At 65.2% G+C, this 112,024-nt stretch carries 106 protein-coding genes, 1 other RNA gene, 1 pseudogene and 1 riboswitch (2 of these 109 only partly in view); of the genes and pseudogenes, 56 read left to right on the forward strand and 52 right to left on the reverse strand.

From position 1 onward, the window contains the following. From murC to rsmH, 11 genes are all read right to left on the reverse strand, one after another. Window positions 1–1,282, reverse strand: partial view of a UDP-N-acetylmuramate--L-alanine ligase gene (gene murC, locus K359_RS0108160; RefSeq protein WP_029078904.1) — the 5' portion only. 122 nt of this gene lie to the left of the window's left edge; the window shows 1,282 of its 1,404 coding nt (coding positions 1–1,282); the start codon lies at window positions 1,280–1,282; its stop codon lies off the left edge, out of view. Window positions 1,283–1,510: 228 nt separating this feature from the next. Next, window positions 1,511–2,350 (reverse strand): class I SAM-dependent methyltransferase, encoded by an 840-nt coding sequence (locus tag K359_RS0108165; RefSeq protein WP_029078905.1) that lies wholly within the window; start codon window positions 2,348–2,350, stop codon window positions 1,511–1,513. 37 nt (window positions 2,351–2,387) lie between these two features. Beyond that, the gene (gene murG, locus K359_RS0108170) at window positions 2,388–3,488 is read right to left on the reverse strand and encodes an undecaprenyldiphospho-muramoylpentapeptide beta-N-acetylglucosaminyltransferase (RefSeq protein ID WP_029078906.1); all 1,101 of its coding nucleotides are present in this window, start codon (window positions 3,486–3,488) and stop codon (window positions 2,388–2,390) included. 35 nt (window positions 3,489–3,523) lie between these two features. Further along, complete coding sequence (gene ftsW, locus K359_RS0108175; RefSeq protein ID WP_029078907.1) at window positions 3,524–4,675, reverse strand: putative lipid II flippase FtsW; 1,152 nt, start codon at window positions 4,673–4,675, stop codon at window positions 3,524–3,526. 1,068 nt (window positions 4,676–5,743) lie between these two features. Continuing rightward, window positions 5,744–7,144, reverse strand: coding sequence for a UDP-N-acetylmuramoyl-L-alanine--D-glutamate ligase (murD, locus tag K359_RS0108180; RefSeq protein ID WP_029078908.1), 1,401 nt, complete (start codon window positions 7,142–7,144; stop codon window positions 5,744–5,746). Window positions 7,145–7,152: 8 nt separating this feature from the next. After that, window positions 7,153–8,259 (reverse strand): phospho-N-acetylmuramoyl-pentapeptide-transferase, encoded by a 1,107-nt coding sequence (gene mraY / locus K359_RS0108185; RefSeq protein ID WP_029078909.1) that lies wholly within the window; start codon window positions 8,257–8,259, stop codon window positions 7,153–7,155. Window positions 8,260–8,269: 10 nt separating this feature from the next. Continuing rightward, window positions 8,270–9,703 carry a UDP-N-acetylmuramoylalanyl-D-glutamyl-2,6-diaminopimelate--D-alanyl-D-alanine ligase gene (locus K359_RS0108190; RefSeq protein ID WP_029078910.1) on the reverse strand — a complete coding sequence of 478 codons (1,434 nt, stop codon included), beginning with the start codon at window positions 9,701–9,703 and terminating at the stop codon, window positions 8,270–8,272. After that, on the reverse strand, window positions 9,700–11,178 hold the full coding sequence (locus K359_RS0108195) for a UDP-N-acetylmuramoyl-L-alanyl-D-glutamate--2,6-diaminopimelate ligase (RefSeq protein ID WP_029078911.1): 1,479 nt from the start codon (window positions 11,176–11,178) through the stop codon (window positions 9,700–9,702). The genes K359_RS0108190 and K359_RS0108195 overlap by 4 nt, the downstream gene beginning before the upstream one ends. A gap of 49 nt (window positions 11,179–11,227) precedes the next feature. Continuing rightward, a complete protein-coding gene (locus tag K359_RS0108200; RefSeq protein ID WP_029078912.1) occupies window positions 11,228–12,994 on the reverse strand; it encodes a penicillin-binding protein 2 in 1,767 nt (588 codons plus the stop codon). A gap of 11 nt (window positions 12,995–13,005) precedes the next feature. After that, on the reverse strand, window positions 13,006–13,458 hold the full coding sequence (locus K359_RS51445; protein WP_035976317.1) for a hypothetical protein: 453 nt from the start codon (window positions 13,456–13,458) through the stop codon (window positions 13,006–13,008). A 2-nt stretch (window positions 13,459–13,460) separates the two neighbouring features. After that, window positions 13,461–14,456, reverse strand: a complete 996-nt coding sequence (rsmH, locus tag K359_RS0108210) for a 16S rRNA (cytosine(1402)-N(4))-methyltransferase RsmH (protein ID WP_029078913.1) — start codon at window positions 14,454–14,456, stop codon at window positions 13,461–13,463. Window positions 14,457–14,926: 470 nt separating this feature from the next. On the opposite strand from rsmH, the gene K359_RS0108215 reads away from it, so the two are divergent. Then, window positions 14,927–15,802, forward strand: a complete 876-nt coding sequence (locus tag K359_RS0108215) for an N-acetylmuramoyl-L-alanine amidase (protein ID WP_029078914.1) — start codon at window positions 14,927–14,929, stop codon at window positions 15,800–15,802. A gap of 122 nt (window positions 15,803–15,924) precedes the next feature. On the opposite strand, the gene K359_RS0108220 is transcribed toward K359_RS0108215, so the two are convergent. Both K359_RS0108220 and K359_RS0108225 read right to left on the reverse strand, forming a co-directional pair. Then, on the reverse strand, window positions 15,925–17,160 hold the full coding sequence (locus K359_RS0108220; protein WP_029078915.1) for an RNA polymerase sigma factor: 1,236 nt from the start codon (window positions 17,158–17,160) through the stop codon (window positions 15,925–15,927). Between the two features lie 69 nt (window positions 17,161–17,229). Next, entirely contained in the window at window positions 17,230–17,589 is a 360-nt protein-coding gene (locus K359_RS0108225) for a YciI family protein (protein ID WP_029078916.1), read from the reverse strand. 236 nt (window positions 17,590–17,825) lie between these two features. On the opposite strand from K359_RS0108225, the gene K359_RS63205 reads away from it, so the two are divergent. Further along, window positions 17,826–17,981 carry a hypothetical protein gene (locus K359_RS63205; RefSeq protein WP_165125203.1) on the forward strand — a complete coding sequence of 52 codons (156 nt, stop codon included), beginning with the start codon at window positions 17,826–17,828 and terminating at the stop codon, window positions 17,979–17,981. Window positions 17,982–17,989: 8 nt separating this feature from the next. Then, on the forward strand, window positions 17,990–18,190 hold the full coding sequence (locus K359_RS0108235; protein WP_029078917.1) for a hypothetical protein: 201 nt from the start codon (window positions 17,990–17,992) through the stop codon (window positions 18,188–18,190). Between the two features lie 21 nt (window positions 18,191–18,211). On the opposite strand, the gene K359_RS0108240 is transcribed toward K359_RS0108235, so the two are convergent. After that, window positions 18,212–18,643, reverse strand: coding sequence for a PAS domain S-box protein (locus K359_RS0108240; protein ID WP_029078918.1), 432 nt, complete (start codon window positions 18,641–18,643; stop codon window positions 18,212–18,214). Window positions 18,644–18,738: 95 nt separating this feature from the next. Next, complete coding sequence (locus K359_RS0108245) at window positions 18,739–19,641, reverse strand: LysR family transcriptional regulator (RefSeq protein ID WP_029078919.1); 903 nt, start codon at window positions 19,639–19,641, stop codon at window positions 18,739–18,741. Window positions 19,642–19,790: 149 nt separating this feature from the next. Between K359_RS0108245 and rnpB the strand changes: the two genes are divergently transcribed. Beyond that, window positions 19,791–20,205, forward strand: an RNA gene (gene rnpB / locus K359_RS57170) — RNase P RNA component class A. 254 nt (window positions 20,206–20,459) lie between these two features. Beyond that, a complete protein-coding gene (locus tag K359_RS0108250) occupies window positions 20,460–22,115 on the forward strand; it encodes a hypothetical protein (protein ID WP_029078920.1) in 1,656 nt (551 codons plus the stop codon). A 308-nt stretch (window positions 22,116–22,423) separates the two neighbouring features. Here K359_RS0108250 and K359_RS0108255 read toward each other — a convergent pair whose 3' ends face one another. Both K359_RS0108255 and K359_RS0108260 read right to left on the reverse strand, forming a co-directional pair. Then, window positions 22,424–23,875 (reverse strand): GntP family permease, encoded by a 1,452-nt coding sequence (locus tag K359_RS0108255; RefSeq protein WP_029078921.1) that lies wholly within the window; start codon window positions 23,873–23,875, stop codon window positions 22,424–22,426. Window positions 23,876–23,879: 4 nt separating this feature from the next. Next, on the reverse strand, window positions 23,880–24,899 hold the full coding sequence (locus tag K359_RS0108260) for a patatin-like phospholipase family protein (protein WP_029078922.1): 1,020 nt from the start codon (window positions 24,897–24,899) through the stop codon (window positions 23,880–23,882). Window positions 24,900–25,128: 229 nt separating this feature from the next. Here K359_RS0108260 and K359_RS63210 point away from each other — a divergent pair, with 229 nt between their 5' ends. Next, window positions 25,129–25,491, forward strand: a complete 363-nt coding sequence (locus K359_RS63210) for a ClpX C4-type zinc finger protein (RefSeq protein ID WP_029078923.1) — start codon at window positions 25,129–25,131, stop codon at window positions 25,489–25,491. Window positions 25,492–25,759: 268 nt separating this feature from the next. Then, window positions 25,760–26,287, forward strand: a complete 528-nt coding sequence (locus K359_RS0108270) for a hypothetical protein (RefSeq protein ID WP_029078924.1) — start codon at window positions 25,760–25,762, stop codon at window positions 26,285–26,287. Between the two features lie 69 nt (window positions 26,288–26,356). On the opposite strand, the gene K359_RS0108275 is transcribed toward K359_RS0108270, so the two are convergent. Then, on the reverse strand, window positions 26,357–27,073 hold the full coding sequence (locus tag K359_RS0108275; protein ID WP_035976321.1) for an alpha/beta fold hydrolase: 717 nt from the start codon (window positions 27,071–27,073) through the stop codon (window positions 26,357–26,359). Window positions 27,074–27,180: 107 nt separating this feature from the next. Here K359_RS0108275 and K359_RS0108280 point away from each other — a divergent pair, with 107 nt between their 5' ends. After that, window positions 27,181–27,924 (forward strand): sulfite exporter TauE/SafE family protein, encoded by a 744-nt coding sequence (locus tag K359_RS0108280; RefSeq protein ID WP_029078926.1) that lies wholly within the window; start codon window positions 27,181–27,183, stop codon window positions 27,922–27,924. A gap of 30 nt (window positions 27,925–27,954) precedes the next feature. Here the strand turns inward: K359_RS0108280 and K359_RS0108285 are convergent, their stop codons facing one another. From K359_RS0108285 to K359_RS0108300, 4 genes are all read right to left on the reverse strand, one after another. Continuing rightward, the gene (locus tag K359_RS0108285; RefSeq protein WP_029078927.1) at window positions 27,955–29,340 is read right to left on the reverse strand and encodes an MATE family efflux transporter; all 1,386 of its coding nucleotides are present in this window, start codon (window positions 29,338–29,340) and stop codon (window positions 27,955–27,957) included. Between the two features lie 84 nt (window positions 29,341–29,424). Beyond that, complete coding sequence (locus K359_RS0108290; protein WP_029078928.1) at window positions 29,425–31,227, reverse strand: ABC transporter ATP-binding protein; 1,803 nt, start codon at window positions 31,225–31,227, stop codon at window positions 29,425–29,427. 365 nt (window positions 31,228–31,592) lie between these two features. Next, on the reverse strand, window positions 31,593–33,182 hold the full coding sequence (locus K359_RS0108295) for a DHA2 family efflux MFS transporter permease subunit (protein ID WP_029078929.1): 1,590 nt from the start codon (window positions 33,180–33,182) through the stop codon (window positions 31,593–31,595). 51 nt (window positions 33,183–33,233) lie between these two features. Then, a complete protein-coding gene (locus K359_RS0108300) occupies window positions 33,234–34,553 on the reverse strand; it encodes an HlyD family secretion protein (RefSeq protein WP_029078930.1) in 1,320 nt (439 codons plus the stop codon). A 190-nt stretch (window positions 34,554–34,743) separates the two neighbouring features. Between K359_RS0108300 and K359_RS0108305 the strand changes: the two genes are divergently transcribed. Together K359_RS0108305 and K359_RS0108310 are read left to right on the forward strand one after the other, a co-directional pair. Continuing rightward, window positions 34,744–35,388 (forward strand): TetR/AcrR family transcriptional regulator, encoded by a 645-nt coding sequence (locus K359_RS0108305; protein ID WP_029078931.1) that lies wholly within the window; start codon window positions 34,744–34,746, stop codon window positions 35,386–35,388. A 151-nt stretch (window positions 35,389–35,539) separates the two neighbouring features. Beyond that, on the forward strand, window positions 35,540–36,382 hold the full coding sequence (locus K359_RS0108310) for a GNAT family N-acetyltransferase (protein ID WP_029078932.1): 843 nt from the start codon (window positions 35,540–35,542) through the stop codon (window positions 36,380–36,382). 45 nt (window positions 36,383–36,427) lie between these two features. Here K359_RS0108310 and K359_RS0108315 read toward each other — a convergent pair whose 3' ends face one another. Continuing rightward, window positions 36,428–39,097, reverse strand: a complete 2,670-nt coding sequence (locus K359_RS0108315; RefSeq protein WP_029078933.1) for an alpha/beta hydrolase fold domain-containing protein — start codon at window positions 39,095–39,097, stop codon at window positions 36,428–36,430. 403 nt (window positions 39,098–39,500) lie between these two features. On the opposite strand from K359_RS0108315, the gene K359_RS0108320 reads away from it, so the two are divergent. Both K359_RS0108320 and K359_RS0108325 read left to right on the forward strand, forming a co-directional pair. Then, window positions 39,501–39,989, forward strand: a complete 489-nt coding sequence (locus K359_RS0108320; protein ID WP_029078934.1) for a twin-arginine translocation pathway signal — start codon at window positions 39,501–39,503, stop codon at window positions 39,987–39,989. A 20-nt stretch (window positions 39,990–40,009) separates the two neighbouring features. Then, complete coding sequence (locus tag K359_RS0108325; protein ID WP_029078935.1) at window positions 40,010–40,639, forward strand: ferric reductase-like transmembrane domain-containing protein; 630 nt, start codon at window positions 40,010–40,012, stop codon at window positions 40,637–40,639. A 63-nt stretch (window positions 40,640–40,702) separates the two neighbouring features. On the opposite strand, the gene K359_RS0108330 is transcribed toward K359_RS0108325, so the two are convergent. Both K359_RS0108330 and K359_RS0108335 read right to left on the reverse strand, forming a co-directional pair. After that, window positions 40,703–41,407, reverse strand: a complete 705-nt coding sequence (locus tag K359_RS0108330; protein ID WP_029078936.1) for an SDR family oxidoreductase — start codon at window positions 41,405–41,407, stop codon at window positions 40,703–40,705. 90 nt (window positions 41,408–41,497) lie between these two features. Continuing rightward, window positions 41,498–41,692, reverse strand: coding sequence for a hypothetical protein (locus K359_RS0108335; protein ID WP_029078937.1), 195 nt, complete (start codon window positions 41,690–41,692; stop codon window positions 41,498–41,500). A gap of 213 nt (window positions 41,693–41,905) precedes the next feature. On the opposite strand from K359_RS0108335, the gene K359_RS0108340 reads away from it, so the two are divergent. Next, window positions 41,906–42,724: an extracellular solute-binding protein gene (locus K359_RS0108340; protein ID WP_029078938.1), complete on the forward strand. Its 819-nt coding sequence runs from the start codon at window positions 41,906–41,908 to the stop codon at window positions 42,722–42,724. On the opposite strand, the gene K359_RS0108345 is transcribed toward K359_RS0108340, so the two are convergent. From K359_RS0108345 to K359_RS0108365, 4 genes are all read right to left on the reverse strand, one after another. Next, window positions 42,698–43,396 (reverse strand): ABC transporter permease, encoded by a 699-nt coding sequence (locus K359_RS0108345; RefSeq protein ID WP_029078939.1) that lies wholly within the window; start codon window positions 43,394–43,396, stop codon window positions 42,698–42,700. The genes K359_RS0108340 and K359_RS0108345 overlap by 27 nt on opposite strands. Window positions 43,397–43,567: 171 nt before the next feature. After that, a complete protein-coding gene (locus K359_RS0108350) occupies window positions 43,568–43,951 on the reverse strand; it encodes a response regulator (protein WP_029078940.1) in 384 nt (127 codons plus the stop codon). A gap of 112 nt (window positions 43,952–44,063) precedes the next feature. Further along, the gene (locus K359_RS0108355; RefSeq protein ID WP_029078941.1) at window positions 44,064–45,275 is read right to left on the reverse strand and encodes an extensin family protein; all 1,212 of its coding nucleotides are present in this window, start codon (window positions 45,273–45,275) and stop codon (window positions 44,064–44,066) included. A 758-nt stretch (window positions 45,276–46,033) separates the two neighbouring features. Further along, the gene (locus K359_RS0108365) at window positions 46,034–46,378 is read right to left on the reverse strand and encodes a hypothetical protein (RefSeq protein WP_156928412.1); all 345 of its coding nucleotides are present in this window, start codon (window positions 46,376–46,378) and stop codon (window positions 46,034–46,036) included. Window positions 46,379–46,588: 210 nt separating this feature from the next. Here K359_RS0108365 and K359_RS0108370 point away from each other — a divergent pair, with 210 nt between their 5' ends. The 5 genes from K359_RS0108370 (at window position 46,589) to K359_RS0108390 (ending at window position 51,484) form a co-directional block, all read left to right on the forward strand. Continuing rightward, the gene (locus tag K359_RS0108370) at window positions 46,589–47,293 is read left to right on the forward strand and encodes a DUF2147 domain-containing protein (RefSeq protein WP_029078943.1); all 705 of its coding nucleotides are present in this window, start codon (window positions 46,589–46,591) and stop codon (window positions 47,291–47,293) included. Window positions 47,294–47,474: 181 nt separating this feature from the next. Further along, window positions 47,475–48,575 carry a helix-turn-helix domain-containing protein gene (locus tag K359_RS0108375; RefSeq protein WP_029078944.1) on the forward strand — a complete coding sequence of 367 codons (1,101 nt, stop codon included), beginning with the start codon at window positions 47,475–47,477 and terminating at the stop codon, window positions 48,573–48,575. A gap of 120 nt (window positions 48,576–48,695) precedes the next feature. After that, window positions 48,696–49,310, forward strand: a complete 615-nt coding sequence (locus K359_RS0108380; protein ID WP_029078945.1) for an inner membrane-spanning protein YciB — start codon at window positions 48,696–48,698, stop codon at window positions 49,308–49,310. Window positions 49,311–49,466: 156 nt separating this feature from the next. Beyond that, window positions 49,467–49,793, forward strand: coding sequence for a hypothetical protein (locus K359_RS57165; protein ID WP_245284544.1), 327 nt, complete (start codon window positions 49,467–49,469; stop codon window positions 49,791–49,793). A gap of 158 nt (window positions 49,794–49,951) precedes the next feature. Continuing rightward, entirely contained in the window at window positions 49,952–51,484 is a 1,533-nt protein-coding gene (locus tag K359_RS0108390) for a FecR domain-containing protein (RefSeq protein ID WP_371261139.1), read from the forward strand. 69 nt (window positions 51,485–51,553) lie between these two features. Here K359_RS0108390 and K359_RS0108395 read toward each other — a convergent pair whose 3' ends face one another. The 4 genes from K359_RS0108395 to K359_RS64295 all read right to left on the reverse strand — a co-directional run bounded on the left by K359_RS0108395 (window position 51,554) and on the right by K359_RS64295 (window position 53,587). Beyond that, the gene (locus tag K359_RS0108395) at window positions 51,554–52,381 is read right to left on the reverse strand and encodes a class I SAM-dependent methyltransferase (RefSeq protein ID WP_029078948.1); all 828 of its coding nucleotides are present in this window, start codon (window positions 52,379–52,381) and stop codon (window positions 51,554–51,556) included. Between the two features lie 115 nt (window positions 52,382–52,496). Beyond that, window positions 52,497–52,910: a hypothetical protein gene (locus K359_RS0108400; RefSeq protein ID WP_156928413.1), complete on the reverse strand. Its 414-nt coding sequence runs from the start codon at window positions 52,908–52,910 to the stop codon at window positions 52,497–52,499. A 79-nt stretch (window positions 52,911–52,989) separates the two neighbouring features. Next, the gene (locus K359_RS0108405; RefSeq protein WP_029078950.1) at window positions 52,990–53,295 is read right to left on the reverse strand and encodes a nickel-binding protein; all 306 of its coding nucleotides are present in this window, start codon (window positions 53,293–53,295) and stop codon (window positions 52,990–52,992) included. A gap of 109 nt (window positions 53,296–53,404) precedes the next feature. Beyond that, on the reverse strand, window positions 53,405–53,587 hold the full coding sequence (locus tag K359_RS64295; RefSeq protein ID WP_245284556.1) for a hypothetical protein: 183 nt from the start codon (window positions 53,585–53,587) through the stop codon (window positions 53,405–53,407). Between K359_RS64295 and K359_RS0108410 the strand changes: the two genes are divergently transcribed. Beyond that, window positions 53,519–55,294 carry a winged helix-turn-helix domain-containing protein gene (locus tag K359_RS0108410; RefSeq protein ID WP_245284555.1) on the forward strand — a complete coding sequence of 592 codons (1,776 nt, stop codon included), beginning with the start codon at window positions 53,519–53,521 and terminating at the stop codon, window positions 55,292–55,294. The two genes, K359_RS64295 and K359_RS0108410, sit on opposite strands and share 69 nt — an antisense overlap. Here K359_RS0108410 and K359_RS58670 read toward each other — a convergent pair whose 3' ends face one another. Further along, on the reverse strand, window positions 55,295–56,092 hold the full coding sequence (locus tag K359_RS58670; RefSeq protein ID WP_084518323.1) for an NUDIX hydrolase: 798 nt from the start codon (window positions 56,090–56,092) through the stop codon (window positions 55,295–55,297). Between the two features lie 124 nt (window positions 56,093–56,216). Next, entirely contained in the window at window positions 56,217–57,086 is an 870-nt protein-coding gene (gene asd / locus K359_RS0108420) for an archaetidylserine decarboxylase (RefSeq protein ID WP_029078952.1), read from the reverse strand. A 34-nt stretch (window positions 57,087–57,120) separates the two neighbouring features. Here asd and K359_RS0108425 point away from each other — a divergent pair, with 34 nt between their 5' ends. Further along, window positions 57,121–58,785: an aminotransferase class III-fold pyridoxal phosphate-dependent enzyme gene (locus K359_RS0108425; protein WP_029078953.1), complete on the forward strand. Its 1,665-nt coding sequence runs from the start codon at window positions 57,121–57,123 to the stop codon at window positions 58,783–58,785. Between the two features lie 282 nt (window positions 58,786–59,067). Here the strand turns inward: K359_RS0108425 and K359_RS0108430 are convergent, their stop codons facing one another. The 3 genes from K359_RS0108430 to K359_RS0108440 all read right to left on the reverse strand — a co-directional run bounded on the left by K359_RS0108430 (window position 59,068) and on the right by K359_RS0108440 (window position 61,711). Next, a complete protein-coding gene (locus tag K359_RS0108430; RefSeq protein WP_029078954.1) occupies window positions 59,068–59,685 on the reverse strand; it encodes a hypothetical protein in 618 nt (205 codons plus the stop codon). Between the two features lie 247 nt (window positions 59,686–59,932). Next, the gene (locus K359_RS0108435) at window positions 59,933–60,622 is read right to left on the reverse strand and encodes a methyltransferase domain-containing protein (RefSeq protein WP_029078955.1); all 690 of its coding nucleotides are present in this window, start codon (window positions 60,620–60,622) and stop codon (window positions 59,933–59,935) included. Window positions 60,623–60,655: 33 nt separating this feature from the next. Then, window positions 60,656–61,711, reverse strand: a complete 1,056-nt coding sequence (locus K359_RS0108440; protein WP_029078956.1) for a glycosyltransferase family 1 protein — start codon at window positions 61,709–61,711, stop codon at window positions 60,656–60,658. A 138-nt stretch (window positions 61,712–61,849) separates the two neighbouring features. Between K359_RS0108440 and K359_RS0108445 the strand changes: the two genes are divergently transcribed. The 5 genes from K359_RS0108445 (at window position 61,850) to K359_RS0108465 (ending at window position 68,132) form a co-directional block, all read left to right on the forward strand. Then, window positions 61,850–63,232, forward strand: coding sequence for a TAXI family TRAP transporter solute-binding subunit (locus K359_RS0108445; protein ID WP_029078957.1), 1,383 nt, complete (start codon window positions 61,850–61,852; stop codon window positions 63,230–63,232). Window positions 63,233–63,348: 116 nt separating this feature from the next. Then, window positions 63,349–64,131, forward strand: a complete 783-nt coding sequence (locus K359_RS0108450) for a sulfite exporter TauE/SafE family protein (RefSeq protein ID WP_035976367.1) — start codon at window positions 63,349–63,351, stop codon at window positions 64,129–64,131. Between the two features lie 186 nt (window positions 64,132–64,317). Continuing rightward, the gene (locus K359_RS0108455; RefSeq protein WP_051346056.1) at window positions 64,318–65,007 is read left to right on the forward strand and encodes a L,D-transpeptidase; all 690 of its coding nucleotides are present in this window, start codon (window positions 64,318–64,320) and stop codon (window positions 65,005–65,007) included. A 206-nt stretch (window positions 65,008–65,213) separates the two neighbouring features. Then, window positions 65,214–66,782 carry a DUF4403 family protein gene (locus K359_RS0108460; protein WP_029078960.1) on the forward strand — a complete coding sequence of 523 codons (1,569 nt, stop codon included), beginning with the start codon at window positions 65,214–65,216 and terminating at the stop codon, window positions 66,780–66,782. Between the two features lie 135 nt (window positions 66,783–66,917). Next, entirely contained in the window at window positions 66,918–68,132 is a 1,215-nt protein-coding gene (locus K359_RS0108465; protein WP_029078961.1) for an ABC transporter substrate-binding protein, read from the forward strand. Between the two features lie 140 nt (window positions 68,133–68,272). Here the strand turns inward: K359_RS0108465 and K359_RS0108470 are convergent, their stop codons facing one another. The 5 genes from K359_RS0108470 to K359_RS0108490 all read right to left on the reverse strand — a co-directional run bounded on the left by K359_RS0108470 (window position 68,273) and on the right by K359_RS0108490 (window position 72,604). Continuing rightward, entirely contained in the window at window positions 68,273–68,488 is a 216-nt protein-coding gene (locus tag K359_RS0108470; protein WP_029078962.1) for a dodecin family protein, read from the reverse strand. A 186-nt stretch (window positions 68,489–68,674) separates the two neighbouring features. Continuing rightward, window positions 68,675–68,974 (reverse strand): hypothetical protein, encoded by a 300-nt coding sequence (locus K359_RS0108475; RefSeq protein ID WP_051346057.1) that lies wholly within the window; start codon window positions 68,972–68,974, stop codon window positions 68,675–68,677. Between the two features lie 282 nt (window positions 68,975–69,256). Next, window positions 69,257–69,949: a TetR/AcrR family transcriptional regulator gene (locus K359_RS0108480; RefSeq protein WP_029078964.1), complete on the reverse strand. Its 693-nt coding sequence runs from the start codon at window positions 69,947–69,949 to the stop codon at window positions 69,257–69,259. A gap of 88 nt (window positions 69,950–70,037) precedes the next feature. After that, complete coding sequence (locus tag K359_RS0108485) at window positions 70,038–70,826, reverse strand: enoyl-CoA hydratase/isomerase family protein (RefSeq protein WP_029078965.1); 789 nt, start codon at window positions 70,824–70,826, stop codon at window positions 70,038–70,040. A gap of 32 nt (window positions 70,827–70,858) precedes the next feature. Further along, window positions 70,859–72,604, reverse strand: a complete 1,746-nt coding sequence (locus K359_RS0108490; RefSeq protein WP_029078966.1) for a CocE/NonD family hydrolase — start codon at window positions 72,602–72,604, stop codon at window positions 70,859–70,861. A gap of 406 nt (window positions 72,605–73,010) precedes the next feature. Here K359_RS0108490 and K359_RS0108495 point away from each other — a divergent pair, with 406 nt between their 5' ends. The 6 genes from K359_RS0108495 (at window position 73,011) to K359_RS0108520 (ending at window position 81,715) form a co-directional block, all read left to right on the forward strand. Next, the gene (locus K359_RS0108495; RefSeq protein ID WP_029078967.1) at window positions 73,011–74,315 is read left to right on the forward strand and encodes an MFS transporter; all 1,305 of its coding nucleotides are present in this window, start codon (window positions 73,011–73,013) and stop codon (window positions 74,313–74,315) included. 72 nt (window positions 74,316–74,387) lie between these two features. Then, window positions 74,388–75,542 carry a mandelate racemase/muconate lactonizing enzyme family protein gene (locus K359_RS51460; protein ID WP_035976324.1) on the forward strand — a complete coding sequence of 385 codons (1,155 nt, stop codon included), beginning with the start codon at window positions 74,388–74,390 and terminating at the stop codon, window positions 75,540–75,542. A gap of 226 nt (window positions 75,543–75,768) precedes the next feature. Then, a complete protein-coding gene (locus K359_RS0108505) occupies window positions 75,769–76,842 on the forward strand; it encodes an HlyD family secretion protein (protein ID WP_029078968.1) in 1,074 nt (357 codons plus the stop codon). Beyond that, a complete protein-coding gene (locus tag K359_RS0108510; protein WP_035976325.1) occupies window positions 76,839–79,169 on the forward strand; it encodes an ABC transporter permease in 2,331 nt (776 codons plus the stop codon). Before K359_RS0108505 ends, K359_RS0108510 begins: the two co-directional genes overlap by 4 nt. Further along, a complete protein-coding gene (locus K359_RS0108515) occupies window positions 79,156–80,127 on the forward strand; it encodes an HlyD family secretion protein (RefSeq protein WP_029078970.1) in 972 nt (323 codons plus the stop codon). Before K359_RS0108510 ends, K359_RS0108515 begins: the two co-directional genes overlap by 14 nt. A 190-nt stretch (window positions 80,128–80,317) precedes the next feature. Next, window positions 80,318–81,715, forward strand: a complete 1,398-nt coding sequence (locus K359_RS0108520; protein ID WP_245284545.1) for a glycerophosphodiester phosphodiesterase family protein — start codon at window positions 80,318–80,320, stop codon at window positions 81,713–81,715. Window positions 81,716–81,875: 160 nt separating this feature from the next. Here K359_RS0108520 and K359_RS51465 read toward each other — a convergent pair whose 3' ends face one another. Further along, window positions 81,876–83,441 (reverse strand): acid phosphatase, encoded by a 1,566-nt coding sequence (locus K359_RS51465; RefSeq protein WP_035976326.1) that lies wholly within the window; start codon window positions 83,439–83,441, stop codon window positions 81,876–81,878. Window positions 83,442–83,566: 125 nt separating this feature from the next. Between K359_RS51465 and K359_RS51470 the strand changes: the two genes are divergently transcribed. Then, window positions 83,567–84,793, forward strand: a complete 1,227-nt coding sequence (locus K359_RS51470; RefSeq protein ID WP_084518326.1) for a cytochrome-c peroxidase — start codon at window positions 83,567–83,569, stop codon at window positions 84,791–84,793. 40 nt (window positions 84,794–84,833) lie between these two features. On the opposite strand, the gene K359_RS0108535 is transcribed toward K359_RS51470, so the two are convergent. From K359_RS0108535 to K359_RS0108545, 3 genes are all read right to left on the reverse strand, one after another. Then, window positions 84,834–85,040, reverse strand: a complete 207-nt coding sequence (locus K359_RS0108535; RefSeq protein ID WP_029078972.1) for a hypothetical protein — start codon at window positions 85,038–85,040, stop codon at window positions 84,834–84,836. Between the two features lie 336 nt (window positions 85,041–85,376). Next, complete coding sequence (locus K359_RS0108540; protein ID WP_029078973.1) at window positions 85,377–85,895, reverse strand: PRC-barrel domain-containing protein; 519 nt, start codon at window positions 85,893–85,895, stop codon at window positions 85,377–85,379. 356 nt (window positions 85,896–86,251) lie between these two features. Further along, a complete protein-coding gene (locus tag K359_RS0108545; protein WP_029078974.1) occupies window positions 86,252–86,653 on the reverse strand; it encodes a PRC-barrel domain-containing protein in 402 nt (133 codons plus the stop codon). A 284-nt stretch (window positions 86,654–86,937) separates the two neighbouring features. On the opposite strand from K359_RS0108545, the gene K359_RS0108550 reads away from it, so the two are divergent. Together K359_RS0108550 and K359_RS0108555 are read left to right on the forward strand one after the other, a co-directional pair. Next, window positions 86,938–87,675 (forward strand): response regulator, encoded by a 738-nt coding sequence (locus K359_RS0108550; protein WP_029078975.1) that lies wholly within the window; start codon window positions 86,938–86,940, stop codon window positions 87,673–87,675. A gap of 2 nt (window positions 87,676–87,677) precedes the next feature. Further along, the gene (locus tag K359_RS0108555; RefSeq protein ID WP_029078976.1) at window positions 87,678–89,036 is read left to right on the forward strand and encodes an ATP-binding protein; all 1,359 of its coding nucleotides are present in this window, start codon (window positions 87,678–87,680) and stop codon (window positions 89,034–89,036) included. A 28-nt stretch (window positions 89,037–89,064) separates the two neighbouring features. Here K359_RS0108555 and K359_RS0108560 read toward each other — a convergent pair whose 3' ends face one another. After that, window positions 89,065–89,259, reverse strand: a complete 195-nt coding sequence (locus K359_RS0108560) for a hypothetical protein (RefSeq protein ID WP_029078977.1) — start codon at window positions 89,257–89,259, stop codon at window positions 89,065–89,067. Window positions 89,260–89,634: 375 nt separating this feature from the next. Between K359_RS0108560 and K359_RS0108565 the strand changes: the two genes are divergently transcribed. From K359_RS0108565 to K359_RS0108595, 7 genes are all read left to right on the forward strand, one after another. Continuing rightward, a complete protein-coding gene (locus K359_RS0108565) occupies window positions 89,635–90,171 on the forward strand; it encodes a lytic transglycosylase domain-containing protein (protein ID WP_029078978.1) in 537 nt (178 codons plus the stop codon). Window positions 90,172–90,371: 200 nt separating this feature from the next. Continuing rightward, a riboswitch (TPP riboswitch) is annotated at window positions 90,372–90,515 on the forward strand. Further along, window positions 90,503–91,528: an FAD-dependent oxidoreductase gene (locus K359_RS0108570; protein WP_029078979.1), complete on the forward strand. Its 1,026-nt coding sequence runs from the start codon at window positions 90,503–90,505 to the stop codon at window positions 91,526–91,528. Its footprint overlaps the riboswitch before it by 13 nt. A 7-nt stretch (window positions 91,529–91,535) precedes the next feature. Next, the gene (thiS, locus tag K359_RS0108575) at window positions 91,536–91,733 is read left to right on the forward strand and encodes a sulfur carrier protein ThiS (RefSeq protein ID WP_029078980.1); all 198 of its coding nucleotides are present in this window, start codon (window positions 91,536–91,538) and stop codon (window positions 91,731–91,733) included. Between the two features lie 183 nt (window positions 91,734–91,916). Next, window positions 91,917–92,699: a thiazole synthase gene (locus K359_RS0108580; RefSeq protein WP_029078981.1), complete on the forward strand. Its 783-nt coding sequence runs from the start codon at window positions 91,917–91,919 to the stop codon at window positions 92,697–92,699. Further along, window positions 92,686–93,294, forward strand: a complete 609-nt coding sequence (locus tag K359_RS0108585) for a thiamine phosphate synthase (protein WP_029078982.1) — start codon at window positions 92,686–92,688, stop codon at window positions 93,292–93,294. The genes K359_RS0108580 and K359_RS0108585 overlap by 14 nt, the downstream gene beginning before the upstream one ends. A 181-nt stretch (window positions 93,295–93,475) precedes the next feature. Further along, window positions 93,476–95,374 carry a phosphomethylpyrimidine synthase ThiC gene (thiC, locus tag K359_RS0108590; protein ID WP_029078983.1) on the forward strand — a complete coding sequence of 633 codons (1,899 nt, stop codon included), beginning with the start codon at window positions 93,476–93,478 and terminating at the stop codon, window positions 95,372–95,374. A gap of 393 nt (window positions 95,375–95,767) precedes the next feature. After that, window positions 95,768–96,163, forward strand: a complete 396-nt coding sequence (locus tag K359_RS0108595; RefSeq protein ID WP_029078984.1) for a hypothetical protein — start codon at window positions 95,768–95,770, stop codon at window positions 96,161–96,163. Between the two features lie 267 nt (window positions 96,164–96,430). Here the strand turns inward: K359_RS0108595 and K359_RS0108600 are convergent, their stop codons facing one another. Further along, window positions 96,431–98,104 carry an NAD(P)/FAD-dependent oxidoreductase gene (locus K359_RS0108600; protein ID WP_029078985.1) on the reverse strand — a complete coding sequence of 558 codons (1,674 nt, stop codon included), beginning with the start codon at window positions 98,102–98,104 and terminating at the stop codon, window positions 96,431–96,433. Window positions 98,105–98,259: 155 nt separating this feature from the next. Here K359_RS0108600 and K359_RS0108605 point away from each other — a divergent pair, with 155 nt between their 5' ends. Further along, window positions 98,260–98,658, forward strand: coding sequence for a hypothetical protein (locus K359_RS0108605; RefSeq protein WP_029078986.1), 399 nt, complete (start codon window positions 98,260–98,262; stop codon window positions 98,656–98,658). Between the two features lie 243 nt (window positions 98,659–98,901). Continuing rightward, a complete protein-coding gene (locus tag K359_RS0108610) occupies window positions 98,902–99,417 on the forward strand; it encodes a mismatch-specific DNA-glycosylase (RefSeq protein ID WP_029078987.1) in 516 nt (171 codons plus the stop codon). 129 nt (window positions 99,418–99,546) lie between these two features. On the opposite strand, the gene K359_RS0108615 is transcribed toward K359_RS0108610, so the two are convergent. After that, on the reverse strand, window positions 99,547–99,981 hold the full coding sequence (locus K359_RS0108615) for a hypothetical protein (RefSeq protein WP_029078988.1): 435 nt from the start codon (window positions 99,979–99,981) through the stop codon (window positions 99,547–99,549). A gap of 281 nt (window positions 99,982–100,262) precedes the next feature. Here K359_RS0108615 and K359_RS66150 point away from each other — a divergent pair. The 3 genes and pseudogenes from K359_RS66150 to K359_RS0108630 all read left to right on the forward strand — a co-directional run. Beyond that, a pseudogene (locus K359_RS66150) lies at window positions 100,263–100,472 on the forward strand (YeeE/YedE family protein); the annotation flags it as partial. Between the two features lie 150 nt (window positions 100,473–100,622). Continuing rightward, entirely contained in the window at window positions 100,623–101,102 is a 480-nt protein-coding gene (locus K359_RS0108625; protein WP_029078989.1) for a DUF6691 family protein, read from the forward strand. 5 nt (window positions 101,103–101,107) lie between these two features. Continuing rightward, window positions 101,108–101,503 carry a RidA family protein gene (locus K359_RS0108630; RefSeq protein ID WP_029078990.1) on the forward strand — a complete coding sequence of 132 codons (396 nt, stop codon included), beginning with the start codon at window positions 101,108–101,110 and terminating at the stop codon, window positions 101,501–101,503. A 360-nt stretch (window positions 101,504–101,863) separates the two neighbouring features. Here the strand turns inward: K359_RS0108630 and K359_RS0108635 are convergent, their stop codons facing one another. Then, window positions 101,864–102,625, reverse strand: a complete 762-nt coding sequence (locus K359_RS0108635) for an SOS response-associated peptidase (protein ID WP_029078991.1) — start codon at window positions 102,623–102,625, stop codon at window positions 101,864–101,866. A gap of 63 nt (window positions 102,626–102,688) precedes the next feature. On the opposite strand from K359_RS0108635, the gene K359_RS0108640 reads away from it, so the two are divergent. The 5 genes from K359_RS0108640 to K359_RS0108660 all read left to right on the forward strand — a co-directional run bounded on the left by K359_RS0108640 (window position 102,689) and on the right by K359_RS0108660 (window position 105,194). Continuing rightward, entirely contained in the window at window positions 102,689–103,189 is a 501-nt protein-coding gene (locus tag K359_RS0108640; protein ID WP_029078992.1) for a hypothetical protein, read from the forward strand. A 41-nt stretch (window positions 103,190–103,230) separates the two neighbouring features. Beyond that, window positions 103,231–103,650 carry an NUDIX hydrolase gene (locus K359_RS0108645; RefSeq protein ID WP_029078993.1) on the forward strand — a complete coding sequence of 140 codons (420 nt, stop codon included), beginning with the start codon at window positions 103,231–103,233 and terminating at the stop codon, window positions 103,648–103,650. Between the two features lie 99 nt (window positions 103,651–103,749). Next, entirely contained in the window at window positions 103,750–104,127 is a 378-nt protein-coding gene (locus tag K359_RS0108650; protein ID WP_029078994.1) for a TIGR02301 family protein, read from the forward strand. Beyond that, window positions 104,117–104,773, forward strand: coding sequence for an HAD family hydrolase (locus tag K359_RS0108655; protein ID WP_029078995.1), 657 nt, complete (start codon window positions 104,117–104,119; stop codon window positions 104,771–104,773). The genes K359_RS0108650 and K359_RS0108655 overlap by 11 nt, the downstream gene beginning before the upstream one ends. Before the next feature lie 154 nt (window positions 104,774–104,927). Continuing rightward, window positions 104,928–105,194, forward strand: coding sequence for a hypothetical protein (locus tag K359_RS0108660; RefSeq protein WP_028332620.1), 267 nt, complete (start codon window positions 104,928–104,930; stop codon window positions 105,192–105,194). A 12-nt stretch (window positions 105,195–105,206) separates the two neighbouring features. Here the strand turns inward: K359_RS0108660 and K359_RS0108665 are convergent, their stop codons facing one another. After that, on the reverse strand, window positions 105,207–106,541 hold the full coding sequence (locus tag K359_RS0108665) for a dihydroorotase (RefSeq protein ID WP_029078996.1): 1,335 nt from the start codon (window positions 106,539–106,541) through the stop codon (window positions 105,207–105,209). A 128-nt stretch (window positions 106,542–106,669) separates the two neighbouring features. On the opposite strand from K359_RS0108665, the gene K359_RS0108670 reads away from it, so the two are divergent. The 5 genes from K359_RS0108670 to K359_RS0108690 all read left to right on the forward strand — a co-directional run. Next, window positions 106,670–107,551, forward strand: coding sequence for a folate-binding protein YgfZ (locus tag K359_RS0108670; protein WP_029078997.1), 882 nt, complete (start codon window positions 106,670–106,672; stop codon window positions 107,549–107,551). Beyond that, window positions 107,548–108,174: a DNA-3-methyladenine glycosylase I gene (locus K359_RS0108675; RefSeq protein ID WP_029078998.1), complete on the forward strand. Its 627-nt coding sequence runs from the start codon at window positions 107,548–107,550 to the stop codon at window positions 108,172–108,174. The genes K359_RS0108670 and K359_RS0108675 overlap by 4 nt, the downstream gene beginning before the upstream one ends. Continuing rightward, entirely contained in the window at window positions 108,171–108,782 is a 612-nt protein-coding gene (locus tag K359_RS0108680) for a YfbR-like 5'-deoxynucleotidase (protein WP_029078999.1), read from the forward strand. Before K359_RS0108675 ends, K359_RS0108680 begins: the two co-directional genes overlap by 4 nt. Window positions 108,783–108,908: 126 nt before the next feature. Further along, window positions 108,909–109,415 carry a tyrosine phosphatase family protein gene (locus K359_RS0108685; protein ID WP_029079000.1) on the forward strand — a complete coding sequence of 169 codons (507 nt, stop codon included), beginning with the start codon at window positions 108,909–108,911 and terminating at the stop codon, window positions 109,413–109,415. A gap of 109 nt (window positions 109,416–109,524) precedes the next feature. Then, on the forward strand, window positions 109,525–112,024 hold the 5' portion of the coding sequence (locus tag K359_RS0108690; protein WP_029079001.1) for a DUF2339 domain-containing protein. It continues 221 nt past the right edge of the window; 2,500 of the gene's 2,721 nt are visible here — the first part of the coding sequence; the start codon lies at window positions 109,525–109,527; the stop codon falls past the right edge of the window.

A 112,024-nucleotide genomic window follows, 5' to 3' on the forward strand; every position in this document is an offset into this window, starting at 1 on the left:
CTGCGTCCGGCAGCGGCACCACGTTGCGATGGCCGTGGGCGCGCAGGCCGGCGGCGAAATGATCGCGGTCGATGCCGGCGATCGGCGTCTCGCCGGCCGGATAGACCTCCGCGACGACGACCGCATCGGCGTCGTTGAAGCAGGTGCAGAACTCCTCGAACAGCGACTGCAGGCGGGTGTAGCGATGCGGCTGCACCACGGCGACGATCTTGCCGTTGGTGGATTCCCGCGCCGCCTTCAGCACCGCGGCGATCTCGACCGGATGATGACCGTAATCGTCGATCACCGTGACGCCGTTCGACTCGCCGGTCTTGGTGAAGCGCCGCTTGACGCCGCCGAAACCGGCCATGGCCTGGCGGATCACGTCGTCGGACACGCCAAGTTGGTGCGCGACCGCGATCGCCGCCGTCGCGTTCGATGCATTGTGGCGTCCCGGCATCGGCAGCATGATATCCGCGATCTCGTGCGTCGCGCCGGTCTTGCGATCGCGGATCGCGACCGTGAACTTGGAGCCGCCTCCCATCGGCGTCAGATCCATCAGCTGCGCATCGGCCTGCGGATTTTGTCCGTAGGTGATGATGCGGCGGTCCTCGATCTTGCCGACCAGGTTTTGCACCACGGGGTGATCGGTGCACATCACGGCAAAGCCGTAGAACGGAACGTTCTCGACGAAATTGCGGAACGCGTCCTGGATCGCCTCGAAGGTCTTGAAGTGATCGAGATGCTCGGGATCGATATTGGTGACGATGACAACATCCGACGGCAGCTTCAGAAAGGTGCCGTCGCTCTCGTCGGCCTCGACCACCATCCAGTCGCCGGCGCCAAGACGCGCGTTGGAGCCGTAGGCATTGATGATGCCGCCATTGATCACGGTCGGATCGAGGCCGCCAGCATCGAGCAAGGTCGCCACCATCGTGGTCGTGGTGGTCTTGCCATGGGTGCCGGCGATCGCGACGCAGCTCTTCAGCCGCATCAACTCCGCCAGCATCTCGGCGCGCCGCACCACGGGAATGCGCTGCGCGCGCGCCGCCATCAGCTCGGGATTGTCGCGCTTGATCGCGGTCGAGACCACGACGACATCGGCACCGTCGACATTCTCGGCGGTGTGGCCAACCGAGACTTTTGCGCCCTTCTTGCGCAGCCGGTCGAGATTGTAATTGTCCGACGCGTCCGAGCCCTGCACGGTGTAGCCGAGATTGATCAGCACCTCGGCGATGCCGCTCATACCGATGCCGCCGATCCCGACGAAGTGAATGGGTCCGATCTCGCGCGGCAGTCTCATGATCCGGTTCCTGACATCATCATCCGCCCAATGCGGGCACCGCTGCGGAGCGGACGATTGAGCTTCTCTGTGCGCCTCGCATCGGCGGCGCTGACCACTGGATGCCCCGCTTTTCCCATGCGTGACAAGGGCTTTTTGCGGCCTCCGGCCGCGGAAATGTCGCGATCGCCGACTACCGGCCAGTGGTTGCGATGAGGGATCACGGACATCTCCATCCCCGCCCGGCGGCTACGCCGCTCCCAATCGCACGGCACGCGCCGCCAGTTCATCCTGCATCTCGATGACGCGAAGATAGTTGCGTAGCCGGTTGGTCTCGAGCGCACGCAGCAGCTTGTTCTGGTGATAGGGCAGCACGAGTTCGGCCAACGATGCGCTCCAGGCCGCATTCATGTCGAACAGCACGCCGAGGCCGAACACGGCGGGGATCTCGGCGAAGCCGAACTCCTTGCCCTGCGCCAGCTCCTCCGCCAGGAAATCATCGATCGCGGTCATCACGCCGTTGCGCGCGCCGCCGGCGACGTTTGCGAATGCAGCGAGGCCCGCGCCGCGAGAGCCACGCCCCTCGACCAGCACCGGGCGATCCAGCGTGGCGCCCGCGTCGTAACTGTGCGGATGGCGATACGCCGCGGGAATTTGCTCGGGTGCGTAATACATGTCGCGCCGCCCGCAGGGCCAGCCGACATCGTGCAGGAAGACCAGAACAGGCTTGCCGGCGCGGCGGCTGATCACCTCGATCTGCCGGAGCTCGTGATAGACCGTGTACCAATTGTGGTCGCCATCGACGATCCAGGCGTCGGCGGCATCGAGTTCCGCGAAGGCATCGAGGCTGGTCTTCGCAACGTGATGCACATCCGGATTGGCGTTCACCCAATCGAGGAATTCGGGCTTCGGCGCCGGATCGACGCTGGTGAGCTGACCGCCGCGCGCCCGGCAGTGCTCGGCGAGCAGCGCCGACATGCCGCCATACTCCGCGCCGATCTCGACGATGTTTTGCGCGTCCGCCAGACGCAGCGCCTCAAGGATCAGATCCGAGAATTCCGAGACGGAGTGAATCAACAGGCCCGTCATATTCAAGTCTCCCCCGGCGTCCTGCCGGATTGGCGCATCAAATCCCGGCCACCTTGGCAACCAGGTCCGCCAGCCGCTCGGCGGCATCGAGCCGGCCGACGCCGCGCGCAGCTTCCGCCATCGCGGTCAGCCTCGAGGGCTCCGCAGCGAAGGCCGTGATCTCGGCGGCGAGTCTTTCGGGCGTGAAGTCGCTCTGCGCGATGCGCAGCGCGCCGTTCGCTTGCGAGAGCACGCCGGCATTGGCGAACTGGTCCTGATCGATCGCGCCCGGCAGCGGCACCAGGATCGAGGGCCGGCCGATCGCGGCGAGCTCGGCCACCGTGCCGGCGCCCGAGCGCGAAATGACGAGCTGGCTCGAGGCCAGCCGCGCCGGCAGGTCGGCGAAGAACGGCGCGAGCTCGGCGTCGATCCTGAGCCGGTCGTAAACCGCGCGCACCCTGGTCATGTCCTCTTCGCGCACCTGCTGGGTGACGATCAGGCGGCTCCACAGCGCGGGCGCGAGCTGCTCGATCGCCGGCGGCACGATGTCGCTCATCACCCGCGCGCCCTGGCTGCCGCCGACGACCAGCAGGCGCAGCGGCCCGTCCACCTCGGGCGGCGTGTATTTCACTGCGGCGGCCGCCAGGATCGCCGGCCGCATCGGTGTGCCGACGGTGGTGGCCTTGCCGGCCAGCGCGGGATCGCGATCGAGCACGCCGGGCAGCGAGGTCGCGATCGCGTTGACGCGGCCGGAGAGGAAACGGTTGGCGCGGCCGAGCACCGCATTGGCGTCGTGGATGATGCCGGGGACGCCGAGCATCCGCGCGGCGATCAGCGGCGGCAAGGTCGGATAGCCGCCGAAGCCGACGACGGCCGACGGCTTCAGCCGGCGCACCAGATTGGCGGCAACCAGCGTGCCGTAGCCGAGCATCAGCACGGTCTGCGCCAGCGAGAGCGGGTTGCGGCTGCGCACGGTCGCGCTCGGCACCAGGTCGATGCTCTCCCGGCCGAACAGGCCGGAATAGCGCAGCGCGCGGCCGTCGGTGGCGAGCCGGACCCGCAGGCCACGTCTGATCAATTCCACGGCGAGCGCTTCGGCCGGGAACAAATGGCCGCCGGTGCCGCCGGCCGCCAGCAGAATCAGGGGCGCGTTGTCCATGGCCTTCAGATAACCGACGCCGCAGTCACAGTCACCTACGCGTAGGCGCGCCGAGCGCTGGCGCCTTCCATCGATTCGATCTCGGTGCGCGGCCGCTGCCGCGTCAGCGCCAGCATCATGCCGACGCCATAGGCGAGCGAGACGAACGAGGAGCCGCCATAGGAGATGAACGGCAGCGTCATGCCCTTGGCCGGGATCAATTGCAGATTGACCGCCATGTTGATCGTCGCCTGCACGCCGAACAGGATCGCAAGTCCCGACGCCGCGAAGCGCGAGAACATGTCCTCGGTGGCATAGGCGCGGGTCAGCGTGCGGATCACGATGAAGCCGAACAGCGCGACCAGCATCAGGCAGAGAATGATGCCGAACTCTTCGGCCGCGACCGCGAACACGAAGTCGGTGTGGCTGTCGGGCAGGCTGCGCTTGGCGATGCCCTCGCCCGGCCCGAGCCCGAACCAGCCGCCGTTCCAGAACGCCTCCATCGCGGTGTCGACCTGGAAGGTGTCGCCGGAGGCGGGATTCATGAAGCGCTTGATGCGGCCGGCGACGTGCGGCACCAGCAGGTAGGCGCCGAACAGGCCGGCACCGGCGGCGCCGGCGAGCCCGAACACCCAGATCATCCGCATGCCCGCGATGAAGAACAGCGCGCCCCACACGGTGAGGATCAGCATGGTCTGGCCGAAGTCGGGCTCCATCACCAGCAGCGTGACCAGCGTCATCAGCAGCACCAGCGCCATCGAAGTCGCCGGCATCTCCGGCCGTTTGGTCGATTCCGCAAACAGCCAGGCGGCGACGATCACGAAAGAAGGCTTGGCGGCTTCGGAGGCCTGGATGTTGACGCCGAGCAGCGTGATCCAGCGCCGCGAACCCTTGACCTCGGGCCCGATCAGCAGCGTTAGCACGATCAGCGCGATCGAGACCGCGAACACGATCAGCGCGGTGCGCCGGATCTGCCGCGGCGTCATGAACGACACCCCGATCAGCACGATCAGCGACGGCGCCAGGAACATGACGTGGCGGTTGAAGAAGTGGAACGGATCGAGCCCGATCCGGGTCGCGACCGGCGGGCTTGCCGCCAGCGACAGGATGACGCCGGCCAACATCAACGCGGCGATCGCCACAAGCAGCAACTTGTCGACGGTCCACCACCAGTCCGAGAACGGGGTGCGTTGGTCACGGGCGAGCATGGGCGTCCCCAGATGGCAGAGATAACGTCCATTCGTGGCGCAGGATGGTTTCCAAGGGGTTAACGGGTTGGGTAACTTTTGAGGGAGGCGGATTGGGGCTCCGTTCACTGCTGCGGACCCCACGCACAGCTGTCGTTCCGGCGAAGGCCGGGACCCATACGCCGCGGCCGGTGTTGTGGATGGAACTCGTCGTTCCAGCGACGCTCGACAATATCCTTTTGTGGTTATGGGTCCCGGCCTTCGCCGGGACGACGGTGAATATGTGGCGCGGTCTGCAGGTCACACGTCCGCATTCTCGCGACATGATGCGCCCGAGCTTTGCTCTTCGTTCCGCCCTCTCCTCACGCAGAGGGCGCAGGGAAAGCCGGGTGCCGATCGCACCCATGGGCCCCGAGCAAAAGGTAGAAAGCTCGGGGGTAGGACCACAGGTGTAACCGGAAACACTCCGGCTTTCCCTGCGCGATGGGTTACGGCTTATTTCGTGCTCTCCCCGGCGAGACTGGGCTTGTTTGTCACCGCCTTCGTAAAAACGCTTGCGCGTTCTGCGAGAGGACACCGGCCGCTAGGGCGTCAGGACCACACGACTTCGCCGTCCGCTTCGCGCGCTCTCGTCAGTCACACGCTCGGCGTCCACCGCATCCCACACCGCGTTCGTGACGACCGCGAAGCGCCCCTCGATCGGGTGAGACGGGCGAACCATACACCGAGTTGGGTGTTCTGATAAATAGAAATGTTTTTGTTGCGGGGGCTTGCGCCGTCGGGCAACTCAGTGATTGGCGCGTAAGGGAGGCACCGGCGGAAGGGTTCCCTCCCCCTTGCGGGGGAGGGTTAGGGAGAGGGGTGCCACACGACGTACTCTCTCCGCATTTGTCGCCGAGGCAAGCGAACAAGTTGCAAGAGCGATGCGTTCAACAATCAGCTCAGCCCGCGGCCACCCCTCTCCCCACCCTCTCCCGCAAGGGGGGAGGGAGCCTGAGAGACGTGCTCACCTCGCATACGATGAAGAAAAACCAATTCCCATCGATACTGTCCGGCCAGCGCTCTACCCATCCTCCGACGTCGGAAACGTCACACCATCGGCTTGACGCCGGGCAGTGCCTGGACGATGTCGCGGAAGGCGGCGCCGCGGATTTCGAAATTGCGGTACTGGTCGAACGAGGCGCAGGCCGGCGACAGCAGCACGACGGCCTCGGAGAGCCCCGACACCTCGGCATCGCGCGCGGCGCTGGCGATCGCGGCGTCGAGCGTGCCGGACATTTCGTGCGGCACGCGCTCGCCGAGCGTGCCGGAAAACTCGGCTGCCGCCTCGCCGATCAGATAGGCCTTGCGGATGCGCGGGAAATAGCCGGTGAGACCCGTGATGCCACCGGCCTTCGGCTTGCCGCCAGCGATCCAGAAGATGTCGGCGAAGGACGACAGCGCATGCGCGGCCGCATCCGCATTAGTGCCTTTGGAGTCGTTGACGAACAAGACGTTGCCGCGGCGGCCGACCTGCTCCATGCGATGCGCGAGACCCGGAAAACTGCGCAGGCCGTTCTGCAGCACGTCGGTCGTAATCCCCATCGCGAGCGAACAGGCCGAGGCGCAGGCCGCGTTCTGCGCATTGTGCAGGCCGCGCAGCGAACCGATGCCGCCGAGGCGCGCGATCTCGCTGCGCGCTGCGCCCGATGCACGCACGATGGTCTCGTGCTCGACATAGAGGCCGTCGGGCAGCGGGTTCTTGACGGAGATGCGCACCACGCGCTTGCCGGCGCGATCGAGCCTATCGGCGATATCGCGGCACCAGCCGTCATCGACGCCGACGATCGCGGTGCCGCCCTGCTGCACGCCCGCGACCAGCCGCTCCTTCACCGCGGCGTAATGCGCCAGCGTGCCGTGGCGATCGATGTGGTCCTCGCTGATATTGATCAGGATGCCGACCGAGGGATCGAGCGACGGCGCGAGGTCGATCTGGTAGGACGACATCTCGATGACATGGACGCGGCCCATCCGCGGCGGCTCCAGCGACAGGATCGCGGTGCCGATATTGCCGCCCATCTGGGTGTCGTAGCCGGCGACCTTCATCAGATGCGCGATCAGCGCCGTGGTGGTCGACTTGCCGTTGGTGCCGGTGATGGCGACGAACGGCGCGTTCGGCGCGTGACGGCGCCGCTCGCGGCAGAACAATTCGACGTCGCCGATCACCTCGACGCCGGCATCGCGCGCCTTCAGCACGCTCCAGTGCGGCGCCGGATGGGTCAGCGGCGCGCCGGGCGTCAGGATCAGCGCGGCGAAATTCGCCCACGAAAGGTTACGCAGATCCGCGGTGGTGAAGCCGGCCTGCGCGGCCTTGGCGACGTTGTCGGCACTGTCGTCAGCCGCGATCACTTCCGCACCACCGGCCTTCAGCGCATGGCAGCTCGCAAGCCCGGAGCCGCCGAGCCCGAACACTGCGACCGTCTTGCCGGAGAAGGAGGTGACCGGGATCATGGCGGCGCTCAGCGCAGCTTGAGGGTGGACAGGCCGGCGAGCGCCAGCATTACCGAGATGATCCAGAACCGGATCACGATCTGCGGCTCGGTCCAGCCCTTCTGCTCGAAATGATGGTGCAGCGGCGCCATCCGGAACACGCGTTTTCCGGTGAGCTTGAACGAGGTGACCTGCACGATGACCGAGACCGCCTCCAGCACGAACAGGCCACCGATCACGGCGAGCACGATCTCGTGCTTCACCGCAACCGCGGTGGCCCCGAGCATGCCGCCGAGCGCCAGCGAGCCGGTGTCGCCCATGAAGATCGAGGCCGGAGGCGCGTTGAACCAGAGGAAGCCGAGGCCCGCGCCAAGCACCGCGCCGCACAGCACCGCGAGTTCACCGGTGCCGGCGACGTAATTGATCTGCAGATAGTCGGAGAACACCGCGTTGCCGGTCAGATACGAGATCATGCCGAAGCTTGCGGCCGCGATCATCACGGGCACGATGGCAAGACCGTCGAGGCCGTCGGTGAGGTTCACGGCATTGCCGGCGCCGACCATCACGAAGGCGCCGAAGATCACGAAGAACCAGCCGAAATTGATCACCATGTCCTTGAAGAACGGGATCGCCAGCGAGGTCGAGGACACGTCGCGGCCGAGCCGGACCAGCGCGTAGCAGGCGGCAATCCCGATCACCGCCTCGATCAGCAGCCTGAGCTTGCCGGCGAAGCCAGAGTGTGACTGCTTTGTGACCTTCAGATAATCGTCATAGAAGCCGACGAAGCCGAAGCCGAGCGTCACCGCCAGCACGATCCAGACATAGGGATTGAGCGGATTGGCCCAAAGCAGCGTCGACACCACGAGCCCGGACAGGATCATCAGCCCGCCCATGGTGGGCGTGCCCTTCTTGGAGATCAGATGCGACTGCGGACCATCGGTGCGGATCGGCTGGCCCTTGCCCTGCCGCAGCCGCAAATGATCGATGATCCAGGGCCCGAACAGGAACACGAACAGCGCGCCGGTCACCATCGCACCGCCGGTGCGGAAGGTGATGTAGCGGAACACGTTCAGGCCGCTGCGGAATGCCCCAAACCCCGGAACGGTGTTGGACAGCTCGATCAACCAGTAGAACATTCAAAAGGTCCTATACCGCTTCTTCGTGCGCGGCCTTGCCGGGGAAGCGTTTTTCCAGCGCGCTGACAATGAGCTTCATCTTCGATCCCAGCGAGCCCTTCACCATGATCACGTCACCGGCACGGACCGCGGCGACCGCCTGCGCTTCGAGCGTCGCCGAGCTCTCGGCATAGCCTCCCCGCTTGCCGGTGGAAAGGGCATCCCACAAATTCCGCATCAACGGACCACAACAATATACGAGGTCGATGCGGTTGGCGGTCACGGCTTCGTTGAGGCCGCGGTGCAAATCCGGCCCGGTCGGCCCGAGCTCGAGCATGTCCCCGAGCACCGCGATGCGGCGGCCATGCGGCCCGGTTTTGGCCTGGCCGAGCACGTTGAGGGCTGCGCCCATCGAGGCCGGATTGGCGTTGTAGCTTTCGTCGATCAGCGTCGCCTCGCCATGGCCGACCTCGAGCGTGCGGCGGAGGCCACGCCCGGTCGGCGCCTCGAGCTGCGACAGCGACAGCGCCGCGCGCGCGATATCGGCGCCGAGCAGCGAGGCGCCCGCGAGCACCGCGAGCGAGTTCATCGCCATGTGGCGGCCGGGCATGCCGATCTTGTAGGTGATGTCATGGTCCAAGATATCCGCATGCACGGCCGAACAGGTCGCGTGCAGCGAGAGGTCGATCAGCCGCGCCTCGGCGCGCTTGTCGGTGCCGAACGACACGATGCGCGAGATGCCGGCCTGCTTGGCCTGCTTCTGCAGCCGCGCGAATTGCCCATTGTCGCGGTTGAGCACCACCGCGCCGCCGGGCTCGACGCCGGAGAAGATCTCCGCCTTGGCGTCGGCGATCGCCTCGATGCCGGAGAAGAACTCCAGATGCACCGGCTCGATCGTGGTGATGATGGCGACATGCGGCCGCACCAGCTTCACCAGCGGCGTGATCTCGCCGGCATGGTTCATGCCGATCTCGAACACCGCAAAGCGCGTGCTCGCAGGGCAGCGCGCCAGCGACAGCGGCACGCCCCAATGATTGTTGAACGACGCCACCGAGGCATGGGTCTCGCCCTGCGCCGACAGCACGCGGCGCAGCGCCTCTTTTGTCGAGGTCTTGCCGACCGAGCCTGTCACCGCGATGATCTTTGCGTTGAGCCGCGCACGCGAGGCGTGGGCGAGCTCGACGAGACCGGCGAGCACGTCGTCGACCACCAGCAGCGGCGCGTCGGCGGGAAATTTTGCTCGTTGCGCGGTCTCGACCACGGCAAGCCCGGCGCCGGCCTTCAGTGCCGCCTCGACGAAGGCGTGGCCGTCATGGACGTCGCCCTTGATCGCGAAATAGGCTTCGCCCTTTGCAATGCTGCGGCTGTCGATCGAGAGCCCGGTGACGCCCTCCGGCAGCGTGCCTTGGGTGGCGGCGTGCATCGCTTTCGCCATCGCATCCGAGGTCCACAACATCGTGCTCATGCGCCGCCCTCCGCAGCCAATGCATTGGCAACCGCTTCATGATCGCTGAACGGCAAGGTCGTGTTGCCGACGATCTGCCCGACCTCGTGGCCCTTGCCGGCGACGACCAGCGCATCGCCCGGTTCGAGGCCGGCGATCCCGGCGCGGATCGCCGCGGCGCGGTCGCCGATCTCGCGCGCGCCCTTCGCCGTCGCCATGATCGCGGCGCGGATCGCCTCCGGCTTCTCGCTGCGCGGATTGTCGTCGGTGACGATGACGTGATCGGCATTCTCGGCCGCGATCGCGCCCATGATCGGACGCTTGCCGGCGTCGCGGTCGCCGCCGGCACCGAAGATCACGACGAGCTTGCGCTTCGCATAGGGCCGCAGCGCCTGCAGCGCCTTGGCGAGCGCATCGGGCTTGTGCGCGTAGTCGACGAAGATCGGCGCACCATTGTGCTCGCCGACGAATTCCAGCCGGCCTTTGGCGCCTTCGAGATGCTCAAGAGTGCCGAACACGTCATCCGCGGCGCTCCCGGTGCCGATCGCAAGGCCCGCCGCGACCAGCGCATTCTCGATCTGGAATTCGCCGACCAGCGGCAGCCGGATCGCGTGCCGGCGCCCGCGGTGCTCGATCGCGAGCTTCTGGGCAAAGCCCTCGATGGCGGCATCGACCAGCTTGATGCCCTCGCCCGCATCGGCGTTGCGGCCGACCGTGATGATGCGCAGGCCGCGCGCCCGCGCCGCATCGATCACTTCGCCCGAGCAATCATGATCGGCCGAGATCACGGCAGCGCCGCCATCCGCGACGAGATCGCGGAACAGCCGGAGCTTTGCATTCAGGTAATGCGCGACGTCGGGATGATAGTCCATGTGGTCGCGCGACAGATTGGTGAAGCCGCCGGCTTCGATGCGCACGCCGTCGAGACGATACTGGTCGAGGCCGTGCGAGGAGGCCTCAAACGCCAGATGGGTGACGCCGTCGCCTGAGATCTCCTCGAGCTGGCGATGCAGCGCAATCGGATCGGGCGTGGTCAGCGAGCCGTAGACGGTGCGCTTGTCCGACACGAGGCCAATGGTGCCGATGCTCGCGGAGGAGTGACCGAGCCGCTGCCAGATCTGGCGCGTGAAGGCGGCGACCGAGGTCTTGCCGCTGGTGCCGGTCACCGCCGCGATCGTCTTGGGCTGGCGCGGATAGAATTTCGCCGCGGCAAGCGCCAGCGCGCGGCGCGGATTGGGCGTGATCACGAACGGCGCGCGGGCGTGACCCTGGCCTTTGCCTTGACCTTGCGGCAGATGGTCGCTGGCGACTGCGACCGCGCCTGCGGCAATCGCCGCATCGACGAAACGCGCGCCGTCGGTCCGGCTGCCTGATAGCGCGAAGAACAGGTCGCCCGGCTTCACCGCACGGCTATCGACCGCAAGCCCTCCGACCGTGACAGAGGAGGCACTCGGATCGATCGTGGCGTCATCGCTGAAGAGGTCGCGAAGTCTCATGATCTTCCAGTCTGGCCGGCGCTGTTCTGGCGCCGCGTTCATGTACGCCTTACTGGGTTGTTCTGGATGCCGCAAGAATAAGGCGGTCGGACGGCGGCAGGTCGAACCGAGGTTCGACGCCCAAAAGCGGCGCAATTCGGGCGATCACATTGCCGCCGGTCGGCACCGCATTCCAGCCCGAAGTGATGAAACCATAGGTCTCCTTCAGGGGCTGCGGTTCGTCGAGCATAATCAGCAGCTGGTATTTCGGATTGTCGGCGGGCAGGATCGCGGTGAACGCGTTCAGCACCTTCTTCTTCGCGTAGCGGCCGTTGATCACCTTCTCCGCTGTGCCGGTCTTGCCGCCGATATAATAGCCCTTGACGTCGGCCTTCTTGGCGGTGCCGATCTCGGCGTTAAGCCGCATCAGATAACGCATCTTGTCCGAGGTCTCGGGCTTGATGACGCGTTTGGCGAGCGCCATCGCTTCCCGCTCGGTGCGCTTGAGGAAGGTCGGCGGGATCAGATAGCCGCCATTGACCAGCGCATCGATGCCCATCACCGCCTGCAGCGGCGCCACCGCGACGCCGTGACCGAACGAGATGGTGACGGTGTTCAGTTCGCCCCACTTCTTCGGCACGATCGGCGAGGCGCTCTCCGGCAGTTCGGTGCGCAGCCGCTCGAGCTGTCCCATCTTGCGCAGGAAGGCCTTGTGCGCGTCGACGCCCATCGCCAGCGCAATGCGCCCGGCGCCGATGTTGGAGGAATAGTAGAACACCTCCTTCATGTTGATCATGCGGCCCATGTTGTGATCGTCATGGATCGCGAACTTGCCGTAATGCAGCGGGCCGCGCGCATCCCACATCGAGTTGAGGTCGAACCGGCCGCTATCCAGCGCCATCGCCAGCGTGAACGCCTTGAAGGTCGAGCCCATCTCGTACACGCCGGTGGTCAGGCGGTTGATGCGATCGGGATCGTGCGCCTCCTTCGGATTGTTCGGATCGAAATCGGGCAGCGACACCATCGCCACGATCTCGCCGGTGCGCACGTTGGAGACGAGGCCCGAGGCGGCCTTGGCCTTGAACTTCTCCTTGGCCTTGATCAATTCGTCGCGCAGCGCGTGCTCGACGCGCAGGTCGACCGACAATTCAACCGGCTTCTGCAGCCGGTCGGTGGCAAAGCCCGCGCGATGCAGATCGGCCAGACCATTGCTGTCCAGCCACTTCTCCATGCCGGCGATGCCCTGATTGTCGATATTGACGAGGCCAATCAAATGGGCGACCTCGTTGCCGGTCGGATAGACGCGCTTGTTCTCGCGCAGGAAGCCGACGCCGGGAAGGCCGAGGCGGTGGATGTCGGACTGCTGCTTCGGCGTGATCTCGCGCTTCAGCCAGACGAAACCCTTGCGCGACGACAGGCGGTCGCGGACCTCGCCGGTGTCGAGATCGGGCAAGGTCGCGGTCAGAAGCTCGATCGCCTCGTCCTTGTCGATGAGGCGGCGCGGCTCGGCGAACAGGCTCGGCGCCTTGACGTCGGTGGCGAGGATTTCGCCGTTGCGGTCGGTGATGTCGGGCCGGGCGGTTGCGATCGCATCCTGCGAGGCGGCGCGCCGCGCGCTGTGGCTATCGGCGCCGACCGCGAACAGCACCAGCCGTCCGGCCAGCACGCAATAGACCACGGCAAAGGCGACAATGGCCAAGCCGACGCGCGCGCGCGCCTTCGCGGCACGATCGACATTGCTGCCGTACAGCAGCGTGCGGATCAGCCGCTGGCTCCAGGGTTCGGGCTTGGGCTCGGGCTTGCCGGCCGGTTTGTTGGCGGGTGCCGGATCGGTCATGGCTGGTCCCGTCATTGCTGATCTCCCCCGCCCTGATCGGTGTCCGCGGTGGGCGCAGGCTGGTCGGCGGTCGGCTGGTCTGACGCCGGCTTCGCAATCGACCCGGTGGTGCTGTCGGGCGCCGCGGCGGCCTCGATGGTGTCGATCATCGCGCCGATCGGATCGCGCGAACCGGGCCGCGTGAAGTTCGGCGGCCGCTCCGGCAGGTTCTTCAGGGAATCATACTGGTTGGCGTTGACCGGCTTCAACGGCAGATGACGCTCGGCAAGCCCCTGCAGCCTGAGCGGCGCGTCGAGCTTGGCCCATTCGGCGCGCAAGGTGGCGATCGCGTTGCGCTGCTCGCGAATTTCCGCGTTGAGCTGCAACACGCGTTCGACGCGGGCGGTCGATTCCATCTTGATGCGGTAGACGTAGGATGCCGCGAAGATCAGCATGCCGATGACGAGGAGATGGAGAAGGCGCATCGTCACCCTCCCCGCTTCAGGTCTGATAGCCGCGGCCACGACGGCAGGTCGTCGTCGACATGCACTGGCGCTGTGGTGCGTTCGGCCGCACGCAGTTTTGCGGAACGCGCGCGCGGATTGGCGGCGAGTTCGGCTTCGCCCGGCGTCACCGGACGCTTGGTGAGGATCTGAAAGCTCGGCGCTGCCTGCGCGAGCTCGGGCAGATGCCGCGAGCCGCCGGCGACCTTGCCGCGTTCAGTGAGGAAATTCTTGACGATGCGGTCTTCCAGCGAGTGGAACGAGACCACGACGAGCCGTCCGCCCGGCTTCAGCACACGCTCGGCCGCGGCGAGCGCGCGATGCAGCTCGTCGAGCTCTTCATTGACGAAGATGCGCAGCGCCTGGAAGGTGCGCGTCGCCGGATGGATCTCGTTCGGCTTAGCGCGCACGACCTTGGCGACGATGTCGGCCAGCGCCTGCGTCGTCGTGATCGGCGCGTCCTTGCGCGCGGCGACGATGGCGCGGGCAACGCCGCGCGAATGACGCTCCTCGCCGAAGATATAGATGATGTCGGCGAGCTCTTTCTCCGAAGCGGTCGCCACTACATCGGCCGCGGTCGGGCCGCTCTGTCCCATCCGCATGTCGAGCGGACCGCCGAGGCGGAACGAGAAGCCGCGCTCGGCCTGGTCGAGCTGCATCGAGGACACCCCGACGTCCATCACGACACCGTCGACCGCATCACACCCCTGCCCGGCGCAGACCTCGGCAAGATCCGAGAAGCGGTCCTCGACCAGCGTCAGCCGGCCGCCGGCGCCGTCGACCAGATCAAAGCCGCCTGCTATCGCGGTGCGGTCGCGGTCGATGCCGATCACGCGCGTGTCGGCGACATCGAGGATCGCACGGCTGTAGCCGCCGGCGCCGAAGGTCGCGTCGACATAAATGCCACCGGCGCGCGGATCGAGATACGCGACCGCCTCGCGGCCCAGCACTGAAATGTGACGGGGCGCACGCTCGCTCATGCGCCGCCCCTGGGCAGGGCCGCGTAACTGGCATGCAAGCTGGCTGCGCGCCGACTCATTGCGCCTCGAATCCTCGCGCTTTACCTGACCGTTCCTGCGAAAAAGCCGCTGTGTGATACCAGCGCCAACTCCCGTCCTCGGCCGCAAATCCTGATATCCGACCGGAATTGGGAGGGTTTCCATGGGATTTCGCGCAAAAGCGGACCTTGGCCGTCCCCCAAAAACGGTTCGGCACTTCAGCTCTCAGTAACGGCACTTAACGTTAAGAAAACGTTGATGATCGGTTAGCGGAATCGCGCGCCTTTGATCCACTTTCGAGTGATACCCTTGGCCGCTACTCCGGGCACAATTGTGCGCTCTGGAACCGGCGGGCCGATTGCGCGGCCCTGCACGGTAAAGGAATAGTAAACGCCTATTTGTTTATCCATATGTCAAAATGCTTTCTCCTGGTTCGGGTTTGAGTGATTCGTATGGCTTCAGGTTCGTCTTCGTCCGGCAACGCTGATCAGAAGCGTCAGCGCGCCCTCCCTGTTCCGAAGGGAGTGGCCGACGCGAAGACGTTCACGCCGGATTCCTCGATCGCCTCCGACGTGATCCCGTCGGTCAATTTCGGCGATCGCGCCAATGACCGGCAGCCCGACATGATCCTGCTGCACTACACCGGGATGCCCGACGTCGAGGGCGCGATCACGCAGCTCTGCACCGCCGGCACCGAGGTCTCGGCGCATTACATCGTGCTCGAGGACGGACGGATCGTGCAGTGCGTGCCGGAGAGTAAGCGCGCCTGGCACGCCGGCGTGGCGGCGTGGGCCGGCGAGGACGACATCAATTCCTGCTCGATCGGCGTCGAGATCGTCAATCGCGGTCACGATTGGGGTTATCCCGATTTTCCGCTGCGCCAGATCGCCGCTGTCATCGCGTTGTGCCGCGGCATCATGCTTCGCCGCAAGGTGGTCTCGCATCGGGTGCTCGGCCATTCCGACGTGGCGCCGGCGCGCAAGAAGGATCCCGGCGAGAAATTCCCGTGGCACTCGCTGGCCAATTCCGGCGTCGGACACTGGGTGCAGCCGGCGCCGATCGTGCGCGGCGACGCGCTGCAACTCGGCGCGATCTCGGACAACGTCTCCAACATGCAGGCCGCGTTCCGCCGTTACGGCTACAACATCCCGACCAACGGCAAGTTCGACGGCGCGACCATGGAGGTCGTCACCGCTTTCCAGCGTCACTTCCGTCCCGAGCGGATCGACGGCATCGCCGACCGCTCCACCATGGCGACGCTGCACGCGCTGCTCGAAAGCCTGCCGCCGGATGCGGCGGCGCCAACGGTGGTGGCGAAGGCGAAGTAGGGTTTGGCTATAGCCTCTCCGCCGTCATTGCGAGGAGCGAAGCGACGAAGCAATCCATCTCACCGCTTGCGGCCCTATGGATTGCTTCGCTTCGCTCGCAATGACGCGGAGACTTTTGTGGTTCACCCCAGCTCCGCGATCCGCCGCGCATAGAGCCGCCGCAGCGGTTCGAGCTGTGTCGCGGCGGTGGCTGTGAGATACGCCGCGCGCGCTTCGTCCTTGCGGCCGAGGCGGCGCAGCAAATCGGCCCGCACCGCGGGAAGCTGGTCGTATCCCTTCAGGCTGCCGCGGGCGTCCAGCGCATCGATCAGGTCGAGCGCCCGTGCCGGGCCGTCGACCATCGACACCGCGGCAGCGTGGTTGAGCTCGATCACCGGCGACGGGCTGATGCGCAGCAGCACCTCGTAGAGACCGGCGATCTGCGCCCAGTCGGTATCCTCATAGCTCGGCGCACGCGCATGCAGCGCGGCGATCGCGGCCTGCACCGCATAGGATTGCGGCCGGCCCGGCATCCGCAGCGCCGCCTCGACCAGCTCGAGGCCTTCGGCGATCTGCTTATTATCCCACAGAGAACGGTCCTGCTCCTCGAGCAGCACGATGTCGCCGCCGGCGGTCTGGCGGCCGGCACGGCGCGCATCGTGCAGCAGCATCAGCGCCAACAGGCCCTTGATCTCGCCGCGCGCCGGAATCAGCGCATCGAGCAGCCGCGCCAGGCGGATCGCCTCGCGCGCAAGATCGGGCCGCATCAGATCCTCGCCGGAGGTCGCGGCATAGCCTTCGGTGAACACGAGGTAGATCACCGCGAGCACGCCCGCAAGGCGCGGCTCCAGCGCCTCGCGCTCCGGCACCTCATAGGGAATGCCCGCGAGCTTGATCTTCTGCTTGGCGCGCACGAGGCGCTGCGCCATCGCGTCCTCGCTGACCAGGAACGCGCGCGCGACCTGCGCCGTGGTCAGCCCGCATACCGTACGCAAGGTCAGCGCGACCTGTACCTCGGCAGCAAAGGACGGATGGCAGCAGGTGAAGATCAGCCTGAGCATGTCGTCGTCGAGCGATGCATCGGCCGGCTCGGGCGGCGCCTTCGCATCCAGCAACAATTGATGCGTCAGCTCCTGCTGCTTGCCGCGAAAGCTGACGGCGCGGCGGACGCGGTCGATCGCCTTGTTGCGGCCGACGTTGACCAGCCAGGCGCGCGGATTGGCGGGGAATTCGTCGATCGGCCAGCGCTGCAGCGCGACCGCGAAGGCGTCCTGCAGGGAATCCTCCGCCAAATCGAAATCGCCGACGAGACGGATCAGCGTCGCGAGCGCCCGGCCCGCCTCGTCGCGGAAGATTTTCTCGATCTGGCTCGGAGTCATGTCCATCCATCGTTACTCAGCGGCCGCGCCAGGCGACGCGGCCGCTGCATTCATGATGCGACAATGGCGTCATCGCGGGTTGTCGTAGATCATCACCGGCCTGACTTCGATCGATCCGTCCCTGGCGCCGGGGATCCGCGCCGCAAGGCCAAGCGCAGTGTCGAGATCCTTGGCCTCGACCAGATAATAGCCGCCGAGCTGTTCGCGGGTTTCCGCAAACGGACCATCCGTCGTCAGCGTCTTGCCGTCACGGACCCGCACCGTGGTTGCCGTCGACACCGGCTGCAGCCCGTCGCCCGCCTTGAAGTGGCCGCTCTGGATGATGGACTGGGTGTAGACTCCGTACTCCGCCGACAGGGCCTTGCGGTCGTCAGGGGTCATGTGCGCGTATTGCGCGTCGCTCCGGTAGATCAGCAGCAAATATTGCATCTCATCTCTCCTCTTGATCGGCTGGATCGCCGACACCCAGTCGAACGGGCGACACGAAAGACGACATCGTCAGGATAAATTATTTGGCCGCCCGGCGTGAATGCATCTCCCGCCTGGCGATGGTCGGACCAGGCCAATGCTTATATCGGATAATTCGATAGTAACAGCCAATATTGTTCGTTTGTCTAACTCATCGCGGCGCGTAGCCTTGAGGCCGGATGCTCGGAGGACTCGCCATGAGATCACTGCAGCAAACAGCAACGCACCTTTCGCGGCTCCTGCTGCGGACGCTGTACCGAATCCTGCGCAGCCGGATCGTGACAAGACCGGGCCACCGCGCCAGCCAGATCGCGTCCGCCATCGCCGCGAGCGGCAATCCCCTAGGCGTGTGAGGCCGGCAATGCAACGGGTAACCGCGCGTTTGAAGGCGATGCGTCAGCTGATCGCCGACGAAGGGCTGACCATCGCGATCCTGGCGGCGGTTGCGTCCGTCACGGTGATCGCGTTTGGCTTCCGTGCGGAAGCCGACATCGTGGTCTCGATGCTGATCATCGGCCTCGTCACGGCGCTGGCCGAAACTCGTCTGCGATCGGGAAAATAGCTGGCGTTCGCACGGCCGGCTTCATGATGACGATCCGGCTTGCTGCGCCGCGCGGCGACGCAATTCCTTGAGTTCCTCGAAACGCTTGGTCACGTCGCGCATCACGGCCACGGTGCCGGCGACGTGTCCCGCGTCGTGCAGCATCACGATGGTGAATTCGACGGAGATGCGTGCGCCGTGCTTCGTCAACGCAGGCACCGACAACAGATCGCCCTGACCGTAACGGCTCGCCCCGGACGCCATCGCGTGCCGGTAGCCGGCCCAGTGACGCGCACGCAAGACTTCCGGAATGATCAGGTCGAGCGATTGCCCTATCGCTTCGTCGGCTGTGAAGTCGAACATCCTGACCGCACCGGGATTCCACAAGGTGATGCGGCCTCTCGCATCGGTCGCAACGATCGCGTCGGACGCGCCATTGAGCAACGCGTCTCCCACCGCTGCCGCAATATCCATCGCTTGACCTCCAGCTGATCCCGATCCCGTTCTGAACTCGGACGTTCGCGCTGACAAGCGAAGAATCGCGATGCAATCGATCGGCAATACCGATATCAATCGCGCCGCCTGCGCACGCCCGGCTTCGCCCGTGCGACGTCCGCGCCGGAGCGGGCCTGGGATGCCGCGAGGCGGTGCATGATCTCGACCGCGCGCGCCAGATGGTCGTCCTGGCTATCAGCCGGATAGGCGACATAGGCCGGCATCGCAAAGCTGGGCGCGCCGGCGACGGCGTGGAGCCGCCGCGCCTTCAGGAGCGGCTCGACGATGCGGCGCGCGAAGAAGCCGGAGCCGCCATTCTCCAGAAGGTGCTGCAATCCAAGCCAGCCGATATTCACCGTCAGCGCGGGGCCGGCGAAGTTCGGAAACAGCGTAGAGTGACGCGCGTACAATTCAGCGCCCCAATCGACATAGACATAGCCCTGCCCCGGCTCCGGTGCGCTCTTGGGATCGGTCGAGACCAGGATGAGCTGCTCCTCGAACAACTGTTCGACCTTGAGGCCGGGGCGGCTCTGCGGCGTGTACATCACGCCGATATCGATGCGGCCCTCGACCAGCCCCTGCATCAATTCGGGCTCGAGCGCGCTCTCGGCGCGGATCGAGACGTCGGGATGTGCCTGCGTCATCAGCGGCAGCCAGCGCAGCAAATACTCTTCCCAAAGTCCGATGCGCCCGCCGACCACCAGCGTCGCGGAAAACCCCTTGGGGATTCCGACATCCTGGCGCGCCTGCTCGACGGTACGAACCAGCACCGAGGCGTGCCGCTGAAACTGCCGGCCCGCCGGCGTCAGCGTGGTGCCTGCCTTGTTGCGCACGAACAGCACGCAGCCGAGCTGCTGCTCCAGCGTGTGAATGCGGGTGCTGACCGTCGACTGGCTGACGTGCAGGCGTTCCGCCGCGGCGATGAAGTTGCCGGCGCTCACCACCGTCAGGAACGTTCGGGCCAGTTCGGTGTCCATTGCGAGAAACCCTTTGGCGCGAAACCCTTGGATCGATGAATTCGATATCAAAGGGTTATCCTTCGCGAATGTCAAAACCGGGCAAATCGGCCCGAGTTAGCCATCGCAATCGCTTGACGCGGACCTCCAAAGCCCGCATGCGTAGCCCGTCAGTCGGCCGGACGGCCGCTCCCGCTGGTGCCAAAAGGCCGCGGGGGAGGAAAGTCCGGGCTCCATCGACATACGGTGCCGGATAACGTCCGGCGGGGGCGACCCCAGGGAAAGTGCCACAGAGAACGAACCGCTCCCTCCTCGGAGGAAGTAAGGGTGAAAAGGTGCGGTAAGAGCGCACCGCGTTTCCGGCAACGGAAACGGCATGGCAAACCACACCGGGAGCAAAACCGAATAGGGACGGCAACGCGGTTAGTTCGCGCATGCGCGATAACACCGCAGGGCGATGTCAGGCCCGCTGTCCGGGTAGGTTGCTCGAGGCAAGGTGCAAACCTTGTCCCAGAGGAATGGCCGTCACGTACCATTCGCAAGAATGGTGCCCTACAGAACCCGGCTTACAGGCCGGCTGATATCCTAAAGCGTTTTCGAGCGAAGTGGAGTTCCGGTTCGCGTGAAGAAAACGTGTCTTGCTAAGGTGGTCCATGAGGGGCTCGGCGCAACACGCCGGGCCCCTCGCCATTTCCGATGTGCCACCTGTGCGCGCTGTGATGTTGATCGCCTCTTTGCTAAACTGCGGGCACGGCACTGCACCTTCGAGGGCATCAAACCACGCTGCTGATTTCGCCAGGACAATCCGCAACGCAGGGCACACGCAGGAGGCAAAAGGCATGACCTATTTTGATCTCGGGCCGTACAGCCGCAAAGTCACCACATCCTCGCCGGACGCCCAGCTCTGGTTCGACCGCGGGCTCAACTGGCTGTTCGGGTTCAACCACGGCGAAGCGATCAAGTGCTTCCGCAAGGCTCTCGATTACGACGCCGAATGCGCGATGGCGCATTGGGGCATCAGCTACGCCGCGGGGCCGAACTACAATCTGCCCTGGGTTCGCTATGACGCACAGGGACGCCAGATGGCGCTCCAGGCCTCCTACGACGCGATGCACGACGCGCTCGCCCACGCAGGAAAGGCAAGCGCGGTGGAGCGGGCGATGATCGAGGCGCTGCCCGCACGCTATCCGCAGCGCGAGGCGATCGAGGACATGGCGCCATGGGACAAGGCCTACACCAGGGAGATGCGCAAGGTGTTCGCGGCCTTTCCTGACGATCTCGAGGTCCGCGCGGTGCTCGCCGAATCGATCATGAACGAGACCCCATGGCAGATGTGGGACCTGCCCTCCGGCAAGCCGGCCGAGGCTGCCGGCACCGAAGAATGCAAATCGATCCTCGAACAGGCATTCGACAAAATTCCGGCGGCGTGGGATCACCCGGGCCTGCTGCACCTCTACGTCCACCTGATGGAGATGTCGCCGTTCCCGCAGCTCGCGCTGCGGGCCGGCGACCGGCTGCGCGAGATCGTGCCCGACAGCGGTCACCTGATTCACATGCCGACGCATCTCGATGTGCTGTGCGGGCATTACAACGACGTGCTGCGCCACAATCAGAAGGCACTGGCGACCGACCGCACTTTCCTTCGCTATTCGGACGATCCCGGCGTCTACCTCGTCTACGTCATCCATAACTTCCACTTCGCGATCTACGGCGCGATGTTCCTCGGCCAGTACGCGCCCGCGATCGCTGCTGCCGAGGAGTTGATCGCCACCGTGCCGGAGCCGGTGCTGCGCATTCCGTCGCCTCCGATGGCGGATTTCCTCGAAGGCTATCTGACGATGAAGCAGCACGTGCTCGTTCGCTTCGGAAAGTGGCGCGAGATCATCGAGCAGAAATTGCCCGACGATCGCGACCTCTACTGCTCGGTAACGGCGATGATCCACTACGCCAAGGCGCTCGCGCATTCGGCGCTCGACAATGTCGCGGAGGCCGAGGCCGAGAAGGCATCGTTCGTGGCGGCGAAGGCCCGGGTGCCGGAGAGCCGCCTCGTGCATAACAACAAGATGGTGAACCTGCTCAACGTCGCCGAAGCGATGCTGAACGGCGAGCTGGAGTACCGCAAGGGCAACTATGACGTCGCATTCGGGGAGCTGCGCAAATCGGTCGATCTCTCCGACGCGCTGCCCTATGACGAGCCCTGGGGATGGATGCAGCCACCCCGTCACGCGCTCGGCGCGCTGCTGCTCGAGCAGGGACATATCGCGGAAGCCGAGGCGGTCTACCGTTCCGATCTCGGTCTCGACGGCAAGCTCAGCCGGGCCTGCCAGCATCCCGACAATCTGTGGTCGCTCCATGGCCTGCACGAATGCCTGCTTCGCCGCGGCGAGAAGGCGGAGAGCGCGCTGATCAAGCAGCGGCTCGATCTCGCGCAGGCGCGGGCGGAGATCCCGATCAAAGCATCCTGCTTCTGCCGACGGACGGCGATGGCCGCGTAGGCGGCCGCTGCCAACCCAGGGCGGCGATCGCGATGCGGACCGCGCCATTGCTGGCGTTGTGGCGGCCGCATCCCCATTTAGCGGGAGCCCGTTCGAGCGGCATGGCAAACCACAACGGGAGCAAAACCGAATGGGGACGGCAACGCGGTTTTCGAGCGAAGTGGAGTTCCGGTTCGCGTCAAGAAAACGCGTTTTGCCAAGGTGGTCCATGAGGGGCTCGCCGCAACACGCCGGGCCCCTCGCCATTTACAGTGACCGTCATTCCAGGGCGCGCCTTGCAGCCAGCAGTGCCGACCCGTCGCCTCGCGTCAGAACGACCCGAATGCGGTGCCGATCGCAATCACCGTTGCGAGAGCGATAATGGAACTCGCAATGCCGACCATGACAATGTCGAGATAGCTATCGCGATGCTTGAGCCCACAGATCGCAAGCAGGCTAACGACCGCGCCGTTGTGAGGCAGAATGTCCAGTGTTCCCGAGCCGATCACGGCGACGCGATGCAAAAGGCCGGGGTCAATACCCGCCTCCGCGGCAAGATCCATATAGGTCCGGCCCAGCGCATCGAGCGCAATCGTCAAGCCGCCGGAAGCCGACCCCGTCAGCGCGGCAAGGATGTTCGTCGCGACTGCGAGCGACACCAGTGGGCCGCCCTCAATTCGCAACACCCAGTCCCGCACCACGCCGAAAGCGGGAAGCGAGGCGATAACGGCGCCGAATCCGACAAGGCTTGCGACGCTCAGCGCCGGCAGGACCGACGCGTTGGCACCGGCATCCATGGTTCGTCGTAGTTCAGGCAGTCGCGTCCAGTTGCAGAGGATGACTGTCACGATCGCTCCCGCCAACGCCACGACAACCGACCAAACACCGGCCACGGCAGCCAGTGATGTATTTCCCCACCGCTGTTCGGCCAGGAATGAGAAATCAAGCCGGGGCAGGACAACGAGCGACGTCACCAGATTGACGGCGACGACCACGATCAGGGGAAGGATGGCGTTGAAAATCGGGACAGCGGCGTTGCTGTGATATCCATGACGGATCTCCGCCGGATCGAATTCTCGCGCCGTCGTGGCCCGCTCGCGCAACAGCTCATCGTCGGCTGCATCCGCCGAAACCGGCGGCTCGTCGCCATAGCCCTCATTTGCGCGGCGCGCTGCTTTCTCTGCGCGAAGCAGCCACCATAGCCCGACGCCCAGCATGATGATCGATGCGACAACGCCGAGGCCCGGTGCGGCAAAGGGGGGCGTGCCGAAGAAAGGCATCGGTATCGCATTCTGTATCGACGGCGTGCCCGGCAGCGCCGACATGGTAAAGGTCGAAGTCCCGAGAATCACCGCCGCCGGGACCAGACGACGCGGAATCCCCGCCGTGCGAAACAGCGACTGCGCCATCGGAACGATGACAAAGAACGCGACGAAGAGGCTGACGCCGCCGTAGGTGACCAGTGCACCTGCGAGCACGACCGCGAGGATGACCCGACGTTCGCCCAGACATCGGGAGATGAAGCCCGCGACCGCAGTGACCGCGCCGCTGTCATCCATGAGCTTCCCGAACACGGCGCCAAGCAGAAAAATAGGAAAGAACTGCGCGAGAAACTCCGACGCACTGCCCATGAAGGTCTGCGTCCAGTTGGCAAGCAACGGCTCGCCACCGAAAGCTGCGGCCACCAGCGCACAGAGCGGCGCGAGCAGCAGGACGCTCCAACCGCGGAAAGCAAGACAGACCAATAGTCCAAGCCCGACGAGAATGCCGAGAAGGCCCATCGCCTCAGCACTCCGTCAGCAGAATATCGAGATCGGCGGTCGAACGCTCACCGAGATCGGCGCCATGCGCGTCGAGGAATTCGCCGGCGGCTCGCCGCCCTTCCTCGTGCAGCTTGGCCACGAAAGCCCATTCGGCATTAAGCTTGGATGACGAACCGAACGTCGCAAGCATGTCGCTCTTGATCCGGTGCGTCTTCATCTGCGCCCAACGGGCACCTTCTCCGGTGCCAGGGGCGGCAACTTGACGAAGCAACGCGATCATCCGCAGCTCCTTTGCCAGCGGCGAATTGAACGAGATCTCGTTGAGTCGGTTGAGAATGTCCGCGGCCGTGCGCGGCTGCTCCAGTCGCTCGGTCGGGTTGATCTGGACGAGGACGGTGTCGCGCGCGTCGGTCTCGCGAACGAGCGGCGTAATCGTGGGGTTGCCCGCATAGCCGCCGTCCCAATAGGGCTCGCCATCGATCTCGATCGCAGGAAACATCGTTGGCAGGCAGGCCGACGCGAGCAGGACATCCGCGGTAATCTCCGCGTTGCGAAAAATCCGTCCGCGCCCCGTGCGCACGCGTGTGGCGGTTATGAAGAGCTTGATCGGCGCGCGTGCAAGACGCTCGAAATCGATGCTGTCGTTCAATATGTCGCGCAGCGGATTGAAGCCCAGCGGATTGAGGTCGTAGGGTGAAAGCATCCGCGACATCAAATCGGTGAAGAGATAGGCCGGAGAGCTGTCGAGCGACCAGCGTCCCATCAGGCGGTCGAGCGGCGACCGTTGCAACGGACTGAATGCGGCAGCGCGCGAGACGCTTCGCCAATATTTTTCAAGTGCTTCGCGTGCGCCCGCAGCGCCGCCCGCGGTCCACCCGTCCGCCAGCACGGCGGCGTTCATCGCTCCGGCCGATGTCCCGGATATGCCCGCAATCTGAAACCATGGCTCTTCGAGAAGCCGATCCAGGACGCCCCATGTGAACGCACCATGCGATCCGCCACCCTGGAGCGCCAAGTCTACGAGCACGGGGCTACGGTTCATGAGACCACGTTCACCAGCACGCGAGACGCTCATTATGTCGCGGTTTGGCCAAACATGCGAGCCAAAGTTGCGGTCACCGCCTGGTTCCGATGGCGAACTTCGAACGAAATTGTCTCATCCCGCAGCGAAGCGAGCCAATCGCTGCAGTGTCGTCATAGACCCACGTTTCTTAAAAGGCGACATACATAGGGCGGCCGGCGTAGAGTGCGCCCTTCGCGGAGGATCGCAGATGGACCTTCAGACGATCATTCAGGCGGCACGCAGGATCAGTGGCCGCTCGGGCTTCATCACTTTTGATCAACTGAATGAATTGTGCCCGAAAGGGCTTAGCGCCGACGACGTCGAAGCGCTCCTCGGCGCGCTCAAGAGTGAAGGAATCCGCCTCGCGGACCATGAGGAGGAGGCATCGACGGGGCCATCATGCTCGTTCTGCGGAAAGGCCGCGCCGCAGGTCCTGCAACTGGTGGCAGGACCCAAGGCATTCATCTGCAACGAATGCGTCCAATTGTGCGTGCAGGTCTTTGCCGCCGACCATCCGGAGTGGCTGGCGGAGCATCGAAAGTTTGTCGAGGGGTTGCCGAGCAAGCCCTGATCGGGTCCGAATCTCACGTAAACAATCTCCTGCGGACTCTGAACGCCGAGTTGCAGGCCCGAGCGCGATCGCATGCGCTGCTCGTGAAGCTCGGAAACAACGCCATCAGCCAGTTAGGACGATAGCGGCAGCGTCAACAAAATGCCCGGCAAATAGAGCTTCGAATGCGGTGGCAAATTAGCCATCCAGCGGCGTTAGAGTTATGATCAGCTGGAGCTGGACGTCTCCCTCTGCCCGGGATTCAGAAAAATCAAACGGAGGAATGGTAATGTCGGTCGCCTGCAAGTTCGAGCGCAGCATTCTCAGCCACGAAGAATATGAGGCAATCCGCCTGACGCATCATCCCGCCATCTACAACGTCGAGGTGGCTGAGCTTGAGGCTATGCGACCCCGCTTGCGCAAGATGCGCGACAAGGAGCGAACGGTCAGCCGACAAAAGCAGCGAGAGAGCCGCGGAAAAGCCGAGGCTCGCGGGACAAGCTTTCCAGGAACCGACAAGCATGCTTCAGAACGAAAGCAAGTCTTCGCGGCGGCGGTGAAGCGGGTGAACACGGAGCTCAGGCGTCTGCATAACCTCGCAGCTCGGACCGCGCATGTCGAAGCAGCTCGAAAGGCCCTCGCACTGCACCGAGCCGCGAACTTCATGACTCGTCCCTCGGCCGGCGCTACCGCGGGCGACGGCATGGTGCCGAAGCCAAGCGAACGCCGAAGAAAGATCATTGCAGGCGCGAAAATCGGACGAGTATCGCAGGCCACGAAAGTCGCTCAGGCCGTGCGCGACGCGCGTGGTGCATGACCCTGGCCAAACAAACGCACCTGATCGATTCCGGCGCGAAGCTTCGCATCGCCCCGGAACGACGGCTCGTCAGGAAACGATCTCCTGCAACAGCGCCATCAGCGCCTCCGGCGCGGTGACGTTCGGCGAGTGGCTGGCGTCGATCTCGAAATAGCGCCAGCCGGCTTCGTTCCTGGTGCGCCTGGCGAACTGGCCGAACGTGTCGGCCTGGGTGGTGCGGGTGGCGTAGATGTAGCTGCGCGGCAGGGTCGTCTCGCCGTGCTGCAGCTTCAATTTCTGCTCGAAGCATTTGATCGGCATGTCGACCCGGCGCGCGGTCAGCCATGCGACGTCTGCTGGAGATGTGTCCGGCGGCGTCGGCATCGGCGGGATACGCCAGCCGTCGGCATCGTGCGCGAGCTCACGCATGGTCTCGATGACCGGCTCGTTGAGGTCGAACAGCGACTGGCCGTCGCGCGGCACGAAGGCATCGAGATAGATCAGCTGCGCGATGCGCTCGCGTACCCGGTCGGCGATGCCGGTCGCGACCATGCCGCCATAGGAATGGCCGATCAGCACGACGTCACGCAGGTCTTCGTATGAGATGACGTTGAGCATGTCGCGGATATGCGCTTCCAGATCGAGCCCCCGATGGGCGAGGTGCGCGCGCTCGCCGAGCCCGGTGTAGGTCGGCGTGATCAGCCGGTGCCCGGCAGCCTGCATCAACGGATGCATCTTCTTCCAGACCCATCCTGCCGACCAGGCGCCGTGACAGACCAGAAAGGTTTTCGACGAACTCGAAGTCATTGGGATGCTTCCATTCCGATTATGGTTGATGAGCCGCGATTTTGAAGTGTACCCGCCACGCGCGTCGTGTAAACGTCGCTGCAAATGATCAGAAGAACGAGACGAGGATGACCCCGGCTGGTTACGCGATCCTGTTCTTCGGCGCGCTGGCCGGCGGTTTCGTCTCCGGCCTTGCCGGCTTCGGCACCGCGCTGATGGCGCTCGGCATCTGGCTCTATGTGCTGCCGCCGACACTTGCGGTGCCGCTGGTGCTGGTCTGCTCTGTGATCGCGCAGGTTTCGACGCTGCCGTCGATCTGGAAGAGCATCGATTTCCGCCTGGTCTGGCCGTTCGTCATTTGCGGCCTCGCCGGCGTGCCGATCGGCATTCTGCTGATCGCGCGGGCCGATCCCGGCGTGTTCAAGCTGACGATCGGCATCTTCCTGTTGGCGTTCCCGACCCTGCTGTTCCTGCAGCGCAAGCCGATGTCGATCTCGTTCGGCGGCAAATGGGCCGATGGCGCCATCGGATTTGCCGGCGGCATCCTCGGCGGCCTCGCCGGACTGTCCGGCCCGCTGCCGATCCTGTGGGCGAGCGTGCGCGGCTGGGGCAAGCAGCAGCGGCGCGGCGTGTTCCAGATCTTCAACTTCACGATTTTGGCGGCTGCGCTTCTCATCCAGCTCGCCAGCGGCCTGGTGAAACCGGAGTTGATCTGGCTGGTGGCCTGCGCGTTTCCCGGAACGCTGCTCGGCGCCTGGCTCGGCGCGCGGCTCTATCACGCGCTCAGCGACCGCAATTTCTCCGACGTGGTGCTGGTGCTGCTGTTCCTGTCCGGTGTGGCGCTGGTCTGGAACGGGCTGGCGCCGCGATGATCAACCGCCATCGCAAATTGGCGCAGCCGGTCATCCCACCGGCTCGAGACCAACACGTTCCGGAGCAACGTCGCGCGGCGGTGGCACGAGACGTTTGCTGAATTCGCGACGGAGCAACCACAAGCTCAGACCGGCCTGCAGCGTCGTCGTCACGATCGACAGGTACCACACATGCTCGATCCGGAAGCCGGGCCGCGTCGAGAGCCAGATCACCGGCACCGCATAGGTGACGAGGCGCACGACCGAACTCAGCAACACCGGCCTGGTGTTGCCGAGACCCTGGAACACGCTGTTGCAGGTAAAGATCAGTCCCTGCGCGACGAGATTCATGGAGACGAAGTGCAGAAACTGGGCGGCGACCGCCATGGTCTCCCGATCGTTCGAGAAGCCGTCGAGCAGCAGCCCCGGCTTCCACTGTGCGAGAACCGTGAAGACGATCATCACGACCGTGCCGATCAGCACCGCCTTGACGAAGGTATCCTGCACACGCTTGCCATTGCCGGCGCCGAAATTCTGTCCGGCGATCGGGCCGGCGGCAAGCGCCACCGCCAATGCCGGCATCTGGATCAGGCCGAGCACGCGCGTCCCGATGCCGAACCCGGCCTGGGCCGCCGGGCCGAAATCGCGCAGCACATAATAGATCACGCCCATCCAGGCGAAGATGAGCGCGAACTCGCCGCCGGCAGGCAGCCCGACATTGAGGATCCGCTTCCACTGCCGGAGTTGTGGACGCCATTGCGCGGGATCGAATCCGACATAGCGTTCCAGCTTGCGGAAATACGCAAACAGCATCAGCACGCCGATGAGCACGGCGATCGAACTTGCCAGACCTGCCCCGGCAACGCCGAACGCGTGACCGGTGCCCCAGCCCGCGATCAGGACCGGCGCCAGCGCGATGTTGATGATGACTGCAACCGCCTGCACCAGCATGCTGGGCCGCACGATGCCGGTGGCACGCAGCGCCGAGGCCATCACCTGGGTGATGAATTGCAGCGCCAATGCCGGCATGAACCACAGGAGATAGGTAGTGCCGGCTTCGATGGTGGCCTGGTCGGCCGCGACCGAGCGCATATAGAGGCGCGACAGCAATGCCCCCGCGCACAACGTCAACAGCCCAGATAGCACCGACAACACGATCGACTGATTGAACACGAGGTTGGCATCGCTGCGATCCTTGCGTCCCACTGCATGCGCGATCAGCGAGACGGTGCCAACGCCGAGCACCTGCATCAGCGCGTTGACGAGGAAACCGGCATTGCCGGCTGCAGATACGCCCGCGACGGCAGCCTCGCCGAGACCGGCGACAAAATACAAATCGACCAATTGGCAGATCATGATCGTGATCATGCCGACCACGATCGGGGGAGCCATGACCAAGATGTGGCTCACGATGGAGCCGCGCGTAAGGTCTTTCATTTCAATTCCATTCTCAAAATCGATTCTCATATCGATCCGGGCGCGTGGCTGTCGGAGATCAATCCGTCAGCCACGCGCCGTCGCTTACTCCGCCGCCGCAGCCTGACCGAACTCGGTCGCCTGGCGCTCGAACAGGCCGCGGTAGATGCCGCCGGGACGTGCGGCGAGCGCCTCATGCGTGCCCTGCTCGACGATCTCGCCGCGATCGAACACCAGGATGCGATCCATGCTGCGCACCGTTGACAACCGGTGCGCAATCACGATCGAGGTGCGGCCCTTCATCAGCCGCTCCATCGCCTGCTGGATCAGCGCCTCGGACTCTGAGTCGAGGCTCGAGGTCGCCTCGTCCAGGATCAGGACCGGCGCATCCGCCAGGAAGGCGCGCGCCAGCGCGACGCGCTGCCGCTCGCCGCCCGACAGATTGACGCCGCGCTCGCCCACCAGCGTGCCGTAGCCCTTCGGCAGCCGCATGATGAAGTCGTGCGCATTGGCAAGCCGCGCCGCCTGCTCGATCGCCTCCATGCCGGCGCCCGGCCGGCCATAGGCGATGTTCTCCGCCAGCGTGCGGTGGAACAGGATCGGCTCCTGCTGCACGATCGCGATCTGGCTGCGCAGCGATTGCTGCGTCGCCTTGGCGATATCCTGACCGTCGATCAGGATTTTGCCACTGGTGACGTCGTAGAGCCGCTGCACCAGCTTGACGAAGGTCGTCTTGCCGGAGCCGGAGCGCCCGACCAGACCAACGCGCTCACCCGCATCGATGTCGACCGACAGCCCGTCATAGAGCGGCCGGCGATGGCCGCCATAGTGGAACGTGACGTCGTCGAACACGATGCGGCCGCCCTGAATGTCGATCGTTGCAGCGTCGGCCGCGTCGACAATGCCGAGCGGCTCGCCATGGATCTGCACCAGCTCCTCCATGTCGTTCACCGAACGCTGCAGGTTGTTGATGTGCATGCCGACATCGCGCAGATAGGCGTGGATGATGTAGTAGCTGGTCAGGACATAGGTGACGTCGCCCGGCGTGGCGCGGCCGGCCGCCCACAGCAGGATCGCACCGCCGATCACCGAGGCGCGGAAGCACAGCAGCACCAGGAGCTGCGCGGTCGAGGTGTGGTTGTAGCGGAGCCAGGTCCGCCGCACCCGGCGCCGCCAGCGGCTGATGACGCCGTCGAGCCTGATGTCCTCGCGTGTTTCGGCGCCGAACGACTTCACCACCGCGTTGCAGGTCAAGGCATCGGCCAGCGTGCCGCCGACCTTGGTGTCCCATACATTGGAGACGCGCGCGGCCGGCGCGACGTAGCGCACCTGGAACGCCATGGTCATCGCGACATAGATCACCGAGCCTATGGCGATCACCGCGCCGAGCTGCGGCCAGTGCAGCCCGAGCAGGATCATCGAGCCGAGCAGCACCACGAGCGACGGCAGCAGCGCCATCAGGATGGTGTCGTTCAACAGGTCGAGCGCCCACATGCCGCGCGTGACCTTGCGCACGGTGGAGCCGGCGAACGAATTGGCGTGCCAGTCGGTCGAGAAGCGTTGCACCCGCATGAAGGCCTGCTGCCCGACATCGGACATCGTCTTCAGCGTGAACGGCACGATGGTCGTAATGCCGACCAGCCGCAGCATCAGCGACAGTGCACCGAGGCCTACGATGGCGCCGAATGCCAGCATCGCAGCATGGCGTGCGGCGGCGTCCGTCGAACCCGCGGTCAACGCATCGACCAAATGGCCGGAGAATATCGGCATGAACAGGTCGGCGGCGGTCGCACCGAGGAAACCCGCGGTCACGGCCGAGGCGCGGAGCGGCTGTTCCAGCCAATGGCGGAACACGAATGGCAAGACGATCCGGATCGCGGCCGGTCGCTTGGATGTCAGAGAGGTCATGGCACATTCCGGCCACGCCTATGCAGCGCAAGCCGGCTCCACTTAAGGCGACTGGCGGACGGAATCCGGCCGCAGGAGTCGCTGAAAACAATCGGTAATTTGTTGGGAAGCTTTGATGATCGGGGATCAGGCCCGATCAGCGCCAGGAGCTAACGCGTAAGCGCGTCCAGCACCATCGAACGCGGGCGCACGATCTGCGAAACAAACGACTTCATGCGCATCTCCCGGGTTCGAGTAAGGAATGCGCTGCTTATAAATGCATCAGGCGCGATTGGCAAGATGACAAGCGCGTGAGTGCGGCACTGTGTCGGCGATGCAACGCTCTGCACGCCAACGGGTGCACACGACGCGCGATACCGATGCTCTCAATGCGCGTCGCCGCCTACGTCGGTCATCGGCGGCGGCTTGTTGACGAACAGCACCAGCAGGCTGAGGCCGACGTAGAACAGCGACAGCATGAAGAAGGCGTCGCCGTAGCTCATCACCTGGGCCTGGCGGTGCACGATCTGCGAGAGCTGCTTCACCGCCATCATGGTCGAATCGCCCATGCCCTGCAGGCGCTGGGTGAAATTGTTGAGGGTCTCGACCGCGGTCGTGTTGCCCCAGGTCACGCGGTCCTGCAGCCGCGAGATGTGCAGATCGGTGCGGTGGTTGAGCGCTTCGTTGATCAAGGCGAGCCCGACCGCGCCGCCGAGATTGCGCATCAAGTTGAACAGGCCGGAGGCGTTCTTGACGCGGTCGGGCTCGAGCGTGGCGAGCGCGATGTTGTTGGTCGGCACCATCGCGCACATCATGCCGATGCCGCGCAGGATCTGCGGCACCAGCAGCTCGTAGAAATCGTACTCGCGCGTGATCCAGGTCATCTGCCAGGAGCCGAGCGCGAAGGTGACGAGGCCGAAGGCGATGATGTAGCGCAAATCGACCTTCTGCATCAGACGGCCGACCACCGGCGCCATGAAGAACATGGTGATGCCGGAGACGAACATGGTCTCGCCGATCATCAGCGCACTGTAGCCGCGGACCTCCGCGAGATAGCGCGGATAGACGTAAGTCAGGCCGTAGAGCCCGATGCCGATGCAGAACTGCAGCACGCAGCCGACCGCGAAGTTGCGGTTGGAGAAGGCATAGAGATCGACGATCGGCTCCTCCACGGTCAACACCCGCCAGAAGAAGGCGATCGCCGACACGAAGCAGATCGCGGCGCAGATCGCCACCGAGGTGTCCTGCAGCCATTCATATTGCGGACCTTCCTCCAGCACATATTCGAGCGAGCCGAGGAAGCCGCCCATGAAGATCAGGCCCCACCAGTCGAAACGCTCGAGCAGCGCGAAGTTCGGCTGGTCGAAATCGACCAGCGCCAGCACACCTATCGTGATGATGATGCCGGGCACGATGTTGATGAAGAACAGCCAGTGCCACGACATCAGATCGGTGATGAAGCCGCCGACCGTTGGCCCGACGGTCGGCGCCAGGGTCGCGACCAGCCCGATGATCGGCGCCACGATGTAGAACTTGGAGCGCGGGAAGATGGTGTAGGCCGAGGCGAACACCGTCGGGATCATGCCGGCGCCGAGAAAGCCCTGCAGCGCGCGCCACAGGATCATCTGCTCGATCGTGGAGGCGAAGCCGCACAACAGGCTGGACACGGTGAAGCCGAACGCCGAGATCGCGAACAAGAGCCGGGTGCCAAGCGCGCGCGACAGGAAGCCGGACAGCGGGATCGCGATCACCTCGGCGATCAGATACGCGGTCTGCACCCACGACACTTCGGTCGAAGACGCCGACAGGCCGGCCTGGATCTCGGTGAGCGACGCCGAGACGATCTGGATGTCCAGGATCGACATGAACATGCCGAACACCATGATGATGAACGCAACCACCCGTTTCGGCTGGAGGCGCTCGGACTCCGAGGCGCCGGCCATCATCGAGGGGGAAGCAGTGGTCGCGTCGGCCATGGGCTTATCAAGCTCCGCGCTTCGAACCCTCAGGTCCGAAGCTTCAAGGCATCACTGCGGATGGATCATCATCGACGCGTCGAGATCGGTATCGGCGTCGGCGTCGGCCGCGCCCTCCCTGGTGTCGACGGTGGTGTAGACCGACATGCCGGCGCGCAGCATGCCCTGCTTGGCGACGCTGTTCGGCACGCGGATGCGGACCGGCAGGCGCTGCACGATCTTGGTGAAATTGCCGGTGGCGTTGTCGGGCGGCAGCAGGGTGAACACCGAGCCTGCCGCCGGCGAGATGCTGTCGACGATGCCGGTGAATTTGCGGAAGCCGTAGGCGTCGACCTTGATCGTCACCCGCTGGCCGGGACGGATGCGCTTGAGTTGGGTCTCTTTATAGTTCGCGTCGATGAAGACGCCGTCGAGCGGCACCACATTGCCGAGCCGCTGGCCGACATTGATGTAGTCGCCGGTATTGACCAGGCGGTTGGAGAAGGTGCCGTCGACCGGCGCGCGGACCTGAGTGAAATCGAGATCGCGCTCGGCCTTGGCGAGCTGGGTCTGCAATTCGGCAAGCTGGGCGCGGGACTCAGCCTGCTGCGCCCTGGTCACATCGACATTGCTCTTTGCGGCATCGAAGGCGGCCTGCGCCGAGCGCACGGCGGCGGCACCCTGATCACGGCCGGCTTCCGAGACCTCGAAAGTGGCGCGCGAGGCAAAGCCCTTGGTGCTCAGCGCCTGCTGGCGATCGAAATCGAGATCGGCACGCTTCAGGCCGGCCTGGGCGGACACCAGCTGGGCCTGCGCCTGCTCGACCGTGCTCTCGGCTGCCGCAACTTGGCGGCCGAAGCGCTCGATCGTCGCCTGCTGGGTCGCGATCCGGGTGCGCGCGGCATCGGCCGCGATGCGATAGTCGCCGTCGTCGATCCGGAAGATCACATCGCCGGCGCGCACCAGCGCATTGTCGCCGGGCAGGATCGCCGCGATATGGCCCGCAACGCGCGCGCCGAGCATGGTGTTGTTGGCGCGGACATAGGCATCGTCGGTCGAGACGTAGAAGCGTCCGACCATCAGGTAATAGGCGGCATAGCTTGCGGCCGCGATCGCGAGCAGGCCGACCACGCCCATCATCACGAATTTGCGCTTGCCGGATTTCGGCGGCGCAGAAGCAGCGGGCGAAGCCGCCGGCTGCTCGGGCGCAGAAGCGGGTGGCGCCTCGGCGGGACGCTTGGATTCGTCACGCCTGGCTTCGTCGGCCCTTTTGGTTTCGTCAGTTCTGGCTTGCTCGCCGAGATCGGCGGATGCATCGCGCGCCTTCGCGTCCTCGGCCATCTCAGGCCCGGAACGAACAATGCGTGCAGCCTGATCTCGTGCTGCGGCCATAGCCGAGGCTCCCCAAAAAAGTCTCGATGCCCGCGATGGCGGAATAAGGGCCGTGCGGCTCATCGTCACTCCCACCAATAGCATTGACCGAACCGTTCGGTCAATCTATATTCCCTCGGCAGGGATTATAACGCTTCGATTCTCAACCTTGCGCATTCCGGGTTGAGTTCTTTGGCGAGAAGCTAAATCAATGGTTGCAGCCCCCCGAGTCTCCCTCCAGCCAGTCGGCGAGGAGGAGCCGTCAAAACGACGCCAGATCCTGGACGGCGCCCGCAAGGTGTTCCTGGAGCTCGGTTTTGACGGCGCCAGCATGGGCGAGATCGCCCGCGCCGCTGCCGTCTCCAAGGGCACGCTCTATGTCTATTTCCCCGACAAGGCCGGGCTGTTCGCGGCGATCGTCGAGGAGGAAAAGCTCGAGCAGGGCAAGGTCGCCTTCAATTTCGACCCCACGCGCGACGTCGACACCACCCTCCCCGAATTCGGCCGCGCCTATGTCGCGGTGCTGTGCCGGCCCGGCGGCGGTTCGGCGATCCGCACCGTGATGGCGATCGCCGAGCGGATGCCCGAGCTCGGCAGCCGGTTCTACACCCACGTGATCGCCCACACCGTCGACCGCTTCGCCGCCTATCTCGAGGCGCGCGCCGCGCTCGGCGAGCTCGTGATCGATGATTATCAGCTCGCGGCCTGGCAGTTCATGCAGATGTGCCAGGCGACGCTGTTCCAGGCGTTCATCTTCCAGGCCAATCCGTCGCCCTCGCCGGAGCGGATCACTGTTGTCGTCGACAGTGCAACGCGGGTGTTCTTCGCGGCGTACCGGCCGAAGCAGGCGAACTGATCTCGCACCGTCATTGCGAGGAGCGTCAGCGACAAAGCAATCCACTCTTCATCCTCGCGGCGCGATGGATTGCTTCGCTTCGCTCGCAATGACGGGGAGACATTAGCGCGCTACCATGGCCGTTGCGGCGCCAATTCGAGGATGGCCATCCATGAACGACCTCAGCATCCGGCATATGCGGCCAGACGAGATCACGCTCGCGGTGGATTGGGCCGCGGCAGAAGGATGGAATCCCGGTCTCGCCGATGCCGCGTGCTTTGCCGCCGAGGACCCGCACGGATTTTTCATCGGCGAGTTCGACGGGCGGCCGGCCGCGGTGGTCTCCTGCGTCAATTACGGCGCGCAGTTTGCGTTCCTCGGCTTCTACATCGTGCGTCCGGACCTGCGCGGCCGCGGCCATGGCCTGAAGATATGGAATGCGGCCATCGCGCATGCGCATCCACGCGTGATCGGGCTCGACGGCGTGGTGGCGCAGCAGGCGAACTACCAAAAATCCGGCTTCGTGCTCGCTTACGCCAATGTGCGCTATGGCGGCACGGTCGCAGCACCATCCGCGCCGAACGCTGACCTCGTCGCGCTGTGCGATGTGCCGGCGGCGCTGATCGAGGCCGATGACGCCACGGTCTTTCCGGCGCCGCGTCCGGCCTTCCTGCGCGCCTGGATCAATACATCAGGGCATCTCGGGCGCGCGCTGTTGCGCGACGGCAGGCTGGCCGGCTGGGGCGTGATCCGCCCGTGCCGCACCGGCCGCAAGATCGGTCCGCTTGTCGCCGATGACCGCGCTGGCGCCGAGACCATCCTGTCGGCATTGCTTGCAAGTGCCGGCAGTGGCGAGATCTTCCTCGATGTCCCCGCCGTCAACCGCGACGCAGTCGCATTGGCGGAAGGCCTCGGGCTCTCGCCGGTGTTTGAGACCGCGCGAATGTATACCGGCGCGATCCCGCCCTTGCGGATCGATCGCGTGTTCGGCGTCACGACGTTCGAGCTAGGTTAGCGCTTCGGTCCTGGTTGAGAACCGAAGCGCCGCAAGACTCCCAGTCTAGTTCGCCGCCGCGTTGATCTGCGGCGCGGTACTGCCCTGCTCGATCTGTTCGGACAGTCCGGCGAAGCGGCGCAGCGCCTGCGCCATCTTCGCGCGGCCGCTGACGCCGGTGATGATGACGTCGACCATCACGAAGGACGAGTGGAAGTGACCACTGCCCTTGAGCTGCTCGACCTTGACGCCGGCCTTGGCGAGCGCGTCGCCATAGGCAACGCCCTCGTCACGCAGCGGATCGAACTCGGCGGTCGCGATGAACGCCGGCGGCAGGCCGTCGAGCTTGCCGCGCAACGGCGCGACGCGCGGATCAGTGCGGTCGGCGGGCGAGCAGTACAGGTCCCAGAACCAGTGCATCAGCCCGCGGGTCAGGAAGTAGCCGGCCGCGTTGTCGACATAGGACTGCCGGTCGAAGGAGGAGTCGGTGACCGGACAGATCAGGAGCTGGCCCGCGATCTCGGGCCCGCCGCGATCGCGTGCGAGCTGGCAGGTGACGGCCGCGATGTTGCCGCCGGCGCTCCAGCCAGCGACCAGCACGGGCCCTGCCCGGCCGCCAAGTTCGGCGGTGTGGGCGGCGATCCAGCGCGTTGCCGCATAGCCGTCCTCGGCCGCCGCCGGGAAGCGATGCTCGGGCGCATGGCGATAACCGACGCTGACGATGATCATGCCGGTGCGCCGGCACAGATCGCGGCAGAACGGATCGTCCGACAGCTCGTCGCCGAGCACCCAGCCGCCACCGTGGAAATAGACCACGATCGGATGCGGCCCCGGCGTCGCCGGCCGATAGAGCTTGTAGGGCAGCGGACCGTCGGCGCCCTGCAGCATGCCGGTGCCAACCTCGCCAACGGGACGGCCGGCAGGACGGCCCTTGTTGAACTCGGTCAGGAAGTCGCGCGCGCCCTGCGCACCCATGGTCTCGATCGGCGGCAGGTTCATCTCGCCGAGCATGCCGAGCACCAGCCGCACGTCCGGCTGCAGCCGCACCACCTCGCCGTCATTGCACTGTTCGGCAACGCCGGGACCTGACAGCTTGAAGCCGAGCATGCCGCGGCCGACCACCTCGTTGCAGATGCTGCGATACGGACCGACGCCGCCGGTATAAGGCATCACGCCCTGCGGCTTGCCGGGGACGTTGGCGCCCGTGTACCAGGTGTTGGCGAGCCGGTGCAGCGTCAGCGTCGCGCAGTCGGCCATGTGCCGCTCCCAGCCGGTCTGCGCGTTCTCGGTCGCCTCCATCGTGGTGAAGCCGTCGTCGCGCAGCGCGGCGATCCGCTCGACCACCCAGTCGACATGCTGCTCGATCGACACCGCCATGTTCGACAGCACCGACGGGCTGCCGGGGCCGGTGATCATGAACAGATTGGGGAAGCCCGCGACGGTGACGCCGAGATAGGTCTGCGGTCCGTGCGCCCAGACATCCGACAGCGACTTGCCGCCGCGGCCGGAGATCGGATGCACCGCCATGATCGCGCCGGTCATGGCGTCGAAGCCGGTCGCGAACACGATGACGTCGACATCGAAGCTGCGCCTGTCGGTCGCGATGCCGTTGGCCGTGATCGCCTTGATCGGCTCCTGCCGCAGATTGACCAGCGTCACGTTCGGACGGTTGTAGGTCGCATAGTAATTGGTATCGAGGCAGGGACGCTTGGCGCCGAACGGATGATCGTGCGGGGCGAGCGCCGCGGCGATCTCCGGATCCTTGACCACGGCGCCGATCTTCTCGCGGATCAGGTCCGCGACCAGCCTGTTGCCGTCGACATCGACCGCCTGGTCGGCCCACAGCTGGGTCAGGATATGAACGAGGTCGCCCGCAGCCCACGCCTTCTCGAACCGCTCGCGGCGTTCGGCGTCGCTCAATTGCCAGCTCACCACGGTCTGCTGCGGATACGGCACACCGGCCATCGACCAGCGCGCCTGCTCGCGATAGGCCGCACGGTCGCCCTCAAAGTACGTCTTGCGATCCTCCGGCGCCGGACCGTTGCCGGCAGGCAACGCGAAGTTCGGCGTGCGCTGGAATACGGTGAGTTGCGCGGCCTGTTCGGCGATCAACGGAATCGATTGTATGCCCGATGATCCGGTGCCGATCACGGCAACGCGCTTGCCCTTGAGATCGACGCCCTGATGCGGCCAGCGGCCGGTGAAATAGATCTGGCCCTTGAAATCCTTGACGCCGTCGATCTCGGGCGGCTTCGGCGCCGACAGGCAGCCGGTCGCCATGATGTAGTAGCGGCACGAGACATTGGCGCCGTTGTTGGTCGAGATCTGCCAGCGCGCGGTCGCATCATTCCAGGTCGCCTGCGTCACCTTGGTGCCGAAGCGGATATCGCGGCGCAGATCGTAGCGGTCGGCGACGAAGCCGAGATAGCGCAGGATTTCCGGCTGGGTCGCGTATTTCTCCGACCAGGTCCAGGCCTGATCGAGCTCGGGGTCGAAGGTGTAGCTGTAGTCGATGGTCTGGATATCGCAGCGCGCGCCGGGATACCGGTTCCAGTACCAGGTGCCGCCGACGTCGGCGCCCTCTTCGAGCGCAACCGCCGAGAAGCCCGCCTTGCGCAGCCGATGCAGCAGATAAAGACCGGCGAAACCGGCGCCGACGACCGCGACGTCGACTTGCTGCGTGGTTCCGCTGTGCGTGGAGTCCGAAGCGCGTGCTGCAACTGCTGCGTCTGGCATGCCATTCCTCCCGTATGTTTTGATTTGACGGAAGGCTAGCCCTGCGCTTTCAGTTTGTCATCACGACAAACGCAATCAGAGGTCGCCGCAATTGTGACGCGCGCGGCCTGAAGCGAAACGCGCAGCGCGTAGACGCAAGTGGTGTTGCTCGGGCCCACGCACTCGGGTCTAAGCACATGAGTGAAGGTCGACGCCGCATCCCGCTTTTGCGAGCGAACCGCAGCGTTCCGCCGCACCGCATATACGGACGCATGGATTGCCTCGCCAACGGCGCGGGTTGAGCGGCCGGCGCCCATTCACAACTCTGCGACCGATCGCGCCCTTCGCCTCCCCCAACTGGGCAGCTCGCGCTTGTTGTTGTACCCTGAGCGGAGCAACTGCACGGTCGCCAGGAGGAATTTACATGACCACCGTCGTGTTCAACCGTCGCAACCTCCTCGCCGCTGGCGGCTCCGTCCTGGTAACAGGAGTTGCCGGGCTGCTGTTGCCCGCCCGCGCGGAAGGCCTCGCACCGACCGATTCGATGTTGGGCGGATCGAACAACTACCGCAAGGGTGCGCCGATCGTCGACCGGATCGGTAAGGGCGGCTTCTGGATGAGCGGCACCGTACGCCGCGCTGGCGACGGAACTCCGCTTGCCGGGCAGCGTATCCAGATTTGGGCGCACACGACCGAAGGGCAGGAGCACGAGCCGCAGAGTCATGGAGCCACGCTCACCGACAAGGACGGGGCGTTCCGTCTCGAGATGCCACAGATCATTCCCATCTTTGGCCAACCGCATGGTCACCTCGCGTATGACAGCGGTGAATTCAAAACTGTCTTCCTGCGTCCCATCATGCGGAGCGCAAAAGATACCAGCCTGGAGGCGCACTTCGTCCTTCAGCCGGTCTGACCGGGTTGGGATCAAAAAGGATGAGATTGGCCCGGGTAACCCTGATCTGGGCCGCTCTTGGAGCCGCCGTTTGCGTGCCGATCGCCGCTGCAGCGGCGAGCCCGCTGCTCGCATGGCGCGGTCCGATCTACATCCTGGCCGGATTCGCAGGAATTATCGCACTGGGACTTGTGCTCGTTCAGCCTTTACTCATTGGCGGCTACCTGCCGGGACTGGCGGCTTATCGTGGACGGCGTGCACATCACTGGATCGGAGGCACGCTGGTCGTGGCGGTGCTGGTCCACGTCGGGGGCCTTTGGATCACCAGTCCGCCGGACATGATTGACGCCCTTCTCTTCTCATCGCCGACGCCGTTTTCGCCGTGGGGTGTGATCGCCATGTGGGCAATCTTCGCCGTCGCGCTTTTGGCGGCACTGCGTCGGCGATTGGGACTGCGACCGCGAACGTGGCGCATTGCTCACATGTCCCTTGCGGTGGTCATCGTCGCAGGGAGTGTGGTCCATGGCATGCTGGTCGAGGGGACGATGGAGACGGTGTCGAAGGCGGCCCTTTGCGCACTGGTCCTCGGCGCGACCATAAAAGTCATGGCTGACTTGCGGGTGTGGCGAAAGCGAGCGACGTCGCGCGCAGAGAGGATTGTGCGACAGTAGACTAGGCGGAATTGATAGCGATACGGATCATCGGAACGTATTCCGAGTTGGGTCACTTGAGCCTCAAATCGACCGCATGAGGCCGCCATCGACGCGGATGTTCTGGCCGGTGATGTAGGCCGCGCCGTCGGAGACGAGAAACGCGATGGTTGCGGCAATCTCCTCCGCCTTGCCGTAGCGCTTCATCGGCACGCTGTCGCGGCGCTCGTCGGTTGCCGGTAAGCTGTCGATCCAGCCCGGCAACACATTGTTCATCCGGACATTGTCGGCCGCATAGCTGTCGGTGAACAGTTTTGTGAACGCGGCAAGCCCGGCGCGGAACACCGCCGAGGTCGGAAACATCGCGCTCGGCTCGAATGCCCAGGCGGTGGAGATGTTGACGATCGTGCCGGATTTTTGCGCCTGCATGACCGGTGCGACGAGACGCGTCGGGCGGATCACGTTCATCAGATAGACGTCGAGCCCGGTGTGCCACTGCTCATCAGTCAGCTCCAGCACACCCGCACGCGGGCCGTGGCCGGCGCTGTTGACCAGGGCATCGATGCGGCCCCAGCGCGCCATCACGCCGTCGACGGTGCGCTTCAGATCATCGTTCGAACGGTTGGAGCCGGTGAAGCCAATGCCGCCGAGTTCGCCGGCCAGCGCCTCGCCCTTGCCCGATGACGACAGGATCGCGACGCGAAAGCCATCGGCGGCAAGCCGCCGTGCCGCCGCCGCGCCCATGCCGCTGCCGCCTGCGGTGACGAGTGCGACCTTCTCCAAAGCCATGACCTGATATCCCTGTGATGACGAACCTGGCGCAAGATCTATCATCAGGGATCGCGCGGCGCGACACCCGGTCTGCCGCGCAGTGTCGCACTATTTGCGGAATACCTGCTTTGAGCAGGCTTCGAACCGGGCGACCGGCCGGTCCATCTGCCACAGCTCGACATCATGGTGATCGACAAGACGGCTGGCCGATGTGATGGCCTGGTCATCGTTGCTGCAATCCAAGTTGACCACGCCGATGGATCGGCTGTGCGGTCCAACGATATAGGCGCGATAGGTCGTCATCTTTGCCTCCAGGGACTGCGCTCTGCTAGCGAGCTCGCCCGAATGTGGACAGGAGGACGTATGAATTCGAGGTGGGATACCCCGCTATGGTGTAAACACGGTATAAGCGCCGCCAGGTCACAGGGGATCGCGCGGCGCTGTATCCGGCCCGCGTTGCGTCACCGGATCAATTGACGCATGGTGATCGCCGGCCCTACATCCTATCCTGACCGCATGACATCCCTCCTCCGATACCTCGTCATCGCTGCCGTGCTGCTGTTCGCCGGTCCCGCGTTGGCGCAGACGCCCACCATCATCGTTGCCTCGACGACATCGACCGAGCAGTCCGGCCTGTTCGGCTATCTCTTGCCGCACTTCACGCAGGCGTCGGGCATTGCCGTAAAAGTGGTCGCGGTCGGCACCGGCCAGGCGCTCGACATCGGACGGCGCGGCGATGCCGATGTCGTGTTCGTGCACGATCGCGTGGCCGAGGAGAAATTCCTGGCCGAGGGCTTTGCGACCAAACGGTATGACGTGATGTACAACGATTTCGTCATCGTCGGCCCGAAGACCGATCCGGCGCATATCGCCGGCGACAAGGATGTCGCGGACGCCTTGCGCAAGATCGCCGCGACGACATCCGCCTTCATCTCGCGCGGCGACCACTCCGGGACGCATGAGGCCGAGTTGCGGCTCTGGAAGGATGCCGGTGTCGATCTCGGTTCCGCGAAGGGCCAGTGGTATCGCGAGATCGGCCAGGGCATGGGTCCGGCGCTCAACATGGCGTCGGCGTCGAATGCCTATGTGCTGTCAGACCGCGGCACCTGGCTGTCATTCAAGAATCGCGGCGAGCTCGCCGTGCTGACCGAAGGCGATAAGCGACTGTTCAATCAATACGGCGTGATGCTGGTCAATCCGGCAAAGCATCCGACGGTAAAGGCCGCCGACGGACAGGCCTTCATCGACTGGCTGGTCTCGCAGGCCGGGCAGTCGGTCATCGCCGGCTACAAGGTCGGCGGCGAGCAGCTATTTTTCCCCAACGCCGCGCACTAGCAGAAACGCGATCGTGCTGACGCTGACGCTCAGCACAAGCAGGATCACACCAAGGCCGAGACCGAGCGCCAGTTCGCCCTTGCTGGTTTCCAGCGCGATCGCCGTCGTCATCGTTCGCGTGTAGCCGCTGATATTGCCGCCCACGATGATGATGGCGCCGACCTCCGCGATGGCGCGGCCGAAGGCGGCGAGGAACGCGGTGAGAAGCGAGGCGCGGCCAAGCGAGAACAGCAGCGCAAGGCTGCGCAGGCGGGACAGGCCGTCGGTGCGTATCAGGTCGGCGTATTCCGCCCACAGCAGCGCGACCGGACGATGCACCAGCGCGACCACGATCGGCGTCGCCAGGATGACCTGCGCCACCACCATCGCCGTCGGCGTGAACAACAGGCCGGCGAAGCCCAGCGGTCCCGAACGCGACAGCAGGAGATATAGCCCGAGCCCGACCACCACCGGCGGCAGTCCGAGACAGGCATTGGCGAGCACGATCACCACCTGCCGTCCGCGAAACCTTGATATCGCAAGCCAGCCGCCGATCGGCGCGCCGATCAGAAGCGCGAGCAGGCTCGCCAGCAAGCTGACGCGCAACGACAATGCGACGATCCCGAGCAGGACCGGATCGCGACTGGCGATCAGTGACGCTGCCGCCGTGATCGACTGTGCGAAGTCATTCATGCCGGCCTGGAGCCCCTTCCGTTCCGATCGAATCGGAACGGGGCTCCAGATCCTTGCCTTGACGCGCTTTCTTCACGCGAACCGGTATCCACTTCGCTCGAAGACACTTTAGGAGACACGTTTGCCACGCCCAACGTCCGCATCGCCAATGTTGCGGGAACGATCAATCGCTCAGGCCGGTGCGCCGTTCTTGAGCAGCTTCGTCACGGCCGCGACCAGCTCGTCGGGCGAGAACGGTTTGTTCAGCAGCACGCTGTCCGCCACGCCCCGGGTGGGCCATTCGTCGCCGCCGCCGCCGGTGATGTAGAGCACCGGGAATGACGGATCGATCTCGCGGGCGCCGCGCGCCACGCGCCAGCCGTCGAGCCGGCCAAGCAGGCGGATGTCGGTGACCAGGGCACTGTATTTGGTTCGGAACGCCTTCAGCAGCGTCAGAGCTTCCTCGCCCGAGCCTGCGATCGCCGGCTCATAGCCGCCGTCCCTCAGGGCGTCCTCTACCATCATCTGAAGATCACGATCGTCTTCGATGACGAGAATGATCGGCACGTCTTGCAAAACCTATCCCCCAGTAACCAGCCGGGTGCGCCCGGCTCGCGAGCATACGCAGAAAATAGTGGCTACCGTTTGCACGGCATCCCCAGTAAAAATACGGGTATCAGACGCGTCCCTATTCGTCGGCGAATTCGTCTTCTTCGTTGACCCCCGCTTTACCCCGCGGGACCGGCTTTCTGCCGCCGAGCGATCCTGTGACATAAGGTTCGCGCGTTGCATAGGGGTTACGGCCGCCGGCGCGCGCCGCGACCTCCTCGCCGGAGACGGCGGCCGGCTGGCAGATCAGGCGCCGGCTCGCCCGGCGCATCAGATCCACATGGATGTGGTCGTAGTGATAGACGTTGGAGCCTGGCGCCAGCACGGTGGTGAATTGCTGGCACGCGGCGGCCTGGATGTCGCGCAGGAAGCCCTGCTCTTCCGGCAGGCCCTTCCAGCCATCCTTGACCGAGATGCGGCGGCCGTCGGCGAGCGTGAAGGCTGCGATATCGAGCGCATTGCCGAACGCGTGCTCGGAAATATGCGCGTGCGAATTGCCGTTCATGCCGCGGCAGGAATAGGCCGAGATCTGCTTGATCTCGACGACGCGCGCGCCGAACCAGCGCTGTGCCGCCGGCTGCACGGAATCGGCGAGCCAGCGCTCGAGCACCGAGACGATCGGGCACGCCAACGTCGCCGCCGGCTTCACTGCGACCGGGCCGACCGTCATCACCGGGTTGCCGCCTGACGGACCGAGCCGTGGCGGCGGCGCGCCTGATGGCTGCTGGGAATAAGGCGCCGGCGAGTAAGGCGCGGCCGCGCTGTCGCGCCGCTGATTGGATGGCAGGCCCGGATAATAAGGTCGCTCGCCGCTGGCGTCGGGCGCGCCGTCAGGCGGCAGGTCGATCTCGTCCTGTTGCGGCGGAACGCCGGGCGCCGACAGCGAGACCGGCCCGTTCGGCTGGCTGCCATAGCTCGGCTGGCCGACCGCCTGATCGGAGTATGGCGCCTGCGCGGGCGGCGGGGACTGCCGGTTGATCGGCCAACGCGGCTGGTTGCCGATCGCGGCCGGCGGACGCAGGCTGTCGTCGGCAAATCCGTAAGCCGAACTGGCTTCGCCGAGGGCGCCGACCTTGAGCGGGAACTCGGCGCCGCAGGCACCGGGCCCGGAGATCGGATCGATGCGGACGAGGTCGGCGCTTTCCTTGACCGCGCCGGATTTCAGGCAAGCGGCCTCAGCCTCGGCCCGCCACGGCTCGCGCTCAGCGGTCTGAAACAGACCGCGGCCGCAACCAGCAAGCGACACAAGGACAAGGGAGCCGACGAGATACAAACGAACTCCACGCGTCATGGCGCGGAGGTTCTGCGAATTTGATTAAAGACTCTTCAACGCAATTCGACGCGTTGATTTCAACGCTCCTTAACCATACGTTGGAACCCGGCCGAGCAACTCGCGCGCTGCCGGGATATGTCTCCATCACCAAGTGTAACGAACGACGCCCTTGCCGCCATAGGACGACGTGACGTCGGAGAACTCGCCTTCGAAGGTCAGCAACCGCCCGGAAGGCCCCCCAGGCACTGTCAGGTTCACAGGCCCCCGGAATATATTTGGGGACGCTTCAACGCCTTGATTCGACGCTGTTTTGATCCGGGCGCCGCAATGCGGCATTGCCTGGGAATAGCGGGCCGGACAGCAACGCTGACTTTTTCGGCCAGGAACCGATTGCTAGCTTCAGCGTTAATGCGGGCAGCGTTGTGAACCAAGGGAGCACCCCCAATGGATTTCGCGAGTCCTCTGCTGAGCAAGCTGAGCATTGTGGCCGCGTACATCGCGTTCGCCTTCGTCGGCGCCATCATTCTCGGCGTGTTCTAGGACATTCGGCTCCTGGGACATTCGACTTGGCATTGAGTTCAGCGCCCGGCGGTCGCCCCGCCGGGCGCTTTGCGCTTGGTGACAGCCTCCATCGTCGACCCGTCATCCTGAGGTGCGAGCAGAGCGAGCCTCGAAGGATCGACGGCCACCGGCCGGGCCGTGCATCCTTCGAGACGCGCGCAAGAGCGCGCTCCTCAGGATGACGGTGACAGGGCGCGCGGCACCCCGCCATCCTCTCAAAAATTCGAGCAGCTCGATCCGGTGATGCCGCCGATCGTGAAATCGTGGCAGACCAGACCGGGATTGTCGGGATCGGGATAGCCGTCGTCGCGACGGCGCGGCTCGCGGACGGTTCGGCTGAAGCGCCAGCCGCGGGCGCGCATGCAGCTTTTGTATTGCCGCGACGTCGGCGTGCCGTTCTGCGGTGCGCCGAACTGCGCATCGCAGAATGCGGTGTCGACATGCAGCGCGTTGTCGCCGCGCCGCTGCTTCAGCATGTTGGTGTAGATGTCGTTGCCGGCATGGGCGGCGACGGCGCTGCCGGCGACGAGCAGCAGCGCGACCAGGCTCAAGCGTTTCATGTTTGCCTCCATCGCTTGCGGAAGTGCGTTGACCTCCGTCGGTCGCGCGCGACGAAGCGTCCGGTTCGAAGGCGTTCAATTACAAATTGGACAGCTGCAAAGTCAGGAGCGCGGCTCGCCCTACGTGACATCGATCACGGAAGCCGGCGCCGGCAGCGCGTAGCGTCCGGATCAATCGAACCCCGCCGCCCAACGCCCACGGAGACTGTCATGAAGACGTTCGTTGCGATCGCCGCGCTGCTGATGGCCACCACATCAGCCCATGCCCGCGGCTCCGGCATCACCTTCCAGATCGACGGCCAGCGCATCCATGTCGAGGCGCCGCGCAATTGCAGCGCGCTGTCCTGCATCCGCATCTCGGCGCCGGGCTATAGCGGCACGATTGGCAACATCAACCTCAAGGGTCTTGGCTCGAAGTCAAACGATGATGACGATGTGGCGTCGTCGGAGGCGCCGCCTGCAGCGCCACCACCTGCGCCCGCTCCCGCGCCTGCGCCGGTGCAGGCCGCCGCGCCGCAGCCGGTGCCGGCCGCGCCGGTTGCAACGGTGGTCGCGCCTTCAGCGCCTGCACCGGCCCCGGTCGCGGCACAGCCGGCACCGCAACCCGCTCCCATTGCCGCCGCCCCGACACCAACCGGACCGGTCGGCGTCTGGGTCACCGAAGAGAACAAGGGCAATGTCCGCGTCGAAGCATGCGGCGCCAATCTGTGCGGCTATTCGGTGAAGACCAACGAACGCATCCTGATCAACATGAAGCCCGACGGCAGCAAATGGAGCGGCCGCATCCACGATCCCGACTCCGGCCGCGACTACGACTCGACGATCGCGATGAAGGGCTCGAATGCGATGCGCGTGCAGGGCTGCGCCTTCGGCGGCATGTTCTGCGGCGGCCAGACCTGGAAGCGGGTCAGCTAGGCCGTCGCAATTCGAGATCCCTCCAGTGTCCGCTGCCGCGCAACCGGCTGGCGGACATCGGATTTTGAACATCCGCCCTGACGCTTTATCGCGGCTCGTACCCATCCCTTCATGCGGATCGCCTGAAGCGCTATAAGAACAGCATTGTCGAGGGTGAATTTGAACCTGCGGGCGGCTTACGATGGCGTTGACGGCTCTTGAGCTCGGTCTCCGGGGAGCAGTGGTCGCACTGTTCCTGGTGGTTTGCGCGGTGCTGCTGCTGCGCTACGCGGCGGTCAATCGCACCGCAAGCCTCGGCGCCGCGATGGGCGCGGCCGGCGCGGCCTATGCGATTTCGACCGCACCATTCTTTCCCGCAGCGTCATTCGGCTGGAGCTCGCCGTTCATCGCCTTCGCCATGGGCTCTCCGGTGATCTTCTGGCTGTGGGCTCGCGCGATATTCGACGAGCAGTTCGTGTTGCGGCCCTGGCACGCTGCCATATGGACGCTCCTCGCCGGCCTAGGCGTTGTCAGCCACAATTGCTGGACGATCTGGCCCGATGTCGCCAAGACGTGCGGCCGCATGCTCGCGCTGGCGACGATCGCCTTCGCCGTGCTCGGGGTCACGCAAATTCCGAAGGGCTGGCGCACCGCCGTGACGACGGCGCGCGGCCGGCTGTTGATCGCGCTGGTGATCGGCGTCGGTCTGCAGATGGTGCTCGCCGCCGCGGCAGGGCTGGCGGCAATTCCGACGCGGTCGATCAGCCTGAGCGCCGCGCTCGGCCTGGCTACATTCGCGCTGATGTCGATCTGGATGATGCTGTTCGATCCGCCCGTCGGCGAGCCGGCCGCGGCCGGCACCGGCGGCCAGGCTGGCCGGGCGTCCGGATCGTTCGAGCCCGATGGCCCGTCACCCCAGGACCGCGCGTCGCTCAATCGCCTCAGCCACCTGATGACGACCGAGCGCGCCTACCGGCAGGAAGGGCTGACCATCGGCCTGTTGGCGGCGCGGCTCGGCATGCCGGAATACCGGCTGCGCACGCTGATCAATGAGGGACTCGGCCACCGGAATTTCAACGCCTTCCTCAACCGCTATCGGCTCGACGAGGCCAAGGCGGCGCTCGCCGATACCAGCCAGGCCGAGGTGCCGGTGCTGACGATTGCGCTCGATGCCGGGTTCCAGTCGCTGGCGCCGTTCAACCGCGCCTTCAAGGCGGACACCGGGCTGACGCCATCAGAGTTTCGCCGGCAGGCGGCTGCCGCGCAAACCGCTGATACGGCGGAAATTGCCCGCTCGGAGTGAGAATTCGCTCCTCGATTTCAGAAATCGATAGGCCTGCAGCACCACAATCTGCCTCACTGGTGCCGACGCATGCACCGCTTGTGCGGCGGCGCGACACGGCAAGCGGAGTTTCAACGCCCGATGAAGCACTTCCTCAACGCGGCCAGGCTATTGGCCCTCGACCTGGCGTCGACCCTGGTCTTTCTTGTTCTGTTCCTGCTGACCCACAACACCGCGCTCGCGGTCGGCCTCGGCATCGCGTTCGGCGTTGGACAGATCGGCATCCAGCTCATGCGCGGGAAGCGGATCGACACCATGGAGTGGCTGAGCCTGTTCCTGGTCGTCGCCGCCGGCTCCGCGACCCTGCTCACCCATGACCCGCGCTTCGTGCTGTTCAAGCCGAGCATCATCTACGCGATCGTCGGCGTCGTGATGCTGAAGCCGGGCTGGCTCAATCGTTATCTACCCAAGATCGCGCAGACCGTCGTGCCCGATGTCGCCGTCATGGTCGGCTATGCCTGGGCGGGCCTGATGTTCGTCTCCGCCGCCGTGAACGCCTTCGTCGCGCTGACCTGCGAGATCACGACATGGGCGATCGTGATGCCGATCTATGGCATCGTGAGCAAGATCGTGGTGTTCCTCGGCGGCTTTGCCGCGATGCGCTTCACCGCCAGGCGCCGCATCCGCGCCATGCCGGAGGCACAGCGCGAGGCCGTGCTCACGCTCGAGGGAGCTCCGGCGACGGCGACGCCGTAGCCGCCGACGTACCCCGTCCGGGGCGTGGTGGACGAAACAATCGGGCGCGCGACGAAACGATTTTGCGGTACTGACGAAGAATTGCTGAAACCGGGCCTCCGTAGTCATGCGCCCGGCAACGCGCTGCTTCGGCGCGATCACCACAAGGGGGACATCATGGCTTTCACCGCTTCCGCGCTCCGTCATGGCAAATTGCTGGCGGCAACCGCGTTCACGTTCGGTCTGTTGACCTCGGCGTCCTATGCCTACACCGACGAGCAGCAGCAGATGTGCACCGGCGACGCGATGCGGCTGTGCAGCTCCGAGATCCCCGACGTCGATCGCGTCACCGCCTGCATGGTCCGCCAGCGTGCGCTGCTCAGCGACGGCTGCAAGGCGGTTTTCCACTACGTGCCGCCGGCAGCGGCCCCGCAGCCCGCGAGCTACACGCCTGCGACCAAGCCGGCGAAACCACTCAACATCACCCCTCACAAGCGCGGCTAACCAAACCCCGACTGCGACCAAGCACCGTGCTTCCCGCGAGGGAGCGCGGTGCTTGATCGTTGCGGCCTGCCATGACAACAAGGCGGGACCGTTCATTCGGCATTCAGCCGGACGCGGCTCAATTGCGAGCCCCAAGTGCCTCCCGGGAATCGATGGTGATGCGCCGCACCTTCCTCTTCGCGCTTCTGCTTGGCATCGGCGCCACGATCGGTTGGCATACAACGGCCGATGCCGCGCCCGACCTGATGCAGCTTGCGCAAGCACAGCCGGCGCCTTCGCCGGCGCCGAGCGCGACACCCGCTACGCCTGCGCCCGCAACACCTGCTCCGGCCGCGACGCCGCAGGCCACAGCGCCCGAGCCGATCGGCAACGTCGCGACGCTGACCGGCACCGCCACGGTCATCCGCAACAACGCGACGACGCCGCTGCAGATCCGCGACGACATCTTTGCCAATGACGAGGTCGCGACATCGGCGACCTCCTCGCTCGGCATCACCTTCAACGACGGCACCACTTTCAACCTGCGCGCCAACGCCAGGATCGCGATCGACAATTACGTCTATGAGGACGGCGGCCAGCAGAACAGCGCGCTGTTCAACGTCGGCAAGGGAACGGCGGCCTTCGTCGCCGCCGCGGTCGCCAGGACCGGCGACATGAAGATCTCGACGCCGACCGCGACACTCGGCATCCGCGGCACCACCGGCCTTGTCGAGGTGCCCGAAGGCGCGACCGCGACCAGCAACAATGTCGGCATCAAGCTCTATCCCGACGCCGACGGGCATGTCGGCCGCATCGAGGTCAATGACCGCAGCGGCGCCTCGCTCGGCGTGCTGACGCGCGGCGCGAGCGGCTTTGCGATTCGTCCAGGCAGCGGCGGCGCCCGCTTCGCCGCGGTGCCGCTGACGATCTCGCCGCAGCAGATGACGCGCGACCAGGGCTTCGTGCGCCAGGTCCACAGCGCGCAGACGCTGGGTCGTCAGGTGGTGTCCGAGCAGCGCGACTTCCGCCGCGCCAATCCCGACTTCCGCAGGGCCAATCCGGCCGCGCCCTATCCGAACCGCGGCCAGCCGGTGCAGCCGAACCTTCAGCGCCAGAACGGCCTGCCGGGCCAGAACCGCAACGCTCCGCAACAGCCGGGTCAGCAAAACCGTCCGGGCCAGCAGCAGCCCGGCCAGCCGAACCGTCCGGGCCAGCCGCAGCAACCGGGCACGCCCGGCCGGCAGGGCTCGCAGCAGCCGGGCACGCAGCAGCAAGGCGGCGCGCAGCACGCGCTGCCCGGCCAACCCGGCGGCGCGACGCTGCCGCACGCGCCCGGTGTCCAGACGCCGGCCGGACAACAGCCTGCGCGCCAAGAACCTGCACGCCAAGGCGGCGCGACGCAGCCCGGTGGACAACAGTCGCCTGCACGTCAGGGCGGCCTGCAGCCCGGTCGCACAGTGGCGCCGGGCGGCGTGCGCCAGCCCGGACAACCGGCGGCTCAGCCGGGTCAGCCAGGCGTGCCGCGACAAGGCACGGCGCAGCCGGTGCCGCCGGCACCCGGCCAGATCCGCCCCGGAATCCAGCAGGCCGCACCGGGCATCCGCCCCGGCATGCAACGGCCCGCACTGCAGCCACGCCCCGGCTTCGTGCAACGGCGCGCACCGCCGCCGCCGCGCGCGGCAAAGCCGCCGCCCAAGGACAAGCGCCAGTAGAAGAACGAATGTGGCGCCGGCGAAAAACGCCGGCGCCACGCTCCGATCGAAAAAGCAGCAAGCGGCAGATCAGCCCCGCCTGGTGATCACGGCCTCCAGATATTCACTGGGGATGACCAGCGTCCCGTCCTTCGCGACATTGAACTGGTCCATCAGGCGGAACATGTCGGCGGCGAGCAATTGCTGCTTGACGGCATCTATCGCTCCGAATGCTTTCAGTACCGGACCGTAATAAGTGCGGAAGATCTCGAGGAAATGCTCGCGCGACCTGTAACGGAAATTGAAGTGCCTGCGCGTGGCCTCAACCGTCGCCTGGGGACCGAACAAGGCGACGAGATGGGCTTCGGTGCCCCATAGCGCGGGAGATTTCACGCCCGGGGCCGGCGGCACATATTTGCCGATGGTCTTGAACACCTGGCCGATGAAACCCTCCGGCGTCCAGCTCGCAAGGCCGATCTTGCCGCCGATGCGACAGACGCGGCGCAGCTCATTCGCGGCCTGCTGCTGGTCGGCGGTGAACATGACACCGAATGTCGACAGCACGACGTCGAAGCTCGCATCGGCAAACGGCAGCTTCTCCGCGTCCGCTTCCTGGAACGTGACGGGCAGCCGTTCTGCGGCCGCGCGCTCGCGGCCGCGCTCGAGCAACGCTCCAACGTAATCGGTCGAGACCACGTCGGCAAAGCGCCGCGCGGCCGCCAGCGTCGCATTGCCGTTGCCGGCGGCGACGTCGAGCACCATTTGATTGCTGCGCAGGTCGACTGCCTCGCAGAGCGTTTCACCGACGATCTGAAGCGTGGTGCCGACGATGGCGTAGTCCCCCGAGCTCCAGGTGGCTTGCTGGCGTGCCTTGACGGCGGCGAGATCGACAGCGGGCATTTCGGTCTGAACGTTCATGTGAATCTCCTTTGAGTATGAGGTGCGGCTTCCGGCGAGACCGCAGCCTCGCCGGAAGTCCGTAAGTCGCGTTGAAATGCGTAGTGCAGTGCAATTGGCCCTGCGGTGCGGCGGACTACGTGCGACGGTCGAGAAAGACCGTGATGGTCGATGCGGCAGCAATGCTCCAATCAGAGCGATGGCTGCAGCCGTGCTTGCTACGCTGAGGCCAGACGACGGCCTGCTGCACTGGAGCTGCACGATGCTCCAGAACGACAGGCTCCTCCGCTCTGGTGAACACGGGTGAAGACAAACCGGCGATCACCAGCCCGAGAAGCCCGCTTCGAATGATCGGCCGAGCGCAGCGGTCGCCGGCGCCCTTCGACCGCCGGCTGCCGGGCTCGCGCGGCATCAGGCCGCTGACTTGCCGCTCGCGGTTTGCAAGCATGCCTGCGACCAATTGATTGACGATCCGGCGGATGCGCAAAAGCAGGATGGAAAAATGCCTACGTACCGGACTTGACACGGACTCCATGAATGAAATCGACATAATCGTTTCCTTGATCAAATAGTGATGGCGTCCCGGATAATCGATTGGCCGGGATACGCCATGCGACGCCCCCCAGGCGTCACTCGGCTGCAATGGGCGGTTGGACCGGATCACCACGCACCACCACGGTTGTCGCGACCTTGTAGAATTCTTCGCCCGGCATGCCGACGCAGCGCGCATGCTCCCGGATCGAGTCGCCGTCGCGCGCCTCGTAGATGCAGAATGTGCCAATGCGACCATCTGCCTCATGCACCACGTAGCTACGGATCCAGCGGACGCGGTCCGGCATCTGCTGATCGCCGATCCTGGCGGAGGTTGCGCCGGCAAGCTCCAGCTCGCTCATGTTTGCCCAGGCGCTCGGACGGCGAATGACATAGAGTTCCATCGAAATCTCCTCAGTTGCGAGTGTTGAACAGCAGGCCTGGCTCCGATGATCGCGAGCCGTGAGAGATGTATAGGCGCCGTCGACGCTGACTGTCCTTACCGCGGCCTGATCATTGTCTGATCTTTGCCTGATCTTTGCCTGAACCTTTTCCGCCGAGCCCGCACACATAGACATGGCCTTCGGATTTGGACTGTTCGAGCTTGATGAAGCTGGCCGCGTCCTGCTGTGCGCGCGGCATGAGGTCCCATTGCAGCCGCGTGTGTTCGATTTGCTGGTTTACCTTGTTCGGCACCGCGACCGCGTCATCTCCAAGGAAGAACTGCTTGAAGCCATCTGGCCGGATGTGACGGTCACGGACAACTCGCTGCAGCGCGCGGTGAGTTCGTTGCGCGCCGCGCTGCGCAAGGGTGGCATGGACGGAGCGATCCGAAATCTCCCAGGCAAGGGATATCGGTTCTTTCACGATTCCGAGATCAAGCAGCCGGTACCTGCTGCGCACAATTCAGACGGCACAATCGGTGCAATCGGAGCAATCGGTCTCGCCCGACGCGCAGCGGCCGGACAATTATGGCTGCAGGCGGCAACCTTGTTTCAGAGCGCCGATGAAGACGGCGCGCTCAGCGCCGAAGATCTGCACGATTGGGCGCTCGCGCTGCAATGCCTCGGCAGAGCCGCGGCAGCTATCCCTGTTCTGGTTCGCGCGGTCGGCGCAAAGAGCAAGGCGGGCGACGCTGCCGGGGCAGCGGTCGACGCGATCGCGCTCTCGGGTTTGCATTTCGAGAGCGGTCAAGCCGCGATCGGAAAAGGCTGGCTCGCACGCGCGGAAGACTGGACCGCAACGCTCGACGATCCTCCGACGACGGCCCTGCTGCTATGGATGAAGTCGAAACTGGCTGCCTTCGATGGCGAGCCGGAACAGGCACTCGCGTTGGCCGACGCTGCCTACGCTGCCGTCAGATACAAGGATGCACTCAACATCGAAGCTCTGAGCCTCGCCTATCGCGGCTTCTATCGGCTATGCCTCGGCGACACCCATGGCGGACTGGCCGATCAGGACCACGCCGCCGCGGTCGCACTGTCCAGCAACAATCTGGACCCGATCATGGGCGGCAACCTCTACTGCAACATTCTCTGGGCAGCCCGGATGTTCGGAGATTGGGCACGGGCCGACCAGTGGACACGGAGCTACCAGAGTTTCTGTTCGAGCAGCGGCATGGAACTGACGGGTTCATGCCAGCTGCATCGCTCCGAGGTGCTCGGCGTCAGGGGCTCGCTCGACGAGGCGCTGGCTCGGATTCAGGACGCGCTCGCGCGCCTGACCAGCGATGCGCCGTGGTCGATGGGCGATGCCAACCGGGTGCTTGGCGACATTCTGTCTGCGATCGGCAATGATGACGCAGCGCTTGAAGCCTATGACAAGGCCTACACGCTGGGCTGGTGCCCGGAGCCGGGCCGCGCGATGTTGCTGCTCGCAAGAGGCGAAGCGGAAGCCGCGCATGCGAGCCTCGAACGGAGCCTGATCGGCAAGACCTGGTGGACCCTGCAGCGGCGGGGAATCCTGCTCGCGCATCTGGCGCTGGTTGCGGCACACACGAATCGGGCCGGTCAGGCCAAGGCATTGATCTGCGAACTTTCGGGAAGTCCGGATCGCTGGCCGATGCCCTCGATCCGCGCGCTCACCAACGAAGCGCAGGCGATCCTCGCGCTGTCCCGGCAGGATCACGAAAAAGCCATGCGGCATCTCCATCTCGCCCGCCAGCTCTGGTCGAGCATCGACGGACGGGTCCAGATCGTGCGGCTGAGGCTTCAGATCTGCAGGCTCCAGCTGGAGCACGGCGACATTCGCGGCGCCATGGCCGAGGTTCATGCGGCACAGCTCGTGGCACGTGAATTGGGTTCGCCCAAGCTCAGCAGCGACTGCATGGCCTTGCAGCGTGAGATTGACGGCTGGCAGCCAGCCGCGGCTCCGGCTGTACGACGTCAGGGCATCGGCCGCTGATCAGGCCGCGCGGCGCAGCCAGTCGCGCACGCGTTCGATCAAGTTCTTGCGCGGCCTGGGCTGGACGGTCATCGCACCCGGCGCGATGTCGCGCAGGGATGACGACGGCGCTTCGGATGCGGTCGCCTCCGCGACATGCTCCGCCTCGACCACGTCGCCAGCCTCCGCAGCGCTGCGGTCCGGCGCCATCGCCGGCGTGTCGCCTTCGCTCTCAGCCAACGCCGTCGGTTCGATGGCCGGCATCTCCGCCAGCACGGGCGCATCAGCGACGTCAGGCGGGTTGACGGCGTCCTGCTCCTCGATGACCGGCGGCCCCATCGCCGCGCGGCTGCGCCGCCGCTCCGCGGCCGCAGCGCGTGCCAGCGCCCGCCGCTCACGCTCGGCATCCGCTGCGGCCTGCAGCGCGATCGGTCCGACATTTTCCAGGAACGCACGCTCATAGCCGCGCGACAGACGCTCGAGCGCCGCATCGAGCGGCAGCCAGTCGACCTCCCTGATGTCGCTCATCAGCGCGCGCACCGGCTTGCCGCCGGCTTCCATGCGCCAGTAATGCACCACCTTGGAACGGCCGCCGGAATCATAGACCAGCGTGCCGAGGAATTCGTGCACGTCGACGTCGTGGCCGGTTTCCTCCAGCACCTCGCGTTCGGCGGCATCGCGCGGCGTCTCACCGTCGTCGAGCTTGCCCTTCGGCAGCACCCACTCATTGCGCTTGCGCAGGCGCACGACGGCAAAGCGCGGCGGTGTCTCCCGCCGCAGCACAATGCCTCCCGCCGCCAGCACCGGCGTCCGCGCCATCTCGTGTCCCAAAGTTTGCGATTTGAGATCGTCGCACGACGATCCCCGCTATTCTAAAGCATGATCCGGAAAAGTGGAAACCGGTTTTCATGCTCAAAAAATGACGCGTCGGGCAAAAAAGCGATCACATCGCAGGCTTTCGCAGCAGCGGCTCGCCGCATTTGATCCGCGCTCCCTCCGCGACGTTGTCGCAGAATTCGAAATTGCCGGGCGCGAGCACGATGATGGTCGAGCCGTGCTCGAACCAGCCGAGCTCATCGCCCTTCTTGACATGTTCGTCGCAGGGGAAATCCACCGGACCCCGCGACTGCGCGTTCAGCGTGATGTCGAGGAAATGCAGGCGGAGGCTCGCCACCAGGATGGCGGCGACCGGAACCAGCGTCAGCGCCTCGCCGGTCGCAAGCTTCCCGCGCAGCACCGCGCGCTCGTTCTTGCAGAACAATCGCTCGATCCGCTTCAGCGCGATCGGATTGACGTTCCAGACGTCGCCATGAATGAACGTCACCTTGTCGATCGCAAGGTCATAGGGCGCGTGGAAGCGGTGATACATGCTCGAGGTCAGCCGCAGCGTGACGAAGCGGCCGTTCCTGTGCTGCTCGACCAGCGCGGGATCGCCGAGCAGATCGAGCAGCGAATAGGGCGCGCCCTTGACCTGGAACAATTGGGTGTCCTCGATCCGCCCGTGCGCCCCGACGATTGCATCCGACGGGCTCGCGATGACGGCGGGATCGGCCGCGGCCGGTCGCAGGCCGGGCTTCAGCTCGCGGGTGAAGCAGTCGTGCAGGCTCTTGAACTCGGTCTTCTTGGCCTCCGACAGATCGAGGTCGGAGAACAGCTTCCAGCAGGCGATCGAGGCGTCGCGCACCAAGGGGTTCTCGACCTTGGAGAACCAGCCCATGAAGCGGGTCAGCGCCGCCCGCGGAATCCGGTTGGTGAGCAGGAAATTGAGGTCCTCCTGCTGGGTGAATGCCGAGATCAGGCCCTTGACTGTCATGAATTTGTTAGGTGCCGAGGCTAGCGCTTCTGTCATGGAAACATCCCTTCCGATTCTCTCGCTGTCCGCCGCCGCGCTCGCCGGCGCCGCCGCAGCTTTCCCCAAAGTCAAAGCCCGGCTTGCCCTGTCGCGCGCCAAGCACCGCTCGCTGACCGGGCATTCCAAGATGTCCAAGATGGTGGCGCGCCTGGTCCCGCACTACGAATTCGACATCGACGCGTTCTTCCGCTCCGACGGCGCGCCCGCCGACGTCGCGATGCAGCGCCAGGACGGCTTCTTCCGGCTCGCCGGGGTGTACCAGGACCGCTACCCCAAGGGCCGCGCGCTCACCGCCGAGGTGACGGAGCGCATCTCCGATCTGCAGTTCACCGAGACCTACCGCGTGCCGTTCCCGTACAGCCGCCTGGTGCGCGAGCATCTCAGCACCTCGGCCTTCGTGCAGGCCTCCAGCGGCGTCACCGTGACCGATCTCGACGGCAATCAGTTCTACGACCTGACCGGTTCCTACGGCGTCAACATCTTCGGTAACGACTTCTACAAGGAGTGCATCACCGAGGGAGAGAAGCGGGCGCACGCGCTCGGTCCGGTGCTCGGCCCCTACCACCCGATCATCGCCGACAACGTCAAGCGGCTGTGCGAGATCTCCGGCCTCGACGAGGTCTCGTTCCACATGTCCGGCACCGAGGCCGTGATGCAGGCCGTGAGACTCGCGCGCTACCACACCAAGCGGACGCATCTCGTTCGCTTCGCCGGCGCCTATCACGGCTGGTGGGGCGAGGTGCAGCCCGGCGTCGGCAATCCGGTGTCGCCGCACGAGACCTTCACGCTCGCCGACATGTCGGAGAAGACGCTGCACGTGCTGAGGACGCGCAAGGACATTGCCTGCGTGCTGGTCAACCCGCTGCAGGCGCTGCATCCGAATGCCAACGCGCCCGGCGATTCCGCGCTGGTCGACAGTTCGCGCTCCTCCCGATACGACCGCGCCGCCTACACCGAGTGGCTGAAACAGCTGCGCGAGGTCTGCACCGAGCGCGGCATCGTGCTGATCTTCGACGAGGTGTTCGTCGGCTTCCGCCTCGCCGCCGGCGGCGCCCAGGAATATTTCGGCGTCAAGGCCGACATGGCGACCTACGGCAAGAGCCTCGCCGGCGGCCTCCCCGTCGGCGTGGTTTGCGGCCGCAAGGATCTGATGCGGCGCTTCCGCGACGACCGTCCGGCCGACATCTGCTTTGCCCGCGGGACCTTCAACTCGCATCCCTATGTGATGACGGCGATGGACGAGTTCTTGAGCCGGCTCGCCAGCCCGAACTTCCGCTCGATCTACAACGGGCTGGACGAGACCTGGAACGGCCGCGCGACGGCGCTCAACGACCGCCTTGCCGCTCAGGGCCTGCCGGTTCGCGTCGGCAACATCTCGTCGATCTGGACCGTCTATTACACCGAGCCGTCCCGCTACAACTGGATGCTGCAATACTATCTGCGGGCCGAGGGGCTGGCGCTGAGCTGGGTCGGCACCGGCCGCCTGATCTTCAGCCTGAACTACACCGACGCCGATTTCTCCGAGGTTGCCGACCGCTTCGTCGCGGCAGCCGAGAAGATGAAGCGTGACGGCTGGTGGTGGCACAAGGAAGGCCTCACCAACAAGAACATCAAGCGGCAGATCCTGAAAGAGATGGTCGCCGTGAAGTTCGGCCGCTGAGGCCTTATCGGCCCTGACGCTTCCACGGGCTCCCCTCACCTCTCCCGCTTGCGGGGGAGGTCGTAGCGCATCGCGAGATGCGCTACGGGTGGGGGCTCTCTCCCCACAAAGATTATCGCAAGCGGTGACACCCCCACCCCAACCCTCCCCCGCAAGCGGGAGAGGGAGCGCAGTCCCGTTGTATTGAGCGGTTCGGCCTGATCGGTTCACAGGTGTCCCAAGACGTAGATGCCCGGGACAAGCCCGGGCATGACGCATTTCGGAAAGATGAGGGATCAACGATCAGGCGTGCTTGACGTGCTTCTCGAGGCCCGGATCGATCAGCTCGCCCTTCATCAGGAACAGCGGCGCCTTGTGATAGAGCTTCAGGTCGTTGAAGGGGTCGGTGACGATCTTGGTCATCCAGACGAGGCCGGTCTCGATATCGCGGATGAAGAACAGATGGACAGTGCGGAACAGGAGGCCGCCGATGCCGACGAAGAGCCAGACCTTGGCCACTTGGCGGGTGAAGTCGCCCATCGTGACCCAGGGCTTGAACAGCCCGAACAGGGTCGGATCGAAATACAGCACCATCGGCGACAGTGCCCAGATCGCCATCAGCACGACCTTGCGCTGCAGGTTGTAGCCGACCTTGATGTCTTCCTTGTGCTCGTGGGTGGCCTGGTTGACGTGGTCATAGCCCTTCGGCTCGAAGAAGAAGTGACCGGCCTGGCGTGAGGTCATCGAGACCAGCCAGCCGACCAGCGCCGACACCACCGGATCGAAGAACAGCATCACATAGGCGAACAGGAAGCTCAGCGCGCTGACGAAGTGCAGGCTCTGGTTGATCCGGCTGTGATGATAGAAGCGGTGGTCATCCCAGCGCTGGGTACGGAGCTCTTGCAGGAAGTTCTTGATCATTGGTTCCCCCAACATCTTTCGGGACTGGATTTACAGGGATTCGATGTAGCGCGTGTGACATCATCATAATGACATATGACAATGCGGAGCGACGCCTTGACGCAACTTGAGAAGGGTCTCGCCTCATCCCGAACAGGTTCACGGGGATGAGGCGAAAGATATCGCGGCCTCCCGGTTGAGGGTGCGCCGTGCGCACCCTCAACCGGCAGGATCGAGGCTTGGCCCGCCTGGGCCGCCTCAGGCCCTATCAGGCGGCCTTGGCCACATCCGCCTTGCGGAAGCGGACCAGCGAGAAGTGGCCGAGCGGCGGGATCAGGCGGCGTTCCGCGAGCTCCATGCCGCGCGCGCCGGCGAGCCACTTGGTGTAGCGCGACCAGGCGAATTCGGCGGTCCGGAACCCGAGCGGGCGCACCACCGGCTGCAGCTTCTGCTCGATGAAGCGGCGGACGCCGGCATCGGCGCTGACCCGGGTCAGGATGATCAGCTCGCCGCCCGGACGCACCACGCGGGCGAACTCGTCGAGCGCGGCTTCCGGGTTCGGCACCGCCGACAGCACGTACTGCGCCATCACCACGTCGAACGAATTGTCGGGGAATTCGAGCTTCTCGGCGTCCATCACCGCGAGGCCCTCGACATTCTTCAGGCCCTGCTCGGCAACCCGCTTCCTGGCCTTGTCCAGCATCGCTTCCGAGATGTCGGTGCCGAAGATGCGGACGTTCTGGCTATAGAGCGGCAGCGAGATGCCGGTGCCGACACCGACCTCGAGCACGCGGCCACCGATCTTGTTGGTGGCCTGGATCGCAGCCTGCCGGCCCTTGCTGAACACGCCGCCAAACACGAGGTCGTAGATCGGTGCCCAGCGGTCATAGGCCTGCTCGACCGTCTCGCGGTCGAAGTCCATGGAACGGTCGGCACCCAGCTTGATGATTTCAGCCATAGATAGTTTCTCGTCTCTCGTTCGGTTGAGCTGTTAATTCGGAACCGCACTGCGGCCGGCAACGCGGCGGGCGGGCCGCGGCGCGCGGCTCGGCTGCAACGTGGCCAGATTGCCGATGAACTGACGCGCACTGTTTTCCCAGGAACGCTCCAACGCAAAATTGCGGCAGTCGGCGCGCGACATCGTCAGCGCACGCAGGCAGGCGGCGCGCAGGTCGTTGTCGATCGCGCCGATCGGATGGTCCGCGATGACGTCCTTCGGGCCGGTGACCGGGAACGCCGCGACCGGCGTGCCGCAGGCCAGCGCCTCGAGCTGCACGACGCCGAAGGTGTCGGTCAGGCTCGGGAACACGAAGACGTCGGCGGCGGCGAGGTGCGAGGTCAGATCCTGGCCCTTCTTCTCGCCGAGGAAGATCGCGTCGGGATATTTCTGCTGCAATGCCGCGCGTTGCGGACCGTCGCCGACCACGACCTTGGAGCCCGGCAGGTCGAGCGACAGGAAGGCGTCGAGATTCTTCTCCACCGCGACGCGACCCATGGTCATGAAGATCGGCCGCGGCAGATCGAGGGTGGCCGGCTGGTCCGGATTGAATATCCTGGTGTCGACGCCGCGGGTCCAGAAGCCGAGCCTGCGGAAGCCGCGTTCGGCAAGCTCTGATCGCAGCGAGTCGGTCGCGACCATCGTCATCGATCCGGCAGCGTGGAAATGCCGCAGCACCGCATAGCCGACGCTGTCGGGAATGCCGGTGCGCACCGAAACATATTCCGGAAAGCGCGTGGTGTAGGAGGTGGTGAAGGCGAGCTTGTTGCGCTGGCAATAGCCGCGCACCGCCCAGCCGATCGGCCCTTCGGTCGCGATATGGATCGCCTCGGGTGCCGCCTCCTCGATCCGGCGCGCGATCTCGCGGTGGTTCGGCAGCGCCATCTGCAGGCCCGGATAGGTCGGCACGCCGACCGAGCGGAAACCGTCGGGGGTTAAGAATTCGATGTCGGCGCCGAGCCCGGCTGCGCTGCGCGCAAGCGACGTCAGCGTCCGGACCACGCCGTTAACTTGTGGATGCCAGGCATCGGTCGCAACGAGAATGCGCATCGCAGGAGATCCAAATCGTTAATCTTGATTCTGCTCGCACGACGTTCTGACATGGATGTTTCAAACGTATGACGTCATCGAAATGTTAGGTTGTTTTTCGCGGCAAACCGCCGCTTTTTCGTGTATCGTGACAGTGAGATGTCAGAGCAGAGTGAAAATCCCGGCACCACGCGCCGCAGGCTCCGGCGGCGAAACTCGTCGCTCTTGATCCTTGCGACCGGCATGCTTTTGTTCGGCCTCGCCGCCGGCGCGCTGTTCTATGGGCTGCGTCCGGTGACGCTCTCGATCGCGGTCGGCCCGACCGGCAGCGAGGACGTCAAGCTGATCCAGGGCTTCGCACAGGCCTTTACGCACGACGCGAGCGCGGTGCGGCTGAAGCCGGTCACGACGCAGGGCTCCGCCGAAAGCATCGCGCTGTTCACCGCTAACAAGGTCGACCTCGCGGTGGTCCGCGGCGATCTCGATTTGCCTGCGAGCGCCGAGTCGGTTGCGATCCTGCGCAAGAACGTCGTCGTGCTGTGGGCGCCCTCGGGCGGCAAGGGCAAGCGGCGATCCGCGAAGATCAAGAGCATCGACGATCTCGCCGGACACAAGGTCGGCGTGGTCGGCAGCACCCCGGCCAATGTCACGCTGCTGCGCGTGATCCTGACCGAGTCCGGCGTCAACCCCGACAAGGTCGCGGTCGGCCAGTTCAAGACCAGCCAGATCGCCGACCTCGCGCGCGATCCCTCGCTCGACGCCTACATGACGGTCGGCCCGCTCGACAGCAAGATCACGTCGGATGCGATCACCGCGACGGCGGCCACGCGCGGCGAGCCGGTATTCCTCCCGATCGATGTCTCGGAAGCCATTGCGCAGAAGCATCCGCGCTACGAATCCGAGGAGATCGCCGGCAGTATCTTCTCGTCGTCGCCGGCGCGACCGGAAGACAAGGTCGAGACTGTCGGCGTCAATCACCTCATCATCGCGCAGCATCGGCTTGACGACGCCACGGTCGGCGCGCTCGACCGGCAATTGTTCACGCTGCGGCTCCAGGTCGCGCGCGATCTGCCGGCGGCCTCCAAGATCGAGAAGCCCGACACCGACAAGGATGCCGCGCTGCCGGCTCATCAGGGCGCGGCGGCCTATATCGACGGCACCGAGCGCACCTTCCTCGAAAAATACTCCGACTACATCTGGGGCGGCATCCTGCTGATCTCCGGCCTCGGCTCGGCCGGCGCCTGGCTGCGCCACTACATGAAACGCGAGGAGCGCGAGCACTACATCACCCATCGCGACAATCTGCTGACGCTGATCTCGCGGGTGCGCGGCGCCGAGACGACGGAGGAGCTCGCGGCGATGCAGAGCGATGCGGACGCGCTGTTGCGCGAGGCGCTCGATTGCTATGACGACGGCGCGATCGAGGAAGGCGATCTCTCGGTGATCGGACTGACGCTCGAGCAATTCCACCACGCCGTCACCGACCGCCGCGCCGCGATCAACGGTGACCGGCCGGGCCTGCCGAGGATGCGCGCCGGCTAGGCGCGCGCACGCCGATTGCACCGAGAGCAATGTGCACCGAGAGCAATGTTTGGATTGCGCGTGCATGCGCGCGTGGCCATGTTGAGTGCGACCACAACACTCCGCACGACACCATGATGATCGCCTCCGCCATGACAGACATGCCCGCGCCGTTCGTGCTCGCGGTCGCGCTGGCTGGAGTGTTCCTGATCGCCTTCATGAAGGGCGCGTTCGGCGGCGGCTTTGCCATCGTCGGCATCCCGCTGCTCTCGCTGGCGATGGATCCGATCGCGGCGGGCGCGCTGCTGGCGCCGCTGTTTGTCGTCATGGACATCACGGCGCTGCGATTCTGGCGCCCCAACACCTGGTCGCGCACAGACCTCGCGATGCTGCTGCCGGCGCTCGTGATCGGCATCGGCATCGGCTATTTCGTGTTGCGCGATCTTGACCGGCATGCCGTCGAGATCGTGATGGGGCTGGTGACGCTGGTGTTCGCCGCGCTGTGGTTTCTCGGCGGCGGCGAGATCAAGCCGCGCCCGCGCTCGACGATCAAGGCGACCTTCGCCGGCCTGTCCTCCGGCGTCACCACGATGGTGGCGCATTCGGGCGGACCGCCGCTGGCGATCTATTTGCTGCCGCTCGGCATGTCGAAGACGCTTTACGCCGGCACCACCAGCCTGTTCTTCACGGTCGGCAACCTGCTGAAGGCCGGTCCGTGGCTCGTGCTCGCCACGCCCTCGCGCGGCCTGTGGATCCTGATGGCGCTTTGCGTGCCGGCCGTGCCGGTCGGCGTCTGGGCCGGTTGGCGGTTGCACGAACGCCTCGACCAGCGCGCGCTCTACCGCGCCTGCTACGCCATTCTGGTCATCACCGCGGCCAAGCTGCTGTGGGACGGATTGGCCGGATACGTCCACCCCTGAGGTCTTGCCGTCCCTCCCGGCAACCCGCCCTTAACCGCTCGACGAAACACGGACGAAACAAATCCCTAACGGCACGAAACCATTTTGGCGATTTCGTGCAAACGTCCTGAAACGCCTGATCTGTACTTGTTTGACCCAACGACGCGCCGGAACTGGCGCGCAGGGCGCAAACAACAGGGGTCGACAATGTTCAATTCCATCAAGCTGAACGCACGTCTCGCTGCCGCCGCCTTCGGTGCGCTGGCGATCGGTACCGTCGCTTTCTCGAATTCCGCCGCGGCCGCGCCGCTGCCGATCTTCCCGTTCATCCTGACGCCGCCGACCCAGGCGGTGCAGCCGCCGGTGCAGTCGATGCCGCAGGCGCAGGAGGAAGACCGTTCGGTTGAATTGCCTGCCCGGCTGCGCCGCCAGGTCGTCACCTATTCGACCCGTGAGGCGCCGGGCACCATCATCATCGATACCCCGAACACCTATCTCTACCTCGTGCTCGGCAATGGCCAGGCCATGCGCTACGGCATCGGTATCGGCCGCGACGGTTTCACCTGGTCGGGTACCCAGACCATCACCAAGAAGTCGGAATGGCCGGATTGGACCCCGCCCCCGGAAATGATCGCCCGCCAGCCCTATCTGCCGCGCCACATGGCCGGCGGCCCCGGCAACCCGCTCGGCGCCCGCGCCATGTATCTCGGCGGCACCATCTATCGCATCCACGGCACCAACGCGCCGGAGACGATCGGCACCCGCGTCTCCTCGGGCTGCCTGCGCCTGACCAATGCAGATGTCTCCGACCTCTATTCGCGGGTCAGCGTTGGCACCAAGGTGATCGTGCTGCCGATGACCGACCGCCGCGCCGACCTCGGCTCAGCCACCCGCTAAGCCGGACATATCGAGACATCGACAACGGCCCCGGTGCCACGCCGGGGCCGTTGTCCCGTTCATAATCGTTAACCTCCGTGGCGATCGCTTGGCGATCTCTGGCCGCGACCTGCTTCCGCCCCCGAACCGGCTTGATCCGGCCACACTGGCGCCCTGCTCGGGGGGCCTGTACAACCCCGGTCAAGTTCATTTCTACCGGGGGGATGATGCGTCTACCGATGCATCCAAGGACGATAGCGCTCGGGATCACGGTGGTGCTGATCTCGTTCGTGATCAGCCTTAAGGCGATGGATTGGCTGGCGCCGAGCGCCACCGTGCCGTCGCCGCAGCTCACGCAACTGCCGCCGCTGCCGCAAGCGCCGCGCTCCTCGACGGTCGTGGCGCAAGTCTCGGTCGCGCTGTCGGCGATCCGCGACGCCGCCGAACGCGGCGCGCCGAAGACCTTTGGCGGCAAGGCCGACAATCCGGTGCAGCAGATCCTGCAAAATGCCGATATCAGCTGGACGGCATCGCGCGGGCCGATCGCGGCGACCGGCGCGCAGGACGTGCTGACGCTGACGACCCCGATCAGCGGAACGCTCAAGGTCACCGGTTCGCTGTCGGCGCAGGCGACCGGCGCGGTCAGCAACGCCCTCGGCAGCCTGCTCGGCGGCAATGTCGCCAAGCAGATCGGCGCGGTGAACATCAAGAACGTCAACGCCAACGCCGAGATCAAGGGCAGCGTCACCCTGACCTCGCGGCCGAAGCTCGGTGCGTCCTGGCGGATCGAGCCGAACCTGCAGGCGCAGGTCAATCTCGGCGACACCAGCCTGTCGGCCGCCGGCGTGCGCATCAGCGTGCCGGCCCAGGTCAAGCCGGTGATCGACAAGGCGGTCGCCGACCAGATTTCCGTGGTCGAGGCGAAATTGCAGAACAACCCGGTGTTCCAGAACAGCGCCCGCGCGCAATGGACCAAGGCCTGCCGCTCGATCCCGCTGCAGGGCACCGGCGGCACGTCGTCGATGCCGCCGATGTGGCTCGAGCTGAAGCCGATCCGCGCGATCGCCGCGCAGCCGAAGGTCGATGCGTCCTCGATGATCCTGACGATGGGGATCGAGGCCGAGACGCGGATCACGGAGACGCAGACCACCCCGAACTGCCCGTTCCCGGAAAAACTCTCGATCGTGCCGCCGATGCCGAGCCAGGTCGCGGTCGGCCTGCCGGTCGACCTGTCCTTCACCACGCTGACCCAGCTGGTCGAGGCGCAGCTCAAGGGCAAGACCTTCCCCGAGGACGGTTCCGGCCCGGTCGACGTGACCGTCAAGAGCGCGAGCATCGCCGCCTCCGGCGACCGGCTGTTGATCTCGCTCCTGGTGCACGCCAAGGAAAAGACTAGCTGGTTCGGCCTTGGCGCTGAGGCGACCGTGTACATCTGGGGCCGGCCACGGCTCGACCAGCAGGCGCAGACATTGCGGCTGGCCGACGTCGAACTGGCGGTCGAATCCGAGGCCGCGTTCGGCCTGCTCGGCGCCGCCGCGCGCGCGGCGATCCCGCACATGCAGCAGGCCCTTGCCGACCGCCTGGTCGTCGACCTGCAACCGTTCGCGAGCAACGCGCAGCGCAAGATCGCCGCCGCGATCGCCGATCTGCAGAAGAACGAGGAAGGCATCCGCGTCGACGCCGAGGTCAACAGCATCCGGCTCGCCGGCATCGAGTTCGATTCGAAGACGATCCGGGTGATCGTCGAAACCGACGGTACCATCAAGGCCGCCGTCACCGCGCTCCCGGCGCTGTAAGGACGCGGATTCGGCTGTTCCGCCCGTCCGCCATGCCCAGAAAGTCGTCTTTGCGACAGGTTGCCGCACCGGATAGAAGGTGCCCGTGGAAGCAACCCCAAAAGTAACCTCCAACGAAAAAACGGGAGAAACACGATGAAATCGCTCTTGGCCGCAGCAGCGGCCGGCCTCGCACTGGCGGCCTCCGGCACCGCGGCCAACGCCCAGATCTCCGACGACGTCGTCAAGATCGGCGTCCTCACCGACATGTCGAGCCTCTACGCGGACGCCACCGGCAAGGGCTCGGTCGCCGCCGTCGAGATGGCGGTCGCCGATTACGGCGGCAAGGTGAAGGGCAAGCCCGTGCAGGTGGTCGTCGCCGATCACCAGAACAAGCCCGACGTCGGCGTCAACATCGCGCGCAACTGGTATGACAATGACAAGGTCGACGCGATCTTCGACGTGCCGACCTCCTCGGTCGCGCTGCCGATCTCGGCGCTGACGCGCGAGAAGAACAAGATCCACATCAATTCCGGCGGCGGCTCCTCCGACATCACCGGCACCGCCTGCTCGCCCAACACGGTGCACTGGACCTACGACACCTACGCGCTGTCGAACGTCGCCGGCAAGGCGATGGTCAAGCGCGGCGAGGACACCTGGTTCTTCGTCACCGCCGACTACGCCTTCGGCATGGCGTTGGAGCGCGATGCCGCCAATGTCGTGAAGGAGACCGGCGGTAAGGTGCTGGGCGACGTGCGGCATCCGCTCAACTCGTCGGATTTCTCGTCGTTCCTGCTGCAAGCACAGGCGTCGAAGGCAAAGGTCGTGGCGCTGGCGAATGCCGGCGGCGACACCACCAACGCGCTGAAGCAGGCTTCCGAGTTCGGCCTGACCCAGGGCGGCCAGAAGATGATCGCGCTGCTGCAGGAGATCACCGACACGCACTCGCTTGGCATCAAGGCCACCCAAGGCCTGATCGTCACCGACGCCTTCTACTGGGACATGAACGACGAGACCCGCGCCTTCTCGAAGCGCTTCAACGAGAAGGTCGGCCACATGCCGACCATGATCCAGGCCGGCCTCTACTCGGCGACCATGCATTACCTGAAGGCGATCGAGGCAATCGGCACCGACGAGGCGCCGAAGGTGATGGCCCAAATGCGCGCCACGCCGGTCAACGACTTCTTCGCCAAGAACGGCCATATCCGTATCGACGGCCGCATGGTGCACGACATGTACCTGTTCGAGGTCAAGAAGCCCGAGGAATCCAAGGGCGAGTGGGACCTCTACAAGCTGATCGCCACCGTGCCCGGCGACGAAGCCTTCCGCCCGCTCGACAAGGGCGGCTGCCCCCTGGTGAAGTCGAACTAGAGCGTTTTCGAGCGAAGTGGACGCCGGTTCACGTGAAGAAAACGCGTCAATACAACAAGCTAGAGCTTCGGTTCTGATTCAAATCAGAACCGAAGCTCTAGACGCCATCGCGAATTCGTGGGGAGCGGCTTTGCGAGCGCTTACGAACCTTCGAACTTGAATGAGACTTTCAACTTGGCACGGTAAGCTTCGACCTTGCCTGCGGCGTCCAGTTGCAGATCGAGCTGGACGACCTCGGCGACGCGCAAATCGCGCAGGGACTCTCCGGCCCTGCTGACCGCCGCTGTGGCGGCCTTTTCCCAGGAGTCCTTGCTGGTACCGATCAGCTCGATAACCTTGTAGACGCTCTCAGCCATGTCGTCCTCCCGTTGCTGTCAGACAGGACGCAAACGCTCCTGCCGCGACCAGCCTAACATCGGGATTTCCGGGCTGATAGGATGCGCCGCACCAATCAGCGTGCAGGGCGGCGCGCCGGCACCGTGCAGAACTTCGACCACGCGATCACCGGGACCGCGCAATCGATCCGCTTCGCTTTGAAAGCGCTAGCTGTATCGGCCTGCACGATGCGAACCGTGGCGCGGCGCGTGAACGATGCCGATGCCGCTCTCCTGGGCCTGAAGCGCCTGCAGCACTGCGGGCGGCTCCAGCACCAGTTTTGCCGCCGGCGTCGGCGCGCCGTTATTGAGCACGTCCCGATAGGGATAGAGCGCCTGGTAGGCGGCCGGCTCGGAGATTGCAGCCTGGGCCGAGGCCGCCGTCGCCGTGACGGCCGACAGCGCCAGGGCCAGGGCCAGGGCGATGGTTTTGAACGTGATTCCGACGTGGGAAATCCTGGTGGTCATGGTAACGCTCCCGCGATTTGCATCGCATACGATTAAGTCGCTCGCGATTTATAAAGGCACGGCGCGGCCGGCTTTCAAGTATCCCGATTTAATCGGATGCGATTTATTCGGGCGCGGGGTTTCAAATATCCGTGTGATCCCAAAGGACCTGCGTAACCCGCAAGGCTGGGCTGATCGAGCGGCGCGGCTCGCACGTCCGGTGCCACCGGCAAACGCCGTTCTGGAGAAGCTCAAACCGCGTGCGCCCCGTGTTTCGACCGGGTCAACGGCGAGGTGCCCCCTTCAGCGCTTCTGTGCGTTCCCTCTGCCCTTGGGGACGTTGGCGAACACCGTCTCGTCAACGAGGCGCCAATACGCCTCGACGACCTTCGGGTCGGCGGAGGACAGTCCGCCCGTCACCTGCATTTCAGGGCCAAATTCCGACAGCGTGGCGGTCAGGCTGACCATCATGTAGTGAAAAAGAATGGGGTCGACGGCGGGCAGCAGACCCTGTTTCTGAACTTCGATGATTTGCGGCAGCAATCGCTCCAGCAGCGGAGCCAGGATCGCTTCGGCCACCCATTTCAGCCGCGGATTATCTGTCAGCGTCTCCTGCCGCATGAATCGATGAAATTCAGGAAACGCGACCGTGAAGCGGAACAGCGTGGTGTATTCCTGGCGGAGCCGCTGCAGCGGCGACAGATCGGATGCTTCGGGCGCCGAGATATCCCACCCGGCCCGAATCTGGGCGAAGGCGTGCTCCGCCGCCGCTCGCCACAGGATCTCCTTGCTGCGATAGTGATAGGTGATCAGCGGATGTTGCAAGCCGAGCCGATCGGCGATGGCCCGAATGCTTGCGGCTTCGAATCCGCGTTCGGCAAATTCCGCGATGGCAGCATCGAGGATCGAGGTTCGGGTCTCGATCGAACGCTGTTGTTCGGCTCGTTGGCGCGGGCGGCCGCGACGCCCGGTCGCCAGCTTCGTTTTCTGCGTCATTTGGCCTTCGATTAGCATGCTTCCCGGCCGAGCGTCACGCGACGTGTCGAGCGGCTCGTCGCGAGCCCATCACCGGCGGCCGCGCGACCTATTTGCCTTCGAACACGAGCGGCGGCGGCTCGATGTCCTTGTCGAAGGCTGCCGCGGTGTTGGCAAAGCCGCGCTGGGCGTCGGCGCCGTTGTAGAGCTCCATCGCGACATCGAGCATGACGAGATCCGCGGCGGCGACGCCGCCGCTCGACCACGCCTTGAGCAGGGTGCGCGTCGCGGCATATGACCTGGTCGGCCCCGTCGCGAGTTGCCGGGCCAGCGCCGCCGCGGTCGCCGAAACTTCGTTCTCGGGCACCACATGGGTGGCAATTCCGAGCGCGCCCGCTTCCTGTCCGGAGATCGGCTCGCCAAGCATCGCAAATCGCGATGCGCGCGCCCGGCCGGCGCGATCCGCGATGCGCTGCAGGGCGCCGGCGATCGGAAGCATCGCCGTCGTGACCTCGACGCAACGGAACGTCGCGTTTTCGGCGGCGACAAGAAAATCGCACGCCAGCGCCAGCTCGAAGCCGCCGCCGAAGGCAATCCCCTGCACCACCGCCACTGTCGGGATCTTCAGCAACTCGATCGCCCGATAGGACGTGTTCACGTCGGCGACAAACGTCCTGAACCAGTTGACGTCCTTGCCCGGCCATTCGCGCACCTCGCCGCCGAAGCTGAAGTGCGGTCCTTCGGCGCGCACCACCAGCACGCGGATGTCGCTTTCGCTGGCCTGACGCACGGCGGATCGCAAGGCCTCCGCAAAGCGCGAGTCCAGACGATTGAATGGCGGGTTCGCCAGCACGATGGTCCCGATGGCACCGTCTCGTTCAAATCGAATAGTCGTCATGGCGCACGCGCTCCCTTGTGCCGGTGTTGGTGTCAGGCCTGCTGTTGGTTGACGGCGTCAGGAATGATCGGCAGCAGCAGATGGGACGGACGCTCCGCGTCCCGATAGACCTTGTGCGTGACGGTCCTGCTGCTGCAGACGTGGTACGGGATGTACTCGACATTGGTCATCGCTCCTGTGCCGGTCGGGACATCCATGCAGGTGATGTCGAGGCAGATGCGATGGCCGGCCTTGAACTGGTTCGCGGTGGCGAGGATCTGGATCCGGTACTCGACCACGTCGCCCGGCGTCACAGGGGCGATGGCATCCTGCGTCAGTCTGTGGAACGGCTCCCAGGGCTTCGAGCGCTGCTCGTCGAGCGCGCGATAGGACGCCTTCAGCCAACCCCGCGTCAGCTCGCGCTCGGGCAATGTCGAGGGAACGTCGCGCTCGCCTTCGCGCGCAGTCCGGACCGACACGTCGGGGCCGACGTCCTTGAGCACGACGATCCAGTTGGTGTCGTCCTGATCGATCGCAGCATACAGCGTCAGCGTGATCGGGCCGGCAACGGTGACGTCATGCGGCAGCGGATCGGTCATGTAGCGCAGCCGCTCGACCTTGGTCGTCCGCGTCAGCGGCATCTGCGTGAATACGTCGGGCTCGCGGGCCGAAGCGCCAGCCTCCGCGGCCGACCGCGGCGGCTCGGTCGACAGCGCCTCCCAATGGGAGAGATGGTATTTGGTCCACTGCGTCTCCGGCAGCGGCCAGTTCGCGCCGGTCCGCCATTCGTTGGCACCCATCAGCCAGTAGCGCACCGGCGGCTCGTCCATGATGCCGGTGTCGTGCCCCTTGAGCCAGTGATCGTACCAGCGGATGATTTCATCATGGAGCTGGTGGAACGGCCGCTCGAGATGAGCCGGCCCGGTGAACAGCAGCTTCTTCGGCGCATCGACGTTCTGGAAATAGTGCTGCGCACCGAGCCAGTGCAGCTTGTAGGTGTACGCGTAAGCGCCGGAGCCGGTGTAGAACGGAATCGTGATCTTCCTGAAGATCTCCTCCGCACGCTCGACGGTGCCGTCCGCCTCCCAGGGATGCGTCATCATGAGATACATGATGAAGGTGCGCTGCCCCTTCTGGGTCAGGATGTTGTAGAGATTGATGTACTGCTTGAAGTCCGGGTTCCGCATGGCCCGGCGCCACAGCTCTTCCTCGGCGGGCGGCAGCTCACCAGGGCGGTCGCGCGTTTCATGGACCGTGCTGAAGACGTCGAGCAGATAAGGGAAGCTGTGCAGGACGCCGCCGGGATTGAAGTCGCGGTATCCGAACATGCCACCATACGCGCTGCACGCGTCATAGGGGAAGATGGCCCTCAGCGCGGGATGTCCTTGCGCGGCTGCACGCCATTGTTCGCCGGCAAATCCGGAGATGCCGACCATCCCGACCTTGCCGTCTGACCATGGCTGCTGCGTGATCCATTCGATCAGGTCGTAATGGTCGGTGTCTTCGTGGCCATAATGCCCTTCCGACTTGGCCGAGCCGCGCGGCTGGGCGATCACGTGGACATAGCCATTGGCGATGAAGCGCCGCGTATCTCCCGCCTCGATCGGACCGAACCACAGCGGCGCGTGAGCCGGCTGCGGCGGCAGGATGTCGGCGATGTCGGGTCCCTGGATGTCCTTGTTGTGCAGCGCTGACGCATACAGCACGGGGTATTGGCCGGCTGCGTCCGGACGGTAGACGTCGACCGCAAGGCGAGTGCCGTCCCTCATGGCGACGCTGATGTCGCGTTCCTCGATCATCGTTTCATCCCGGTGTTCGCGACCCTTTCGGTCGATGCCTCGTGGCGGTGCAAGCACGCTTCCCGCCCGATCGAACAGACCATGGCACAAAACTTTACTTCCGTAAAGTATAATTTTTCGCGGCATCGGAACGCCGTGGAACGGCTCGACATTCCTCGACAATTCCGAGGCTCCGGATCGACCCCGATGCCGACCGGCGCGGCGGGACGGATCGACGCAACTACCCACCATCTGCTTTTGAGATGGCGCCATCTGAACAAATCATTGTTCGCAGCGCGCGCCGACCGATAAGGCGTCTCATCCGCCTGACCGGCGCGTTGCCCGCCGCCGAAGAGAATGACGCCCGGACGTCCGGACGGCAGACGACACGCCATGTGCGAACAACAACAACGACACGGGAGCGAGCATGTCCGAGCCGGTTGCCGACAGGGCGATAAGGAAGGCTTTCGTGCGGCTGATGCCGGTGTTGTTCGTCTCCTACATCCTTGCCTATATCGACCGGGTCAATGTGGGATTTGCCGCGCTGAGGATGAATGCGGATATCGGCATCTCGTCTTATGTCTACGGGCTTGGAGCGGGCGTCTTCTTCCTCGGCTATTTCATTTGCGAGATCCCGAGCAACCTGATGATGGCGAAGGTCGGCGCAAGGCGCTGGATCTCGCGCATCATGATTTCCTGGGGTCTGATCGCGGCGGCAATGGCGCTGGTGCAAGGGCCTGCCAGCTTTATCGTGATGCGCTTTCTGCTCGGCGCTGCGGAAGCCGGGTTCTTTCCAGGCGTGATCCTGTATCTAACCTATTGGTTTCCGCAGCAGTACCGCGCGCGCATGATCGCGGCATTCATCGTCGCGGTGCCGGTCTCGCTCGCGCTCGGCGGGCCGATCTCGACGGCGATCCTCCAGATGGATGGGTTGGCCGGCTTGAAGGGATGGCAATGGCTGTTCATCCTCGAAGGCCTGCCGACCACGCTGATGGGCCTCGTCTTCCTGAAGGTGATACCCGACCGGCCGAGCGAGGCCCGATGGCTCAGCTTCGAGGAGCGGAGCCGACTGCAGAACGCAATCGACAATGAGGAGCGCGCGATCGCAGTCCATGGCCTGAGCGTGCTGCAATCCCTGGCGGATGCGCGCGTGCTCGCGCTCGCCTTCATCTGGTTCGCGAACACCACGGCCAATCTCGGCCTCGCATTTTTCCTGCCGCAGATCCTGAAGGGTCTCGGCCTGACCGACATGCAGACCGGAATCACGACCTCGGTCCCCTACATCTTCGGCACGCTAGGCATCCTCGCTTTCGGCTTGATCTCCGACCGCTACAATGAGCGCCGCTGGACGCTTTGCGCGACGCTCGCCCTCACCGCGTTCGGTCTGGCCGCGGCCGGCATGATGTCCGGATCGCTGCTCGCCGTCGCGGTCATGGCGGTTGCCGCAGTCGGCATCTATGGTGCCAAGCCGCCGTTCTGGCCGCTGCCGTCGACCTTCCTGTCGGGCAATGCCGCGGCCGCCGGCATCGCGCTCATCAACGCGATCGGAAACCTCGGCGGCTTCGTCGGACCCTATGTGATCGGCTGGATCAAGGATGCCACGCACAGCTACGAGGCCGGGCTCTACTTCCTCGCCGTCCTCACCTTCGTCGCCGCGGTGCTGGCGCCGATCATCGTGAGCAGCCGCTTCATCGGCGCCGCGAATGCGCCGGCGACGCTGAAGAGGGCTTGAGCCGGCACCCTGTTCGAATTGACGTTTCGATGCTGTGACACGCACACGCATCATTGAAAGGGAGCAGCAACCATGACCATCAGCATCGCGCGCATCGAGGCATTTTTGTTTCGCGCCGAAGTGAGCGAGCCCGTCAAGACCTCGTTCGGCAGCATTCCACGGCGCAGCGTCCTGCTGTTGCGCGTCGAGGATTCCGACGGCGCGCATGGCTGGGGAGAGATCTGGTGCAACTTCCCGCCCTACAGCGCCGACAACAAGATGCGGCTGCTCGAAACCGTGATCTGCTCCGCGGCGCTCGCCGGAACCTATCTCGATCCCGCGGACGCCTGGCACACCCTGACCGCGCGGACCCACCGCTGGGCGCTGCAGGGCGCGGAGCCCGGCCCGTTTGCCGCCTGCCTCGGCGGGCTCGACCTCGCGCTGTGGGATCTTGCCGCGCGGCGCGCCGGACAATCGCTGCGCGCCATGCTCGCCGGGACGGCGGCGCGCGACGTGGTGCCCGCCTATGCAAGCGGCCTCAATCCCGACACCGCCGCAGAGACGGTGGCGCGCTGTCGTGACGCCGGATTCCGCGCCTTCAAGGTCAAGGTCGCGTTCGGCAGCGAAACCGACACCGCCGTTGTCGCCAACATCACGCGCGACTTGCGATCGGGCGAACGGCTGATGGTGGATGCGAACCAGGGCTGGGATCTTGCTGAAGCGCGCCGCGCGGTGCCGCGGCTCGGCGCGTTCGGCCTCGGCTGGATCGAGGAGCCGCTTGCAGCCGACCGCCCTGCCGTCGAATGGGCAGAACTTGCGTTGCTGTCGCCGGTTCCGCTGGCGGGTGGCGAGAACGTCTTGGGCTATGAGGCGTTCGCAACCTTGATCGGCAGCGGTCATCACGGCGTGGTACAGCCCGACATGCTGAAATGGGGCGGCGTCACCGGCGCCACTGCTGTCGGCCGGCGCGCGGTGCAGGCGGGACGCTCCTACTGTCCGCATTGGCTCGGCAGCGGCGTCGGTCTGCTTGCTGCGGCCCAGGTGCTCGCCGCGGTCGGCGGCCCCGGCTTGCTCGAGCATGACGTGATGGAAAATCCGTTGCGCGAAGCGCTGGCGCAACCTTTCCCGCGCGTGCAGCAGGGACTGTTCCCGCTGCCGCACGGACCAGGCCTGGGCGCAGAGCCGGACCTTGCGGCCGCAGCGGACTGGCTGGTGACACGCGCCGAGTATCGCGCACCGCGCGCCTGAGCCCGCCTGGCTACGTGACACCAACTCGCCTTCGCCGCCGACCGTACGCGCGAGGGGCCGACCAGCGAGAAGCGGAAGCGCGCCCGGCAGCCCCCCGGGCGCGCCTGCTTGCAACGCGATTGATCAAATCGGAGCACAATTGAACAAGTCCGCCGAGGTTGGACAGGATTTAACATCCGCGCCATAGTGAATGGCTATCGTGGTCATGAGCCAAGTGGAGTGAGCCATGGACGTGCAAGCCTCTGGTAACGAAAACCAAAGCACGCCCGAGCCGACATCTGCACCAGGCCAAGAGAATCCGCCCGCGAATCCGCACGCTGCGACGCGCACGCCGGCCATCATCGTCGGTGTCATTGCCGCCATCATCGTTGCGCTGTCGATCTATTATCTGCTGCGGCCCGAGCCGCTGCTGGTGCAGGGCGAGGTCGATGCGACGCGGCTCGATATCGCCGCGCGCGTCGACGGCAGGGTCAAGGAGATTCCGGTCGAGCGCGGCCAGAATGTCACCGCGGGCGCCGTGCTGGTGCGCATCGACAATCCGGAAACCCTTGCAAAACAAGATCAAATGCGCGCGGCCAAGGCGGTTGCCGATGCCCAACTCGCCAATGTTCTGGTTGGCACACGGGCCGAAACCATCGCCGCGCGGAAGGCGGAGATGGAGCGCGCGGAGGCAGCCCAGGTGCTGGCGCAGAAGACCTTCGATCGCGCCAAGACGCTGACCGAGCAAGGCAACGCGCCGCAGGCGCGTCTCGACCAGACCACCGACGCGCTACATGAAGCCGAGCGCGGGCTCGATCAGGCCAAGTCGGCCTATGAGCAGGCGGTCAACGGCTACACCAAGGAAGAGCGCGCGATCGCGAAAGCCAATGTCGGGAAGGCCGAAGCGGACATTCAGAGTGTCAAATCGGTCATCGATCAACTCGCGGTCTATGCTCCCATCGCCTCGCAGGTCTATCAGCGCAATGTCGAGCCGGGCGAATATGTCTCGCCGGGCGTGCCGCTGGTGACCCTGATCGATCTCGGCGATCTCTGGGTCCACTTCGATCTGCGCGAGGATCTGGTCAAGGGCCTCAAGGTCGGCGACAAGTTCGACGTCCGCATTCCCGCGCTCGACGACCGTCACGTCACGGTCGAGGTCAAGCTGATCGCAACCAAGGGCGAGTATGCGAGCTGGCGGGCGACGCGCGCCACCGGCGATTTCGATTTGCGGACATTCTCGATCCGCGCCTATCCGGTGCAACCGGTGCCCGAATTGCGGCCGGGCATGAGCGCCTATCTCGATTGGCGGTCGCGCCAATGAGGCTGGCATCGAAGCCGGGATTCTGGCTGGTCGCGCAGCGCGAGTGCCTTTGGCTGTTCCGCGACCGCGTCGCGCTGCTCCTGATCTTCGGCGTGCCGCTGTTCGCCTTCGTGGTGCTCACCACCGTGTTCAGCCAGCCGGTGATCCGCAGTCTCGGCGTCACGATCGTCGACGCCGACAAGTCGGATAGCTCGCGCGCATTGATGCAGCATGTCGCGGCGTCGCCGAGCCTGCGAATCGTCGACGATTCCGGATCGCTGTCGACCGCCGTGCAGGACATCCGGTCCGGCAAGGCGATTTCGGCGATCTTCATCCCGCCGAATTTCGACCGCGACCTGAAGGCCGATCGCCGCCCGCAGGTCGTCGGCTTCTACAACCAGCAATTCCTGACGGCGGCCGGCATCGCGTCCTCCGGGCTGAGCGATGCACTGACCGCCGCGGCGAACGCGGCAGCTCCGGCCAGCCGCGCGGCACCGGCGCCGGCCTCAATGGGCACGCTGAGCGCGGAGACCATCGCACTGGTCAATCCGCAGAAGAACTACGGGCAATTCCTGTTGCGTGCGCTGCTGCCCACCATCATCCATGTGGTGATCACGCTCGCAGCGGGCTATTCGGTCGGCTCCGAATTCCGCCGCCGCAATGCGCGAGAGTGGCTCGCAAGCGCCGGCGGCGATCCGGTCGCAGCACTTGCCGGCAAGCTGGCGCCGCTGTTTGTGATCTTCATCGTGATCATGCTGGCCCAGCCGCTGGTGCTGGAGGGCGTGCTGCAGATTCCCTTCAAGGGCGACGCGTTGCTGATGATCGCCGCCGGCTCGCTCCTCATCATCGCCTATCTGTCGGTCGGCGCGCTGCTGCAACTTCTGGTCGGCGATCTCGCGACCGGGCTGGGACTTGCCGGCCTGATCGCCTCGCCTGCGTTCGGCTACGCCGGCGTCGGCTTTCCCACCATCGGCATGAACACGTTTGCGCAGGTCTGGAGCGCGATCCTGCCGCTGCGCTGGTACATGGCAGTCCTGATGGGACAGGCGGCGCGCGGGTTGCCGGCAACGGAATCCGCTGTTCCCTTCGCCGCGCTCGCCGGCCTCGCGCTGCTGTTTGCCGGCCTCGCATGGCTGCGCATGGCGAGCCTGACGCGCAGGGGCTGGTTCGCGACAGAGAGGCCGGCCGAACCTCCGGTTAGCGAACAGACATCGCCAGGCGTCGGCGGCGCCTTCATCGGAGAGTGGCGACGCGTGCTCGGAACGCGCAGCGCGTTCACCCTCTTGTTCCTGGCCCCGCTGATCTACGGCATCTACTATCCGCAGCCCTATCTGAACCAGATCCTGCGCAAGCTGCCGATCGCGGTGGTCGACAATGATCTCAGCGATCTCTCCCGCCAGATTGTCGAGACGCTCGATGCCAGCGGCACGTTGAGCGTGACGGTGCGCGCCCGCACGCTGGCGGAGGCGCGCACCGCGATCGATCGCGGCGAGGCGTTTGCCGCGGTCCAGATCCCGCCCGATACCGAGCGCGACGTGCTCAAGGGCATCACCGCCCACATTCCGGTCTACGCCGACGCCACCTATCTGTTCGTCTTCAGGTCGACCGCCAGCAGCGTCGCCACCGCGATCGGCACGCTGACATCGGAGCTGGTGTCGCGGGGCGGCCGCTCCGACGGCAGCCTGGTCAAGGCGAAGCTCGCGAGCCTCAGCCCGGCCGATGTTCTGCTGCAACCGATCTTCAACCCGGTCGGCGGCTATGCGAGCTACATCGTGCCGGCGGCATTCATCCTGATCCTGCAGCAGACGCTCCTGATCGGCGCGGCGATGCTGACCGGCACGGCGCTGGCCAGCGGCCGCGGCGCGTTCGCCGGCGTGTTCGGGCGCGGCATCGCCCATCTGACGATCTATTTGCCGGCGCTCGCGCTCTATCTGATCGTGCTGCCGCGCGTCTACGGTTTCTCGACGCTGGGGCATCTGCCGCAGATCTTCGCGCTGGCGACCGTCTTCCTGCTGGCGACGAGTTTTATGGGACAGGCGATCGGCGCCTGGTTCACGCGGCCGGAAAACGCCACCATCCTGCTGCTGGCGACCAGCCTGCCGCAATTCTTCACCGCCGGCTTTGCATGGCCGCGCGAGGCCATCCCCGCTGCGGCCACCGCGCTGGGCCGGCTGTTTCCGGCCGACTCCGCGATCGACGGCCTCGTGCGCATCAACCAGCTCGGCGCCAGCATCTGGGAGGTCTCGCATGACTGGCTCGGACTGTGGTGTTTGGCGCTGGGCTATTTCGCACTCGCCGTGATCTCGGCGCTGGTGTTCAAGAGAGGACCGCAACATGCCCAACGCTAGGCGCATCGCCATCATCGCGGTCCCGCTTGTGCTCGTCGCGGGCGCGCTGATCTATTCCGAGAACCGCGCGACGTCGTCCCCCGCAACCGTCGGTGTCGTGCGCTCGACCGAGGTCAGGGTCGAGCCGGAGGTGAACGGCCAGCTTATGTCGATCGCGGTCGAGAAAGGCGCGCAGGTGCACGCAGGCGACGTTCTCGCCAAGCTCTCCGCGGTCGAGTTGACCGCGCAGGCGGACCAGGCGCGGGCCGCGCTCGCCGCTGCGGTCGCAAGCCGCAACAATGTCTATGCCGGCGTTCGCCGCGAGCAGGTCGATTCCCTTAAGGCGGCCATCTCCAAGGCCAAGTCGCGCCTCGACTATGTCGAGGTCCAGCTCAAGCGGATCAGCACATTGGCGAGCCAGAGTTTTGAAACCCAGCAGGCACTCGACCAGGCCGAGAATGACGTGGCGGCGGCGCGCGCCGGCGTGGCGGCAGCCCAAGCCAATTACGACGCCGCAGTGGCGGGGCCGACCAAGGAGGAGCGCGCCATCGCCGACGCCCAGGTGCAGGCGGCCGCGGCCGCCGTCGCGGTGCTCGAACGCCGGCTCGACAAGATGGTGCTGCGCGCGCCGGCCGACGGCGTGGTCAGTGTCATCGCTGCGGAAGTGGGCGAGAACGTTCGCGCGGGCCAGCCGATCCTGATGGTCGCGGCGGCCGGCAAGCAATGGCTGTCGTTCAACGTGCGCGAGGACCATCTCGACGGCCTTGCGATCGGAAAGACCGTGAACGTGATCCGGAATGCCACCGGCGGCGCGACCAAGGCCGCGATCACCGAATTGCGGCCGCTCGGCACCTTCGCCACCTGGCAGGCCGAGCGCGTGATCGGCGATCATGACCGCAGCACGCTGCGGCTGCGTCTCGATCCCGCCGGCGCCGCGGAAGGCCTCGAGCCCGGCATGACCGTCCGGATCGAGCGATGAAGCGCGCGACGGTCGGCCCCGAACCGCGGTGACGTGCGCGTCGCCGCGATGCATTTCAAAAGCTTTGTCGGCCCACCCCGCCCGACAGTCATCCAGCTGTCAGGAGATTGAGACAAGAAGACAGCAGCGTCGAACGGCTCGGCCCTTGTGGCACTGGACCCGACGCTACACCAAAGATGGAGGCGTGGCCGTGAAGCACATTCGTTCAGGACGGAAAGTACATCTCGCAGCGATGCTGTTCGGTGCGGCGGCTTTGGCGATGCTCCCGCCATCGATCGCGTCAGCGCAAACCACGTCAGTGCCGGCCGGCAACAAGCCCTTCCTGACCCTCGATGGAAAGCCGCCGCTCGTCATCGGGCATCGCGGCGTGCCGGGCCTGGTGCCCGAGGAGACCGATGCATCGTATGAGCTCGCCGCCGACCTCGGAACGGATTCGCTCGAAGAGGACCTGCACCTGACCAGGGATTGCGTGCTGGTGGCACGCCACAACCCGTGGCTCGGCGACAACACCAACATTGCCGAGGTGGCGAAGACCAATCCGGAGGTTGCGGCCCGCAAGCGCACGGCGCCGGGTGTCCTCGTCAAGGGGAAATGGGCGCAAGCTCCCACCGGCGGGCCAGCCGACTACCTCACCGATCTCATCGATCCGGCCGATCCCAAATCGGTGCTGAAAGCACTGATCGTGGATGGCGATGACCACACCAACGACTGGTCGATCACCGACTTCACCATGGCCGAGCTGAAGAACTGGATCGCCGGCACCACCTATGATGCGGCCAACGAGAGGCCGAAGCTGTTCAACGGCAAATTCCCGATCATCAGCTTCCAGGACATCATCGACATCGCCAAGGCCAAGAGCAAGGCAACGGGACGTCCCATCTCGGTCTATCCGGAAACCAAGAATCCGAGCTGGAACAATGCCCAGGCCATCGCCAATGGCTGCGGTGCGCCCGGGAGCCACCCGCTCGAGGATGCCCTGATCAAGATCATCAAGGAGAACGGCCTCAACGCGAAGGACGCTCCGATCGTCGTTCAGAGCTTCGAGGCCGGCAGTCTGAAATACATGCGCGGCCATGGACTGGAAACGCGGCAGGTCCAGCTGATCGACGGCAACGGTGTCGACTTCAAGACCGGCAAGGTCCTGCTGAACAACATCGCCAATTCCCGCCCGTACGACTGGACGGTTGCGGGCGACTCGCGCGGCTTCGATGCGATGCTGACCCCTGAGGGCCTCGCGGAGATCAAGACCTATGCCGACGGCATCGGTCCGTGGAAGGCGTATATCGTTCCGTTGAAGATCTCACCCTGGAAAGACAGCAACGCCGACGGCAAGCCCTACAAGGGATCGACGCCGGAGGCCTCGACGCAGGAAGCAACCAGCGTCATTGCCGATGCGCACAAGCTCGGCCTGTTCGTGCATGTCTTCACCTTCCGGAACGAGAAGAAATATCTGGCGGCCGACTATCGCGGCGATCCGGGCCTGGAATATCTGAAGTTCTTCCGCCTCGGCGTGGACGGGGTCTTCACGGATTTCACCCACACCGGAGTCGCCGCCCGTGCGGCCTATCTCCGTGAACTGGGCTGGTGACGCCGGCGATGCGAAGGCCGCGGATGCATGTCGTGCAGCGCCGCGGTCACACGTTCATCTGAAAGCGATGCTGCCCGGCCTGTGGCCGATGGCAAGCGTGAGCGGAAGCGCCTCGCGCTCTGGCTCCTGAGCGCAGGCGGACGGGTACACAGCCTCCGCCTCACTTCCCCTTAAGCGCCAGCGCGCTGGTCAGGTCGCCGAGCGGCTTCTGACCACGAGCGGCGATCGCAGCGTCGCGCACGGTGATGCCGTGCAGCGTCGGCAGTTCGAAGCGGCGCGTGATGAAGCGCAGGATCGATGTCGTGTCCATCGGCGTATGGTCGACATAACCGCGGCGCGCATACGGAGAGACGATGATGGCCGGGATGCGTGAGCCAGGGCCCCACCGATCGCCCTTCGGGGGCGCCACGTGATCCCACAGGCCGCCATTCTCGTCATGGGTGATGACGACCAGCATATGCGGCCATTGCGGGCTCTTCTCGAGATGCGCGACGACATCGGCGATATGGCTGTCGCCGGCCTGGATATCGGCATAGCCCGAATGCTCGTTGAGGTCGCCCTGCGGCTTGTAGAAGGAAACCTGCGGCAGCTTGCCGTCGTCGATCGCCTTGATGAACTCCTTGCCCGCCAGGCCGCCGTCAAGCAGATGCTCGGCACGGGCCGCGGTGCCCGGGGCGAAGCTCGCATAGTAATTGAGAGGCTGGTGGTGATACTGGAAGTTCGGCACCGGCGACTTGTTGCCATGGTCGAGCACATCCTGCCAGGCCCCGCCATACCAGGCCCACGTCACGTGCTTGAGGCTGAGCAAATCTCCGATGGTCGGCTCGATCTGCGGCACAAGCGTCGTCGCATTCTTCGGATCCGCATAGGCCTTGTCGCCATCCTTCGCGGGGTCGTTGCCGCTCGGCTGATAGGGCGGCTGCATGGTGTTCACGGCGTAGAAATCAGGGGTGAGATTGCCGTCGCCGGCATATTTCGGAATGCCGTCCATCGCCGATTTCGGCGAGTTGGCGGCCTGCGTCAACGTCACGCCATCGCGCTCGACAACGGAGATCGACGGCTTGGCGGGGTTGGTATCGGCACGGGGATAGTAAGGTACGCAGGCGCAGACCAGCCATTGATGGTTGAGGAAGGAGCCGCCGAAGGCCCCCATGAAGAAATTGTCGGCCAGCACATATTTCTCGGCCACCTTCCACATCGCCAATTTCGATCCGTCCCACAGGCTCATCACCAGGGCGCCCGAGTCGGCATGGGCAACGAATTTGTCGTTACGCCCGCCATTGATCTGCATCTGGTTCTGATAAAAGCGGTGCCAGAGGTCGCGCGTGATGGTGCCGTAGCTCAGCCTGAAGCCCTTCGGATCGTCAGCATAGAAGGGGCGATTGGGCAGATGCTCGGTCTCGGCCTGGGTGATCGGCGGCGTGACACCCTTGGCGGTCAGGCCTTCCCAGATCGGCGGTAACTCACGGAACCGCTTGCCGTCGCGATCGCGCTGGATCCGCGTCGAGGCGGACGCCTTGGCCACGCCATTCGCGCCCGGAAAACTGCCGTAGAGATTGTCGAAGCTGCGGTTCTCCGCATAGATCACCACGACCGTGTCGATCAGCGCCAGATCGCCGGCGGCATCCTTCTTGGCGCCCGGACTGTCCCCGGCTGCCAGCGCCGGACCGCACGCACCGATGAAGAAACTCGATGCAAAAACGACAACCGCCGATTTCGTTCGCATTCCAGCCCCCTGCACTCACCGGATTGTTGCTATCGTTCCGTTCGGTCTTCGTCATAGCCCAGACGCTCGGCAAAGGCACCTTCGGATCGCCATGACGATGTCCAGCCATAGGCGCGGTTTGCAACATGCGGATTAAGTATCGGGCTTTCGCGTCCGCGATCGTGTTGCTGGCTTTGACCATCGGTCCCGGCCAGGCCAGGCAGGAAATGTCGCGTGCCGAGGCGCGCCGGCTGGCCGAGCGTCTCAGCGCACTCGGTCAGGCCCTGTTCTTCGATCCATCTCTCTCGCCGTCGGGCAAGCTCGCCTGTTCATCCTGCCACGATCCCGCCCGCGGTTTCGGCCCGGCCAATGCCATGGCGGTGCAACTGGGAGGTGGCGACCTGCGTCAGCCAGGGGTGCGCGCCGTCCCCTCCCTGAAATATCTGCAGGTGGTGCCGTCCTTCACCGAGCATTTCCATGATTCCGAGGACGAGGCCGACGAAAGCGTCGACAATGGCCCGACGGGTGGCCTCACCTGGGACGGGCGGGTCGACCGTGGTGCCGACCAGGCCAGGATTCCGCTGCTTTCGGATTTCGAAATGGGCAATCGGAACGAGGCCGACGTGGCCGGCCGGGTGCTCGCCGCTGGCCATGGCAAGGCGATCGCGGCAATTGCCGGGCCCAAGAAGGCCGCCAATCCCGCCACCGTGTACAAGACGGCCCTCAAGGCACTCGAAGTGTACCAGCAGGACTATCGGACTTTTTATCCCTATTCGAGCAAATATGACGCGATGCTGGCCGGCAAGGCCGAACTCACACCCGCGGAAGCGCGGGGGCTCGACCTGTTCAATGCAGCGAACAAGGGCAATTGCGCCTCTTGCCACATCAGCCGGCGGGGCAATGACGGCACCCCGCCCCAGTTCACCGATTACGGACTGATTGCTCTCGGCGTGCCGCGCAATCCCGACATTCCCGCCAACAAGGACCCGGCCTATTTCGACCTCGGCCTCTGTGGACCCCTACGCACGGATTTCCTGAAGCGCGAGGACTATTGCGGCCTCTTCCGTACCCCGACACTCCGCAATGTCGCGCTACGCCAGACCTTCTTTCACAACGGCGCGGTGCATTCCCTGCGCGACTCCGTGCGGTTCTATGTCGAGCGGGAAACCCGGCCCGAGCGTTGGTACCCGCGCAACGCCGACGGCAGCATCGACAAATATGACGATCTGCCCGACAGGCCAAAGGCCAACGTCTGCATGGATCCGCCGTTTGACCGCAAGGCTGGAGATGAGCCAGCCCTGACGTCGGCCGAGATCGACGATGTCGTTGCCTTTCTCGGGACGCTGACCGACGGATATCAGCCGGCGAAGTGAAGGCTCACACCGAGCCCGGCGCCCGGTCGTGGCGTCAGCCTCAGCCAGATTTTTTGGGCAACCCGAGAAGGCCTGCGACCGCCTCGGCCCCTTTGCCGGAAGCGGAGACTTCCCCATTGTCCCTGACCTCCAGGACAGCGCCATTGGAGAAACTGAGGGACCAGCCATCATCCGTGCCGTTCCGGCGCCGATCGGTCAGCTCAATGCCAGCTGCGGAAATCACTGCGGTGGCCTTGTCGACGTCCATGGTCGTCACCTCTTGCAGGCGTCGGAGTATTCTTCCTCGGCCAATGGATCGTGAAGTCGAGGCACTCTAGAGCGTTTTCGAGCGAAGTGGATACCGGTTCGCGTGAAGAAAACGCGTCAAACAAGAATCTAGCGCTCCGTTCCGATTCCATCGGATCGGAAATAGCTCTGGAGGAAGGGATTGGCGGCAGTATGAACCAGGCAGAGGTTTCCGCAACATCAAGTATGAGACCGCGGCGTCTCGTGCGACAGCAGACGAGCGGCCTTTCGTGCAAAGCACAACAAAACGCGCCCGGCAGCACCGGGCGCGTTTGGCTTTCATAGCATGCGATGCGCGTTACTCGGTCGCGTATTTGAACTCCGGCATCGCCTTCAGCTCATCCTTGGTCGCATTGAACACTGCGTGGTCCGGATACCAGGGATTCGGCTTCGATGCCGTCGCAGCCGGTGCCGCGCCCGTGGTGGTCGTCGACTTGGTCGTGCTGCCGGTGTTCGACGCGCCGGTATAGGCGACCGGCTCGCTTGCGAACTTCACCTTGTCGAGCGGCACGGCGACCAGATGCTCGCCGACGCCAAGGAAGCCGCCGACGCCGATCACGACCACCTTGATGGCGCCGTCCTTGTCCATCAGGAGATCATTGATCGACCCGACGCTCTCGTTCTTGTCGTTGTACACGCTGAGGCCGACGACCTTCGAGGCGCGCCAGTTGCCCTGATACGAGGCCGGTGACGTGGTCGATGTCGTCGATGCCGCCGGGGACATTTTGTCGCCCTTGTCGGTCGGCGTCTGCGCAAAGGCTGCGGTTGCAAGCAGCGCGGTGCCGGCAACGCCGGCAATGATGGATTTCATCAACATATGGCTCTCCTCATTTCGCAAAATCGTTGCAGGGAGAACCTGTCATCTCGGCAACCGTTCCTACCGGGCCTGCGATCAAAAGCCGCCCCACTACTCGGGAACGTCACTTGGGAACGCGCAGGGAAGCGATGCAGCAAACCGGAGCGTGGGGACGTCAAGCGCAGCGAACGCTGCGGTGCTTGACGAGAGCGATCTTGATCTCTCAAGTAGGTTGCGGTTGAGCCTCACGACTGCGCCGGACGCGCAGTCCCTGATGTGACGATGTTTGGCTCACTAAGTCGTCCCGGCGAACCGCGCTGCACCTTCGTCGCAACGGGCTGGCGCTCGCCGCAATGTTTGCGCGAAGTGCCGCGCGCTCAGAAGCCGCCCCAGTATGGCGGCACGCCGTAGAAGCGATGCAGCTCGACTTCCTGCGAGCGGTCGCCCCAGTCGAAATCCTTGTCGGCGCGGAACGACGGTGCGCGCTTCAGCTCGTCATCCTCGATGTCGAGCTCGTAGGCTTCGAACTTCAGGTTGTAGTGCAACCGGCCCCAAGGCAGCGGAAGCAAATTGGTTCCAATGCCGAGGAAACCGCCGAAGCTCAGCACCGCGTACGACACCTTGCCGGAGATCTTGTCGATCATCAGCCGCTCGATGTGGCCGACCATGTCCCCGTTGGCCCGGCGCACCGCGGTACCTTCGACCCGATCGCTTGCAATGAGCTGATGCGGTCTGATGCTGGTGTCGGTCGTCGTCTCGGTACTGACCTCGACAGCCATCTCACCCTCCTCGCCTGAAAGTAGAAACAACGCGTCGCCGGGGTTCGGGTTCCGGCCCCGGATATGACAGCCAGGCTTCCTTTTCGGGCTGCCGTGATCACGGACCCCGGGGCTCCGGCCGGCAACAGATCGGCCCGAATTTCAACGCATTGGCTTGATGACAGAACGATAACTTTTCTCGGCCCCGGCGACCTGTAAACTCCGTCAGCCGGGCAAGATTTCAGAAATATACTGAAACAAAATTCCTGAGCCGCTTCCCCCGAATCACGGACAAAAGAGTCGGTATGACCCAGGCTGCGCCCAATATCCTAGTCGTCGAGGACGACCGCGAGACGCGGTCCCTCATCGCAAAATATCTCCGGACCAATTCCTGCCATGTCACGACCGCCTCCGACGGCCGCGAAATGGCCAAGGCCATGACCGACCACCGGGTCGATCTCCTGGTGCTCGACGTCATGCTGCCCGGCGAGGACGGCCTCAGCCTGTGCCGCAAGGTGCGCGCGGAGTCGCAGACACCGATCATCATGCTGACCGCGCGCGGCGAGGACGTCGACCGCATCCTCGGCCTCGAGATGGGTGCCGACGACTATTTGGCCAAGCCGTTCAACCCGCGCGAGCTGCTGGCGCGCATCAACGCGGTGCTGCGCCGGCAGGCCGCCGCGCGCAACGCCAGCGCGATCGAGGGCGCGACCACGCTGAGCTTCCTGGGCTGGCGCATCGACATCCGCCTGCGCGAGCTGCGCAACCCGGAGGGTGCGCGCGTCGCCATGACCAGCGCCGAATTCGACCTGCTGCGCACCTTCTGCGAGCGGCCCGGTCGCGTGCTGTCGCGCGACAGCCTCCTCGACCTGACGCAGGGCCGCAGCGCCGGCTCGTTCGAGCGTTCGATCGACGTGCTGGTGAGCCGCATTCGCCGCAAGATCGAGCCCGATCCGCAGGAAGCCACCATGATCAAGACTGTGCGCTCCGGCGGCTATGTGTTCACTCCGAGGGTGGAGGCGGTTGCCGCCACGAGCAACTGACGATGAAGCTGCTGCGCGTGCTGAGTCTGCGGGGGATCGGCGCCCAGATGGCGGCGCTGGTTGTCGTCTCGATCGTCGCGCTGCATCTGATCATTACCACCACCTTCCTGATCCATCGCCCTGACAGGGCGGAGCCTTCGGATCGCGGCCACGCCCAGCTCGCCGCTGCGGCACAATTGCTGGGGCATGCCCCGGCATCGGAGCGGCCGCGGCTCCTGGCTGATGTCATCAGAGCCTTCCCGCAACTCGCAATCGGCGACCTGCCGGCCGATACCGGCGCGCTCACCGAGACCGACACGCCGAACCTGCACGCGCTGCGACGGCTCGGCGCCGGCTATCACGTCTTCTCGCTGCCGCGCGAGGCGGGCAGCACGCCGCATGACGGCGACATCCGCCGCGTCGCGATCCGCCTGCCCGATGGCGCCATGTTCGCCGCCAACTTGATGCCGGATCAGCATATGCGGCCGTTCTGGGGTGGGCCGTGGATGATGACGGTGCTGTTCGCCGTCATCAGCGTCACCCTGCTCGGCCTGTGGGCGGCATGGGCGCTGACGGCGCCGCTGTCGTCCTTCGTCAAGGCCGCCGAGACCTTCAGCCTGAACGGCGCCGCCGCGCCGCTGCCCGAGCGCGGCCCGGAGGAGATCCGTTCGCTGGCCAAGGCGCTCAACCGGATGCGCGAGCGCATCACCGCCTTGATCGACGACCGCACCAAGATGCTGGCCGCGATCAGCCACGATCTGCGCACGCCGATCACGCGGATGCGGCTGCGCGCCGAGTTCATCGAGGACGAGACCCATCGCCACCGCATGCTGCGCGACCTCGACCAGATGCGCTCGATGCTGGAATCGGTGCTGTCGTTCCTCCGCAACGACCGCAAGCTCGAGGAGATGACGCTGGTCGACATCGCGAGCACGCTGCACCTCGTCACCGACCAGTTCGCCGACATGGGGCACAAGGTGAGCTACGAGGGGCCGCAGCACGCCATGGCGACCGCGCGGCCCGCCGACCTGCATCGCTGCATCACCAATCTGGTGGAAAATGCCGCACGCTTCGGCGGCGAAGTCGCCGTCCGGCTCGACGTCAAGGCTAACAGTCTCGTCGTCGACATCGAGGACGACGGCCCCGGCATTTCGGACGCGCACAAGGCGACCGTGCTGGAGCCGTTCGTGCGCGGCGACCAGGCGCGCAACATGGACGAGGCCGAGGGCTTCGGCCTCGGCCTGTCGATCGCCAACGCCATCGTGCTCGCGCATGGCGGCACGCTGTCGCTGCACGATCGCAAGCCGCACGGGCTCGTGGTCCGGATCGAATTGCCGGCGCGTCAGCAGCAGTTGCAGCCGCCGCAGAAATCTGCGGCCTGATCAGGCTGATCTGAGCGACAACAAAGATTCAGGCGGCGAGTGGCGTGAGCTGCGCTACGTCATAGATCGCGATCGCCTCGAAGCGGTAATTGCAGGCGCGGCAATTCCACAGATAAGACGTGCGCCCCTCACTGTGCTCCACCCAATCGGGGCGGGCGATCGGCTTGCCGCATTGCGCGCAGGGATTTTCGCGAGGCATATAGCCTGTGTCCTGACGGACCATGGCGCATCTCCCGAATGATGTTTTCTTGCGTGCTTTGGAAGGGACAGACGCGCTGACTGAGTGCGCGCTGCCATGGATGAAGTGTAAACCTTCACCGAATCGTTTGCACGAAAAACCTTTGTGGATAGCGTGCGGCAAAAAGCGGCCAAGAAAATTGGAGCGGAAAAACTGAAGCAGACAATTCTTGGCTGAGACAATTGAAGCAAACAATTTGAAGCATCTGTTTCCGCAAACGCGTTGTCCACTTCACCGCCATCCGGACAATCACGGATGCAGAACCTTCGCTGATGCGAAGGTTTTGCCACATTCCTGCCCGCTCGCCGTACCAATCAGACCGCAGAACCGACGCGCATCTGAAAGCCCCGAGCGACCGAGATGAAGACCGTACAAGCCCTTAGCTGCCTTCTTGGCTGCCTTGCCGCGATTGCGGTGCTGGCCTCCGGCACCAGCGCGCATGCACAATCGCGCGCGCAATATGAGGCGATGGTGGCAGCCGAGGCGCAGGCGAACCTGGTGCCGGAAGAGCTGGTGCATCGCGTCATTGTGCGCGAGAGCAAGTACCATCCGCAGCTGATCGGGCGCGGCGGCACCATCGGGCTGATGCAGATCAAGCTCGGCACCGCGCGCGGCCTCGGCTACACCGGTACCGCCGAAGGTCTGCGCGACCCCGGAACCAACCTCAAATACGGCGTCAAATACCTCGCCGGCGCCTTTCGCGCCGCCAATGGCGATCACGACCGAGCCGTGCGTTATTTCGCGGGCGGCTATTACTATGTCGCAAAGCGCCAGCGCGGGGATCACCTCAAGCAGGCGAAGCATGGCGGCGCGGGTGCAGCACCGAAAGAGCTCGCCAAACAGGACCAGATGACGCCGAATAACGCCGAGGCGACGGCGGAACAAGCCGAAAAATAAGTGCTTTCGTGTCCCGGACGCGGTGCGACGCGCAGCCTTGCTCCGCGGAGCCGGGACCAATGTTCGAGGATGGTGGGCCCCGGCTCAGCAGCGCACCGCTGTCGCGCTGCGCTGCGTCCGGGGCACGAGAGTTTTGCGCACGTCGCGGCGTGCCGTCCCTGGCATACAAGTTGACACACCCGCCCATCCGCCTACATTAGGGGCGTTCCGAGGGGTGCTCCGAAGGAGGAGCTGAGATACCGCAAGCTTGGACTTCGCCATCACGGCGATCAGTTCGGGACCGCGGTGACCCTTTGAACCTGATCCGGGTCATGCCGGCGAAGGGACAGGGATGTATCAGACGTCAAGACCGCGGGGGGATTCCCCCGTCTCCATCATCGGCGCAGGCATAGCCGGCGCCTGGCATGCGCTATTGCTCGCAGAGGCCGGACGGGCCGTCACCCTGCATGAGCGCAGTGACGCCGCGATGACGGAATCCACAAGCCACTTCGCCGGCGGAATGCTGGCGCCCTGGTGCGAGGCGGAGGCGTCGGAGCCCGTGATCTCGCGGCTCGGCATCCGCGCGCTCGATCTGTGGCGGCAGCATTTCCCCAAAACCCCGTTCAACGGCTCGCTGGTGGTGGCGCATCCGCGCGACCGCGCCGATTTCGAGCGCTTTGCCCGGCTCACCACCAATCACCGCCGGCTCGACGCTCAAGAGGTGAGTGCGCTCGAGCCGTCGCTCGAGGGCCGTTTCCGCGATGGCCTGTTCTATCCCGACGAGGGCCATGTCGAGCCGCGCCGCGTATTGCCGCAACTGCATGCCGCGATCGCCAAAGCCGGCGGCACCATCAAGTTCGGCAGCGACGCCGAGGCCCAAGATCTCGCCAAAGATCTCGACGGCCTCGTGATCGACTGCCGCGGCCTTGCCGCGCGCGACCGCGAGCCGAGCCTGCGCGGCGTCAAGGGCGAGATGATCATCATTGAGACCGCGGAGGTCGAGCTGTCCCGCCCGGTGCGGCTGATCCATCCGCGCTGGCCGCTCTACGTGATCCCGCGCGGCGACGGCCGCTTCATGCTGGGCGCGACCTCGATCGAGGCCGAGGACAACGGCGTCAGCGTGCGCTCGGCACTGGAGCTGCTCGGCGCCGCCTATGTGGTGCATCCGGCGTTCGCCGAGGCGCGCATCGTCGAGTTCGGCGCCGGCCTGCGCCCGGCATTTCCCGACAATCTGCCGAAGATCAGGATCGAGCAGGACCGCATCACGGTGAACGGACTCTACCGTCACGGCTTCCTGCTGGCGCCGGCGCTGGCCGAGCTGACGCTGAGCTATCTGGCACGCGGCGAAATCGACAATGAGGTGATGCAATGCGCGTGATCGTCCAATGCGTATGATTGTAAATGGCGAGCAGCGGGAGATCGCGGCTTCCAGCGTCGATGCGCTGCTGGCCGAGCTCGACTACGAGGGCACCCATTTCGCGATCGCGCTGAATTACGACGTGGTGCCGAAGAGCCGCTGGGCGGAGACCGTGCTCAAGGCCGGCGACGAGATCGAGATCATCACGCCGCGGCAGGGAGGGTGATGGTGATGCAAGCACGAACTCTCTCCACGTCGTCCCGGCCGAGTGCGCGCTTGCGCACGGAGCCGGGACCCATACGCCGCGGCCCTTCCTTGGGCACGCTTGGAGACGCTCGTCGCAACAATGCCCGGTCGTGGTTATGGGTCCCGGCCTTCGCCGGGACGACGGCATAGTGTGAGGAGACACATGGTCACCTTCTACGGCAAATCCTTCCCCTCCCGCCTGTTGATCGGCACGGCGCTCTATCCGTCGCCCGCGATCATGCAGGGCGCGATCCGCGCCTCGGGTGCCAGCATCGTCACCGTATCGCTCCGTCGGGAAGCCGCCGGCGGCAAGACCGGCGATGCGTTCTGGTCCTTGATCCGCGAGCTCGGCGTCACCGTGCTGCCGAACACCGCGGGCTGCCGCAGCGTCAAGGAGGCGGTGACCACCGCAAAGCTGGCGCGCGAATTGTTCGGCACGCCGTGGATCAAGCTCGAGGTGATCGCCGACAACGACACGCTGCAGCCCGACGTGGTCGGCCTGGTCGAAGCCGCCGCCATCCTGATCAAGGATGGATTCGAGGTGTTCCCCTATTGCACCGAGGATTTCTCGGTCGCCTCACGCCTGGTCGATGCCGGCTGCAAGGTCGTGATGCCGTGGGCCGCGCCGATCGGCAGTGCCAAGGGCATCACCAACCGCGACGCGCTGAAGCTTTTGCGCGACCGCCTGCCCGACATCACGCTGGTGGTCGACGCCGGGCTCGGCGCGCCGTCGCATGCCGCCGAAGCGCTCGAGCTCGGCTACGACGCCGTGCTGCTCAACACCGCGATCGCCAAGGCCGCCGATCCCGTTGCGATGGCCAACGCCTTCCGCCTCGGCGTCGAAGCCGGCCGCACCGCCTATGAAGCCGGGCTGATGGAAGCCCGCGACTTCGCCTCCCCCTCCACCCCTGTCGTTGGGACCCCGTTCTGGCATGCCGTATCCTGATCCGTTCTATCCCGTCGTCGACAGCATCAAATGGGTCGAGCGCCTGACAAAGCTTGGCGTCGGCACCATCCAGCTGCGCGCGAAGGAGCTCGACGATGCCGGGGCGCTGCAGATCGTCAGCGACGCGCTGGCGATCACGAAGGGCACGCTGACGAAGCTCGTCGTCAACGATTACTGGCGCGCGGCGATCGTCGCCGGCGCCGAGCATCTGCATCTCGGCCAGGAAGACCTCGCCGACGCGGATCTCAGTGAAATACGCAAAGCGAAACTGACGCTCGGCGTCTCCACCCACGACGATGCGGAGCTCGCGACCGCGCTCGCGGCAAAGCCCGACTACGTCGCGCTCGGCCCGATCTTCTTCACGACGCTCAAGTCAATGCGGTTCGAACCGCAGGGCATTGCGAAGATCACCGAGTGGAAGAAGCGGATCGGCGCGATCCCGCTGGTCGCGATCGGCGGCATCAAGTTCGAGCACGCCGCCGAGATTTTTGCCGCCGGCGCCGACTCGATCGCCGTCGTCTCAGACGTCACCCAGAACGCCGACCCCGATGCGCGGGTGCGGCAGTGGCTCGGCCTCAGCGCGGAGGCCGCGTGATGCAAACTCTCGTTCCACACACCCTGCTGTCGTCGGCCGGCTTGACCGGGCGATCCAGTACGCCGCGGCGTCTCCGTATCCCACCGCGGCCTCTGGAATACTGGATCCCCGCTTTCGCGGGGATGACAGCGGTACTCAACTCGCGCGCAGCGATGCCAACGAACTAAAAGGAGGATCCCTCATGAACATCCGCTCCAACCCCGACACCACACGGCCCGCCGTCACCACGGGCTCGCTGCCCTCCTCGCGCAAGATTTTTGCGACGCCGGAGGCCGCACCCGATCTCCGCGTTCCCTTGCGCGAGATCATCCTGTCGGAAGGCGCCGGCGAGCCGAACCTGCCAGTCTATGACACGTCGGGTCCCTACACCGATCCGGCCGTCACCATCGACGTCAACACCGGCCTGCCGCGCAATCGCCTCGCCTGGGTCAAGGAGCGCGGCGGCGTCGAGGAATATGAGGGGCGCACCATCAAGCCGGAGGACAACGGCAATGTCGGCGCCTCGCATGCCGCCAAGGCGTTCACCGCGCACCACACGCCGCTGCGCGGGCTCGACGGCCACAAGATCACGCAGCTCGAGTTTGCCCGCGCCGGCATCATCACCAAGGAGATGATCTACGTCGCCGAGCGCGAGAATCTCGGCCGCAAGCAGCAGCTCGAGCGCGCGGAAGCCGCCCTCGCCGACGGCGAAAGCTTCGGCGCCGCGGTGCCGGCCTTCATCACGCCGGAATTCGTCCGCTCGGAGATCGCGCGCGGCCGCGCCATCATCCCCTCCAACATCAATCATGCCGAGCTCGAGCCGATGATCATCGGCCGCAACTTCTTGACCAAGATCAACGCCAATATCGGCAACTCGGCGGTGACCTCGTCGGTCGAGGAAGAGGTCGACAAGATGGTGTGGGCGATCCGCTGGGGCGCTGACACCGTGATGGACCTCTCCACGGGGCGCAACATCCACACCACCCGCGAATGGATTCTGCGCAACTCGCCCGTGCCGATCGGCACCGTGCCGATCTACCAAGCGTTGGAGAAGTGCGACGGCGATCCGGTCAAGCTGACCTGGGAGCTCTACAAGGACACCCTGATCGAGCAGTGCGAGCAGGGCGTCGACTATTTCACGATCCACGCCGGCGTGCGGCTGCCCTACATCCACCTCACCGCCAACCGCGTCACCGGTATCGTCTCGCGCGGCGGCTCGATCATGGCGAAATGGTGCCTCGCGCATCACAAGGAGAGCTTCCTCTACACCCATTTCGACGAGATCTGCGACCTCATGCGCAAGTATGACGTCTCGTTCTCGCTCGGCGACGGCCTGCGCCCCGGCTCGATCGCCGACGCCAACGATCGCGCGCAGTTCGCGGAGCTCGAGACGCTCGGCGAATTGACGAAAATCGCGTGGGACAAGGGCTGCCAGGTCATGATCGAGGGCCCCGGCCACGTGCCGATGCACAAGATCAAGATCAACATGGACAAGCAGCTCAAGGAATGCGGCGAGGCGCCGTTCTACACCCTCGGGCCGCTGACCACCGACATCGCGCCGGGCTATGACCACATCACCTCGGGCATCGGTGCGGCGATGATCGGCTGGTTCGGCTGCGCGATGCTCTGCTACGTCACGCCGAAGGAGCATCTCGGCCTGCCCGACCGCAACGACGTCAAGGTCGGCGTCATCACCTACAAGATCGCCGCCCACGCGTCTGACCTGGCCAAGGGTCACCCCGCAGCCCAACTGCGCGACGACGCGCTGTCACGCGCCCGCTTCGACTTCCGCTGGCAGGACCAGTTCAACCTCGGCCTCGACCCCGAGACCGCGAAGAACTTCCACGACGAGACCCTGCCGAAGGAAGCCCACAAGGTCGCGCATTTCTGCTCGATGTGCGGCCCAAAGTTCTGCTCGATGAAGATCACCCAGGACGTCCGCGACTACGCCGCGACACTGAACGACCCGACGGGCGTTGGGGCGTCGATGTCAGGCGTCATCGAGGACGGCATGGCGACGATGAGCGCCAAGTTCAAGGAGATGGGCGAGAGCTTGTATCTCGATGCGGACAAGGTGAAGGAGAGCAATCGGGTGTTGTGAGGGCTCGCCCTCTCCGCTCGTCATGCCTGGGACAAAAGCGCGAAGCGAGTCTTCGCGCCCGATGACCAGGCATCCTATCCAGAACGAAGAGGCCGGGCGAGAGCCCGGCCTCTTCGCTTCAACGGCGCTCACTCATAAATCCATCGCGTGTGTGCGGATTGTACAGGGGCAGTCACGACAGCAACCGGCCCAAGGCCGCCACGTGGTCCGCAGAACCATTGACTTGGATCAACGAAAAATCCGCTGTCTCATCGCATGCCAGATGCTCAAAAGCGATGAAGTGCCGCGTCGATGATGCTATCATGCTCCCCTCAAATAAACGATTTGGCGACAATTCCACGTCCGGTTCGCAGAGGGTCCAGTAGCCTAATGACCATTTAATTGGAGATTTTCATGAGAACCTTCAATGCGGTACTATTCGTGCTTCTCGTTGCGCAATCGGCCTCGACACAGGCTGCCGATTTGAACGGAGCCTGGACGATCGACGCCTCGGCCTGCGATAAGGTATTCACCAAGGAGAACAACAAGCTCGCGTTCAAGAAAGATGCCGATCTCCACGCGGGCGGCTTAATCGTCCAGGGAAAGCAAATCACCGGCACGTTTCAAAAATGTACTGTCAAATCGTTGCACGATGACGGGCAGAATGTTCGAGTGATTGCGTCGTGCTCGGACGGCGTCGCGATTTCAGACGTAGCAATCGACGTAAAACTCTCTGGCGAGAATAAGATCACACTCAGCGCCAAGGAGCCGGTGCCAATGGAGACGCCGTATGTTCGCTGCTCGATGTGATATCGGTGGCGACGGCCTGAGAGCGACGTGGATGATCGACTATCGAAGGTCCTAAATGCGGACAGTGTAGATAGCTGTCTACTGCACCGGATTGCTTCGCTTCGCGCCCCTGGTTCGACCGCGCGGCGAGGTAGAACGACGATCAGAGCGGTTCGGTGGTCCGCGACGGCACCTTTGCGAGCCATCGTAATGATCGCGATAACGACCGCGAGAAGATGGTGGGTTACGCTTCCGCCTTCGCTCGTCGAGCTACGGCGCTAACCCACCCTACGAGGCCGACGCGCCAACAGCCGCCGCCTGCGCGCCAGCCCGCGCCCCCGCACCAAACTCAATCTCCTGATACCCCTTCGCCGCAACCTCGTTGATGATCCCCAAGAACTTCGGCGTGCCGCCGTTGTAGACGAAGTAGCGCACGGTGCCCTCTTCGTGGCCGGCGACGTTGGAGTTGTAGCCGGTGAACCACGACTTGGCTTTGCGCATCAGCATGATCTCGTACATTTTTGCCACATGCGCGGTCCAGCGCTCCTGCGCTTCGAGCGTGGCGTCGGCGCGGGTCAGGCCGCGGTCCCACATGTATTGCAGCAGGTTAGTGCACCAGTTCACCCCATTCTCGATGCCGCGTGGAAAATTGGTCGAGGCCGACGCGCTTTGCGGCCCCGTGGGCATCAGCAGGTTCGGGAAGCCGTGCACGAGCATGCCGAGGAAGGTCGACGGCGCCTGCTTCCATTTGTCGGCGAGACGTTCGCCGCCGATGCCGGTGATGTCGATCAGGTCGTAGGCGCCGGTGATGGCGTCGAAGCCGGTGGCGTAGACGATGACGTCGAACTCGTAGTCGCGCGCCGTGGTGCGCAGGCCGGTCTCTGTGACGCGCACCAGCGGCGTCTCGCCGAGATCGACGAGATGCACATTGTCGCGGTTATAGGCTTCGAAATATTGGGTCTCCAGCGGCAGGCGCTGCACGCCAAAGCCGTGATCCCGCGGGATCAGCTTTTCGGCGACATCAGGATCATTCACGCGGCCGCGGATGCGGTCCGCGATATAGGCTGATAGTTCGGCATTGGCCGCCTCGTCCATAAAAATCTCGCGAAAGTTCGCGAGCCAGATGCCGAAGCCGGGCTCGTCGTAGAGCTTGTCCCACAGTGCCAGCCGCTCCTCGCGGCTCACCTCGTAGAAGCCGCGCTTGTCGGGCCCGTGCACGAAGCTGCCCGGCGTCAGCGCGCAGGCGGCGAAGATCTCGTCGTAGCGCGCGCGGATGTCGGCCATCTCGTCCACGGAGATCGCCGAGTTGTTGAGCGGCGCGCTCCAGTTCGGCCGGCGCTGGAACACGGTGAGTTGGCCTACCTTGTCGGCGATCTCGCCGATCACCTGAATGCCGGTGGCGCCGGTGCCGATCACAGCGACCTTCTTGCCCGCGAGATCGACCGGCTCGTGCGGCCAGTAATAAGTATGGAACGAGCGGCCCTTGAAATCGTCGATCCCAGGCACACGCGGCATGGTCGGCGCCGAGAGCAGGCCGATCCCCAGCACCACGAAGCGGCAGGTCAGCCGGCGGCCATCGCTGATCCTGAGCTGCCAGAGATCGCGCGTCTCGTCGAACTGCATCGCCTCGACCTTGCAATTGAACTGCATGTACTTGCGCAGGTCGAACTTGTCGGCGACGTAGTTGAGGTAGCGCAGATTCTCTGATTGCCCGGAGAAGCGCTCCTTCCAGTGCCACTCGTCGAGCAGCTCGCGCGAGAACGAGAAGCCGTAGGTGTAGCTTTCCGAGTCGAAACGACAGCCCGGATAGCGGTTCCAGTACCAGGTGCCGCCGAGATCGGGCGCGCCTTCGAGCACGCTGGCGTCGATGCCGAGATCGGCGAGCCGCTTGATCTGGTAGATGCCGGCGACGCCGGCGCCGACGACAATCACCTCGTAATGGGTTTTCGCCTCTCCCGTCATGTCCTGCTCCAAAATTCTTCTTGATCTGTTGGGATGGATTACAGACCCTTTTGCCAGCGCAGGCAACCGGGCGCGGGCGGGCACAACTTGCGTTGAGGCGCTGGGCGCTCCACATCATGCGGACGATTGATCACTCACACTTCACCGAGACGGACATGACCGACAATCTCACCGGCGTCTGGGACGGCAGCTATGTTCAGCCGGGCTCCGGTATGGTCACGTTCCTGGCGACGCTGATCGACGCCGGCGGCGCGCTCGGCGGCAGCGTAACCGAGCCTTGCTTGACGCCGGGCTGCCCGCTCGCCACCCACAATGCCTCGCTTGCAGGTCATCGCTCCGGCAGCGCGGTGACGTTCGTCAAACGCTACGAGCCACCCGGTTACGGCTACGGCACCGTCCACTACGAAGGCGCGGTCAATGCCGACGCGACCGAGATCGACGGCCGCTGGAGCATCCGCGGCACGAGGTTCTCGGGAACGTTCCTGATGGTGCGCGCGACGGGGCCTGCGCAAGCGGTCACGACCGAGGAAGAGGTCAAGGAGCCGGTTCGTTAAACAACGATGGCGTTAGGTTGAACCGGTCAGGCCGCAGACACGCTCCACCTCTCCCGCTTGCGGGGGAGGTCGTATCGCATCGAAGATGCGATACGGGTGGGGGCTCTCTCCACGATGTGACTCGCGGAGAGAGCCCTCCAGCCCCCCGCAAGCGGGAGAGGGAGCGCACCGCCTGTGCGACTACCACTCAACCTAATTCCATCATACGCTAGCGCGTGGATACGCCGTCCAGTCTCTTGTCAGATGCCCGCTAATAACCTTCACCGCCTCCCCGACCAACTCCGCGCCAATCTGCGCCTGGTGTTCGTCGGCACCGCGGCCAGCACGCGCTCGGCCGCCGTCGGGCATTACTACGCGCATCCCGGCAACCGGTTCTGGCGCGCGTTGCATGAGGTCGGCATCACGCCGCGGCGCTATCGGCCGGATGAGTTCGCCGCCCTGCTCGAACTCGACATCGGCTTCACCGATCTCTCCAAGAGCGGCGCCGGGATGGATCATCAGATCGCGCGGGGGGCGTTCGATGTCGCAGGCTTCAGGGCGAAGATCGAGACGTATCGGCCGAGGACCATCGCCTTCACCAGCAAGAAGGCCGCGAGCCTGTTTTATCACCGGCCGACCAGTTCGCTCGCGTTCGGCCGGCAGCCGCAGATCAGCGGTTTTCCCGATGTGTTCGTGCTGCCGTCGCCGTCGGGTGCGGCGTCCGGGCATTGGACGCTGCAGCCGTGGCGCGAGTTGGCGCAGTGGATCGCAGGGCCGTAGGTGGGTTAGCCGACCACGTCCGCCGTAGCTCAACGAGCGAAGGCGGAAGGCGTAACCCACCATGTGCTCGTGAAGGTCGGCGGGTTACGCTTCGCTAACCCGCCCTACTGACCTACGAGTCGAACCGCGCTATTCCTTCAACGTGATCGCAAGCCCGCTGAGGTCGACATTGGCCATCAGGCCGATCTGCTTGCCGCTCAATTCGAGCACCGCGCCGTTCTGGTTGGTCAAGAGGATGCCGCGCACGCCGGCGCCGACGGCAACGCCCATGCCGGCCGCGGCATAGACGCCGGCGATGTCCTGGGCGCGGCGGATGTTGCGCACCCGCCCCTGCAACGTGGTCTGGGAGCCGCCGAACACGAGGCCATAGTCCAGCCCGCCGGCGGTGAGCCCGTAGGTCTGGCCGTGGAAGGTCAGGACGCCCTTGCCGGCGGAGCCGCCGAAGATCCAGCCGCCCTTGAAGATCACGAGCGTCACGGCGCCCTCGTCGGCCAAGGCGGCGGACGAGCCGGTTAGCAGCGCCAGCGCGAATAGCGCGGCGCGGATGGCGGATGACAATCTCATGGGGGTTCTCCGGACGAAGTGAGATGTAGGTCGAATCGCGGCAATCCAGCCGGCTGATGGCATCGTTGAAATGCCGGCAAACACGCGGGATTACGCTTGTTCCTGATCTGGCGGAGTCTATCATCGCCTCCACAGTCGCGCGACCGTTGACGCATCCGCGCCCGCCACTTTGCCGGATCGTTGAGGTGTTCGCGCAACAGGGATCAGCATTGATGCACGATTTCACCCCTTTTTCCGGCCTCGCCGGCGGCGCGCTGATCGGGCTTGCCGCGGCGCTGCTGATGCTGCTGACCGGGCGAATCGCAGGGGTCACCGGCATCGTCGGCGGCCTGCTGCAGGCCGATACCGCCGACCGCTCCTGGCGCGTCGCGTTCATCGCGGGGCTGATCGCGGCGCCCCTGATCGCGGCGCTGTTCGGCGCGCCGCTGCCGCGGCCGGCGATGAATGCGAACCTTGTGGTGATCACGATCGCGGGATTGCTGGTCGGGTTCGGCACAAGGATGGGCAATGGCTGCACCTCGGGCCACGGCGTCTGCGGTTTTGCGCGGCTGGTCCGGCCGCTCGATTGCGGCCACCATCATCTTCATGCTGGCGGCGATCGCGACGGTCGCGATCGCAAGACACGGATTGGGAGGCTAGCGATGCCGGTTCTCGCCAGTTTTGTTTGTGGCCTGATCTTCGGCGCGGGCCTGCTGATCTCGGGCATGACCGACCCGCAGAAGGTGCTCGGCTTCCTCGATCTGTTCGGCGCCTGGGATGCGACGCTCGCTTTCGTGATGGCCGGCGCGGTTGCGGTCGCAGCGACGGGCTTTGCGATCGCGCGGCGGCGCACCGCGCCCGCCTTCTCGCAGCGCTTCGTCTGGCCCGACCGCAACGACATCGATGCGCCGCTGGTTGCCGGCGCCGTGCTGTTCGGCATCGGCTGGGGCCTCGCCGGCATCTGCCCCGGACCGGCGCTGGTCAACCTCGCCGGCCTCTCGTTGCCGATCGTGGTCTTCGTCATCGCGATGCTCGCAGGCATGATCGGTCAGAATCTCTTCGGCAAGAATCTCCGGCGCCGCCATGCGGCGGCGCCGCGCAGCATCGACACCGCTTCCCTTCCCTCTCGCGCAGACGGGTGATCCCAATGACAGAAACGACAGCGATCAAGCACTTTCCTCCTCCGCCCGGCGTCCAGGCGCCGCCGCTCTCGTTCGGCGCCCGCGTCGGCGATTTGCTGTTCATCTCGGGCATTCCCGGCTTCGACGCCAACCGCGAACTGCCCGACGGTTTCGAGGCGCAGTTCGCCAATGTCGTCACCAACTTCAAACGCGTGCTGAACGAGGCCGGCGCCACGATGCGCGATCTCGTCAAGGTCAACGTGCTGCTGACCCGCGCCTCCGACGTCGCCACCATGAACGTCCTCTATGCCGGCGCGTTCGGCCCCGCGCCCTACCCCGCGCGCACCACCTGCGTCGTGGTGGCGCTGCCCAATCCGAAGATGCTGATCGAGATCGAGGGCGTGGCGTCCGTGAAGGGGTGACAACTCTCTCCGTCATTCCCCGGTGCGCAATTGCGCACCTGAGGGCGCGCCGCGGCCCCTCGGCTCGAACACTGGTGTCTCTGGAATACTTGATCACCCGCATGCGCGGGTGATGACACCGAACAAGCTGTTTGGCAGGTTGAATCGAGGACCATCTTCATCGTCGTCCTGGCCTAGTGCGCAATTGCGCACGGGAGCCAGGACCCATTACCCCAGATCTCAATTGTTGCGCGACGCTGGGGCCACAATCCCGTTCACGATCAACTGCGGTGGTTATGGGTCCTGGCTTTCGCCAGGACGACGATGTGGAGAAATCTGTACCTGTATTCGCGCCACGCACCACGCTTTTCCAACCGATCGCTAAAACAACGACCCCTGCCCGTCGTCCTCCCGCACCGACGTCTTGCGCGGCGCCGCTTTCTTCGGCTGCGGCGCGTCCTCCGCGGCGATCTCTTCCGCACTCATCGGCAGCAGCAATTGCGCGTCGTCATTGGCAACACTGTTCACCCGCATCGTCACCTGGTGCCAGGCGAACTCGCCGACATCGGGTCCCCTCAGCATCGGCATCACGTCGTCGACGTCGTTCGGCAGGCAATCGAGCCAGCGCGCGAATTGCTCGGGCCGGATCGTGACGGGCACGCGGTGATGCAGTTGCGCGAGGTCGGGGCTTGCGGGCGCGGTGACGATTGCGACCGTGTCCTGCTCCTCGCCGTTCGGCCCCATCCAGGTTTCGGCGAGCGCGGCGAAAGCGAGCGGGTGACCGTCGCGGCGATGGATGAAGAACGGCCGCTTGCGGCCGCCGGCATCCTGCCATTCGTAATAGCCGTCGGCCGGGATCAGAGCGCGGCGCCGCTTGATCGCGTTCTTGAAGGCCGGCTTCTCCCGCACCGTCTCGGATCGGGCATTGATCAGCAGCGAGAAGGTTCGGGGGTCCTTGACCCAGGACGGGATCAGGCCCCAGCGCATCAACTGAAAATGCCGGCCACCATTCTGCAGCAGCACCACCGGGATCGGCTGGGTCGGCGCAACATTATACCGTGGCGGAAAATTCGGCTGCTCGATATAGCCGAACATCTCGCGCAAGGCCGCCGGCGGCGAGGTTATGACAAAGCGTCCGCACATATTCCGTCCAGAGTGGTATCCGTTTATTCTGCCTTAACTTGGACCGTTAAAGACTGCGATCAAATGACCTCAACGGCCGCCATAGCGGGCTCTTCCCCGCGACCGACGTACCCCGACGAGGCGCGGGCGGCGCTGTTGCGCGCCGCCAACATCAATCCCCGCACCGGGCTTGCGACCGACTACCTCAATCACTTCAACGAAGCCATCATGCTGCTGGAGATGGTGCCGGACCTGCCGGAATGCGCCAGCGATTTCCTGGAATGGCAGCCACTGTCCTATGCCGAGCATTTCACCGCCTCAAATTTCAAGGCGCGTGACCTCGCGATCGAATCCTATGAGACGGCAGACGCCGGAATCCGGGCCGAATTCGACCAGCTCACCGACAGCATGACAAAGATCTTGACCGAGGTCGGCTCCGCGATGCGGCAATTGCATCAGGACAAGAGCCGGGTCGCGCTCGCCGAGCAGGCGATCGTCTGGGTCAAGCCGCTGGTGATGCTGACCGCCGGCATCATCAACGGCGCCGCGGAGGCCGATGTCGACAGCATCATGGCGGGCGCCTGATTTATCGGGCATATAGCGCTTGAACCTGATTGTTGATTGCCTTGACCCCTCCCGAACGTCCGATCCGCCCGCAACTCGCCGTGTCAGGCGTGATTTTTCGCGACGGCAAAGTGCTGCTGGTGCGCCGGGCGCGCTCGCCCGGAAAAGGCTTCTATTCACTGCCCGGCGGCCGGGTCGAGTTCGGCGAATCCTTGCACACCGCCCTGCACCGGGAGATCGACGAGGAGACTGGCCTCAGGGTCGAAATCCTGGGCATGGCCGGCTGGCGCGAGGTGCTGCCGACCGGCCCCGGCACCGGGCATTATCTGATCATGACATTCGCGGCGCGCTGGGCGTCCCACGAGCCCGTCCTGAACGACGAGCACGACGATTTCAAATGGCTGGCGCCGGAGGCGATCGGCGACCTCAAGGTCACCGGCGGTCTCCATGAGGTCATTGCGGCCGCCCGGCGGCTGGTTTGAGGCCTGTTTTGGGGCGTATGGGAGGCGGTATTAAAGGCCCTTTGCCACCTTGCCTCGGGCGCATTGAGGGGGCATACCACGGCCATTCCGGAACCCCTGATGATCAGAGCCTTTCTCGCCGTTGTGATCCTGATGTCGGCATGCCTTGCCTCGCCCGCCCGGGCGCAGGACGCGGCTGCGCCGTTCGACGGCGACCTGCAGCGGCTGGCCGAGATCCTCGGCGCCCTGCACTATCTGCGCGGCATCTGCGGCTCCAACGAGGGCGCCAAATGGCGCAACGAGATGCAGGCGCTGATCGACGCCGAAACCCCCTCTGGCGACCGCCGCGCCCGCATGATCGCGGGCTTCAACCGCGGCTATAACGGCTTCCAGCAGACCTACCGCTCCTGCACCCCCGCAGCGACCGTGGCGATCCGCCGCTACATCGAGGAAGGCTCGAAAATCTCGCGCGACCTGACGGCCCGCTATGCCAACTGACCGCGCGATCTTCTTCGACCTCGACGGCACCCTGACCGACCCGAAGCCCGGCATCACCGGCTCGATCCAGTATGCGCTGGGAAAGCTCGGCCGGCCGGTTCCCTCGCAGGACGAGTTGACCTGGTGCATCGGGCCGCCGTTGCGGGCGAGCTTTGCGCTGCTGCTCGGCGGCGAGGAGTTCGCCGACCGCGCGGTGGAGTTGTACCGCGAGCGATTCGGCGATGTCGGGCTGTTCGAGAACCGCGTCTACCCTGATATTGCCGCGGTGCTGGCGGCGCTGCGCGAGCGGCCGGGCCGCATGTACGTTGCGACCTCGAAGCCGCATGTGTTCGCGAGCCGGATCGTCGCGCATTTCGGCCTGAACGGGTATTTCGACCATGTGTTCGGTTCCGAGCTCGACGGAACGCGGGTCAACAAGGTCGACCTGCTCGCCTATGCGCTGGAGCAGACCGGAGCCGATCCGGCCGAAGCCGTGATGATCGGCGACCGCAGCCACGACGTGATCGGGGCTATCAGGAACGGCATCCGCGCGGTCGGCGTCACCTATGGCTACGGCACGCCCGAGGAGCTGCTCGAGGCCGGCGCCAGCCAGCTGTGCGCCTCGCCGCGCGCGGTGCTGGACCATATCCACAGCTCATTTGGCTGACGGCGGCCGCGATAGCCGGAATTCCCCTTTAAATGCCGTAGCGCGCGTTAACCTTTTCGAAAGATGTGGGCTAGGCGGTACCCGCATGCGTGATACATCTCGCGCGTCGCAGTGGTTCGCGTCCGGACCGCGCGCATTCATTTTGATGAGTTCCATGCGCCATCCAGCGTCCTTTCCCCATCACCAAGACCCGCGTCCCGATCACGAGCAGAAGCAAGCCGCGCTGGGCTACCTGAACGAGGCCTGGGCGGAAGCGCGTCACGACGGCGTCGATGGCGACTGCCTCGCGCAGGCGAGCCTGTTTGCGGCGCTCGCCGAGCTGGTCGGCACCTATGGCGAGGATGCGGTGGCGAAGTTCGCCGAGGGCCTCGCCGCGCGCGTGCGCAACGGCGAGTTCTCGCTGGCGCTCGCCCGGCAGTAATCGCCCCAGCCGTTACGGCTTCAGCGTCTCGAGGAACCGGACCGGCTCGCCGAGCGACGGCGTCGTCAGTTCGCCCTGCCACATCACCCGCCTGCCGCGCACGAAGGTGCCGACCGGCCAGCCCTGCACCCTCACGCCGTCATAGGGCGTCCAGCCCGCGCGCGAGGCTACCCATTTGTTGGTGATGGTCTCGCTGCGCTTGAGGTCGACCACGGTAAAGTCGGCGTCATAGCCCGCCGCGATGCGGCCCTTGCAGGCGATGTTGAACAGCCGCGCCGGCCCCGCGCTGGTGAGATCGACGAACCGAGCCAGCGACAGCCGTCCGGCATTGACGTGATCGAGCATCAGCGGCACCAGCGTCTGCACGCCGGTCATCCCCGACGGCGAGGCCGGATAGGTTTTAGCCTTCTCCTCCAGCGTATGCGGCGCGTGGTCGGAGCCGAGCACGTCGATGATGCCCTGCTCGATGCCATACCAGATGCCGGCGCGGTGATCGGCCGAGCGCACCGGCGGGTTCATCTGCGCCAGCGTGCCGAGCCGCTCATAGCATTCGGGCGCGGCCATCGTGAGGTGATGCGGCGTCGCCTCGCAGGACGCGACATCCTTGTGGTCGCGCAGATACAGGATCTCTTCCTTGGTCGAGATGTGCAGCACATGGATGCGCTTGCCGGTCTCGCGCGCGAGATTGACCAGGCGCTCGGTTGCCATCAGCGCCGCGGTCTCGTCGCGCCACACCGGATGCGAGCGCGGATCGCCCTCGATCCGCAGCGGCTTGCGCTCGTTGAGGCGGTATTCGTCCTCGGCATGGAACGCGGCGCGGCGCCGGATCACCCGAAATATCCGCCGCAGGCTCTCGTCGTCCTCGACCAAGAGCGCGCCGGTCGAGGAGCCGATGAACACCTTGACGCCGGCGCAGCCCGGCGCCCGCTCAAGCTCCTGCAAATCCTGCACGTTCTCGCGGGTGCCGCCGATGAAGAAGGCGAAATCGCAATGCATGCGGTGGTGGCCGCGCTTGATCTTGTCGGTGAACGCCGCTTCCGTGACAGTCAGTGGGTTGGTGTTCGGCATCTCGAAGACAGCGGTGACCCCGCCCATCACGGCGCTGCGCGAGCCGGTCTCGAGATCTTCCTTCTGCGTCAGCCCGGGCTCGCGGAAATGCACCTGGGTGTCCATCACGCCGGGCAGGATGTGCAGGCCCTTGCAGTCGATCACCTCGCCGGCCGCGACCTGGCCGAGCGAACCGATCGCGGCGATACGGCCGCCCACGATACCGATATCGCGCACGCCCTCGCCGTCCTGATTGACCACGGTGCCGGATTTTAGAATGGTGTCAAAATGCTGATTCATCGGTCCTCGGCGCCCGCTTTCGGCTGTCGCGCGGGCCTTGTTCGGCGCACTCTAGCGCCTTAGCTTGGCAGGGGATATCCGCGGCCTGCGCGTTTCCCAAGGAACTTGGAAAAGAGCCAATTTTGCGAATGAAAGCAGCGTTTCTTCCAGATCGGGGCGTGGTCAAAGTCTCTGGCGAGGACGCCCGCAACTTCCTCAACGGCCTCATCACGACGGATGTCGAGCAGCTGCGCCCGGGACAGGCGCGGTTTGGCGCGCTGCTGACGCCGCAGGGCAAGATCATCGTCGATTTCCTGATCACAGAGATACCCACTGGCCATGGCGGCGGCTTCCTGATCGACGCGCCGCGCGCGCTCGCCAAGGGGCTCGCCGACAAGCTCGGCTTCTACAAGCTGCGCGCCAAGGTCGTGGTCGAGAACCTCACGGACAGCCTCGGCGTGCTGGCAGCCTGGGACGAAGAGCCGGCGGCGATCCCCGATCTCGCTTTCGCCGATCCGCGCAACCCGGCGCTCGGCTGGCGCATCCTGATCCCGCAAGATCTGACGCAGAAGCTCGCTGATCTGATCGGCGCCGAGCTCGTCGACGATGGCGCCTATGAGGCGCATCGGATCGCGACCGGCGTCCCGCGCGGCGGGCTCGACTTCATGTATGGCGACGCGTTCCCGCACGAGACCAACATGGACCGCCTCAACGGCGTCGATTTCGACAAGGGCTGCTATGTCGGCCAGGAGGTGGTGTCGCGCATGCAGCACCGCGGCACGGCGCGCACCCGCACGGTGAAGATCATTCTCGACGGCCCCTCCCCCGAGACCGGCGCGACAATCCTCGCCGGCGACAAGCAGGTCGGCACCATGGGCTCCACCGCAGGCGAAAACGGCTTGGCTCTGGTCCGCATCGACCGCGTCGCCGATGCGCTCGACGCCGGCCTGCCGCTGACCGCGGGCGGGCTCGCGCTTCATCTCGCCGAGCCCGACGCTGTCCGCATCACACCCAAGCAGACCGTCGCATGAGCCGTACCGCGCAACTGCATCCCGACGGCAAGACGCGCTGCCCCTGGCCGGGCGAGGACGCGTTCTACGTCGCCTATCACGACAATGAATGGGGCGTGCCCGAATATGACGACCGCGCGCTCTACGAAAAGCTGATCCTCGACGGCTTCCAGGCCGGCCTCTCCTGGATCACGATCCTGCGCAAGCGCGAGAATTTCCGCAAAGCCTTCGACGATTTCCAGCCCGAGAAGATCGCGCGCTACAACGCCAAGAAGGTGCACGCGCTGATGAACGACGCCGGCATCGTCCGCAACCGCGCCAAGATCGAAGGCACGGTGGCGAGCGCCAAGTCGTATCTCGAGATCATGGAGAAAGGCCCCGGCTTCTCGAAATTCCTCTGGGACTTCGTCGACGGCAAGCCGAAGGTCAATCAGTTCAAGACCACGGCAAGCGTGCCGGCCTCGACGCCGGTGTCGATCAAGGTCTCCAAGGAGCTCGGCGGACGCGGCTTCAAGTTCGTCGGCCCGACCATCGTCTACGCCTTCATGCAGGCGACCGGCATGGTCAACGATCACCTCGTCACCTGCTTCTGCCATGAGGCCTGCAGCGGGAAACTCCGCACACCGCGGCCCAAGACGAAATGACTGCGCGTAACTCGACGGAGACCGCCCGCGCCTGGCAGCGGATGTTGTCCGGGCGCCGGCTCGATCTGCTCGACCCGTCGCCGCTCGATATCGAGATCGTCGACATCGCGCATGGATTGGCGCGGGTCGCGCGCTGGAACGGACAGACCAGCGGCGCGCACATCTTCTCGGTGGCCCAGCATACGCTGCTCGTCGAAGCCGTGATGCGCCAGCAGACGCCGCGCGTCGACGTCCGCGTGCGGCTTGCCGCGCTGCTGCATGACGCACCGGAATATGTCATCGGCGACATGATCTCGCCGTTCAAGGCGGTGCTCGCCGGCGAATACAAGGCGGTGGAGAAGCGGCTGCTGTCGGCGATCCACATCCGCTTCGGCCTGCCGCCCGTGCTCGCGGATGAGATCACCCAGCAGATCAAGTCCGCCGATCGCGGCGCCGCCTATCTCGAGGCGACGCATCTGGCGGGATTTTCGCAGGCCGAGGCCAAGCGGCTATTTGGCCGCGATCCGGAATTGCCGGAGGCGACCGAGCGCGACTATCTGACGCCGTGGACCGCAGCGAGGGCCGAAAAGCAGTTCCTCGAGCGCTTCAAGGCATTGCACGCGTCATAGGGGCGACACCACGAAACGCGCCGTCGGTTGCGGCGCAAAACGAAGCGCAGGCATGGCAGCGCGCCTTTGCCCACCCGGGAGCAGCCGTTATAATCGGATGCACGCACCCGATACCCAAGGACCATCATGCTTCACGTCTGCTCGCTCGCCGCGCTCTCCGACACGGTTCGTGCCACCGGCGCCAGCCATGTGCTGACCGTGATGGCCAATGTCGACCAGGTGCAGCGCCCGCCCTCGGTGCTGCCGGCCAACCATCTGAAAGTGTCGATGGACGACATCATCGAACAGATGGACGGGTTCGTGGCGCCCAACGAGACGCATATCGAGAAGGTGCTGACCTTCGTACGCGGCTGGGATCGCCGCGCACCGATGGTGGTGCATTGCTACGCCGGCATCAGCCGCTCGACCGCGAGCGCATTTGCCACCGTCTGCGCGCTCAATCCGCACCGCGACGAAATGTCCATCGCCCGGCTGATCCGCGAGGCCTCGCCGATCGCGGCGCCCAACCGGCTGATCGTCAGCCTCGCGGACAAGGCGCTGGGACGCGAGGGCCGGATGCTGCGCGCGCTCGATGCGATGGGTCCGGGCAGCATGAGCGTCGAAGGCCGCCCCTTCCACATCGATCTGGAATAGCTCGGCTCGCACGCCCGATCGCTTGAACTTCCAGTCCTCCCAACTGCACTACTAGGTTGCGACGGGCGGCCGGCTGGCCGATGGTCCGGCGCGTCCTGCCGGAGGCCCGATGTTCGATTCGCCGTTCGATTTCCTCACCCTCGTCCTCGCCATCGTCGCGCTTATTTTCGCGCGCCAGGCGCTGGGCCGGATCGCGCTGCTGCAGCGGCGGCTGGACGCGATCGAGGCCGCCGGCGCGGCCGCCATGCGAACGGTCATGCCGCCGCCTTTGGCACCGCTGCAGGAGTTCGAGCAGACACTCCCGGCGGCACCTCCGATCGCACCGCCACCGCTCCCCGAGGCTGTACCGAGCGGGCCGGACGCGCAGACAGAGCCGACCGCGGATGCTGCGAGCGCCGCGCCACCGCCCCTTCCGCAACCCCCGCCCGCGCCGGAGCCAACGCCCGGCTTCGAGGAAACGCTCGGCACGCAATGGGTGGTGTGGATCGGCGGCCTGACGCTGGCGCTCGGCGGCTTCTTCATGGTGCGTTACTCGATCGAGGCCGGGCTGCTCGGCCCCGGCGTGCGCACAATGCTCGGCGGATTGTTCGCGCTCGCGCTGCTCGGCGCCGGTGAATGGACCCGGCGCAAGGAAAGCATCTCCAACATCGCGGCGCTGCCGATCGCCAATATTCCGGCGATCCTCACCGCCGCCGGCACCGCGGTGGCGTTCGCGACCGTCTACGCCGCCTACGCGCTGTACGACTTCCTCGCACCGGCAACCGCCTTCATTCTGCTCGGCATGGTCGCGCTCGGCACGCTCGCGGCCGCGCTGCTGCACGGGCCGGCGCTGGCAGGGCTTGGCATCGTCGGCGCCTTCGTCACGCCGATCCTGGTCTCCTCGGACAAGCCCGACTTCTGGTCGCTCTACATCTATCTCGCCATCGTCACCGCCGCATCCTTCGCCCTCGCCCGCATCCGGCTGTGGCGCTGGCTTGCGGTGACGACGATCGCCTTCGCGCTGCTGTGGACCTTCCCGTGCCTGCAATGCGGGCCGGAGATGGTCGCGCCGCACGTCTTCCACGTGATCGCGGGCTTCGCGCTGGCGGCGCTGCTCGTGGTCTGCGGCTTCATGTTCGGCCCCGACGGCGATGGCGAGGAAATCGAGCCGATCTCGTCGGGATCGCTCGCGGCCTATCTGTTCGGCGCGATGCTGATCGTGCTCAACAGCGCGCACGCCGACATCGCGATGATCGGCTTCGCGCTGCTCACAGCCGGCAGCCTGCTCGTCGCCTGGCGCGCACCGGCTGCCACCCGTGCGATCGGCGCCGCGTCACTCTTCGTGTTCATCGTATTCGGCGAATGGGCGATCCGCCGCAACGTCGACATGCTGGTGCTGCCGGGCGGCGCGATCCCCGGCATCGGCCCTTCCGCGACCGACGGTTCGGTGTCGCTGCATCTCGTCACCGCGGCGCTGTTCGCAGCCGCGTTCGGCATCGCCGGCTTCCTCGCGCAACTGCGCTTTGCCACCACGAAGGTCACTGTGACCTGGGCCGCGGCGGCGGTATTCACGCCGGTCGCGCTCCTGGTCGCGCTCTATGCGCGCATCGCGCATCTCGACCGCTCGATCCCGTTCGCGATCCTCGCCGTGCTGCTGGCCGCGGCCTACGCGGCCGCGACCGAGGCGCTGACACGGCGCGGCGAGCGGCCGGAGCTGTCGCCCTCGATTGCGTTGTCGGCGACCGGCGCGCTCGCCTCGCTGGCGCTTGCGCTGACCTTCGCGCTCGACAAGGGCTGGCTCACCATCGCGCTGGCGCTGGTGTCGATGGGCACGGCATGGCTCTCGGTGCAGCGGCCGATCCCGTTCCTGCGCTGGCTCGCCGCGATCCTCGCCGGCATCGTGGTGCTGCGCATCGGCTACGAGCCGCGGATCGCCGGCGATGCCGTCGGCACCACGCCGATCTTCAACTGGCTGTTGTGGGGCTATGGCGTCCCGGCGCTGTCGTTCTGGGCCGCAAGCCATTTCCTGCGCCGCAATGCCGGCGACGTCCCGCTGCGGATCATCGAATCCGCCGCAATCCTGTTCACGGTGCTGCTCGCCTTCATGGAGATCCGCCACGCGGTCAATGGCGGCGATGTCTATCGCGATAGCGCCGGGCTGACCGAGGTCGCGCTGCAGGTCGGCGTGACGCTCGCGATGGCGATCGGGCTGGAGCGATTGCGCCTGCGCACCGGCAGCATCGTCCACAATGTCGGCGCGGTCCTGCTCACTGCCTTCGCCGGGCTTGCCAGCGTATTCGGGCTGCTGTTTCTGGAGAATCCGATGCTGTGGGCGCATGACGTCGGCGGCAGCTTCATCAACCTGCTGCTGCTCGGCTATGCGCTGCCGGCCGTGCTGGCGCTGCTGCTGTCCTACGCGGTGGCGGGCCATCGTCCCGCTGTATACGCCAATACGATCGCAGCCGGCGCGCTGATCCTCGCGCTCGCTTATGTGACGCTTGAGATCCGCAGGCTCTATCACGGACCGGTGCTGGTGCGCGGCGAGACCACGGGCGCGGAGCAATATACCTATTCGATCGCCTGGCTGATGTTCGGCGTCGCGCTGCTCGGCATCGGCATCGTGGTCAATT

The sequence above is a fragment of the Bradyrhizobium sp. th-b2 genome (assembly GCF_000426785.1).
GTDB lineage: Bacteria > Pseudomonadota > Alphaproteobacteria > Rhizobiales > Xanthobacteraceae > Bradyrhizobium > Bradyrhizobium septentrionale.

What these genes read in the sequence shown, in the direction of transcription:
- K359_RS0108165 (WP_029078905.1), bottom strand. Translation starts at nt 2,350, where the DNA reads ATGACGGGCCTGTTGATTCACTCCGTCTCGGAATTCTCGGATCTGATC.
- murG (WP_029078906.1), bottom strand. Translation starts at nt 3,488, where the DNA reads ATGGACAACGCGCCCCTGATTCTGCTGGCGGCCGGCGGCACCGGCGGC.
- ftsW (WP_029078907.1), bottom strand. Translation starts at nt 4,675, where the DNA reads ATGCTCGCCCGTGACCAACGCACCCCGTTCTCGGACTGGTGGTGGACC.
- murD (WP_029078908.1), bottom strand. Translation starts at nt 7,144, where the DNA reads ATGATCCCGGTCACCTCCTTCTCCGGCAAGACGGTCGCAGTGTTCGGG.
- mraY (WP_029078909.1), bottom strand. Translation starts at nt 8,259, where the DNA reads ATGTTCTACTGGTTGATCGAGCTGTCCAACACCGTTCCGGGGTTTGGG.
- K359_RS0108190 (WP_029078910.1), bottom strand. Translation starts at nt 9,703, where the DNA reads ATGAGCACGATGTTGTGGACCTCGGATGCGATGGCGAAAGCGATGCAC.
- K359_RS0108195 (WP_029078911.1), bottom strand. Translation starts at nt 11,178, where the DNA reads ATGAGACTTCGCGACCTCTTCAGCGATGACGCCACGATCGATCCGAGT.
- K359_RS0108200 (WP_029078912.1), bottom strand. Translation starts at nt 12,994, where the DNA reads ATGACCGATCCGGCACCCGCCAACAAACCGGCCGGCAAGCCCGAGCCC.
- K359_RS51445 (WP_035976317.1), bottom strand. Translation starts at nt 13,458, where the DNA reads ATGCGCCTTCTCCATCTCCTCGTCATCGGCATGCTGATCTTCGCGGCA.
- rsmH (WP_029078913.1), bottom strand. Translation starts at nt 14,456, where the DNA reads ATGAGCGAGCGTGCGCCCCGTCACATTTCAGTGCTGGGCCGCGAGGCG.
- K359_RS0108215 (WP_029078914.1), top strand. Translation starts at nt 14,927, where the DNA reads ATGGCTTCAGGTTCGTCTTCGTCCGGCAACGCTGATCAGAAGCGTCAG.
- K359_RS0108220 (WP_029078915.1), bottom strand. Translation starts at nt 17,160, where the DNA reads ATGACTCCGAGCCAGATCGAGAAAATCTTCCGCGACGAGGCGGGCCGG.
- K359_RS0108225 (WP_029078916.1), bottom strand. Translation starts at nt 17,589, where the DNA reads ATGCAATATTTGCTGCTGATCTACCGGAGCGACGCGCAATACGCGCAC.
- K359_RS63205 (WP_165125203.1), top strand. Translation starts at nt 17,826, where the DNA reads ATGAGATCACTGCAGCAAACAGCAACGCACCTTTCGCGGCTCCTGCTG.
- K359_RS0108235 (WP_029078917.1), top strand. Translation starts at nt 17,990, where the DNA reads ATGCAACGGGTAACCGCGCGTTTGAAGGCGATGCGTCAGCTGATCGCC.
- K359_RS0108240 (WP_029078918.1), bottom strand. Translation starts at nt 18,643, where the DNA reads ATGGATATTGCGGCAGCGGTGGGAGACGCGTTGCTCAATGGCGCGTCC.
- K359_RS0108245 (WP_029078919.1), bottom strand. Translation starts at nt 19,641, where the DNA reads ATGGACACCGAACTGGCCCGAACGTTCCTGACGGTGGTGAGCGCCGGC.
- K359_RS0108250 (WP_029078920.1), top strand. Translation starts at nt 20,460, where the DNA reads ATGACCTATTTTGATCTCGGGCCGTACAGCCGCAAAGTCACCACATCC.
- K359_RS0108255 (WP_029078921.1), bottom strand. Translation starts at nt 23,875, where the DNA reads ATGGGCCTTCTCGGCATTCTCGTCGGGCTTGGACTATTGGTCTGTCTT.
- K359_RS0108260 (WP_029078922.1), bottom strand. Translation starts at nt 24,899, where the DNA reads ATGAACCGTAGCCCCGTGCTCGTAGACTTGGCGCTCCAGGGTGGCGGA.
- K359_RS63210 (WP_029078923.1), top strand. Translation starts at nt 25,129, where the DNA reads ATGGACCTTCAGACGATCATTCAGGCGGCACGCAGGATCAGTGGCCGC.
- K359_RS0108270 (WP_029078924.1), top strand. Translation starts at nt 25,760, where the DNA reads ATGTCGGTCGCCTGCAAGTTCGAGCGCAGCATTCTCAGCCACGAAGAA.
- K359_RS0108275 (WP_035976321.1), bottom strand. Translation starts at nt 27,073, where the DNA reads ATGACTTCGAGTTCGTCGAAAACCTTTCTGGTCTGTCACGGCGCCTGG.
- K359_RS0108280 (WP_029078926.1), top strand. Translation starts at nt 27,181, where the DNA reads ATGACCCCGGCTGGTTACGCGATCCTGTTCTTCGGCGCGCTGGCCGGC.
- K359_RS0108285 (WP_029078927.1), bottom strand. Translation starts at nt 29,340, where the DNA reads ATGAAAGACCTTACGCGCGGCTCCATCGTGAGCCACATCTTGGTCATG.
- K359_RS0108290 (WP_029078928.1), bottom strand. Translation starts at nt 31,227, where the DNA reads ATGACCTCTCTGACATCCAAGCGACCGGCCGCGATCCGGATCGTCTTG.
- K359_RS0108295 (WP_029078929.1), bottom strand. Translation starts at nt 33,182, where the DNA reads ATGGCCGACGCGACCACTGCTTCCCCCTCGATGATGGCCGGCGCCTCG.
- K359_RS0108300 (WP_029078930.1), bottom strand. Translation starts at nt 34,553, where the DNA reads ATGGCCGCAGCACGAGATCAGGCTGCACGCATTGTTCGTTCCGGGCCT.
- K359_RS0108305 (WP_029078931.1), top strand. Translation starts at nt 34,744, where the DNA reads ATGGTTGCAGCCCCCCGAGTCTCCCTCCAGCCAGTCGGCGAGGAGGAG.
- K359_RS0108310 (WP_029078932.1), top strand. Translation starts at nt 35,540, where the DNA reads ATGAACGACCTCAGCATCCGGCATATGCGGCCAGACGAGATCACGCTC.
- K359_RS0108315 (WP_029078933.1), bottom strand. Translation starts at nt 39,097, where the DNA reads ATGCCAGACGCAGCAGTTGCAGCACGCGCTTCGGACTCCACGCACAGC.
- K359_RS0108320 (WP_029078934.1), top strand. Translation starts at nt 39,501, where the DNA reads ATGACCACCGTCGTGTTCAACCGTCGCAACCTCCTCGCCGCTGGCGGC.
- K359_RS0108325 (WP_029078935.1), top strand. Translation starts at nt 40,010, where the DNA reads ATGAGATTGGCCCGGGTAACCCTGATCTGGGCCGCTCTTGGAGCCGCC.
- K359_RS0108330 (WP_029078936.1), bottom strand. Translation starts at nt 41,407, where the DNA reads ATGGCTTTGGAGAAGGTCGCACTCGTCACCGCAGGCGGCAGCGGCATG.
- K359_RS0108335 (WP_029078937.1), bottom strand. Translation starts at nt 41,692, where the DNA reads ATGACGACCTATCGCGCCTATATCGTTGGACCGCACAGCCGATCCATC.
- K359_RS0108340 (WP_029078938.1), top strand. Translation starts at nt 41,906, where the DNA reads ATGACATCCCTCCTCCGATACCTCGTCATCGCTGCCGTGCTGCTGTTC.
- K359_RS0108345 (WP_029078939.1), bottom strand. Translation starts at nt 43,396, where the DNA reads ATGAATGACTTCGCACAGTCGATCACGGCGGCAGCGTCACTGATCGCC.
- K359_RS0108355 (WP_029078941.1), bottom strand. Translation starts at nt 45,275, where the DNA reads ATGACGCGTGGAGTTCGTTTGTATCTCGTCGGCTCCCTTGTCCTTGTG.
- K359_RS0108365 (WP_156928412.1), bottom strand. Translation starts at nt 46,378, where the DNA reads ATGAAACGCTTGAGCCTGGTCGCGCTGCTGCTCGTCGCCGGCAGCGCC.
- K359_RS0108370 (WP_029078943.1), top strand. Translation starts at nt 46,589, where the DNA reads ATGAAGACGTTCGTTGCGATCGCCGCGCTGCTGATGGCCACCACATCA.
- K359_RS0108375 (WP_029078944.1), top strand. Translation starts at nt 47,475, where the DNA reads ATGGCGTTGACGGCTCTTGAGCTCGGTCTCCGGGGAGCAGTGGTCGCA.
- K359_RS0108380 (WP_029078945.1), top strand. Translation starts at nt 48,696, where the DNA reads ATGAAGCACTTCCTCAACGCGGCCAGGCTATTGGCCCTCGACCTGGCG.
- K359_RS57165 (WP_245284544.1), top strand. Translation starts at nt 49,467, where the DNA reads ATGGCTTTCACCGCTTCCGCGCTCCGTCATGGCAAATTGCTGGCGGCA.
- K359_RS0108390 (WP_371261139.1), top strand. Translation starts at nt 49,952, where the DNA reads ATGCGCCGCACCTTCCTCTTCGCGCTTCTGCTTGGCATCGGCGCCACG.
- K359_RS0108395 (WP_029078948.1), bottom strand. Translation starts at nt 52,381, where the DNA reads ATGAACGTTCAGACCGAAATGCCCGCTGTCGATCTCGCCGCCGTCAAG.
- K359_RS0108400 (WP_156928413.1), bottom strand. Translation starts at nt 52,910, where the DNA reads ATGTCGATTTCATTCATGGAGTCCGTGTCAAGTCCGGTACGTAGGCAT.
- K359_RS0108405 (WP_029078950.1), bottom strand. Translation starts at nt 53,295, where the DNA reads ATGGAACTCTATGTCATTCGCCGTCCGAGCGCCTGGGCAAACATGAGC.
- K359_RS58670 (WP_084518323.1), bottom strand. Translation starts at nt 56,092, where the DNA reads ATGGCGCGGACGCCGGTGCTGGCGGCGGGAGGCATTGTGCTGCGGCGG.
- asd (WP_029078952.1), bottom strand. Translation starts at nt 57,086, where the DNA reads ATGACAGTCAAGGGCCTGATCTCGGCATTCACCCAGCAGGAGGACCTC.
- K359_RS0108425 (WP_029078953.1), top strand. Translation starts at nt 57,121, where the DNA reads ATGGAAACATCCCTTCCGATTCTCTCGCTGTCCGCCGCCGCGCTCGCC.
- K359_RS0108430 (WP_029078954.1), bottom strand. Translation starts at nt 59,685, where the DNA reads ATGATCAAGAACTTCCTGCAAGAGCTCCGTACCCAGCGCTGGGATGAC.
- K359_RS0108435 (WP_029078955.1), bottom strand. Translation starts at nt 60,622, where the DNA reads ATGGCTGAAATCATCAAGCTGGGTGCCGACCGTTCCATGGACTTCGAC.
- K359_RS0108440 (WP_029078956.1), bottom strand. Translation starts at nt 61,711, where the DNA reads ATGCGCATTCTCGTTGCGACCGATGCCTGGCATCCACAAGTTAACGGC.
- K359_RS0108445 (WP_029078957.1), top strand. Translation starts at nt 61,850, where the DNA reads ATGTCAGAGCAGAGTGAAAATCCCGGCACCACGCGCCGCAGGCTCCGG.
- K359_RS0108450 (WP_035976367.1), top strand. Translation starts at nt 63,349, where the DNA reads ATGATCGCCTCCGCCATGACAGACATGCCCGCGCCGTTCGTGCTCGCG.
- K359_RS0108455 (WP_051346056.1), top strand. Translation starts at nt 64,318, where the DNA reads ATGTTCAATTCCATCAAGCTGAACGCACGTCTCGCTGCCGCCGCCTTC.
- K359_RS0108460 (WP_029078960.1), top strand. Translation starts at nt 65,214, where the DNA reads ATGCGTCTACCGATGCATCCAAGGACGATAGCGCTCGGGATCACGGTG.
- K359_RS0108465 (WP_029078961.1), top strand. Translation starts at nt 66,918, where the DNA reads ATGAAATCGCTCTTGGCCGCAGCAGCGGCCGGCCTCGCACTGGCGGCC.
- K359_RS0108470 (WP_029078962.1), bottom strand. Translation starts at nt 68,488, where the DNA reads ATGGCTGAGAGCGTCTACAAGGTTATCGAGCTGATCGGTACCAGCAAG.
- K359_RS0108475 (WP_051346057.1), bottom strand. Translation starts at nt 68,974, where the DNA reads ATGACCACCAGGATTTCCCACGTCGGAATCACGTTCAAAACCATCGCC.
- K359_RS0108480 (WP_029078964.1), bottom strand. Translation starts at nt 69,949, where the DNA reads ATGACGCAGAAAACGAAGCTGGCGACCGGGCGTCGCGGCCGCCCGCGC.
- K359_RS0108485 (WP_029078965.1), bottom strand. Translation starts at nt 70,826, where the DNA reads ATGACGACTATTCGATTTGAACGAGACGGTGCCATCGGGACCATCGTG.
- K359_RS0108490 (WP_029078966.1), bottom strand. Translation starts at nt 72,604, where the DNA reads ATGATCGAGGAACGCGACATCAGCGTCGCCATGAGGGACGGCACTCGC.
- K359_RS0108495 (WP_029078967.1), top strand. Translation starts at nt 73,011, where the DNA reads ATGTCCGAGCCGGTTGCCGACAGGGCGATAAGGAAGGCTTTCGTGCGG.
- K359_RS51460 (WP_035976324.1), top strand. Translation starts at nt 74,388, where the DNA reads ATGACCATCAGCATCGCGCGCATCGAGGCATTTTTGTTTCGCGCCGAA.
- K359_RS0108505 (WP_029078968.1), top strand. Translation starts at nt 75,769, where the DNA reads ATGGACGTGCAAGCCTCTGGTAACGAAAACCAAAGCACGCCCGAGCCG.
- K359_RS0108510 (WP_035976325.1), top strand. Translation starts at nt 76,839, where the DNA reads ATGAGGCTGGCATCGAAGCCGGGATTCTGGCTGGTCGCGCAGCGCGAG.
- K359_RS0108515 (WP_029078970.1), top strand. Translation starts at nt 79,156, where the DNA reads ATGCCCAACGCTAGGCGCATCGCCATCATCGCGGTCCCGCTTGTGCTC.
- K359_RS51465 (WP_035976326.1), bottom strand. Translation starts at nt 83,441, where the DNA reads ATGCGAACGAAATCGGCGGTTGTCGTTTTTGCATCGAGTTTCTTCATC.
- K359_RS51470 (WP_084518326.1), top strand. Translation starts at nt 83,567, where the DNA reads ATGCGGATTAAGTATCGGGCTTTCGCGTCCGCGATCGTGTTGCTGGCT.
- K359_RS0108535 (WP_029078972.1), bottom strand. Translation starts at nt 85,040, where the DNA reads ATGGACGTCGACAAGGCCACCGCAGTGATTTCCGCAGCTGGCATTGAG.
- K359_RS0108540 (WP_029078973.1), bottom strand. Translation starts at nt 85,895, where the DNA reads ATGTTGATGAAATCCATCATTGCCGGCGTTGCCGGCACCGCGCTGCTT.
- K359_RS0108545 (WP_029078974.1), bottom strand. Translation starts at nt 86,653, where the DNA reads ATGGCTGTCGAGGTCAGTACCGAGACGACGACCGACACCAGCATCAGA.
- K359_RS0108550 (WP_029078975.1), top strand. Translation starts at nt 86,938, where the DNA reads ATGACCCAGGCTGCGCCCAATATCCTAGTCGTCGAGGACGACCGCGAG.
- K359_RS0108555 (WP_029078976.1), top strand. Translation starts at nt 87,678, where the DNA reads ATGAAGCTGCTGCGCGTGCTGAGTCTGCGGGGGATCGGCGCCCAGATG.
- K359_RS0108560 (WP_029078977.1), bottom strand. Translation starts at nt 89,259, where the DNA reads ATGGTCCGTCAGGACACAGGCTATATGCCTCGCGAAAATCCCTGCGCG.
- K359_RS0108565 (WP_029078978.1), top strand. Translation starts at nt 89,635, where the DNA reads ATGAAGACCGTACAAGCCCTTAGCTGCCTTCTTGGCTGCCTTGCCGCG.
- K359_RS0108570 (WP_029078979.1), top strand. Translation starts at nt 90,503, where the DNA reads ATGTATCAGACGTCAAGACCGCGGGGGGATTCCCCCGTCTCCATCATC.
- thiS (WP_029078980.1), top strand. Translation starts at nt 91,536, where the DNA reads ATGCGTATGATTGTAAATGGCGAGCAGCGGGAGATCGCGGCTTCCAGC.
- K359_RS0108580 (WP_029078981.1), top strand. Translation starts at nt 91,917, where the DNA reads ATGGTCACCTTCTACGGCAAATCCTTCCCCTCCCGCCTGTTGATCGGC.
- K359_RS0108585 (WP_029078982.1), top strand. Translation starts at nt 92,686, where the DNA reads ATGCCGTATCCTGATCCGTTCTATCCCGTCGTCGACAGCATCAAATGG.
- thiC (WP_029078983.1), top strand. Translation starts at nt 93,476, where the DNA reads ATGAACATCCGCTCCAACCCCGACACCACACGGCCCGCCGTCACCACG.
- K359_RS0108595 (WP_029078984.1), top strand. Translation starts at nt 95,768, where the DNA reads ATGAGAACCTTCAATGCGGTACTATTCGTGCTTCTCGTTGCGCAATCG.
- K359_RS0108600 (WP_029078985.1), bottom strand. Translation starts at nt 98,104, where the DNA reads ATGACGGGAGAGGCGAAAACCCATTACGAGGTGATTGTCGTCGGCGCC.
- K359_RS0108605 (WP_029078986.1), top strand. Translation starts at nt 98,260, where the DNA reads ATGACCGACAATCTCACCGGCGTCTGGGACGGCAGCTATGTTCAGCCG.
- K359_RS0108610 (WP_029078987.1), top strand. Translation starts at nt 98,902, where the DNA reads ATGCCCGCTAATAACCTTCACCGCCTCCCCGACCAACTCCGCGCCAAT.
- K359_RS0108615 (WP_029078988.1), bottom strand. Translation starts at nt 99,981, where the DNA reads ATGAGATTGTCATCCGCCATCCGCGCCGCGCTATTCGCGCTGGCGCTG.
- K359_RS0108625 (WP_029078989.1), top strand. Translation starts at nt 100,623, where the DNA reads ATGCCGGTTCTCGCCAGTTTTGTTTGTGGCCTGATCTTCGGCGCGGGC.
- K359_RS0108630 (WP_029078990.1), top strand. Translation starts at nt 101,108, where the DNA reads ATGACAGAAACGACAGCGATCAAGCACTTTCCTCCTCCGCCCGGCGTC.
- K359_RS0108635 (WP_029078991.1), bottom strand. Translation starts at nt 102,625, where the DNA reads ATGTGCGGACGCTTTGTCATAACCTCGCCGCCGGCGGCCTTGCGCGAG.
- K359_RS0108640 (WP_029078992.1), top strand. Translation starts at nt 102,689, where the DNA reads ATGACCTCAACGGCCGCCATAGCGGGCTCTTCCCCGCGACCGACGTAC.
- K359_RS0108650 (WP_029078994.1), top strand. Translation starts at nt 103,750, where the DNA reads ATGATCAGAGCCTTTCTCGCCGTTGTGATCCTGATGTCGGCATGCCTT.
- K359_RS0108655 (WP_029078995.1), top strand. Translation starts at nt 104,117, where the DNA reads ATGCCAACTGACCGCGCGATCTTCTTCGACCTCGACGGCACCCTGACC.
- K359_RS0108660 (WP_028332620.1), top strand. Translation starts at nt 104,928, where the DNA reads ATGCGCCATCCAGCGTCCTTTCCCCATCACCAAGACCCGCGTCCCGAT.
- K359_RS0108665 (WP_029078996.1), bottom strand. Translation starts at nt 106,541, where the DNA reads ATGAATCAGCATTTTGACACCATTCTAAAATCCGGCACCGTGGTCAAT.
- K359_RS0108670 (WP_029078997.1), top strand. Translation starts at nt 106,670, where the DNA reads ATGAAAGCAGCGTTTCTTCCAGATCGGGGCGTGGTCAAAGTCTCTGGC.
- K359_RS0108675 (WP_029078998.1), top strand. Translation starts at nt 107,548, where the DNA reads ATGAGCCGTACCGCGCAACTGCATCCCGACGGCAAGACGCGCTGCCCC.
- K359_RS0108680 (WP_029078999.1), top strand. Translation starts at nt 108,171, where the DNA reads ATGACTGCGCGTAACTCGACGGAGACCGCCCGCGCCTGGCAGCGGATG.
- K359_RS0108685 (WP_029079000.1), top strand. Translation starts at nt 108,909, where the DNA reads ATGCTTCACGTCTGCTCGCTCGCCGCGCTCTCCGACACGGTTCGTGCC.